This is a genomic window from Micromonospora globosa (assembly GCF_000717585.1).
Taxonomy (GTDB): Bacteria; Actinomycetota; Actinomycetes; order Mycobacteriales; family Micromonosporaceae; genus Micromonospora; species Micromonospora aurantiaca.
This window is the reverse complement of the sequence record NZ_JNZR01000008.1, coordinates 1-111,549: the sequence shown is the minus strand read 5'-3', so window position 1 is coordinate 111,549 and position 111,549 is coordinate 1. Positions and strand designations below refer to the sequence as shown.

The window sequence follows — 111,549 nt, the reverse complement described above, 5'->3', positions numbered from 1 at the left end:
GCTCAGCCCGGCATGGGTCCGCAGCACGTCGGCGGTCCACAACGACAGGCAGACCTCGATCGACCCGGTGACGGACATCAGAACCCAGGCGATCCAGTACGCCCGCGGCAGCCGCCCCGCCGCACCGGAGCCGAAGGAGGAAACGGGCTCCCCGGAGGCGGGAACGGCCGAGGCCCGGACGGAGGAATCGGTGGCGACGGCCTCGACGGCACCGGAGGCGGGAACAACCGAAGCGGGCACGGCAGGAGCGGGCACGGCAGGAGCGGGCACGGCAGGAGCGGGCACGGCAGGAGCGGGCACGGCAGGAGCGGGGACGACCGAAGCAGGCACCACGGGAGCGGGGACGACGGGAGCAGGCACCACGGGACCGGGGACGACGGGAGCGGGGACGACGGGAGCAGGCACGACGGCCTCGGAAACCCCGGGAGCGGGGACGGCGGAGACCCGGGTGGAGGCGGCCACGGGGACGGGTGTGCCGGCAGCCGCGTCAGCGGGGGCGGTTTTCGGCCCGCGTACCCGGAAGGTCAGGGCGGCGAGCGCGACGAGCGTGATCAGCCCGACCTCGACGGCCATCAGCGGTCGCCAGCCGAGACCGGCGTCGACGGTGGCGCCGATGGTCAGCGGCGCCAGGATGCCCATGCCGGCGCAGGCCGCGTTGGCCTCGGTGAGCGCGGCGGGGGCGGCGGGTCCGTGCCGGGCGGTGAGCACCACGCTGACGCCGCTGACGACCATCATGCCGAAGGTGGCGATGACCGCGACGGAGGCGAGCGTGGCCGGCAGCGGGCGGAGCAGGCCGAGCGCGGTGACTCCGGCAGCGACACCGGCGAGGCCGAGCCAGATGGCCGGGCCGCGGCCGAGGCGGCGGGCGACCGGGGCGAACAGCGCGCCGCCGGCGAGCGCGCCCACGGCGATGCCGGTGCTGTGCAGGCCGGCGACGGCGGCGCTGGTGCCCTGTTCGTCGCGGAGCAGGGGTACGACCGGGCCGAACCCGTAGAGGAAGAAGCCCCACAGACCGAGCTGGGCGTAGGTCAGCCAGGTGATCCGGTCACGGGTGAGGCGGGGCACCAGCCTTACGCTACGCGCGCCCGGCCGGTGCCCCGCCCCTGCTGAGAGGTAGGTCTCCCCTGCTCAGCGGACGCTGCGGGCGAACTGGCGGGCGGCCCAGAACACGCCTGCGGCGGCGAGCACCGCGATGATGCCGAGGCCCTGCCAGACGCGGTCGTTGCCGAGGTCGCCGTTGAACAGCGCACGGGTGCCCTCGACCGCCCAGGAGAACGGGTTCCACTTGGCCACGCCCTGGAGCCAGCCGGGGGCGAAGGTGAGCGGCAGCAGGATGCCGGAGAGCAGCAGCACCGGCTGCGCGACTGTGTTCATCAGTGGGGCGAGCGCGTCCTCGCTCTTGACCTTGAGCGCGATGCCGTAGGAGACGGCCGAGGTCATCAGCGCGATGAGGGCGAGCATCAGGTACGCCAGGAGCAGGTTGCCGATGAACACGCGCAGGTCGAACGCGAGCGCCAGCAGCGTGATGATGATCGCCTGAGCGATCAGCGAGACGACGTCGCGCAGCGAGCGGCCGAGCAGCAGGGCGAGCCGGCTGACCGGGGTGACCCGGGAGCGCTCGATCACGCCGGCGCGCAGCTCGGCGATCAGGCCGAACCCCTGGAACAGGCCGCCGAAGATGGCCAGCAGCACGAGCAGGCCGGGCACGAAGATCTTGTACGCGGCGGCCTGGGTGGGCGCGTTCAGCGCCGGCTTGAGCAGCGGGGCGAACAGGAGCAGGTACATCACCGGCTGGAAGACGCCGACGAAGATCCATACCGGGTTGCGCAGCAGCAGTTGCGTCTGGCGTTGGAAGATCAGCCAGGTGTCGCGGGCGAGTTTCATGACAGCTTCTCCGGGGGTCAGGACTCGCGCAGCGAGCGGCCGGTCTTGGTGAGGAAGACGTCGTCCAGGCTGGGGCGGTGCAGCTCGATCGAGCGCAGGTCCAGCCCGGCGTGGTCGAGGCGGCGCAGCACCTGCGGGATGGCGGTGGCGCCCTCGTCGACGTAGAGGCGCAGGCCGCCCTCGTCGACGGTCTCCAGCTTGCTCACGTACGCCTCGGTGTCGAGCAGTTCGGCGGCGCGCGGGGTGCTCGGCGCGTCCAGGCCGACGATCACCACCTCGCCGGAGATCTCCCGCTTCAGCTCGGCCGGTGTGCCCTCGGCGACCACCTCGCCGTGGTCCATGATCGCGATGCGGTCGCAGAGCGCGTCCGCCTCGTCCAGGTAGTGCGTGGTGATGAAGACGGTCATCCCCTCGGTACGGAGCCGGCGGATCTCGTCCCACATGTGCGCGCGGCTCTGCGGGTCGAGGCCGGTGGTCGGCTCGTCCAGGAAGACGATCTTCGGCTCGTGGATGATGCCGAGCGCGATCTCGACGCGCCGGCGCTGACCGCCGGAGTAGGTCTTGCTCTTGCGGTCGGCGTACTCGGTGAGCTGGAACGCTTCGAGGGCGCGCTCGGCGCGGCGGTGCGCCTCGGCCTTGCTGATGCCGTAGAGGCGGGCCTGGAGGACCAGCTCCTCACGGGCGCTCGACTCGTCCCAGGTGCTACCGCCCTGTGCGACGTAACCGATCCGGCGGCGCACCTCGGCCGGGTCCTTGCGCAGGTCGGCGCCGGCCACAGTGGCCTCGCCACCGTCCGGCTCGATGAGGGTGGCGAGCATCCGCAGCGTGGTGGTCTTGCCGGCGCCGTTGGGCCCGAGGAAGCCGAAGATCTCCCCCGCCGCCACGTCGAGGTTGACGCCGCGGACAGCGTCCACGGTCTTCGTCTCGCGACCCGCGCGGGAGCGGTACGACTTCCGCAACCCCCTGGTCTCGATCATTTCTGCTCCTGGTCGTCCGGGCGGACCTGAGCGGCCGCCGATCGTCCGCGAGGACGCACGAATCCCCCGCGATTCCCGCTGAGGCTAACGCGATATAGCTCTTTTGGTCAACGTTGATTATGTCGTGTCACCGTGATCCGTCGGACCAGCCCGACCAGCCCTCGGCCTGCTCCATCCCATCGGGCAGGTACGACACTCCCGACTCGATCCGCTCCGCGATCCGCTCGCACCAGGCCGTCTCCGCCTCGGCGCGGGCCAGCCACAGCTCGAACATCCACCCGACGTGCACCGGCTTGCGGGTGCGCACCCAGTCCGAGTCGAGCGAGGCCCGCATCGACTCCACCCCGGCCCGCAGCAGGTTCGCCCGGTTGCGCAGCGCCGCCGCGGCCTCGTCGCGGGGCATCGCCGGCAGGAAGGAGAACGCCGCGACGAACGGATCGGGCGGCTCCTGGACCTGCCACCACTGCGCCCGCAGCAGCGTCTCGAACTCGTCCTCCCCCTTCGCCGTCACCTCGTACGTGGTGCGCGCCGGACGGGCGCCCACCTGCTCGACCGAGACGGTCCGCAGCAGGCCCTCGTCGGTGAGCTTGCGCAGCGCGTGGTAGATCGAGCCGGGCTGCACGTTCGCCCACTTGTCCGCGCTCCAACTGAGCAGTTCGCGGCGCACGTCGTAGCCGTGCACCGGCTGCATCCACCTGACCAGGCCGAGAATCATCATCCGCGTCGCCGACACGGGACAAGCGTAATAACCAAGTTTGACTACAGTGCCGCATCCCACACTGAGCGATCGTTAGGCTCCGCAGCTCGGCCGCTAAACTCCCGGCAACGACCTCCCGGGAGGAGCCACAAGGTGCGCAAGGTTCTCATCGCCAACCGCGGCGAGATCGCCGTCCGCGTCATCCGCGCCTGCCGCGACGCCGGGCTGGCCAGCGTCGCCGTCTACGCGGACTCCGACCGGGACGCCCTGCACGCCACGCTCGCCGACGAGGCGTACGCCCTCGGCGGCGACACCGCCGCGGACAGCTACCTGCGCATCGACAAGCTGATCGACGTGGCGGCCCGCTCCGGCGCGGACGCGGTGCACCCCGGCTACGGCTTCCTCTCCGAGAACGCCGACTTCGCCCAGGCCGTCATCGACGCCGGGCTGACCTGGATCGGCCCCACCCCGCAGGCGATCCGCGACCTGGGCGACAAGGTGACCGCCCGGCACATCGCGCAGCGCGCCGGCGCGCCGCTGGTGCCCGGCACCCCGGACCCGGTGGGCAACGCCGACGAGGTGATGGCGTTCGCCGTCGACCACGGCCTGCCGGTCGCCATCAAGGCCGCCTTCGGCGGTGGCGGGCGCGGCCTCAAGGTCGCCCGCACCATGGAGGAGATCCCGCACCTGTTCGAGTCGGCCACCCGCGAGGCGGTCGCCGCGTTCGGCCGCGGCGAGTGCTTCGTCGAGCGCTACCTGGACAAGCCGCGCCACGTCGAGGCGCAGGTACTGGCCGACCAGCACGGCAACGTGATCGTGGTGGGCACCCGGGACTGCTCGCTTCAGCGCCGGCACCAGAAGCTGGTCGAGGAGGCGCCCGCGCCGTTCCTCACCGACGCCCAGCGGGCCCAGATCCACGACAGCGCCAAGGCCATCTGCCGGGAGGCCGGCTACCACGGTGCCGGCACCGTGGAATACCTGGTCGGCGTGGACGGCACGATCTCGTTCCTTGAGGTCAACACGCGGCTCCAGGTCGAGCACCCGGTGACCGAGGAGACCGCCGGCATCGACCTGGTCCGCGAGCAGTTCCGCATCGCCGACGGGGAGAAGCTGCGCTTCACCGAGGACCCGACGCCGCGCGGGCACGCCATCGAGTTCCGCATCAACGGCGAGGACCCGGGCCGCAACTTCCTGCCCGCACCGGGCACCGTCACCGCCCTGCGCCTGCCCTCCGGGCCGGGCGTGCGGGTGGACACCGGCATCTCGGCCGGCGACGTGATCGGCGGCAACTTCGACTCGCTGCTGGCCAAGGTGATCATCGTCGGCGAGACGCGTACCGAGGCGCTGGAGCGGGCCCGCCGGGCGCTCGACGAGATGGTGGTCGACGGCATGGCCACGGCGCTGCCCTTCCACCGCCTGGTGATCCGCGACGAGGCGTTCACCGCCGAGCCGTTCACCGTGCACACCCGGTGGATCGAGACCGAGTGGGACAACACCGTACCGGCCTTCACCGCCACCGCCGGCGCCGCCGACGAGCCGGCCGAGCGCGAGACCGTCGTGGTCGAGGTGGGCGGCAAGCGGCTGGAGGTCGTCCTCCCCGCCGGGCTCGGCGCGGGTACGGCGGCAGCCGCACCCGCCGCGAAGAAGCCGGCCCGCCGGGGTGGCGGAGGCAAGGCTGGTGCCGCGGTCAGCGGTGACACGCTCACCTCCCCGATGCAGGGCACGATCGTGAAGATCGCCGTCGCCGACGGCGACGAGGTGGCCGAGGGCGAGCTGGTCGTGGTGCTGGAGGCGATGAAGATGGAGCAGCCGCTGCACGCGCACAAGGCCGGCACTGTCAGCGGGCTCGCCGCCGAGGTCGGCGCGGTGATCACCGCCGGCGCGGCGATCTGCACCATCGCCTGAGGTGTAAGGAAGGGCCCCTTCTTAACGCCTGAGGTAGAGAAGGGGCCCCTTCTTAACAGCGCGGGGCCGGGTGGTCTGAGCCACCACCGGGGGCGGGAGCGCCGCCGGGCGGGAATGATGGCCGGGTGCGGTTCCTTCACGGCGCGGTCCCCGCGCACGACCTGACCTACAACGACGTCTTCATGGCGCCCAACCGTTCCGAGGTGGGCTCCCGGCTCGACGTCGACCTGGCCACCACCGACGGGACCGGCACCACGATCCCGCTCGTGGTGGCGAACATGACAGCCGTCGCGGGCCGGCGGATGGCCGAGACCGTGGCCCGGCGCGGCGCGGTGGCGGTGATCCCGCAGGACATCCCGATCGAGGTCGTCGCCAACGTGGTCGGCTGGGTCAAGCAGCGGCACCTGGTGCACGACACGGCGATCACGCTCGGCCCGACCGACACCGTCGGCGACGCCATCCACCTGCTGCCCAAGCGTTCGCACGGCGCGGTGGTCGTGGTCGACGCGGACGGCCGGCCGATGGGTGTGGTGACCGAGGCGGACACCGTCGGGGTGGACCGCTTCGCCCAGCTCCGGCACGTGATGTCGACCGAGCTGCACACCGTTCCGGCGGACGCGGACCCGCGTACCGGATTCGACCGGCTGTCGGCGGGCCGGCGGCGGCTCGCGCCGGTGGTGGACGGAGACGGACGCCTGATCGGGGTGCTGACCCGGCAGGGCGCTCTGCGCGCCACGCTCTACAAGCCCGCAGTGGACGACCGGGGGCGGCTGCGGATCGCCGCCGCAGTGGGCATCAACGGCGACGTCACCGGCAAGGCCGCCGCGCTGCTGGAGGCCGGGGTGGACACGCTCGTGGTGGACACCGCGCACGGGCACCAGGAGCGGATGCTCCAGGCGCTGCGGGCGGTCCGCCGGCTGGACCCGCCGGTGCCGGTGGCGGCCGGGAACGTGGTGACCGCCGACGGCGTACGCGACCTGGTCGACGCGGGCGCGGACATCGTGAAGGTCGGCGTCGGACCGGGTGCGATGTGCACCACCCGGATGATGACCGGCGTGGGCCGCCCGCAGTTCTCCGCCGTGCTCGACTGCGCGGCGGCGGCCCGCTCGCTGGGGCGGCACGTCTGGGCCGACGGCGGCGTACGCCACCCGCGGGACGTGGCGCTGGCGCTCGCGGCGGGCGCCTCGAACGTGATGATCGGCTCCTGGTTCGCCGGCACCTACGAGTCCCCCGGCGACCTCTACACCGACGCCGACGGGCGGCGCTACAAGGAGAGCTTCGGCATGGCGTCGTCGCGTGCGGTGAGCGCCCGTACGGCCGAGGACAGCGCGTTCGACAGGGCCCGCAAGGCGATCTTCGAGGAGGGCATCTCCTCGGCCCGGATGTATCTGGACCCGAACCGGCCCGGCGTCGAGGACCTGATCGACGAGATCATCTCCGGCGTACGCAGCGCGTTCACGTACGCGGGGGCGCGCAGCCTGGAGGAGTTCCACGAGCGGGCGCTCGTCGGCGTGCAGAGCGCCGCCGGGTACACCGAGGGGATGCCGCTGCCCACGAGCTGGTGACGCCCCGACCGGCCCGCCGGCTCAGTCGAACAACCGCCTGATCACGGTGCGGGCGGCGGCCTCCGGGTCGTCGCCCACCCGTGGTGGCAGCGCGCCGGAGAGCCAGAGCGTGGCGAAGCCGTGCACGATCGACCAGGCGGCGAGCGCGTCCGCGTCCGGCTCCCGACCGGTGTGCCGGGCCACCCCCTCGCGCAGCACATCCCCCGACCGGGCGCGGGCGGCGACCAGCTCCGGGGCGTCGGCCCGGTACAGCTCGGGCCGGAACATGACGTCGAAGTGCGCGCGGTGCCGCACCGCGAACCCGACGTAGGCCACGCCGGTGTCGAGCAGGTCGTCCCCGGCCTGCCGCAACGCGTCGGCGAGCAGGTCGAAGCCCTGGGTGGCGAGCGCGGTGAGCAGCCCGGCCTTGTCGCCGAAGTGGTGCGCGGGCGCGGCGTGCGAGACGCCGGCGCGCCGGGCCAGTTCACGCAGGCTCAGCGCGGCCGGCCCGGACTCGGCGATCGCCTCGGCCGCGGTGCTCAGCAGGACGCGGCGGAGGTCGCCGTGGTGGTACGAGGCCATGCCGTCATCCTAACTTGTCATTGACAAGATGGCGCGTGGCGCGCAATCTTGTCATCGACAAGATGATCGTCGGAGGGATCGACAATGGCACCCCTGATCGCACTCCTCGCCGGCACCGCGCTGGCCCGGATCGCCGGCCTGCTCGGCGTGGACGCCCTGGACGGGTGGCACCCCGCGCTGCGGGTGGGGCTGGCGCTGATGTTCGTGCTGACCGGCGTGGCCCACTTCGCGTCCCGCCGGGCCGACCTGATCGCGATGGTCCCGCCGTCGCTGCCCCGGCCCGGCCTGCTGGTCACAGTCACCGGCGTGCTGGAACTCGCCGGCGCGCTCGCCCTGCTGTTCCCGGCCACCGCGCGCCCGGCTGCGGCCGGGCTGGTGCTGCTGATGCTCGCCATGTTCCCGGCGAACGTGTCCGCAGCGCGGCGTCACCTCACGCTCGCCGGCCGCCCGGTGACGCCGCTCGGCGTCCGTACGGTGCTCCAGGTCGTCTTCGTGGCCGCGGCGCTGGCGGTCGCCCTCGGCGGATGACCCGACGGCAGGCCCGGCCGGGACGGCCCCGGCGGGGACGCGGCTCAGGCCCGGGACGGCTCCGCCTCGGCGGGCGGGGACTCCCCGGTCTCCTCGTGGCGCACCGTCGGCAGGCGCAGGCAGGCGACCAGGCCGATCAGGAGGAACCCGGCGCCCGCGAAGGCCGCGTACCTGGTGGCGTCGGAGAACGCCTGCTTCGCCTCCTCCGCGATCGGGGCGGTACGCGGGTCCGCCTCCAACCCGGTGATCGCCGCACCGGCGCTCTCCTTGACCGCGCTCACCACCTGGTCCCGCTGGACCGGGGTGAGTCCGGGCTGGTCGGCCAGGCGGTCGCCGAGGATCCCGCCGAGACCGGCGAAGAGCACGGTGCCGAGCACCGCGATGCCGAGCGCGGAGCCGACCTGCCGGGCGGTGCTCTGCAGGCCCGAGCCCTGGCCGCTGAGGCGTACCGGCACCTGCGACAGCGAGACGCCGGTGAGCTGGGCGGTGGCCAGGCCGACGCCGACGCCGTACACGAACAGGAAGCCCAGCGGCGCCCACCAACTGGTGTCCGGCGCGACCACGAACCCGAGCCCGGCCACGCCGACCAGTTCGGCGGCCACGCCGAGCTGGACCACCCGGGCCGCGCCCCAGCGCTGGGTCAGCGGCGCGCCGATGCCGCTGGCCAGGAAGCTGCCGACGGCGAGCGGCAGCAGCGCCAGGCCGGTTCGGAAGGCGCTGTAGCCGAGCACGTTCTGAAACCACAGCGGCAGCGCGAACAGCAGGCCGAACTCGCCCAGGCTGACGATCGCGGCGGCCAGGATGCCGTTGCGGAACGAACCGATGCCGAACAACGACAGGTCGAGCAGCGCCGGGCGGCCGGCCCGGTTGCGGCGTACCTGCTGGGCCAGGAAGATGCCGAGCGCGACGAGACCCACCAGCGCGGCCACCGGCACCGGCGAGATCGACGCGGTCCAGTCCAGCCCGAACAGGCGCAACGGCCGCTCCCGTTCCCACCAGCCGTAGGTGCGGCCCTCGATCAGCGCGAAGACCACGCCGGTCATGCCGACCACCGAGAGCAGCGCGCCGAGCAGGTCCAGCCCGCGCTCGGCCCGCTCGTCGCGGGACTCGGCCACGAGCACGAGCGTCGCGACGATCACGGCCAGGCCGACCGGCACGTTGATGCCGAAGGCCCACCGCCAGGAGTACGTGGTGGTGAGCCAGCCGCCGAGCAGCGGCCCGAGCGCCGCCGCGCCACCGATCGTGGAGCCCCAGACGGCGAACGCGATGCCCTTCTCCCGGCCGGTGAAGTTGGCGTTGAGCAGGGAGAGCGAGGTGGGCAGCATCATCGCCCCGCCGACGCCCTGGAGCACCCGGGAGGCGATGAGTGTCTCGCCGGAACCGGCGAGCGCCGCGAGCACGCTCGCGACCACGAACACGGTGACGCCGACGAGGAACATCCGCCGCCGCCCGGACCGGTCGGCGAAGCGACCGGCGACCAGCAGCAGCGCCGCGAAGACCAGGGTGTACGCCTCCTGCACCCACTGCGCGTCGGTGGAGGTGATGTCGAGGTCCCGGATGATCTGCGGCACCGCGACGTTCACGATCGTGGCGTCCACGATGATCATCGCTACGCCGAGGCTGATGGCCAGCAGCCCGAACCAGCGTCCGCGCCCGTCGCCGCGCATCTCGCCCTCCTTTTAGCTAGATTTTCTAGCTACCCGAGATGCTAGCTTTATCCCATGGAAGGGGTGCCGTCAACCGGAGAGCCCGCGCCGGGCCCGCCGCCGAGCAGCGAGGCCTCCCGCGCGCTGCGCGACGTGCTGCGGATCGCGGGTGACACCCGGGCCGCGCTGGCCCGCCGCCTGGGCCTCAACGCCACCGACGCCGCGGCGATCGACCACCTGGTCTCCAGCCCGGAGCCACTGGGCCCGGTGGAACTGGGCAACCGGCTCGGCATCCGGTCCGCCTCGGCGACCACGCTCGTCGACCGGCTCGTGCAGGCCGGTCACGTCGCCCGGACCCCCCACCCGCACGACAGGCGGCGACTCAGCCTCCAGGTGACCGAGAGCGCTGTGAGCGAGGTGCTGGAGGCGCTGCGCCCGATGCTCGTCGGCGTCGACCGGGCGGTCGCCCGGCTCACGCCCGAGCAGGCCGAGGCCACCACCGCGTTCCTGCGCGAGGTCACCGAGGTGATGCGGGAGTACGTCGCCACCGCCCCCGACGAGCCGTCCCGGGCACGCGCCGACCGCGGCTGAGGAGATTCTCAGAAATAGTTTGGGGCCTGATGGTTCGGGAGCTAATCTGACGCTCGTGAACATGGGCCCGCTCGTCCGCTTCCCCGACGCGTTGCACCACGCGCCACTCGGCCGGCTGATCTCGATCGCCGGTCACGTCGTCGAGCAGCACTGGGGGCGTTACCTGGCCGAACACCACGGGCTCACGTCCGCCGGCATGCGGGTCCTGATGATCCTCCTCCGTTCCGGCGACGTGAGCCACCGAGAAATGGCCGAGCTGTGCTTCGTCCGGCCCGCCACGCTCACCGGCATCGTGGACACCCTCGAACGCGACGGCTTCGTCAGCCGACGTCGCGACCCGGAGGACCGCCGCACGGTCCGGCTCACGCTGACCGACAAGGGCGGCGAGCACGCCCGCGCCATCATCGACATGATCCACAGCGACCGGCCGTTGACGTCGGTCGACGCCGACCCGGCCAACCGGGCGGTGATCCGCCAGTTCCTGATCGAAATCATCACCGGCATGTCCGACGGGGACCTCCGTCGGTTGAACCGGGACAGCGAGTCCGACACCGAGCCGCCAACGGGGAGCCATCCGTGTTGATCCGCCTGCTCCGCTCACATCTGCACCCGTACCGACGATGGCTGGCCGCCGTGGTGGCCTTCCAGTTCGTCGGCACCATCGCCTCGCTCTACCTGCCCAGCCTGAACGCCGACATCATCGACCGGGGCGTCGCCGTCGGCGACACCGACCAGATCCTGCGTACGGGCGGGTGGATGCTGGTGGTCAGCCTGCTCCAGATCGCCTGTTCGATCGCCGCCGTCTACTTCGGCGCGAAGACCGCGATGGCGTTCGGCCGCGACGTACGCGGCTCGATCTTCCGCCGCGTCAACAGCTTCTCCGCCCGCGAGGTCGCCCGGTTCGGAGCGCCGTCCCTGATCACCCGCAACACCAACGACGTCCAGCAGGTGCAGATGCTGGTGCTGCTGAGCTGCACCATGCTGGTGGCCGCGCCGATCATGAGCGTCGGCGGCGTGGTGATGGCGCTGCGCGAGGACGTCGGGCTCTCCTGGCTGATGCTGGTCTGCGTACCGGTGCTCGCAGTCGCGCTGGGCCTGATCATCCGCCGGATGGTGCCGGGCTTCCGGCTCATGCAGACCCGGATCGACACCGTCAACCGGGTGCTGCGCGAGCAGATCACCGGCATCCGGGTCGTCCGGGCGTTCGTCCGTGAGCCGTACGAGACCGACCGGTTCCGGGTCGCGAACACCGACCTGACCACCACCGCGCTGCGGATCGGACGGCTCCAGGCGCTGATCTTCCCGATCGTGATGCTGGTGCTGAACGTCTCCAGCGTCGCCGTGCTCTGGTTCGGCGCGGCACGGGTCGACTCCGGTCAGATCCAGGTCGGCGCGCTCACCGCGTTCCTGCAATACCTGATGCAGATCCTGATGGCGGTCATGATGGCCACCTTCATGCTGATGATGGTGCCCCGGGCCGCCGTCTGCGCCGAGCGCATCGAGGAGGTGCTGGACACCGACTCGTCGGTGGTGCCTGCGACCGACCCGGTCACCGAGGTCACCGGCCGCGGCGAGCTGGAACTACGCGGCGCCGGATTCCAGTACCCGGGCGCCAGCGCGCCGGTGCTGCACGACATCTCGTTCCGCGCCGAACCGGGCCGGACCACAGCGATCATCGGCTCCACAGGCGCCGGCAAGACCACGCTGCTCACGCTCATCCCCCGGCTGGTCGACCCGACCGCCGGCGCGGTCCTGGTCGACGGCGTGGACGTACGGGACCTGGCCCCGGACGAGCTGTGGCGGCGGATCGGGCTGGTGCCCCAACGGCCGTACCTGTTCACCGGCACCGTCGCCAGCAACCTGCGCTACGGCAACCCGGACGCCACCGACGCGGACCTCTGGGCCGCGCTGGAGATCGCCCAGGCGCGTGACTTCGTCACCGAGATGCCGGGCGGGCTGGAGGCGCCGATCGCGCAGGGCGGCACCAACGTCTCCGGCGGCCAGCGGCAACGCCTGGCCATCGCCCGCGCGCTCGTCCGCAAGCCGGAGATCTATCTCTTCGACGACTCCTTCTCCGCGCTCGACCTCGGCACGGACGCCCGGCTGCGGGCCGCCCTCAAGCCGGTCACCGCGGACGCGGCGGTGGTGATCGTGGCCCAGCGGGTCTCCACGATCATCGACGCCGACCAGATCATCGTGCTCGAGGACGGGGGTGTCGTCGGGATGGGACGACATGAGGAACTGCTGGAGAGCTGCCCCACGTACGCCGAGATCGTCGCGTCGCAGCAGACGGCGGAGGTGGCCGCGTGAGCGCGCCGACCGGGGGGAACAGCGGGACGCCACCGGTTCCGCAGCAGAAGAACGAGCCGACGCGGCTGCCGCCGGCCGGACGGCGCCCCGCTGGCGGCCCGCCGCACATGACCATGGGCATGCCGGCCGAGAAGGCGATGAACTTCGGGCCGTCGGCACGCCGGCTGCTGGCACGGCTGCGGCCGTACCGGCTCCAGCTCACCGGCGTGCTCGCGCTGGCCCTGGCCAGCGTCGGGCTCAGCGTCATCGGGCCGAAGGTGCTCGGCCACGCCACGGACATCATCTTCAGCGGGGTGATCGGGCGGCAGCTGCCGCCCGGCACCACCACCGAGGCGGCGGCGGACGCGGCCCGCGCCGAGGGCAACGGCAACTTCGCCGACATGCTGGCCCGGATGGACGTGATCCCGGGGACAGGCATCGACTTCGACGCGCTGGGCCGGGTGCTGGCGTTCGCCGTCGTGCTCTACATCGGCGCCAGCATGCTCCAGTGGGCGCAGGGCTGGGTGCTCAACGGGGTGGTGCAGCGCACCGTGCTGACGCTGCGCGCCGACGTGGAGGAGAAGCTCAACCGGCTGCCGCTGCCCTACTTCGACAAGCAGCCCCGCGGTGAGCTGCTGAGCCGCGTCACGAACGACATCGACAACGTGTCGCAGACGCTCCAGCAGACGCTGAGCCAGTTGCTCACGTCGCTGCTCACCGTCGTCGGCGTACTCGGAATGATGTTCTGGATCTCGCCGTTGCTGGCGGTCGTCGCGCTCGTCGCGGTGCCGATGTCGGTGGTGGTCACCAGCCTGATCGCCAAGCGGTCGCAGGGCAAGTTCATCGCCCAGTGGAAGCACACCGGCGAGCTGAACGGCCAGATCGAGGAGGCGTACACCGGGCACGAGCTGGTCAAGGTCTTCGGCCGGCAGAAGGAGGTCGAGGCCGCCTTCCACGCCAAGAACGAGGAGCTGTTCCGGGCCGGCTTCGGCGCGCAGTTCGTCTCCGGGCTGATCATGCCGGCGATGTTCTTCATCGGGAACCTCAGCTACGTCGCGATCGCCGTGGTCGGCGGCCTGCGGGTGGCGTCGGGCTCGATGAGCCTCGGTGACGTGCAGGCGTTCATCCAGTACTCGCGGCAGTTCACCCAGCCGCTCACCCAGGTCGCGTCGATGGCCAACCTGCTGCAGTCCGGGGTCGCCTCGGCCGAGCGGGTCTTCGCCGTGCTCGACGCCGACGAGCAGAGCCCCGACCCGGCCGAGCCGGCCCGGGTCGCCGACCCGCACGGGCGGGTCGAGTTCGAGCACGTCTCCTTCCGGTACGACCCGGAGAAGCCGCTCATCGACGACCTGTCGCTGGTCGCCGAGCCGGGTCACACGGTCGCCATCGTCGGTCCCACCGGCGCCGGCAAGACCACACTGGTCAACCTGGTCATGCGGTTCTACGAGCTGGACGCCGGGCGGATCACGCTGGACGGGGTGGACATCTCCACGATGCGCCGCGACGACCTGCGCGGCCGGATCGGCATGGTGCTCCAGGACACCTGGCTGTTCGGCGGGACCATCCGGGACAACATCGCCTACGGCCGGCCGGACGCCACCGAGGAGGAGATCCTCGCCGCCGCCCGGGCGACCTTCGTGGACCGGTTCGTCCGCAGCCTGCCGGACGGCTACGACACGGTGATCGACGAGGAGGGCAGCAACGTCAGCGCCGGGGAGAAGCAGCTCATCACCATCGCTCGGGCGTTCCTGGCCGAGCCGTCGCTGCTGATCCTGGACGAGGCGACCAGCTCGGTGGACACCCGGACCGAGGTGCTGCTCCAGCGCGCCATGGCGGCGCTGCGCTCGGACCGGACGAGCTTCGTCATCGCGCACCGGCTCTCCACCATCCGCGACGCCGACCTGATCCTGATGATGGAGCAGGGCCGGATCGTCGAGCAGGGCACCCACGACCAGCTCGTCGCCGCCGGTGGCGCGTACGCCCGGCTCTACCGGGCGCAGTTCAGCGGCGCGGTCATCGAGGACGAGGTGCCGGCGCCCGCCCCGGCCGGCCCGCCGGGGATGCGTGCCGGCGCCGGCACGCCGGTCGGGAGCTGACGTGGACCCGGCCACAGGTCCGGCACCGGTCCCCGTCCGGGTGCCTCACCGGCACCCGGACGGGCCGGGGTCAGGCCGGGAGCAGCGCCGCCGACCGGCTCGCGACCACCGCGCCGATCAGGCCCAGCGCCTCGGCGGCGGGCATCGGGGCGAGCACCCGGCCGTCGCGCAGGCGCAGCGAGACCGAACCGTCGGCCGCCTCCCGGGGGCCGAGGACCCCGGTGTACGGGACGCGGCGGCGGGACGCGTCCCGGATCCGTGCGCCGAGCGAACCGGCGTGGTCCACCTCGGCCCGCAGCCCGGCCGCCTCGGCCCAGCGGGCCAGCCCGACGGCCGCGTCGACCTGCGCCGCGTCCACCGGGAGCAGCAGCAACTGCACCGGGGCGTACCAGGCGGGGAACGCGCCCTCGTGCACCTCGATCAGGTACGCGAACAGCCGCTCCATGCTGCCGACCAGGCTGCGGTGCACCATCACCGGCCGTTTCCGGCGGCCGTCCGAGTCGGTGTACGACAGGTCGAACCGCTCCGGCTTGTCGAAGTCGAGCTGGACGGTGGAGATGGTCGACTCCCGGCCAGCCGCGTCCACGATCTGAATGTCGATCTTCGGGCCGTAGAACGCGGCCTCCCCCGGCGCCTCGACGACGTCCACCCCGTCGAGCGCCGCGCGGAGCAGTTCCTCGGCCCGCGCCCAGCCGGCGTCGTCGCCCACGTACCGCTGGTCCGGCCCGCGCAGCGACAACCGCAACCCGGCGGGACGGACGCCGAGCGCGGCGTGCGCCTCGCCGATCAGCCGCAGGATCTCGCGGACCTCGTCACCGACCTGCTCCAGGGCGCAGAAGTTGTGCGCGTCGTTGAGCGAGATGGCCCGCACCCGGGACAGCCCGCCGAGCACACCGGAACGCTCCGCCCGGTACATGCCGCCCAGCTCGGCGACCCGCAGCGGCAACTCCCGGTAGGAGCGGCCGCGGGCGCGGAACACGAGCGCGTGGTGCGGGCAGAGCGCCGGACGCAGCACGAACTCGTCGTCGGCGCTCAGCCGCATCGGCGGGAACATGTCGTCGGCGAAGTAGCCCAGGTGCCCGGACAGCTCGAACAGTTCCCGCTTACCGAGCGGCGGCGAGTAGACGTGCCGGTAGCCGGCCCGGCGCTCCAGCTCCCGGACGTACTCCTCGACGGCGTGCCGGGCGGCGGCGCCGGCCGGCAGCCAGATCGGCAGCCCGGCGCCCGCGAGCGGGTCGGAGACGAACAGCTCCAGGTCCCGGCCGAGCCTGCGGTGGTCGATCATGTCGCTCTCCTTGATCGGGTACGACCCGGAGGCGAGCAGGCCCGGAACGCCGCGAGGCCCCGGAGCGGATCGCCCCGGGGCCTCGTCGACGGAAACGTCAGTGCGGCGCGCCGGGAACACCCGGCGTCGTGGTCACTACCGCGCTGCGCATGCCCGAACGATAGGCACGCGGGTATCGACGGCGCATCTGAGTTTCGGAGAGTGGGTGCGGGTCGCCGGCACGGGACCTGCCGGCGAGGAGCCGGTCATCAGCACCATCTACCTGCGGCAACACGCCGCCAAGATCGTTGGGAACACGGCGGGTACAACTCGGACCAGATCCGCCGGCCGGCACCGGGCGCCGTCGCTCGTCCGTGAGTACGCCGAGGGCATGTGGTGGGGTTTCTGCAACCCCGGCCAGGCAGTGCGCGAGGCGTGGTTCGACTGGCGCCGCTCGCAGGGCCCGCGCCCGCCTGTCGTCGAGCCGGCGCCGCCGACGGCGAGCACCCCCGGCAGCGCCCGGGCCAGGGTTCTCGACGCGGCCAGGCGAGCGCACGACAGCGTCTGCGCGTGCGACCCGAGGTACGTCATGTCGTGCCCGGTCATGGCCCGGGCGATCCTTGCCCTCGGTCCCCGGTTCCGCTGACTACGGGCGAACGACGAAGCCCCGGCCAGGCTGGCCGGGGCTTCGAGGTTGGCTGAGGCTCAGACGTACTCGAGGAGCATCTCCCGGGGCCGGTAGTCGGCTCCGAGGTCGTCCGCGGCTTCCCACGGCGTTGCTCCGCCGATGGCATGGATGGCTGTCCGCGTGATCATCAGCGACTTCTCCACCGCTTCGGCTTCGCTGTCGGCGGTGATCAGCAGCTCGACGAGCACCCGGCCCTGGGTGGCATCGGTGGCGGTGGCGGCATCACTGACGTCTTCGTTGCACGCCTCCAGGTCGAGCAGGGCTTGCATGAGCCGCTCACCCTCGACGTGCAGGTCCTCGGCGGTGAGGCGGCGGCCTTCGGTGGTACGGACATCGAAGTGTCGGCCGATCTGGACTTGGATCATTGACGCTTCCCTCCGTCCTGGTCGTCGTCTTCCTGGCTCGTCCAGCACGACAGACGCATCGCCCACTTGAGGGCGTGGTTGCCGTGGTAGGGGCTGGACGGCGTGAGGTGGAGTTGTCGTTGGTGCTGGCCACAGGGGCAGCGCAGCGTGTAGTAGGTAGGCGGATCCTTGATCGTGTACCCGTGTCGGTCGAATACACGCAGTACCTTTTCTAGATCCTTATTTGGGTGCTTTTTCCAGTACCCCAATAGTGCCTCCCTACGGGTGCTTCAGGGTAGCGGTTGTGAAAAGAAGCGCAAGCCCTGAGAAGTAAAAGAGGCAAAGCGGGCGAGTCATTCGCGTCACCGGGCTGCCGCCGGACGCCGGCCGTCCGGCCGCTTGAGCGCGGCGTCGACGAGCGTGCGGACCTGCTCGGTGGCCTCGGGCCAGAGCCCGGCGTAGGTGTTGAGCGTGATGGTCGGGTTGGCGTGTCCGAGGGCCAGCTGCACGGTGGTGACGCTCGCGCCGGCGGCGATGAGCAGGGTGGCGTAGTAGTGCCGTAGGGCGTGCATCGTGTAGTCCTCGGGAAGGCCGGCCGCCGCGCAGGCCCGCCGCCACGGCTTGCTGAAGCTGCCTCGGTGGATCGGCTTGCCGGCCGCGTTGAGGAAGATCAGCTTCGCTTTGCGGGTGCGTGGCCGGCGGGGGTCGGTGAGGTCGTCGACCTCCACCTCCCGGATCGGGTGCCGCTTCAGGTGCTCGGCGAGCGCCTCGGCGGTGACGTCGGGCAGGTCCAGGTCCCGGACGCTGGTGGACGTCTTCGGCGGCGCCAGGAACGGCTTGCGCCCGCTGATGACCTTGAGCTGCTGCACGACGTGGATCCGCCGGCGCAGGAAGTCGACGTGCTCCAGTTCCAGGCCCCAGATCTCGCCCTGCCGCAGTCCTGCGCCGGCGGCGACGTACACCTGCGCCCGGTAGTGGCCGCCCTGGGCGTACGGCCGGCCGGCCGGGGCGAACCCGTCGGCCAGGGCGTGGACCTCGTCGGTGGTGGCGATGTACCGCTTGGCGACGACCAGCTCGGGCAGGGTGATGCCCTGGCACGGCGAGTGGCCGATGACCCGGTCGAGCACGGCGGCGCGGAACATGCCGGCCAGGTAGGCGTAGACCGGGTGCAGTGACGACGGCTCCAGCACCTTGGCACGGTCGAGCACCCACGCCTGGACGTGGCTGCGGCGGGCCTGCGCGATCGCCATCCGGCCCAGCGGGGTGGGCGCGATGTGCAGCCGGTGCGCCCACTCGGTCTTGATCTCGGTGGAGTCGGCGTGCAGCTGGAGCTTGCGCCACTCGGCGAAGTAGTTCGCCACGGTGACCTTGCCGGCGGTCGGGTCGACGTAGACGCCGCGGCTGACGTCGGCGCGCATCCGGGCGTCGTGTGCCTCTGCGTCGGCCTTGCGCTCGAACAGCAGCGCCTTCGGCTTGCCCTCGTCGTCGATGTATCGGACGCGCCAGCGCTTGCCGCGGCCGTACCGGGACGAGCGCAGTCGCTCGTCGTTCGGGCCGCGCTTGGTGAGGTACCAGAGGTCGTCGACGGGCACGCCGCTCCCCCGATCGGTCAGGTGGGCCGGGCGACCCGGCGGGCCATCGCGAGCAGGCGCTCGGCGAACGAAGCCCGCTCGTCGACGTGCTGCTGCTGGAGCCGTCGGATCTCGCCGACCAGGTCTGACTTGACGTCCTCGGGCAGATCCGAGGCCATGATCATGCGGATCGACTCTTCGTCCTCGGCGGGCAGATCGCTCGGGACGGCGACGCCCAGATCGTCGTGGCTGTAGAAGCCGACGTCGATGAGTAGCTGCGTGGTGTTCAGGTCGAAGACCCTGGCCACCTCGCGGACGCTCTCCTCACTGACGTCGACCTCTTGCTCCAGCCAGCGACGGACGGTCTTGATGTCGACGCCGACGTCGCGGGCGAACTGTGCCTTGTTGCGGCGCGGGATGGTGTCGAGCGCGGCATTGACGATGCCGGCCCATGCCGCACGGTCGACTCCTCCTCGGCGCATAGAAGCACGATACCGGACACGTATGCCCTTAGAAATGGGCGGACGTGTCCGGGCGTGCGCGCCCGTTTTCACCCCTGGACTCACCGGCCGGGTGATCGTCATGCGTCGATGGCTGGACATGCGGGGAACTGTAGCGGGGCACGCATGCCCTGTAAATGGCGCGAACGAATTCTGCCGGTGCACTGGACAGGGCATGCATGCCCTGTTTAGAGTGCCCTCATGAGTCAGGACATGGATGCCACGGAGCAGGGCGCGCAAGCCGCGATCCGGCTGCGGGAAGAGCAGTTCGACGCCATGACAAGCCTGCTCGGTTACGGCAACGACACCACGCGCGCCAAGCTGATCGGCGTCTGGCCGAAGACCGTGCGCCGTGCTCGCGAAGGCATCATCGGCGAGCGGTTCATGGCCCAGACCGTGGCGGCGCTGGGTCAGCACGCCGACCGGCTGGCCGAGTACAACCTGCGCCCCACGCTGAACGACCTCTTCGAGGTCGTCTCGGCGCGCGCCGACCAGGCGGCCTGAGATGCCGACGACGGCTGCCCCACGCCGGGAGCGGATGGCGTCGCTGGCCGAGGTCGCGGAGTACCTCGGTGTCAGCCCGCAGACGCTCTACAACTGGCGGCACAAGGGCATCGGCCCGAAGAGCCGCAAGGTCGGCGGCCTGGTCAAGTACCGCCTGGCCGACGTCGACGCCTGGCTGGAGTCCCGCAGCCGCGGTGACGCCGGATGACCGGGGTCTCGCTCGCTGCGGGCACCAAGCCCGGCCCGGCCCGACCGGCCGACACCCGGCCGCCGGCCAAACCGGCTCAGCCCGCCAAGCCCGCCAAGCCCAAGCGCAACGAAGGGGTCACGCCCGCTGGAACGGCCGTGACCCCGGAATCCCGTACCCGCACCAACCCACTCAGGAAGGAACTGGTCGAGATGAACAACGTACCTGCCACCCCCGAGGTGGCGCAGCTCCCGCACGTCGAGCGCGCTATGGCCGACGCCGCCGGGCAGGACGCCGTGGTCCGGATCGCCCGCGCCGGCATCCTCCGGGCGATCAGCCGTGAGTGCTACGCCGTGGACCAGGACGCGCTGCCCGCGCCGGAGACGGTGACGGTCCACGGCGACAACCGGGTGTCGCTGCTGTTCGACACGGCCGCCGAGGTGACCGCCTGGGCGGAGCGGCACGGCAACGCCGGCGACGTCCGGGAGACGCACCAGGTCGACCCGGAGGGCCGCCGGTGGCACTTCGCCGCGGCCCGGATCGTGTGGCGCGGTTTCAACGTGTCGCTGGGCGCCGCCGAGCGCACCTCGGCGGTGGCGGCATGACGGCGGCGGAGCGTCCGACGTACGTGCCGGGCGACCTGGTGGCGATCGCCATCCGCCAGGCAACGGTTCTGCAAGTCGGTCAGTCCGGCAACTGGATCCGCGTCTCGGGCGAGGACGGGGCCCAGTACGAGATCCCGTTGCACCACCAGGACGTGACCGTCGAGCGGGTGGCGCCGGCGGAGTGGCCGCCGGTCCTCGGTGACCTGTGGCGCGACTCCACGGGCGACCTGTGGTTCGCGACGCTGAAGGCCGCCCGTGTCGGTGACGACGGCCGTGTCTTCGAGAGCGCCCGGCTGGTGATGGCACCGGCGCGGGAGACGCCGCACCTCTACCGCGAGCAGCGCATCGCCCCGGACAAGCTGCTCAGCCAGTACGGCCCGCTGGAGCTGGTGCACCGCGAGCCGCAGCCCGCCGACCCGGACGGCGACGAGTGATGGCCGCCGACATCCTGGCGGGCATCGCCACGGGCATCCGCGAGGCCGCCGGTGAGGTCGCCGGCCTGGCGCTGATCACCGCCGTGGTCGCCGTGCTTGCCTGGTACGGCCGGCGTCAGGAGGTCCGGCGCGCGGCCGAGCGCCGGGCCCGGGCGGAGGCCCGGCGTCGGCCGCCGGCGCTGGACCCGGCCGAGCTGCCCGACGCGGTGGACCCGTGGCCGGACGCCGACGACGACCACGAGATGTTCCGGCTCAACCGGTGGGACGTGCTGCTGCCGGCGGGTGTGTGGTGACCGCGCGGACGCTGGTGCGGGTGCCGGCCCAGCCGGGCCCGCCGCGCGCCGAGCAGGATCCGGAGGCCACGTGGCACCTGGTCGTCGCGGCGCAGGCCGGTGACCGGGACGCGTTCGGGCAGCTCTACGCCCGCTACCGCGACGTCGTCTTCCGCTTCATCTACTTCCGCAGCGGCAACCGGTTGTTCGCCGAGGACCTCACGTCCGAGACGTTCATCCGGGCGCTGCGCCGGATCGAGACCGTGCAGTGGCAGGGCCGGGACATCGGCGCGTGGTTCGTCACGATCGCCCGCAACATCGTGGCCGACCACTACAAGTCCGGCCGCTACCGGCGGGAGTACATCACCGCCGACGTGCACGACCCCGATTCCGGCATGGACCGCTACGACCGCAGCCTCGAAGGGGATCCGGCCGGGGCCACGGTCGCGCACCTCGTCAACGTGGAGCTGCTCACCGCCGTCAAGACCCTGACCGTCGAGCAGCAGGACGTGATCGTCCTGCGGTTCCTCCACGGCCTCTCCGTCGCCGAGACCGCCGCCGCGGTCGGCAAGAACGAGGGCGCCGTCAAGGCCATCACGTACCGGGCCTGCCGCACCCTCGCGCGGCTGCTGCCCCCCAGCATCCGGGAGACCTCGTGACCACCGACCCGACCACCGCCGCCGTGACCATCGCCGCCGTCCTGGCCGCCGGCCTGACCCTCGGCGCGATCCTGGCCGGCCTGGCCGCCCGTAGCCGCCAGCTCGACGACAGCGACCGGCACGCCCGCGCGTTCCGGGCGCTGCTCGCCCTGGCCGGGGAGACCGTCGACCCGGTCCACCGGGCCCGGCTGATGCGCGGCGCCGCCGACATCTGGGACAACCTGCTCCCCGACGGCATCGCCCTGGAGGTCACCGCCCCGCCGCCCCTCACCCCGGCGTACGCGCACCGGCTGCTCGACGCCTACGCCACCGGCGACCCGATCGACTTCTCCGGCTGCTGGGTGCCCCCGGACATCCAGGGCCGCGTCCGGGCGATCGTCGCCGGCGCCAGCGAGACCACCGCCCGCATCCCCCGCCCGGCCGGCGACGACCGGCTGGCCCGGACGAGGACCAGCGATGGGTGAGCCCAAGAACTGCTCGGAGTGCGGACGCCGTCTCCGCACCGCGGCCAGCCGCGCCCGCGGCATCGGCCCGGTCTGCGAGGCGAAGATCCGCCCGCCGCAGCCCGCGCCGGCCACGCTGCCCGGCCTGTCCGGGCAGCGTGGCCCGGCCGGCCAGGACGGCCCGGACCTGCTCGACACCGACGACGAGGACGGCCCGCAGTGAGCGCCGCGAAGAGCACCCCGGCGCCGCGGCCCTGCCCGACGTTCGAGCCGGACACCGAGCTGGGCACCGACTGGCGCGGCGAGCGGCAGATCTGCCGCAACTGCCGCCGCCCGGGCACGGCGGATGACGCGGCGCACCGCCCGCCGTCGCCCCCGCCCGTCCCGAAGACCCGCATCTCGCCCGCGCTCGCCGCGGCCGCTCAGGCCCGCGACGCCGCGATCCTCGGCGAGCACGACCCGGAGGAGTACCGGTGACCGAGCGCCTGACCGACGACGAGTGGCGCGCGGTGGCCGCGAGCCGGCCCGGCTACGCCACGTACCCGGTCGGCCGGCCGTGCCAGCCGGAGCGCCTCGGCCAGCTGCCGCCGCTGCGGCGGCTCCTGCCGGTGTGCAAGCACGGCTACGTGGCGCTGGTTAACCGCAACGCAGTGATCGTGCACCCGGACGGCGTGCAGTGCCACAACCCGAGGCCCTGGCGCAGCACCAGCACCAGCACCGAGCCCGCCGCGGAGCAGCCCGCGCCAGCCGCGCTCCCCGCGGTCGAGCGCGTCGCCGCGGTGCTCGACGGCCGTCCGCCTGCGACGGACACCGAGCCGCCGCCAGCGACCTTGGCCGCGCTGCCGCCCGCTCCGGTGTTCGACTTCCAGCCGCACCGGCTCGCCCACCGCCGGTGGTGGCAGCCCCGCTGGCACTGGGCCGTCATCGCCGCAGACAACGGCGTACGCCACGGCTACGCCTGGACCGAGGCCGGTGCCCGCCGCCGTACGGCCCGGGTGGCCCGGAGGGCAGCGCGGTGACCGTCGACGAGCTGACCGTGCGGTCCACCGAGCCGGCTGCCCGCGAGCGCGCGGAGCGGATTCGCGCCGGGATCCACAACTACCTGGAGACCCTCGCCGAGATCGCCCTCGCCTGGGAGCGCCGCGACTGGCAGGTACTCGAGTACGCGGACTGGCAGGCGTACGTGGATGGCGAGTTCGGCGCCGACCGGTTGAAGCTGCCCACCGAGCACCGGCAGAAGGCCGTCGCGGAGCTGCGGCTGGCCGGCATGTCCACCCGGGCGATCGGCACGGCGCTCGGCGTCGGGCAGAGCACGGTCCGCGACGACCTCCGGCAACTGAGTGGAACCACTCAGTTGCCGGACAAGGTCCGTGGCACCGACGGCCGGGAGCGCCCGGCGTCGCGGCCGCCGGCCGCCGCCGTACCGCCGGCCCTGGCCGGCCACGGCCCGGCGCCGACCGAGCGGGTGTGGATCGCGGCGGCCCGCAAGGCCATCGCGGCCCATGCGCTCAAGTCGACGCTGCTGACTCGGTGCAGCCGGGCGACCCGCACTGGGCTGACTCTGACCGCCGAGCAGGCGGCTGACCGCTGGCAGGCCACCTGGTGCCAGGTTTGCTGGCCGCCGCAGGAGACCACCCGTTTCGCGGCGGGTGACACGGCCCCGACCGGGCCGTCCGACGAGACCCATGTCCCCCGGGCCTCGCGGGAAGCCGGGGTGGAGATTCGCGACTCCGCCCCGGCGGGCACCCCAACCCAGACGGCCGCCGGCGTCGAGTTCCCGTCGGCGGATGGAGCGGCCGAGACCGACGGCGATACCAGGAGCGTCGCCGTCACCGAGTCCGCTCCAGCTCCCGCCCCACCGGCCGCTTCCCTGGCCGGTGGGGCGGGGGTAAGCCCCGACTCGGAGCGGCCCGGCTGGTGCTGCGGGTCGACCACGCTTGACGACGTGTGGCACTGCCGCGGCTGCGGCAACCACTGGCGCCGCACGTCCACCGGCCCTGGTGCGTCGACGTGCCCGCGCTGTGGCATGGCCGCGGACTGGCGGTCCGTGCCGGTCACCGGCCGACCGTCGTCGGGCGACCTGACGCTGGCCCAGATCGGCCGGCTGCGCGCCGTGTTCGCCTGGGCCCGGGCCGGCCTGGCCAGCCACCCACGCGACCAGCAGGGACGAGGGAAGCCCTGCACCCTCGGCATGGAGTACGCGCCCGGCGAGCCGACCCCGCCGCTGCCGCTCGACGGCCGCGACGGACAGCCCCTCGCGCACGTACAGGTGTCGTGGGACGACGGCGCGCTCTGGGTGTTCTGGCGGTCGGACAAGTACGTCCTGAGTAACGCCGACCTGCCGCCGGTTGACGTCGACCAGTCGATCGACCTGCTCTGCGCGCTCGGGATCGTGCCGGCCCGGTTCTCCCGCCAGTACGTCGCCGGCGTCCAAGACGGACTGCGCCGGGGCTCGGCGATCGACGGCGAACTGGTCGACCAGCGATGACGGCGCCGCTGCTCGCCCGGCCCGGTGTGTGGCTGGTGGCCAGCGCCGCGCTCGGCCGGCCCGTCACCGCCGCCGACAACCCGCACATCTGCGGGACCACGGTGTGGGAGACCAGGTCGGGCCAGCCGTACCGCTACACCAAGCGCGACTGCCCGGCCTGCCCGCCGCGCGCCCCGGGTGGCGAGCGGTGACCCGCGACGAGCTGCTCGCCGAGCTGGTGGTGGAGCGGTACGGCCCGCGGCCGCTCCCGCCGGTCATCCCGGAGCCGCTCGTCCGGCCCGGCGTCGACCTGGCCGCTCCCCCGCCGCCGCGCCGTCGCGGGCACCTGGTGGTGCTCGACGGCGGCACCACCACGAACGCCGCCTGACTGACCTCGCATGAACGGAGACACCCTGATGGAGATCGCCCTGGACACCGACCAGGTGCAGTTGCTGGTCGCCGTCGAGCAGCGCCGCGTCCACGCCGACCCCCGCTACCGCGCGCCGGACTTCGAGCGCGACCCCGGCCCGCCCGTCGTGCTCAAGCGGGCCACCCAGCGCCTCCAGCCGCTCAAGCGCATGCACCTGGTGCAGCTGGTCGACGAGAGCGAGGCCGACCAGTTCGGCGTGCGCCTCTACAAGCTGACCGCCCGCGGGGAGCAGGTCCTGGCCCAGGTCCGCGACATGGAGGCCGCCGCCCGCGCCGAGGCCGGCGCCTGATGGCATCCACCGCGCCGACCATCACCAGCCGCACCCAGTACGAGGTGCTGCGGCTGTTCGCCCAGGGCAAGACCGAGCTGGCGATCGCCGACTACACCACGCTGAACATCAGCGCGGTCCGCCGCACGATCAACGAACTGGCCGCCGGGGATCGGGAGCTGGCCGCCACCGCGGTGGCCGCGTTCGAGCACCGCGCCTCGGCCGTCGCCGCCGCCCAGGGCAAGCCCGGCGTGCCCGGCACGCCCCGGATCACCACCGTGCCCCCGCCCGGGACTCTCCGCCCGCCCGCCGACGCGCCCCGGCCGGCGCCGCCGGCGGACACCCTCGCGCAGCTGCTGCACGACGCCGCCGCGTCACCGTCCCGCCGCGTGCAGGCCCTCGGCGACAAGCTGCGCGCGCTCGTCGACGAGCTGCGTACCGCGCTCGACCGGGAGCAGCAGGCCGCCGAGGCGCAGCGCCGCGTCGACGAGCTGGCCGCGCAGCTGGAGGAAGCCCGCGAGGCGCTCCGCGCCGCGACGGGCCGTCCCGCCCGCCCGGCCACCACGCCGCCCGCCGCCGCCCCGGCCGCCGAGGTGCCACCGAAGACGGTCCGGGAGTGGGCGCGCAAGAACGGCGTGGAGGTGCCGGCCCTCGGCCGGATCCCCCGCACCGTGATGGACGCCTACCTGGCCGCTCACCCGACCACCGAACCCGCCGAGGAATAGACGATGGGCATCAAGCCGTCGCCCGACACGCCCCCCGAATCTCCGATCAACACCGCCGAGCGCATCGCCCCCGCCCCTACGTCGCGCGAAGGCGCGAACCGCACGACCTGGATCAAGCACTACGCCGCCCGAGCGCTCGCCTGCTGGGCCACGTTCCGCGCCGAGCACCGGATGTGCCTGTGCATGGCGCCACTGTGCAGCGACGCGGACTCGCAGGGCCGGCCGTACGGGCTGTGCGTGGGCTGCGGCCACCGCCGCCAGTTCGGCGCCACCGCGGCGCTGCTCGCCCGGATGCGGATGCTCACGGCGATCCCGGCCGGCCAGCGTGACCCGGCCACCTACGCCCGGGTCTGTGACATGGCGCGGGCAGAGCGGGAGGCGAAGCATGGCTGAGGACGCCCGGCCGGAGCCCGGCCAGGATGACGAGGCCGCATGCCTCCGCCGGCAGCTCACCTCCCACAAGGCCACCATCAAGGCTCTCAACGAGCAGGTGGCCACCGCCCACAACGCCCTCCGCAACCTCGCCCGGGCGTACGCCGACGCGGTGCCCGGCGCCGCGGAGCCGGGCGTGGCCGAGCAGGGCTGCGATGACTGCTCCGTCGAGCCGGGCGAGCGGCACCGGTACGCCGGCTGCCCTGGCAACGAGCGGGCCGCGGCCCGGGGGCAGGACGTCTTCGAGGGCCTCCTGGCGAACGTCGGCCGCAGCCTCTACTCCGCCGTGGACGACGCCGAGCGGGCCGAGGCGATCGAGATGCTGCTGGACGGCTGGTATGCGGCGTGGCCGGACAGCGCGGTGACGAGCCCGAGTTACCCGCTGGCCACCGAGCTGGTGCGGCTGCTCCGCCCTCGCCCCCAGGGCGATCTCGCGGACCGGTTCGCTGCCGCCCTCAAGTGGCTGATGCGCATCAACAGAGGCGAGGGCGTTCCCTCGGCCACGTGGGACGTCTGGGTGACCCTGCTGGCCGAGCACGCCGCCAGCGCCGGGCCGATCGAGACGACGTTCCCCGGCACCATCTACGAGGTGCTGGCCGAAGTGCTGGCCGAGCGGCGGCGGCAGGACGCGAAGTGGGGCGAGCAGAACCACCCGGACGCTCACCCGGACATCCTCGGCCGGCTCACAGATGGGGCTGGCGAGTGGTGGGGCGAGCCCGCCGAGGTAGCGCGGCGACTGTCGGAGTACTACGAGATCCCGGTGGCCTCGCGTGCTCGCTACAACTGCCGGCAGGAGGCCGGCCACCACGGACCCACCTGGGTGGGTATCGCCATTGAGGAGATGGCCGAGGTCCTGGAGGCCACCGTCAGCGACCCGGCCACGTTGCGCGCCGAGTGGGTGCAGCTCGCCGCGGTGGCGGTCGCCGCCGTGGAGGCCAACGACCGTCGGCTTGAGAACGGCGCCGCCGAGGAGGACAGCCGTGGCTGAGATTGTCCGCTTCGAGCAGCGCAAGGTGACCCGCACCTGCTCCCAGGCGTGGGGCGACGGCGAGCCGGAAGTCGTAGAGGAAACAGCGGTCGTGGTGCGCAGCATCCACGGCAGCGACGCCAGCGTCATCCGCGACTTCGCTCGGGCACTCGACGCCGCTGGCGCGCCCGGCACCACACTGATCGAGCACCAGACCAACGGCGGCCGCCTGGTGCGCCTGACGGCGCGCTGGACCGAACGCCCCGACCCGCCCGAGCCCCTGGACGTGGCCTCGGAGCCTCCGGGCGCACCGGATCCACCTGCGTAGCGGCGCGTCTGCCGTTCCGCCGTCTGCTCAACCTCGGCGCGGCCACCCCAGGCGGTGGCCGCGCCGAGTGCTACCGGGAGAACCATAGATGTTGATCACTAAGGGGGTGGCTGCGTGGCGTGGCTGAAGTCGTCCGACAACAGCAACCAGCACCCCGCCGTCCTCGCGCCCCTCGCCTGGGCGCGCGGCCCGGACGACGACCTGGACGGCTGGGACCTGCGCCTGCCCGCCGTCGCCGGCCTCGTGTGGCTGTGCGCCACCTACTCCGCCGGACAGGAGACCGACTACGTCGTCCCGGACGGCACCGTCGCCCTCTACGGCGGCCCGCAGTGGCAGCGCCTCGCCGCGTGGGCCGAGCGGGCCGGCTTCTGGACCCGCATCGACGGCGGATGGCTACTCGCCGACGACTCCGAACACCTGTTCCACATCCGCCTACGCGCCGAGATCGAGTGGGAGCGCCAGCGCAAGAACGACAACGGCAACCCGATCCTGACCGTCCCGGTCCGGCTCCGCGACGGTGACGCCTGCCGCTACTGCGGCCGCATCGTCAACTGGGACGCCCGCACCGGCGCCCTCGCCGGAACCTACGACCACCGCCACCCCGGCCAGGCCGCCCGCGGCCCCGACGACCTGGTGGTCTGCTGCAACCACTGCAACGGCCGCCGCGGCAAGGACCCCCAGCCCAACCGCTGGCACACCCTGCCCGCACCCACCAGCCCCTACTACGGCAAGACCACCGTGGAGCACCTCGCCAACCACGGCCACCAGGTGCCCCTGAGCACCGGCCCGCGACCCCCGGCACCGCCCGGCGGACCCCGCATCGACCCCGCGCGACCCGACACCCAGCCGGACCCCGCGCCCACCCCCACCAGGCGACCCGGCACCCAGCCGGACAACGCCACCGGCGACCCGGCACCCAGCCGGACCACGCCCACCCACCGGGCAGCAGCCAGCCACCCGGCACCCAGCGCGACCCCGGCCCCGGGACACCGCGCTCGCACCACCAGCGCGACCCCGGCACCACCGCCGGGACACCGCGCTACCCGCGCGACCCCGGCCGCCGACCCGGGACACCGCGCACCGCGCGACGGCACCACCGCCACACCGCGCAAGCAAGATCAACACACCCGGCCGGACCCCGGCCGGAAACCGGCCGGATCGTCAGGACCCAAGCCTCCAACGGCCAGGGCCCCGGGTCGGGTCGGGACGGGACGGGACGGGTCGGGCGCTCCCGACCCCTCCCTCCCGACCAACCGCAAAAGAGGAAGACGAGCCCGCCGCGCACGCCCTGGCCCCCCGCTCACTCCACCGCGCCCTGAGGACCACCACCATGGCTGACCAGACCACCAACACCCGCCACCTGGTCGTCGCCGAAATCGCCGGCTACGCCCACGAGCTGGCCGACACCTACCGCACCCAGACCCCCGCCTACACCCGCACCCGAGGCGGCCGGATCAAGCTCACCGGCGTCCACTCCACCGAGCAGGACGGGCTGCTCGTCCAGCTCGCAGACGCGGCCGCGTACGGCGTCACCTCGCCCGACGACGTCCAGGGCGCCCGCCCGGTCCCGCAGTCCCGGCCCCCCGGCACCTGGGAGGCCCTCGCACTGCACGCCACGATCAGCACCGACGCGGCCCGGTGGACGGCCAACCTGGGCCTGGGTCACCGCGACACGGTCCAGGCCACCGTCCGGCAGCTCGCCGCGGCGGCCGCCGAGCCTCGCGTCCTGGACGACGTTGTGGCGGCCGCGCTGGCCGGGGCGATGCGGCGGTGGCACGTGCGGGCGCAGGCCTTGATCGGGTGGATCAGCGAGCCGTACCGGCCGCGGGCGACGTGCCCGGTGGTGACGTGCGGCCGCCGGGACACCCTGCGCGTCAACGTCGTCCGGCGGGCGGCGTACTGCGCCGGCTGCCTGTCGATCTGGGACGACAGCGACGGCAGCATCCGCGTGCTGGCTCAGCACATCGAGGCGCAGACCACCAGCCGGGCCGTGCAGGCCGAGCGTGTCCGGTCCGGGCACGCGGGCCGCGGCGGCGCCTGGTCGGTACGGGAGGGCAACAGCGGTGAGTGAGCCGACCCCGCCTCGGGCTGGGACCGGAGATGAGCGGTTGATCCGGCAGGCCGCCGTCGACAACGCCATCGACGTCGCCCTCGGCACCCGCCGCGACGCCGCCGTCCGCCTGCTGCACACCGCCCGCCGCGAAGGCTGGAACGTCGACCTCGTCGAGCAGGCCCTCACCGACTGCGCCGACCGGGTCGAGTACTACCGGGACGCCTGGGCGCACGTGAAGGTCGACGGGGAACGCCGCGAGCGGGAGGCGTCTGCCCGCGCCCTCGACTGCGCCGAACACGGCCACATCATCGACGGCCTGGAGAAGCAGCTCGCCTCCGCCGACAACTACGGCCGCTCCGCCGACCGGTCCCGCCGCGGATACATCGGGGGCGTCACGCGCCTCGCCGAAACCATCGACCGGATCCGCAAACGCATCGCCGACGGCGACACCGACGGCATCCCCGCCCTGCCCGAGTTCCTGAACACCCTCGCCGAATACCTCGACAGCGTCCAGAAGGAGGCCCGATGGCGATGACCAACGACCCCGACCTGAACCGCGTGCCCGGCTATCGGCACGTCCGCGCACGTGTCACCAACGGCCCACCCGAGGTGACCGGCGGCATGTGGCGCATCCGCGAATGGCGCCGCCAGGCCGGCCTCACCCAGGAGCAGGCCGGACGGCTCCTCGGCATCAAGGGCCAGCGGGTGTGCGTCTACGAGACGGGCCGCGCGGCGGTGCCGTTCAGGGTGCTCCTTGCGATCGCCGTCCTGAGTCAGCCCGCCGAGGGGCAGACCGCGAGCAGGGCCGCGCAGGCCAAGCGGGTCCGATCCGGGCACGCAGGCCGCGGCGGCGCCTGGATGAGCGAGAACCCCTGAGCGGCGCGTCGGAGAGCCTCAGCTTGCCAAGATGTCCGATTCCGGTGCATGATCGCGGTGCAGGATTCTGCCTGCACCACGATCTACCGTTTGCGCGTACGGCGCATGACAGTGTCGGGCACCAGCCCGGCCCGGCGACCGCCCCGGCCCCCGTCCGGGGCGGTCGTCGTATGCGGGGGTGAGTGGATGCCGACCCGGGCGCCGAGGCGGTGCACGACGACGGGCTGCCGAGGCAGGCCCGGTGACGACGGCGGGAAGTGCCCCGGCTGTCGAGGCCGGTTGGCCCGGGCCGCGGATCAGCGCCGGGGCAGCCCGGCGGAGCGTGGCTACGACCAGCAGCACCGTGACGTCTTCCGCGCTGGCGTGCTGGACCGGGATCCGATCTGTGTGCTGTGCGATGCGCGGCCGAGCGTGGTGGCTGACCACTGGCCGCTGAGCCGCCGGGAGCTGGTGGCGCGAGGGCTGGACGCGAACGATCCGGATCGGGGTCGTGGGTTGTGCCAGCCCTGCGATCGGGTGGACAAGGCGAAGCGTCAGCCGGGCGGCTGGAACAGGAGGAGACCATGACCCATCCACTGGTGCCGGCCGAGCCGTCGATCACGATGCTGCCGTGTGCGGGCCTGGTGGTCCAGCCAGGCGACACGCTAGTGGTCGGGCTGGCGGGCAACCCCACGAACGCCGTGGCACGCCAGGCGAAGGAGCAGCTGGAAGCGATGCTGCCCGGTGTGACGGTGGTGCTGGTGGCGACCGTCGCGACGATGGCGGTCTACTCGCCGCCCATGACGGACGTCGCCGACTGGGACGGTGAGCAGGGCATCCGTTCGGTCAGTGTCGATGCCCCGGCGGGAGGGGCGGGTCGAATCTCTGCTGGTGAAGGCCCGTCTACCCCGCGCTGAGGTGCCTTTTCACGCTGACGAGTTTCGACATTCGCCGTATCCGGGGAGGTGTCCACAGTGGGCAGTCGTGGTCCGAAGCCGGCGCCGACCGCGTTGAAGCTGGTTCGGGGCACCCGGGCCGACCGGGTGAACACCGACGAGCCGGTGCCGTCGCCGGCCGTGCGTGAGATCGAGCCGCCGGCGTGGCTGGGTGACGAGGCGGTGGCGATCTGGGAGGAGTACGCCCCGGACCTGATCCGCAAGGGTGTGCTGACGGCCTGGGACGTGGAGGCGTTCGCGGTGACGTGCGACGCCGCGGCGCGACGGCGCAAGGCCGCCGAGGCGCTCGCCGCTGAGGGCGAGGTCGTGCAGCTGCCGGTGTTCGACAAGAACGGCAAGCAGACCGGACACCGGGTCACCCGGAACCCGTGGACGGTGGTGCTCGGCCAGGCCGACCGGCAGTTGCAGAGCTGGGCGGCGCGGTTCGGGTTGACGCCGTCGGACCGGGCGCAGCTGACGGGTGGGGATGGCCGGCGTGACCCGCACGAGGACCTCCTCACCGGCTAGCGCGCCGCGGTCGCGGTCGCGGGCCCGGCCGGGTCCGGTTGACGATCCGATCCCGGATCACGACAAGCGGTGGCGGCCGCGTGATCGCAAGGGCCCGGTCTGCGGGTACACGTTCCGGGACACCAGCTGCGCGAAGAAGGGTGCGCACTACTGCCAGCCGCGGGCGGACCGGGCGGTGGCGTTCCCGGCCGAGCTGCTGCGCCACATCAAGGGCCCGTACCGGCGTAAGCCGTTCGTGCTGCGTACGTGGCAGGAACACGAGATCATCCGGCCGTTGTTCGGCGAGGTGATCTGGTCGTCGGAGTGGCAGCGGTACGTGCGCCGGTACCGGCGGGCGTTCATCATCGTCGGCCGTAAGAACGGCAAGAGTGAGATCGCGGCGGCCATCCAGTTGCTGCTGTTCGTCGGCGACGACGAGGAGGCCGCCGAGGTCTACAACGCGGCCAAGGACACCAAGCAGGCGGAGAAGGTGTTCGGTCCGGCGCTGCGGATGGTGCAGCTGTCCCCGGTGCTGGCGCGGCGCCTGAAGTATTACAAGAACGAGCGCCGGCTGGTCGACGAGAAGTCCGGGTCGATCTACGAGGTCATCACCTCCGACGCGAAGGGCGAGCTGGGCCACAACCCGCACGGCTTCAACCTGGACGAGGTGCTGTCGCAGCCGGACGGGTCGCTGTGGGAGGCGATGGACACCGCCGACGGCGCCCGCGAGCAGGAACTGCTGTTCGCCACCTCCACGGAGACCGACGAGCCCCACTCATTCGGTGCGTCGCTGATCGACGAGGCGGAGAAGGTCCAGGAGGACCCGCGGCGCGCCCCGCACGTGTTCACCTTCATCCGCAAGGCCCCGGCCACCGCGCAGGAGCTGGCGCGGCTGCACCGCGTCTTCAAGGGCCACCCGCACCTGCCGGTGTCGACCGATCCGTGGGATGAGCGGAACTGGAAGTGGGCCAACCCGGCTCTCGATCAGTTCAAGAGCCGGGAGGCGCTGCGCCGGCACGCTTTGGCGGCGAAGACGAACGCCGCGAAGGAGAAGGCGTTCCGCCAGTTCCAGCTCAACCAGCGGGTCCAGCAGCTGTACCGGTATATCCCGCTGGACCTGTGGGACGCCAACGCCGGCGAGCTGGCGGCCAACCCGACGTGGCGTGACGGGCAGCTGGCCGGCCGTAAGTGCTGGGCCGGTCTGGACCTGTCGAGCAAGTTGGACCTGACGGCGTGGGCGTTGCTGTTCGATGACGGGTCGATCCGGTGGCGGTTCTGGGTGCCCGAGGCGGTGGTGCCGGGCCTGTCGGAGCACACCGACGGGGCGTTTCAGCAGTGGTGCGACGCCGGGTGGATCACGGTGACCGAGGGCAACGTCATCGACTACACGTCGATCTACGACGGGATCGAGGAAGACCACGCCCAGTTCGCGATCGCCGACGTCACGTACGACAAGTGGTCGGGTGAGCCGGTGCGGCAGGAGATCGTCGAGCGCACCGGTCTGGAGTGCTACGAGTCGTCGACGACGTACGACCGGATGACCGGGCCGATGACGGAGTTCACGCGGGCGCTGCACGCCCGGGAGTACGCGCACGGCGGTAACCCGGTGGCCCGGTGGATGGCCGAGCACCTGAAGGGCAAGAGTCCGGCCGACGATCCGGACCGGGTGCGGCCGGTGAAGCCGGACCGCCGCAAGGAGCACGTGCGTATCGACGGCATGCCGGCGCTGTTCTTCGCCATCGACGGGCAGATGCGCGGTGGTGAGGACGACGTCCTGGACTACCGCGGCCTGGCCACGGTCGGCTGACCCCCTGGGAGGGACCTGTGAGCGAGGAAACCACGACCGAGGCCGTCCCGGCCGGCCGGGACGGCCTGGTGGCCGCCGCGGCCCGGTCCGCCGGCGCGCGGGTCGCCGCCGGCGTCGACCGGGTCGACCTGGTGGTGCTGGCCGGGCTGGTGCTGCTCGGCGTGGGCCTGGCCCTGTGGTGGTCGCTGGGGGTGGCGCTGTCGGTCGTCGGCGCGCTGGTGTTCGTCGTCGGGATCGCCGCGGCGCTGCCCGCGGCCGCCGACGGCGCGCCGGACGCGCGGCGGCGTGGGGCCGGGAGCTGACCGTGGGTTTCTTCCGCTCGGTGCTGTCGCAGCGGGCGTCCTCCACCGGCACGTCCGGGGTGGCCACCCCGGAGAAGTGGGTGGAGGAGTGGTTCACCGGCGGCTCGTCGACGGCGTCCGGCCCGTGGGTGTCGGAGGACACGGCGCTGCACTACAGCCCGTTCTTCGCCGGGGTGAACGCGATCGCCACCGACGTCGGGAAGCTGCCGCTGCCGCTGTACGAGCGTCTCGATCGGGGCAAGCGGCGGGCCCGGGAGCACCGGGTCTACCAGGTGCTGCACGACCAGCCGAACGAAATCATGCCGCCGATCGTGTTCAAGCGGACGCTCCAGGGGCACGCGTTGACGTGGGGCACCGGGTACGCGCACGTGCTGCGCAACGGCGCCGGTGAGGTCACGGAGGTGTGGCCGATCCGCCCGGACCGGATCACCCCGGAGGTCAAGCGCACCGGCCCCGGGAAGCTGACCGTCGCCTACCGGTACGACGACGACGTCAACGGCATCTACACCCGGCTGTTCCCCGACGAGGTCCTGCCGATCGGCGGGCTCGGCTACGACGGTATCCGCGGCTACAGCGTGGTGAAGCTGGCCCGGCAGTCCATCGGGATGGGCCTGGCCACCGAGCAGTTCGGCAACAGCTTCTTCTCCAACGGCGCCCGCCCGGGCGGTGTGCTGAAGACGGCGAAGAAGATGTCGCCGGAGGGCCACAAGCGACTCCAGGCCGACTGGGAGAACCTGCACCGCGGCCTGGACCGTGCGCAGCGGGTCGCGATCCTCGAAGAGGGCCTGGAGTGGCAGGACATCGGCATCCCGCCGGAGGATGCCCAGTTCCTGGAGACCCGCAAGCTGCAGGTCAACGAGATGTGCCGGTGGCTGCGCCTGCCCCCGCACAAGATCGGTGACCTGGAGCGGGCCACCTTCAGCAACATCGAGTGGCAGTCGCTGGAGTACCTCCAGGACACCCTGCTCGGCTGGCTGGTGACCTGGGAGCAGTACACGAACATGCGGCTGCTCACCGAGCGGGAACGGCCGCGGTTCTTCGCCGAGCACATCGTCGACGCGATCACCCGGGGTGACCTGAAGTCCCGCTACGAGGCGTACGCGATCGGCCGGAACTGGGGCTGGCTGTCCGGCGACGACATCCGCGAGCGGGAGAACGAGAACCCGCTGCCCGACGGCCGGGGTGAGACGTACCTGGTGCCGCTGAACATGCAGCCGGCGCCGGCCCCGAACGACCCGCCGCAGCCGGGGCGGGCCTGCCCGGTGCACCCGGGCTGCACCTGCAACGCGACGGAGCACACCACGTGAGCGACGAGCAGCCCACCCACGACCAGGACCGCGACGACGACGGGCGCGGCCGCCGCCAGAGCCGGCCGCGGGCGGACCGGCAGCAGCCGGCCGCGCCCCGCGACCGCCAGGCACGACCGGAGGTGAACCGGTGAAGAAGATGGCCTTCCACCGGGCGTTCATGGTCCGCGACACCACCGCGGACCCGGACGGCCCGCTGCGGTTCATCGGCGCGACCGAGGGCGAGAAGGGCGACGGCATCTCGCTGAAGATGGACGGCGCCCGCCTGGACCGGTACCGGGCGAACCCCGTCTTCGGCTACGGCCACCGCTACTGGGGCCGGGATTCACTGCCGATCGGCCGGTCGGTCAAGACCGAGGTCGACGACAAGAAGCGGCTGATGTTCGACATCGAGTTCGACCGCAAGGACGACTTCGCGGCCACCGTCGAACGCAAGTACCGCGACGGGTTCCTCAATGCCGTGTCGATCGGCTTCTCGGTCTTCGAGTGGGAGGACCCGAAGACGCAGGACTACTGGCGCGGCGGCGTGGCCGTGGACTGGGAGCTGTACGAGCTGTCGTCGGTGCCGCTGCCGATGGACCCCAACGCGGTGGTCGAGTCCGGCCGCGCCGGCGGTCTGGCCGTCGACGAGCAGCTGCTCGACAGCGTCCGCGGTCTGCTGCACCGGCTCGACGCCGACAGCATCGCCGCGCTGCGGCAGCTGCTCGACCGGACCGGCCAGCCCACGTCGTCCGACCCGGCCCCGCCGGCGCCGGCCGCCGAGAGCGGCGGCCGCGCCCTGGACACCGTTCGCCGCCGCCTCCAGATGGCCGGCGCGCTGTAGACCGCCGGCGACGGCGGGGCCCGGGAAGCCCCCGCCCTCGCCGGCCTGCAGCACCTCCGCCCCCTGCCGGGCGGCAGTCACCACACCCGAGAAAGGACCACGGAGTGGACATCAACGCCAAGCGGCAGGAGCGCGCGGGCCTCGCGAAGCAGGCCCGCGACATCCTCACCGCCGCGGAGAACGACGGCGGCCGGAACCTGACCGCCGAGGAGTCGTCCAAGTTCGACCGGCTCATGGAGCAGGTCGACGGCTGCGACGCCCAGATCGAGCGCGAGGAGAAGCTGCGCGCGAAGGAGCGGCGCATCAACGACGAGCCCGGCGACCAGCCCGGCCGCGGCGACGACGACCGCGACGGCGGGGAGCGTAACGGCCCCGACGGCAGCGGCGACGCGCAGATGCGCGCGTTCCGCCAGTACCTGATCGGCGGCCGCGCGTCGCTGTCGCCGGAGCAGTCCCGCACGCTGATCGCCGGCTCGGACCCGGAGGGCGGCTACCTGGTCGCCCCGCAGCAGTTCGTCACCGAGCTGGTCCAGGCCGTCGACGACGCCGTGCAGCTGCGCGGCCTGGCCACCGTGCACCGGCTCACCGAGGCCGCCAGCCTCGGCATCCCGACGCTGGACACCGACATGAACGACGCCGAGTGGACCAGCGAAGTCGGCACCGGCAGCCAGGACGACGCGCTGCGCCTGGGCAAGCGGGAGCTGACCCCCAACCCCCTGGCGAAGCGGACCAAGATCTCCCGCAAGCTGCTGCGGCTGACCGCGAACCGGGCCGAGAACCTGGTCCGCGAGCGCCTGGCCTACAAGTTCGCCGTCTCCGAGGAGAAGGCGTACATGGTCGGTGACGGCAACAAGAAGCCCCTGGGTGTGTTCACGGCGAGCAGCGCCGGCATCCCCACCTCCCGAGACGTGGAGATCGGTACCGGTGGCGCCATCCCCACCGCGGCGGGCAGCTTCACAGTCGCGGATCAGCTGATCGACGCGAAGTACGCGCTGAAGGCCGCCTACTGGCGGCGGGCCCGGTGGCTCTACCACCGCGACCTGGTCAAGACGATCCGCAAGCTGAAGACCACCGACGGGCAGTACATCTGGAAGGCCGGCCTGTCCGACCAGCCGGACACGATCCTCGAGGTCCCCTACGTGGTGTCGGAGTACGCCCCGAACACCATCACCGCCAACGGCTACGTCGGCATGATCGCCGACTTCAGCTTCTACCACATCGCCGACGCCCTGAACCTGGAGATCCAGCGCCTGGTGGAGCTGTACGCCGAGGCCAACCAGGTCGGGTTCATCGGCCGCCGCGAGGTCGACGGCATGCCGGTTCTGGCCGAGGCGTTCGTGCGCCTCAAGGTCAAGGCCTGATGCTGCCGTTCACGTCGCTGTCCCAGGCTACGACCGCCCCGGCGGTGGGCGTAGCCCGGGACCTCGAAGCCTCGCTCGGCAACCACACGATGCTCCTGACCGTGACCGGGTCACCGACGTCGTGGCAGGTCGCGCTGGAAGGTTCCCACGACGGACAAACGTGGTTCTTCCTGAACGCCGGCGGCAGCTCGTCCGGGCCCCTCGTTCACGCAACCCAGGTGGTCCGGCACATCCGGGCCAGACTCAGCTCCCTGACCGGCGGCGAATCACCATCGGTCAGCGCCACGATCGCCAGCGTTTAGGCGAGGAAGGAAAACGAGATCATGCGCAGTGACCTGAAGAACGACGTCGCCCTGGCGCAGTCGCTGAAGGCGACCAACCAGGCCGACCCGGCTGTCCCGGTCAACGGCAGCGGGGTGGACCTGGCCGGGTACGACGCGGCGGTGGTGTGCATCGACGCGGGCGCCATCACCGGCGCCGGAGCGTCGCTGACCTTCGAGGTGCAGCACTCCGACGACAACGCGGCGTTCACCGCTGTCCCGGCCGCCGACCTGGACGGTACGGCCCCGGTCGTGACGTCGGCGAACCACAACCAGGTCTTCAAGATCGGCTACCGGGGCATCAAGCGGTACCTGCGGGTGTCCATCACGGCGAAGGCCGGCACCACGCCGACGATGGCCTGCGCCGCGGCGGTCGTGCGCGGCAAGCCGCGCGTGCGCCCGGCGGCCTGACCGCCTGGCGGATCCACTACACAACGCTGACCGGAAGGCCCGGCCGATCACCGGCCGGGCCTTCCACGCGAAAGGGGAACACCGGTATGCGGATCACGATGAAGACCCTCTACGCCACCCCGGAGCGGTCGATCGCCGCCGGCGAGACCGCCGAGGTGCCGGACAAGGAGGCCAAGGATCTGATCGCCAAGGGCTACGCGGTGCCCGAGGGCGACGACGAGGCCGATGGGAAGGCGCCGGGCAAGGCGCCCGCCCGAGGCCGCGGCCGCGCGAAGCCGCCCGCGGGCGGCAAGAACGACGGCGGCACCGGCGATACGGACGGCCAGGGGGACGGCGACGGCCAGGGGGACGGCGACGGCCAGGGAGACGGCGGCGCTGGCGACAACGCCGGCGGCGGTAAGTAGCCATGGCGGTGCGGCTGCCCGCGGCCTCGCGTAACGCCGCCGTCGACGCCGTCTGTGGCCGGCTCAACGGCGGCACCGTCGAGATCCGCACCGGGGCGCAGCCGGCCACCGCCGCTGACGCCGCGACCGGGACGTTGCTGGCCACGTTCACCATCAACAACCCGGCGTTCGATGCCGCAGCGAACGGCGCAGCGGCGCTGGCGGTGACTCCGCAGCTCCAGGCGACGGGGGCGGCCGCCGGTGACGCGGGCTGGTGGCGTGCCAAGACGTCCGGCGGCGCCACGGTGATGGACGGGTCGTGCTCGGCGACGGGTGGCGGCGGTGACCTGACCCTGAACACCGTGGCGGTCAGCGTCGGGCTGGCGCTGCGGTTGACGGGCGGCACCGTGTCCATGCCCGCAGGCTGACCGGGCGAGCATCCTGGTGGCGGCCGTCGTCGTGGGTGCAGCCTCGGGTAACACCGGTGCCGGCACCGTCAGTACCCCGATCGCCACGGCGTTCCACGCTGACTGGCAGCCCGGCGACCGCGCGCTGCTGTTCGGGCACCCGTCCGGCGCGGCGCTGGCCCTGACCCCCTCGGCGGGCTGGTCGGCTCCGGCCGGCCCGTCGTGGCCGGTTTCCGAGGGCAGCAACTCGCGGCTCTACGCGTGGACGCGAGAACTTCAGAGCGGCGACGCTCCGCCGACCCTGACTCCGTCCGGCGCGATCACCTGCGCGTGGACGATGGTTGTGCTGCGCGGCGTCGGCGGCATCGCCCAGGTCGCAGTCAGCTCGGCGGCCGGCAGTCCGCTGACCTTGCCGACGCTGCCGGGCGTCGCCGCCGGCTCGGCGCTCGTGGCTGCCGCTCACTGCCGGGTCGCCTCCAGCACCATCCCGACCGTCATCACGCTGCCGGGCGCGTACACGAAGCCCGTCGACCACGCGACCAGCCGGCCCACGGCCAACGCGAACATCCGCGCGGCCGCCGGCCACCAGGTGGCCGCCGCGTCTGGCTCGTACGGCGGTGACCTGGTCACCTCGGATGTGACCGGGTCGATGCTGGCGCTGCTGGTCGAGCTGCCGGCCCTCGGCACCGACGCCGCGCTCACCGCGACGCTGCCCGCGCTCACCGGCCAGATCGCCGCGGCCGCCGCCGACGACGCCGCTTTCACCGCCGCGCTGCCCGCGCTGGGGGCGCGCTGGTGGGGGCAGGCCGGGTCGTCGTCGGGCGCCGCTGCCCGCATCGTCACGGACACCACGGGCGGGCGACTCACCACGGACTCTGCCGGGAGGTGGATGTGACCAGCCGCGATGTGGGCGACCGGATTGACCTGCGGCACCGGGTCCGCGACGCCGACGGTGCACTGACCGACGCGACCGTGACCGTCGTCGTGACCCGGCCCGACGGCACGCTGCTGTCTCCCGCCCCAGCCGCGTCCCGGGCCTCCCTCGGCGTGTACGACGCGTCGTTCCTGGCTGACTCGGCCGGGCAGTGGGCGTGGACGTGGACGGCGACGGGCCTCGTCGATGACGTCACGCACGGCAGTGTCGATGTCGGTGACCCGGCTCCGCCCACGTACATTCCGCTGTCCCTGCTCAAAGAGAGCTTGGGGATCACGCCCACCGACGCCACGCGGGACGTGCTGCTGGGGCAGAAGCTGGCCGCGGCGTGCCGCAGCATCGACGACCACTGTGGCCGCTTTTTCTACCGCGGCCGTACGGTCATCACCCGCAGCATGCCCACGGCGGGCCGGCTGCTCGACGACAACAACCCCGACGGGCTGCTGCTGCTGGTCGACGACATCGCCGACACCACCGGCCTGGTGGTACAGGTGCGCACCAGCCGCACCGGGGCCTGGACCACCTTCACCGACTTCGAGCCGGAGGAGCCGGTCCGTCCGGGGTGGCCCGTGACCGGGCTGCGCGGCAACTGGACCAGCCGCAGCCGGGTGCGGATCACCGCCCGGCCCGGGTGGCCGGCGGTGCCGGACACGGTCGCCGAGGCGGCGCTGCTCCAGGCGAGCCGGCTCAACAAGCGCAAGGACACCCCCGAGGGGGTGTTCGGGTCCGCCGACTGGGGCGGGGCCGTGCGCATGGCCCGCGTCGACCCGGACGTGGCCACCCTGCTCGTCCCGTTCACCCTGCGCTGAGGAGCCGCCACGTGAGCACAGACACCGATCCGATCCTGGCCGCGCTCGCTCGTCAGCGCGACGAGCACGCGGCCGCCGGACAGCTGGCCGAGGTGCACCGCGTCGACCAGCAGATCATCGCGGTGCAGACCCTGGCCCGGCTCGACGCCGACCGCGCCGCCGCCGAGCAGGCCGGCGCCGCGGACGCGGTCGCCGCGATCGACGCGCAGGGCCGGTTCTGGGCCCGCCAGGTCGACCTGGCGGCCCTCGCGGAGGCCGCGGCCGCCGGCGAGCACGGCGGGACAGACGCCCGCCGCCGTGCTCCGCTGGCCACCCCGCCCGCCGAGGAAGAGGAAAGCCCGCAGCTCCCGGGCGGCGCGGCGAAGCGCAAGGGCAGCTGACCGGTGGACTTCGCCGCGGTCTCTGAGCGCCTCGCGGACACCGGCAGGAAGGTGCCGGGGATCCTGCGCGCGGATCCGTTCGTGCCGGACTCGGTCGAGCCGCCGCACCTGTACGTGGGTGAGTGGGTCATCAACTACGACCAGAGCTTCGGCGGCCTGGTCGACGCCGAGGTGCTGGTGCGGCTGCTGGTCTCCCGCGCCGACGACCGCTCCGGCCAGGCCCGGCTCCAGCAGTTCATGCGTCCCGCCGGGCCGGCCAGCGTCAAGGCCGCGCTGGAGGCCGAGCCGACCCTCGGCGGGCAGATCCACGACCTGCACGTGCGCCGCTTCCAAGGGCACCGGCTCTACCGGGTCGGCGACGTCACCTTCTACGGCGGCGAGTGGCCGGTGCGGGTCATCGGGTTCGACAGCGGAGAGGGGTAGGCCGTGGCGGAGATCCTGAAGAACGTCCGGCTGTTCAACGGCGGCGTCGACCTGACCGGCCGCACGAACAAGGTGGAGCCGCAGGCCGAGGCCGAGGACCGCGACGTGACCACGTTCGGCTCCTACGACCCCGCCACGGACAAGATCTGGAAAGAGGTCATGGCCGGCACGAAGTCGGCGAAGCTGACCGCTTCCGGGTTCTGGGAGGCCGGCGACCCGTCGAAGGTCGACGACGCGCTGTGGGCCGCGCTCGGTGGCGTCGGCGCGTGGACGGCGTGCCCGCGCGGCGCCGCCGTCGGTGACACCGCCTACGTCATGGGCGCGATGCAGGGCCAGTATCAGCTGCTCGGCGGGCAGGGCGAGGTCGCCCCGTGGGCGGCGGCCTGGTCGTCGACGTCGCCGCTGGCGCGCGGGGTGCTGCTGCACCCGCCGGGCCTGGCCCGCACCGCGACCGGGACCGGCACGTCGGTGCTGCACGTGGCGGTGCCTGCCGGCGGTGAGCTGGTCGCCGCGCTGCACGTCCTGTCCGTCGCCGGCACTGGCTCGCCGTCCCTGGCGGTGAAGATCCAATCCGACGACGCGACCGGTTTCCCGTCCCCGACTGAGCGGGTCGCGTTCACCACCGCGACCGCGGTCGGTGGGGAGGCCCGCCGGGTGGCCGGCGCGAGCACCGACACGTACTACCGGGCCAGCTGGACGATCACCGGCACCGGCCCGTCGTTCCTGTTCGTCGTCTCGCTCGGCGTCTCGGCCTGAGCATCACCACCACGAAGGAGATACGCCATGCCGCTCATGGTGCTCAAGGCCGCGTACCTGGCCGTCAACGGTGTCGACCGCTCCGCCAACACCTCCAAGTGCGAGGTCACCGCGGAGGTCGAGGAGAAGGACGTGACCACGTTCGCGTCTCAGGGCTGGAAGGAGGTCCTCGGCGGCCTGGCCTCCGGCGGCGTCGCGGTCACCTTCAAGAACGACGTCGCCGCGTCGGCGCTCGACAGCGCGATGTGGGCGCTGTTCGGCCAGGTCGTGACCTTCGAGGCCCGGGCGACCAACGCGGTGGTGGGTACCTCGAACCCGAAGTACACCGGCAACATCCTGATCAAGAACTGGACGCCGATCTCCGGCTCGCCGGGCGACGTCAACGAGGCGTCGTACACGTTCCCGTCCTCCGGCCCGATCAGCCGGGCGACGGCCTGACGATGGACCACGTCGTCGTCGAGCCGGACAACCGGTCGTTCTCCCGGGTGGCCCGGGCGCTCGAGGACGAGGCCGGCGGCGAGGAATGGCGTGCCGAGCTGGCCGCCGAGCTGCACGCGGTGCTGGAGCCCGGGGTGGCCGCGGTGCGCGGCGCGCTGATGGGCATGGCCACCGGTGGCCTGGACGACGGCCACGAGCCGCTGCGCGCCGCGGTCGCCGCCGGCGTCGAGTCGCAGGTGCGCGTGGACGGTCGCCGCGCCGGCGTCCGGATCCGCGCCCGCAAGACCAACCTGCGGGGGTTCGCCAACGCGCCCAAGCGCCTCAACGCCAGGCGGGGGTGGCGCCACCCGGTGTTCGGCGACACCGAGACGTGGGTGACGCAGATCGGGGCGCCGGGCTGGTTCGACGACCCGCTGCGGCGCCTGCACGCCCGGTTGCGCTCGGCGGCCGCGCGGGCGCTGGACAACCGTGCACGACGAATCGCGAGGAGAGGCTGACCCATGTTCTTGGTGTACCGGCCGGAGGACGGCGAGGAGCAGCGGTGGGAGTACCGGCCCGGCCGGCTGCGGGTGATGGAGATGGAGGCCATCGAGAAGCACACCGGCCTGGCGTACGCGACGGACTTCAAGGCGCAGCTGCTCAAGGGGCAGACGGCGGCGCGGCGGGCGCTGCTGTGGACGATGCTGCGCCGCCAGCACCCGACGCTGAAGTACGCCGACGTGGACTTCTACGACGACGAGCTGCTGCTGGAGCGCACCAAGAGCGAGATCGAGGCCGAGATCGCGGAGGTGGAGAAGCTGCCCGACGGTGACCTGTCGCCCGAGGATCGGATGCTCACCCTGGCGGTGCTGCGGCAGCAGCTGGCCGACGCCCCGGACGACCCGGGAAAAGCCCTCTCGCCGAGCGACGCCACGCCTACGCCCTGAGCATCGCGTCGCTGCTGCACATCCCCCTGTCCGAGCAGGACCGGCTGACCGTCGACCAGTTCCTCGCCGCGTGCGAGCAGGTCGACCAGGCGCAAGCCGAGCTGGCCAAGCAGAAGTAGGGAGGTGCCCTGCCCGTGTCGGATACCAGCCTGGTGTTCAACACCGTCGGCCGCGACCGCGGCGTGTCCCAGCTGCTGACCCGCACGGCGGGGCAGGTGCGGGCGGCGAACCTCGCCTCGGCGGCGTCCACGGTCGCGCTCGGCGGGGCGATGGCGTCGGCCGGCGCGCACGCGGTGGCGCTCGCGTCGTCTGCGGTCGGCGCGGCCGGGGCGATCTGGCTGCTGCCGGCGGCGATCGCCGCGACGGCGTTGCAGGTGGCGGCGACCCGCACCGTCACCTTCGGCCTGGCCGATGCGTGGAAGGCGACTGGGCAGGCCGCCACGGGCGGCGGCGGGGCGGCGGCTGGCGCCGGCCGCCGGGTGGCGGCCGCGCAGCGGGAGGTGAAGACCGCCACCGAGGCGCTGGCCGACGCCCAACGGGCCGCCCTGGCCGCTCAGGAGGCCGTCACCCGCGCCCGGCAGGAGGAAGCGGAACGTCTCGACGATCTGTCGCGCAGCGTCCGGGAGGCCCATCTGGACGAGGGCGACGCGATCGCGGCGGTGGCCGACGCGGAGCGGGACCTGGTCCGGGCCCGGCAGGGCGGGGTGCCGGAGGACATCGCGAAGGCCGAACGGGCCTACGCGCGGGCGCAGCTGGCCGTGGAGCAGGTCAAGGACCGGGTCGAGGACCTGTCGGCCGAGCAGGAGGACGGCGCCCGCAAGGGCGTCGAGGGCTCGGACGCGGTGCAGGCCGCGCTGGAGCGCCAGCGTGACGCGCAGCGGCAGGTGGAGCAGGCCGCGCAGCGGCTCGCTGACGCGCAGGAGGCGGTGCGGGAGTCCAGCGCCGGCGCGGCGTCGGGCGGTATCGACCCGGCGGCGGAGGCGCTCGCGAGGCTGTCGCCGGCGGGCCGGGAAGTGATCCTGACCCTGCGGGCGCTCGCGCCGGCGTGGGCCGGCGCGGCCCGGGCCGGCCAGCAGGCGACCTTCCGCAACGTGGCCGGTGACCTGCGGGACCTGTCCGGCGTCTACCTGCCGCGGGTGACGACGTGGCTGGGGCGGATGGGCGGCAGCTTCAACGTGGCGATCCGGCAGTCGGCGGGGCTGCTGCGCACCAGTGCCGGTGTGCGCGACGTCGACCGGCTGCTCGACAACACGGCGAAGACCACCGACCGGCTGGCCCGGGCGGTGCGGCCGGTGGTCAACGGGCTGCTCCAGTGGGTGGCCGTCGGCTCCAATTTCCTGCCCGGGCTCGCCGGGAACGTCGGCACGATCGCGACTCGGTTCGAGCAGTGGTCGATCAACGCGCGCCGCTCCGGCGATGCCCAGCGGTGGATCTCCACCGGGCTGACGGCGCTGCGGCAGTTCGGTGCGCTGGCGTGGAACGTGGTGATGTCGGTCAAGGCGGTGCTCGGCGCCGGCGACAACGGCGGCGGCACCCTGGACGCGCTGGTGGCGGGGTCGGCGGCGATGCGGCAGTGGCTGGAGTCCGCCGAGGGGCAGGAACGCGTCGGGCAGGTCCTGTCCACGCTGCGGTCGATCCTGACCGGCCTCGGGCAGGTCATCCCGGTGGTCGCCGCGCACGGCGACGAGTTCAACGACGGCCTGAACCTCACCGGGCAGGTCGTGTCCTTCGCCGCCGGGCACCTGGACACCCTGGCCAAGTTGTTGCCGGTGATCGCCGCCGGCTACGTGATCTCGAAGACGGCGCAGACCGCGGCGAACATCGCCACGGTGGTGGCTCTGCCCATCCGGGTGGCTGAGGTGGCCGCGAACTGGGGCATGCGCGCGGCTCTCCAGGCGCAGACGCAGGCGCTGATCGCGAACACCGCGGTGCACCGCGGCGCCACGGCGGCGGCCGCGGCGGAGACGGCGGCGACCAACGGCGGGATCCTGGCCCGGGCCCGCGCCGTGGTGGGCATGGCCGCGCAGCGGGTGGCGATGGTGGCGACCCGGGCGGCGACGCTGACGTGGGCGGCCGCGCAGTGGGTGCTCAACGCGGCGATGACCGCCAACCCGGTGGGTCTGATCATCCTCGCGGTCATCGCGCTGATCGGGATCATCGTGCTGATCGCCACCAAGACGACGTGGTTCCAGACCGCGTGGAAGGTCGCCTGGGGTGCGATCAAGACGGCCGCCGCGGCGGTCGGCGACTGGTTCGTCAACACCCTGTGGAAGAAGTGGATCCTGGGCGCGTACAACGGGATCGTCTCCGGCGGCGCCCGGTTCCTGAACTGGTACCTGTCTCTGCCGGGGCGGCTTGGGCGCGGCCTGGCCAACGTCGGCCGGATCATCCTCGCGCCGTTCCGGTGGGGCTTCAACCAGATCGCCTCGTTCTGGAACCGTACCGTCGGCCGGCTGTCGTTCCGGGCTCCGTCGTGGATCCCGGGCGGCATCGGCGGGATGGGCTGGAGCATGCCGACCCTGCCGCTGCTGGCCCGCGGCGGCAACATCACCCGCGGCGGCGCGGCGATCGTCGGTGACGGCGGCGAGCCGGAGATCGTGGATCTGCCCACCGGCGCCCGGGTCACCCCGCTGTCGCAGGCCGGCGGCGCCGGGGGTGTGACCACGCTGCGGCTGGAATCGGACGGCACCCCGATGGCCGACTTCCTCGTGGAGATGCTGCGCGCCGCGGTGAAGGTGCGCGGCGGCAACGTGCAGGTCGTGCTCGGAAGGAGCAGCTGATGGCGTTCCCGACGACTCCCCTCGGTCTCACCACCGAGTTGCACCTCGGCCCGTCTCTCGGCTGGGTCGACGTCACTCCCGACGTGCGTGTCGGATCCGCCAGCTCCGGCGGCGGGGTGTCGATCAGCCGGGGCCGCCCGAACGAGGGCAGCGAGGTCGAGGTGGCCCGCTGCGGCCTGGTCCTGAACCACCGCGACGGCAAGTACTCGGGCCGGAACCCGGCCAGCCCGTACTACGGGCTGCTGGGCCGCAACACCCCGATCCGGGTCCGTGTCGCCGAAGCCGGCCCGGGCGGGGCGCTGGCTGTCGACGGGCGGCGCGGCGCCGGCGCTGCCGCTCAGGGCGCCGCCGTCACCGGCCCGCACACCTCACTCAACGGCACCGGTGATCTGGACGTGCGGGTGTGGCTGCGGCTGCCGCAGTGGACCGACCACACCCGTGCCTTCATCGCCGGGAAAGACGACGCCTGGGCATTCGCGATCGGCGACGCCGGGAACCTGGAGTTCTACTGGGTCAACGGGTCCAGCGTGCTGACCGGAAGCAACTCCGGGCAGTTCCGGCCGGCGCCGCTGCCGGACGGGTCGCTGGCGTTGCGGGTGACCCTGACCGTGGCGACCGGCGTGCGGACGTTCTACACCGCCCCCACGATCGCCGGGCCGTGGACGCAGCTGAGCCAGGGCACGTTCGGCGCCACCAGCGTCAAGGCCGGGCCGTACGGCGTCGAGGTCGGCCGGGTGTCGTCGTTCGGCGCGTGGGGCATGAACGGCGAGCTGTACGGCTTCGAGCTGCGCCACAGCGGCGTCCTGGTCGCCGCCCCGGACTTCACCACCCTGCGAGCCGGGGACACCCAGCTCGTTGACGCTCAGGGCCGCACGTGGACCTGGTCCGGTGGGGCCATCCCCATCGACCGCGGCGCCCGCTTCCACGGCGAGGTGAGCGCGTGGCCGCCCCGCTGGGACATCTCCGGCAAGGACCGCTGGGTGCCCGTCGAGGCGGCCGGCGTGACCCGCCGCATGTCGCAGGGCAACAGCCCGGTCATCTCGCCGATGCGGCGGACGCTGACCGCAGCCAATCCGGCCGCGTACCTGCCGCTGGAGGACGGCGAGAACGCGACCCGGCCGACCAGCGCCGCCGCCGGCATCGGCGCGGGCAGCTCCAACAAGGTCACCTTCGGAGTCACGAGCGGACGGCTCGGCGGCACCGTCGCTGCGGCCCAGATGACCGACTTCACGTCGTTCATCAGCTCGCCCGTCGTCGCCCGGCCCGGGTCGTCGACCTGGTCGCTGATGCTGTTCATGAAGCTGCCGTCGCAGCCCAGCGGCGGCGACGTCACCTACCTGCGGCTGCACACGAGCGGCGGCACCGTCGCCCGGTGGGATTTGCAGGCGTCCTCGGGCGGCTTCCGGTTCGTCGGGTACAGCCGCACGGGCGCGGTCGTCGACGACGAGGGCATCCTCAACGGCGGGGTGCTGCTGACGAGCTGGTTGCTGATGTACGTCGAGTTTTCCCAGGTCGGCGGGAACGTGTCCTGGCGGCCGTACTGGACGAACGCCGGCAACAGCTTCTACGCGTCGCCCGGCTCGCCGTTCACCTACGCGGGCGCGTTCGGGTATCCGACCAAGGTTGAGGTCGTCGGCTCTGCCTATCTTCAGGACGGCCTGGTCTCCCACCTGGCCGTCGCCGACCAGCGGCTGTTCCTCGCCGAAAACCTGGCCCAGGTGTCCACCGGCTACGCGGGCGAGACCGCCGGTAACCGGATCATCCGCCTCGCCGCGGAGGAAGGCGTCCCCGTGACCGTGTGGGGCTACCCGCACGACACGGAGGTCATGGGGCCGCAGCCCATCGCGCCGCTGCTCGACGTGCTGAGGGATGCGGCCAAGGCCGACGGCGGCATCCTCACCGACGCCCGCAGCCACCTGGGCCTCACCTACCGGACCCGGGCGAGCCTCTACAACCAGCCGGCGGTGCCGCTCGACTACGCTGCCGGGCACATCAGCCCGCCGTTCGACCCGGTCGACGACGACGACGCGACCCGCAACGACATCACGGTCAGCCGCCCCGACGGCGGATCCGCGCGGGCCGTGCAGACCACCGGGCCGCTGTCCACCGCGAACCCGCCCGCCGGGGTCGGCACCTACGACACGTCGGACACCGTCAACGTCGCCACCGACGACCAGCTCCCCGACCAGGCTGGCTGGCGGCTGTGGCTCGGCACCGTCGACGAGGCCCGCTATCCGCGCATCCGGGTAGACCTCGCCGCGCAGGCGCTGGCATCCGATCCGGCTCTGACGCAGGCGGTGGCGCGGGTCGACGCCGGCGACGCCCTGTCGCTGACGACCCTCCCGCCGTGGCTGCCGCCCGGTCCGGTCAAGGTGCTGGCGCAGGGGTACGCCGAGCACCTCGACGTCTACGACTGGACGATCACCTACAACGCGTCTCCCGGCTCGCCGTGGGACGTGGCGGTGGTCGACGGCGCGGCCCGCGTCCCGGCCGACGGCAGCACCACCCTCGGCCTCCCGGCCGGGAACATGTCGATGCTGCTCGCGTCCACCGACGAGAACGGCCCGTGGACCGAGGACGCCGCCGATTTCCCGCTGAGCCTGCGGGTCGGCGCCGAACAGGTCGCCGCCTCGGCGATCGGCCCCGCCGCGGCGGACACGTTCACCCGCACCGTGTCGAACGGCTGGGGCGCGGCTGACACCGGGCAGGCGTGGACCGTGTCCGGCGGCGCGACGTCGGACTACAGCACCAGCGGCACCGTCGGCCGGATCTCCAACGGCACCGTCAACGTGCTCCGGTACGCCCTGGTCGACCTCGGCACCACCGACCCGACGCTGCTGGTGGAGATCACGAACCCGCTCGCCGGGCCGACCGGCGCGCCGGTGACGCACTGGGTGCTGTTCCGGGCGGCGGACACCAGCAACTACTACTGCGCGCGGCTGGACATCAAGGTCGGCGGCGGCGTCGACCTGGTCCTGCTGAAGCGTGTCGGCGGTGCCCTGTCCGGCAGCCTCGCGTCGGCGGCCGGCATCGGCACCCACGCGGCCGGCGCGACGTGGCGGGTGGCCGTGTTCGCCCGTGGCTCGCTGCTGCGCGCGAAGGCGTGGCGGACGACCGTCGCGGAACCGGGCTGGCAGGTCGAGGCGACCGACGGCGATCTGACGTCGGGCACCCTCGGCGGCCTGGCGACCCGCCTGGAGTCCGGCAACACCAACACGCTCCCGGTCGTGGTGTCGGTGGACAACGTCCGGCTGATCAGCCCGCAGCGGGTGACCCTGTCCGCCCGCGCCGTCAACGGCGTGACCCGGACCTGGCCCGCCGGCACCGAAGTCGACGTGTGGCAGCCCGCGGTGCTGTCGCTGTGAGAGAGGGGACCTGACGTGCCCATCACCGTGCGGTCGGGCATGCGGTTGACCCCGGCCCGGCTCAACGACCCTGCCCGCGGCCAAGCGTTCTCGCCGACGGCGCAGACGGGTGTCTCAGCGGAGGCAGTGTCCCTAACCGTCACGAACATGGTCTTCAAAGGCGGGTGGGCGTACCGGGCATACCTGAGGGGCCTGCTCTACGCGTCCGCCGCCGGCGTGCTTGCCCACTTCCGGCTGCGGCAGACCGGGCTGAGCGGCACCGACTACGGCGAATACGGCCGCGTCGAGGCGAAGGGGTCAACGGTCGGCACCTCGGTGATGGTGTCCGGCACCGTCGTGCTGACCCGCTCCGCGGCCTCCGACCTGACCACCGACGTGGCGCTGACGGTCGCGGCGTCCACCGGCACGGTCAACGTGCACGCCTCGGCGGCCTCGCCCCGATACCTGTCCATCGAACCGATCGGCCCGGCGTCGGAGTACCTCGGGCTGGGAGTGGATGTCTGATGACGCTGATCGGCTGGTGCCCGGGCGGCCGGAAGGTCGCCGACATGCTGGATACTTACCGGGGCACCGGGGTAGCCCGGATCTTCGTCGGCCGGGGCGATCCGCTGCCGGCGTGGGACAGTCTGGTACTTGGGCCGCTGGTCGCCGCCAGCGTGCCCGTGCACCTGTCGTACAAGACCAACCCGGTGCCGGACGTCGTGGCCTGGTCCAGGCGGAAGCCGCCCGGACTCCGGCTGTTCCTCACCGAGGACCACGAACCGGAGCAGGGCCCTGAGTCCGGCGACCCGACCCTCGACGAGTTCCACGCCGCCTGGGGCACGCTGGTGCCGGCGTTCGACGCCCACCCGATGCGGGACGAGATCTGGCTCGGGCCGGTGTTCACGCGCTACTGGTGGCAGAAAGTGGCCGGTGACCGCCGGTGGCTGCCGAAGGTGCCGGTGGATTTCGTGGGCTGGGACGTCTACTCCGACGTCGGCTACCGCACCCCCGACGACCTGCTCACCATCCCCCGCGCGGTGGCCGCCGAGACCGGCGTGCCGTACCTGGTTGCTGAGTTGGGCGCGAAAGCCGGCCCGGGCCGGGCGGCATGGATGCGCGCGATGGTCGAGGCCATCGCGGCGGACGGCGCGCTGACCTGCTGCTGGTTCCACAAGGACGAGTGGGACCTGAGCAGCAGCCCAGACCGGACGACCTGGCAGACGATCATCCTGGAGGAGGCGCCGGTGACTACCACCGCTCCGAAGAACCTGCTCGACGCCCGCCGGCTGCTGCTGAACCACCTCGACATCCACCCCGGCAAGGTCGTTGCGGCCGACCTGGACCCGGCGGAGGTCGGCATCGTCGGCGACCCGGCCCACCGCGGCGGCTACCACTGCGGCTCCGACCGGGTCGTCCCCCGGGACTACTCGGTGATCGAGTCGGCCCGGGACCGGGCCGGCCTGGCGAAGTGGGCGTGCGCGCTCGACGTCGGCGAGTTCTCGGTCCGCTCCGGCGGCACGACCCACAACCTGCGGACCTTCTCGGCCTGGCTGGTCGCGCAGTGCAAGGCCGGGACCGCCGACACCCGGGACATCCGCGAGGTCATCTACTCGACCGACGGCAAGACCGTCCGCCGGTGGGACCGTCTCGGGAAGCGCACCACCGGCGACAGCAGCCACCGGTGGCACACGCACATCTCCTACTTCCGGGACGCCATCAAGGCGGGCCGGGACCAGACCGCGCTGATGCGCCGCTACCTGACGCACATCGGCCTCATCAAGCCGCCGGCACCGCCGCCGGCCCCGACCCCCGTGGAGGACGACATGGAGCAGACCGACAAGCTGACCGGCCGCACCGACAACGCGAACCGCACCGTCGGCGCGGTGCTCGCCGATTTGGCGAACCTGCGTAACTGGCTCCTGTCGCCGGTGGGCGCGCAGGACGGCTACACCGCGCCCGCTCCCGGGTCGCCGCTGGCGCTGCTGCTCTCGATGGCGGCCGGCTTCCCGGCGGCCACCGACGGGATCCGCGAGCGCCTCGACCAGGTCGCCGCCGAGGTGGCGGACAAGGTCCTCGCCGGGCTGCCCGACGGCGACACCGGCCCGGTCAGCCGGGCGGAGCTGGTCGCCGCGATCCGCGAGGTCCTCGCCGGTCTCGCCGTCCCGGCGTCGTGACGTTGCAGACGTGGGCCGCCGCCGGGGTCATCCTCGGCGTCGTGCTCACCGCGCTGACGCTCGCCGCGGTGATAGGTCGGCCGCTGCGCCGGCTGGCCCGGCAGAACGACGAGTTCCGGGAGGACTGGTACGGGGTGCCGGCTCGGCCCGGGCGTGCCGCGGTACCGGGTGTGCCGGAGCGCCTGGCGCTGATCGAAAAGGAGCTCAAGCCGAACTCCGGGTCGACGCTGCGCGATGCGATCGGTCGCGTGGAGACCCGGCTGGAAGACCACATCCGATCCCACGGAGGAGCATGATGGACCGCCGTCCCCGCCCTGTCCTGATCATCACGATGACGCTGGCCGCTCTCACTGCCGTGACCGGGTTCGCCGGCCTGGCCGATCTGCTACCCGCCACGGCCATCCTGTGGCTGCTGCTCGTCCAGGCCGTCGCGGTCGCCGTCGCCGGCGTGTACCTCCAGTCGGTGGTGACGCCGCTGGCGGACCCGCGTGACGACGCTGGCCGTCGGCTGGCTGCGGTCCGGCCCGGCGACCGGCGCGAGCTCAGCGACTGAACCTGCTCGAAGACGAAGCGCCCCCGCTCGGCTGCGGCCGGGTGGGGGCGCTTTCGTGTGTCCGGTCCCCCGGAGAAGTTGACCTTGCAAGAGGGCGGCGGAGGACCGGCTGGGGCCCGGTTTCCCGGGCCCCTCCCTTGCTCAGCTGATCGGGTCGTAGCCGAGGCGGGCCACCACCTGCTCGTACCGGCGGACCGTGTTCCGGTAGCCCATCCCGTCTGGGGTCATCGTCTTGAGCTGGTTGGCCAGGCGGCGGGCCTCGGCGAGGTCGCGGGCGTCGGCGTCGGTGGCGCTGGCCTGGATCGTGGTCTGCATCTCGGTCTCCCTCTCGCTCTCTGTACCTAAATTCTACAGTGCCCTAGCATTCCGCGCAATAGGGTGGCCTAGAATTTCCCGGCGGGGGCGACCCGCACCCTCGCCCGCCGCCGGCCCGCCGATTGCTCAGTAGAGGTAGCCCCAGGCGCGCTCCGCTGCCGCCTTGCAGGCCGGGTGGGCGACCTCGCCGGTCTCGGCGCAGATCGCGTGGACCTCGCCGGGGGCGATCTGGCCCAGACAGCCGGTGCACTGGCTGGCGGTCTCGCAGTCGGGGCAGGCGTGGCTGGCCTTGTGCGCCTCGGCGTCGCAGAACTTCTTGCTGCTGTGCCAGGTGAAGCTCGCCATCTCGGTGCCCCTCTCGCTGTCTGTGCCTAAATTCTATAGCGCCCTAGCATTATCCGCAATAGGGTAGTGTAGAATTTTGGCATGGACACGCTTCGCGCTCTGGCCGACCAGCTCGCCGCCGCGTCGGCGGCCGCCGACCCTCTGGACCGCTACCAGGATCTTCACGCTCTCGCCCCGGCGCTGAAGGCTGCGCTCGCCGCTGAGATGGACGCGGCCATCGCCGAGGCCCGCGACGCGCTGCCCGAGGACCAGGTCGCCGACCGCGCCGGCGTGACGGTTCACGAGGTGCGTCGTCGGGTCACCGCGCACCGCAAGCGCACGGGTCCGCCTCGGCGGCCCGGGCGCCCGGGGAAGTCGGCCGAGTAGCGCGCGTACGCGAAGCGCCCCGCCTGGCTGCGGCCGGGCGGGGCGCTCTGCTGCTGTCGGGTCTCGTCACCGTGCGTTGGGTGGCGCATACTGTGGGGCGTGACTACCACTGGCTGGCGGCTGAACCCGCCCGAGTCCTACCGCCGCGCCACTGTGCGGCAGCGGATCCGGCTCGCCCTGGCCCGGTTCGCCCGCGCCATCACCGCGAGGTCGTGAGCTTGCACTGCACAGTCCCGGCCGCCCGGTCCCGGACCCGGGTGGTGCCGTCGGTGATCTCGCAGGACAGCGGGTCCGTGCGGTGCCCGGTGGCCGTGATCGTGATGGTGATCCGCAGCCCGGAGGTGTAGTCGAGGGTCTGCCGGTACGCGCCGCCGGCGACCGACTTGCGGGTGTAGTCGCCCCGGTCGTCGCCGGCCTTCGCCGCGCGGACCACGACGGAGTATGGGCCGTCGCCGCTGGCGTTGATGACGGCGGTCATCTTCCGCTTCGGGTCGACCTGCCGGTCGGCGGGGTCGCGGTCGCTGCGGGTGCCCTCGCCGTCGCAGGCGAGTCCGACGACGAGCAGGGCGACGGCGGCCGCGACCTTGACGGCGCGGCGGGGGTGACGAGAATCGAGCATGATGATCAGGCCTCCTTGGTGGTCTGGTCGAGGCCCCGGCCGGCGCTGCGATCGCCGCGTCCGGGGCCGCCCCTGTGCGGGGGCGGGCTGGTGGGCGTCCGCCGGGGCGGTACGCGGGTGGCCGGCGGCCGCGGCTGTCCGCTGGCGGGCCGGGCGGCGCGCCGGGTGGCCGGGCTGGACAGGACCTCCACGCCGGCGGTGACGTCGATGTAGAGCTCGCGCTTGGCGGTGGCGTCACCCGCCGCGTTGAGGACGTAGCCGGTCACCCAGGCGCTGCCCTCGTAGGTCGGGCGGGGGTCGACGGAGACGACCCGGATGGTGAGCGCGCGGTCGCCGCCGTACTGGACGCCGGCGGCGCGGCCGATGCGCAGCACGGTGCCCGCGGTCCAGGTCTTGGCTACTGGGTCCACGAGATGAACCGCTCGTTCAGCTCGTGCGCCGGGGTGGCGGTCAGTTTGGCCGCGGCAGCGAAGAGCAGCTGCCCGACGTAGATGGCGAGATCGGCGCGGTCCGGGCCGTACGCCTCGGCCAGGATGGTGCGCGCCGGCGAGCATGGCCAGGCGGCGCCGCCGCAGGCCGGGCAGGTCCAGGCGGGCTGCTCGGGTACGTGGGCGCCGCCGAGCAGCTGGGGCAGGGCTTCGAGGCTGCGGGCGATGGTGCGCGGACTCATCAGGTCGCGGTCCGCCTGGGCGCGGTGGCGGCGGGCGAGCCATTCCGTCATCGTGCGCCTCCCCTCGGTCATGATTTGCGTACGCAAAACGCTGTGCTACCGAGTGTGAGGAGGATCTGCTGGCCCGTCAAGGATTTGCGTACGCATACTGGTGGCGTGATCGGACGAAGGGAGGATCCATGACCGGGTATCGGGAGATCGCCGCGCAGCTGCGCGCGGCGATCGAGTCCGGGCAGTACCCGCCGGGCAGCCAGCTGCCGACCGAGCACGACCTGGCCGCGCAGCACGGGGTGTCCCGGGAGACGGTGCGCCGCGCCCTGGCCACGCTGAAGGCGGCCGGCTTGCTGACGTCGGCCACCAAGCAGGGCACGACGGTGGCGCGGCCACCGGTGCGGCTGGAGCTGGCGCACTACGCCGGGTCCGCCGACCCGGCGCGGCCGGGCCGGGAGCTGGGCCCGTGGGAGACCGCGTGCGCCGAGCAGGGCGTGGCCGGCCGCGCGGAGGTGGTCGACGTCGCGGTGGTGCCGGCGTCGCCGGCGGTAGCCGCTCGGTTCGGGGCCGCGGCCGGGACGCCGCTGGTCCGGCGGACCCGGCGGATGTACGCTGGTGACGACCTGGCCCAGCTCCAGGAGTCGTACGTGCTCGAGGAAATCGCGGCGGGTACGCCGCTGGCCGGTGAGGGCAAGCTCGTCGGCGGTCTGTACGCGGCGATGGCAGCCGTTGGCGTTGACCTGGCCGACGCCACCGAGGAGGTCGCGGCACGGCTGCCCACGGCGGCCGAGCAGGACGCGCTCGGGCTGCCGGACGCGGCATGGGTGCTGGAGACCTGGCGGGCGACCCGCGACCGGGACGGCCACGTCGTCGAGGTGCTGCACAGCGTCTCGGACGCGCGTCGGGTGGCGCGCGTGTACGGAGCGCTGCCCATCGGCTGATCCGCGCGCTGATCCGACCCCCCTCTGCCGGCCCCGTGTGGCCGGCTTACTCATGCTCACGTGCCCACGTGTGGACGTGAGGATGACGCGCCATAGCGTGACCGTCCATGATCGACCCTGCGTCGGGTGTGCCCGCGTGGCGCCAGCTCGCCGACGATCTGCGGCGGCGGGTCGTCACCGGCGAGTGGCGGCCGGGCACGCGCCTGCCGTCGGAGACCCGACTCATGCAGGAGACCGGCGCCGGCCGGACCACCGTCCGCCGGGCGATCGCCGCGCTCCGCGCCGAGGGCGTGGTGGAGGTGCTGCACGGCTGGGGCACTCGCGTGCCGGAGCGGCGGGAGCCCGAGAGCGTTCAGGCGGGACCGGGCTCGGTGATCACGACCCGGATGCCGACGCCACAGGAACGCGCGACGTTCCGGGTGCCCGACGGCGTGCCGATGCTCGTGGTGACCGGCCCTGACGGGCTGGCGGACGCTTATCCGGGTGACCGCGTCCGGGTCGAGGTGCAGTGGCCATAGCACCCCCGGCTTCCGATATAGGCTCTTTACGCGATTTTGCAAGTCTCGCCACAAAGAATTGATGAGGCGACAAGCTGCATTGATGGGCACCTTAGTGATCGCTCACGCTCGGTGCATGGTGCTGGGATGCTGACAAGCTGTCAGCTACAGATCGTGTCCCCGGTAGCATCGATACCCGGCGCTGTCCAGACCCCCGTAGGGCCGACAGCCGCCGCTCATCTGATCGGGGGTACCGCGCTCCGGCAGGCCGGGTGTTTGATCAGTCTCCTTAACTCTTCATTAAGCAAAATTTTGCGTGGGGGAAATGAGGGGATCCTGGATGCCGATCAAGGGATTAGTCGCCGGCGTTCTGGTCGCGTGGATGCTGGTGGCGACCGTGGGAGCGCGATACCTCAGCGACCGCGCTTTTGTGCTCGCCGTCAGCGCCGTAATGGTGGTCACGCTTCAGGTGGCCCAGCGGCCGGCGGTGCTGCTGGAGGTGCTGCGCCTGGGCGAGTGGATCGGGTGGCGCCGCGCGCAGGCGTCTCGTCGTAGCCTCGTGGACTCTCCGACCGTTGACCTGAGTCAGTACCGTCAGCAGCGGCAGCAAGATCGACGGGTACACCACGGGTACAACTGAGGCCGGTAAACAAGGGTAGAACCGAGTAAAGTCCGGTAGGTGAAAGTCCAGCTCAGACCGCAGATCACGCGGTGAGTCGAGGCCATGAAGAGGCGGGTCGCCGGCACGGGACCTGCCGGCGACCCGCGGCGGCCCGGGCATCGGGAACGGGGGACCCGACGGCTCCGGTGCCGCGTCCGACCAACGGTACGCCGGGAATCGACGATGCGCCGCCCCGCCCCGGCGCGTATGCCCCGGTGACCCGTCACTCGCGGGCGGGCCGCCTCGTTTCACATCTACGGCCTGCCGGTGTCGGCTGTCACCGTGCGGTGGGGCCGGTGGTGGTGACGCCGGGCACGGCGTCAGGCTCGATCCGGTCGAACGGAGAACTCCGGCGAGGTGGCGGTCGTGGCCGAACTCATCTCTGACGTCGCGTCGCCCATGTGGGCGTACGCGCTGCTGCTGATCCTGCTGATCGCCGACGCCTTCGTCCCGGTGGTGCCGACCCAGCTCGTCATGATCACCAGTGGGGCGCTGACGGTGTACGGCGGGCTCAGCCTGCCGCTCACCATCGCGGTCGGCGCTGCCGGTGTGTTCATCGGTGACCTGGCCTGCTACCTGATCGGCCGCAGTACGCCGACCCGCCGCGCGGCACGCGCCACGCCACCCGGACGGGCACGCCGCGCCGTCACCCGGGTCACCCGTGGGCTGCGCGAACCGGGGCCAATGGTGATCCTGCTCTGCCGTTTCGTACCAGGCGGCCGGATGGCGGCCTGCTTCTCGGCCGGGCGCAGCCGCTACCCGTACCGCCTGTTCCTGCCGTACGAGGCGGCGGCGGCGCTCGCCTGGTCCAGCTACGGCACGCTCGTCGGTCACCTGGGCGGTACGGCGCTGACCCACTCGGCGTGGCGGCTGCTGCTGATCGGTGGGGTGGCCGCTGCGGGGTTCGCGCTGGCCGGGTGGGCGATGACCTGGATCAGCAGCACCCGGCAGACCCGCGCCGAGGCCACCGCCGACTCCGCCGGCAGCTGACCCCCGAGCACCTGATCGACGTAAAGGAAGCACAGGCCATGAGCGACGCGGCGAGATGGCACGACGTCAAGGCCAGGGCCCGGCGAATCGATCCTTCGTGGGACGACGCCGAGCGCGCGGCTCGGCGCAGACATCTCAGGGAGCAGATGCTGGCATCGATCGCCGCCGCGCAACCGGCGGGAGACCGGGCGGACGATCCACCTCGACCCGACCTCACCTGACGCGGTTCTCGGGGGGCCGGTAGGGGACGACCCGGGGAGTGAAGTGGGTGGTGGTCCCGGATCCGTCTGGGGCGGTTCCGGCGACAGGCTGGCCGTATGCCTGGAACGCGGAGCAGCGGCCTGCTGGCCCTCGGCGGGATCGTCCTGGCGGCGGTGCTCGCGATGGTCGGTCATCTCGAGGTGAGCGACGACCTGGATCCCTGGTCGCTGACCGTCAGCGACTTCGCCGTCTCCGACCGGGGCGGCGTCATCGACACCGCGATGGCGGTGCTCGCAGCGGCCAGCCTGGTCCTGCTGCCGTCGCTGCGCCGGGCCGGTGCGGGCCGCGTGCCGCTCGCGCTGCTGACCGCCTGGTCGGCCGGGCTGCTGGCCGCCGCCGTGGTGCCCACGAACGAGCCGGGCACGCCCATGGACACCGCCGCGTACGTGCACCGGTACGCCTCGGTGCTGTCGTTCCTGGCCCTGCCGGTCGCCGGCTGGCTGCTCGCCCGTCACCCGGTCGCCGGAGCCGCCGCCTGGCTGCGCGGACTGACCGTGGCCAGCCTGGTGCTGGCGGGCGCGATGATCTGGTCCGCCTACCCGGGCGACCGCGCGCTGCTCGGCCTGATCGAGCGCCTCCTCATCCTCACCGAGACAGCCGTCATAACCACCCTGGCCCTGCACGCCACCCTGAACCCCAGGACCAGCGCCGTCGATCATGCAGTTGCGACCCCGCACGGACCGGGCATACCGGTCGGATCGGGGGCCACAACTCCATGATCGACGAATGCCCGCGAACGGCTGCTACTCCAGCTCGTGGAGCATGAGCTGGCGGGCGGCCTCGGTGATGGAGCCGGACAGGCTCGGGTAGATGGTGATGGTGTGGGCCAGCTCGTTGACGGTGAGGTTGTTCTCCACCGCCATCGTGATCGGCAGGATCAGCTCGCTGGCCTTCGGCGCCACCACCACGCCGCCGATCACCTGGCCGCTCGCCGGCCGGCAGAACAGCTTGACGAAGCCGTCGGCCAGGTCGTCCATCTTCGCCCGGGCGTTGCCGGACAGCGGCAGCATCACCTGGCGGGCCGGGGTCTTGCCGGCGTCCACCTCGTCCTGCGAGACGCCGACGGTGGCCAGCTCCGGGTCGGTGAAGACGTTCGCCGCGACGGTGCGCAGCCGCAGCGGCCGGACCGCCTCGCCCAGCGCGTGCCACATGGCGATGCGGCCCTGCATGGCCGCGACGCTCGCGAGCGGCAGCACGCCGGTGCAGTCACCCGCCGCGTAGATGCCCGGCACGTTGGTACGCGAGACCCGGTCCACCGTTACGTAACCGCCCCGGGCCAGTTCCACGCCGTACTCGGCCAGGCCCAGGTCGGCGGTGTTCGGGATCGAGCCGACAGCGATCAGCGCGTGCGAGCCGGTGACCTGGCGGCCGTCGGAGAGCACCACCTCCACCCCGTCGCCGACACGGCGGACCGCCTCGGCGCGGGAGTTGTTCAGGATGCTCATGCCCCGGTTGCGGAACACCCGCTCGATCGCCGACGCGGCGTCGGCGTCCTCGTGCGGCATGACCCGGTCCCGGCTGGACACGAGCGTGACCTTGACACCCATGGCGAGGTACGCGCTGGCGAACTCGGCACCGGTCACACCGGAACCGACCACGATCAGGTGCTCGGGCAGCTCGGGCAGGTCGTACACCTGGCGCCAGGTCAGGATGCGCTCGCCGTCCGGTACGGCGGTGGGCAACTGGCGGGGGGTCGCGCCGGTCGCGACGAGCACCGTCGACGCGGCGATGGAGTATTCGGCGCCGCCGTCGGCCGGGGTGACGATCACCCGGTGGGTGTGGCCGAGCGTGTCCTCGCCGAGCCGGGCGGTGCCGGCGACGAACTCGACGCCGGCCTTGACGAGCTTGGTGTGGATGTCGGCGGACTGGGCCAGCGCGAGCCGCTTGACCCGCTCGTGCACCGCCCGCGCGTCGACGGTGACCGCCTCCAGGCCGTCGGAGTGCACCCCGAACTCCTCGGTGTCCCGGTAGCCGGTGACCACCTCGGAGCTGGCGATGAACGTCTTGGAGGGCACGCAGTCGGAGAGCACGCAGGCGCCGCCGGCGCCCTCCGCCTCGACCACTGTGACATCGGCGTCCAGCTGTGCGGCGACCAGAGCCGCCTCGTACCCGGCCGGCCCGCCGCCGATGATCACGATCTGGCTCACAGAGCCATCCCTTCGTCGAAGCTCACAGTGACTTTCTTCTCCCCGTCCCGTCCGACACGCACTGTCGTATTCTCCCCCACCCGTCGGCCGGGCTATCGTCGTCGCCGTGCGTCTCTACGCTGCTTACGGCTCGAACCTGGACCCCGCCCGCATGCGCGCCTACTGCCCGCATTCGCCGATGGTGGGCACCGGCTGGCTTGAGGGGTGGCGGCTCACCTTCGCCGGCGAGGACGTCATCGGGTGGGAGGGCTCGGTCAGCACCGTGGTCGAGTCCCCCGGTGACCGGGTGTTCGTGGCGCTCTACGACATCCACCCGTACGACGCCGCGCAGCTCGACGAGATCGAGGGCGTGACGGCCGAGACGTACCGCAGGCTGACCGTCCGCGTCTCGACGCTCGACGGCGACGTGACCGCATGGGTCTACGTGTTCGACGGGTACGAGGGCGGGCTGCCCACGGCGTGGTACCTCTCGGAGATCGCGAACGCCGCGGAGAAGGCGGGCGCGCCGGACGACTACGTCACCGAGCTGCGGTCCCGCCCCACCGGCACCGCGTCCGCGTAGCGCGTCTCCCACACCGACAGTCTGCGCCGCGCGGCCCTACGGGCGCTCGGCGACCCCGGTACGCGGGTGCCGGGTCACACCCGCGAGGCGGGCACACTCCGCTCGTACATGTCGGTCCAGCGCTCCTCCACCAGCCCGACGGAGCGGTAGAGCGTGACCGGCGCGGTCGGGTTGGCCAGGTCGACGCCCAGCCCGGCCCCGGCGCGGCCCTTCGCCGCGTAGACCGCGAAGGCCCGGCGCAGCAGCGCCGCACCCACCCCGCGACGCCGGTACGCGGGCAGCACCGACAGCGTCCGCACCCACCCGAGGTCCTGGTCGAGCGCCTGGTCGGAGGACTGGAGCGCACCGGCCGGCTCGCCGTCGACCTCGGCCAGGAACCACTCGTCCCAGACCTTGCCGTACGACGGCAGCAGCTCCCGCCACTGCTCGAAGTCGAGCGGGTCGTGGTCCGGGGTGTCCCGGAACGCGGTGTCGTAGATCCGGTGGAACAGCCGCAGGTCGCTCTCGTCGTCGGCGCGCAGCGACCGCACCGTCACCCCGGGCGGGGGCGCCGGCTCGGCGGGCAGGTCGGCGAACGAGCGACTCATCCGGATGTAGCGCTTGATCCGGGTGAACCCGGCCTCGGTCAGCTCACCGGCCCAGCGGGTCTCCGGCGCGTACACCCCGGTGCGCGCGGTCAGCGCGGGCAGGCCGCGCTCGGCGGCCCGCTCGGCGACGCGCTCCAGCAGCCGGGCAAGCAGCGGCGCGCGCAGGTCGGCGCCGCGGTCGGGGTCGACGAGGACGTCCACCCACTCCCGGCCCACGCCGCTCGGGTTGGCCAGGATCGACCAGGCCACCGCCGTACCGTCCGGGTCGGTGACCAGCCAGGAGTCCCGGTCCGGGTCGACGAACGGCGCGGTCAGCGCGGACCGCACGTCCTCGTCGTCGAAGTCCGGGTAGCCCACGGCGAAGGTGTCGGAGGCGTGCACCACCGCGAGGATCGCGGGCACGTCGTCGAGGGTCGGGCGGCGGGCCGACCAGCCGGCGGGGAGCGTCACGGGCCAGATCCTGGCAGCCGGACCGGCCGGATCGCCTCCCATTTATCCGCCGCGGGCGCGTAGCCTCGCGGCGCCGAGCAGACCCAGCAGCTCAGCGCCCTCGGCCGCGTCCAGCGCGCGGAACGCCGCCGACGCCAGCCGGTCGGTCACCGCCTCGGCCCACAGCCGGCGCCGCACCAGCGGCCCGACCGGCGGGTACGGGGGCACCCAGCCGCACGCCGCAGCGCCCGCCTCGCCCTCCGGCCCGGCCAGCACCGCCTCCAGCGGCGTCAGCCCGGCCGCGCGCACCGCCAGCAGGTACGCCCCGGCGAAGTGCTCGCGCAGCAGCAGCATGCCGACAGCCGCCCGCGCACCCGGGGACGGATCGGGCACGGGCATGGCCCGCCATGCGGCGAACAGTGGCATGCCGCTGCCGTCCGCCGCGTCGACCGCCCGGCCCAGCAGCGCGGCGAGCCGCGACGACTCGGCGCCGTCGCCCAGCCGGGCGGTGCCCCACCGGCAGCACTCGGCCAGGTTGGCGGCGGCCACCTCAAGCGGCGGGACGGTCCGCGCGGCGGCGTCCCAGCCGTCCGTGACCGCCTCCGGCGCGATGAAGCCGAGCGCCGCGGCCACCGTCTCGGCGCGCACGTCGCCGAGCGCACCGGCCCGCCCGGTGATGTAGAAGGCCCATCCGGAGATGCCCAGCAGCCGCGCCCGGCGCAGCGTGGACGGGCAGCGGGCGAACGCCTCCCCGAGTTCGAGCACCAGCGGTTTGCAGGCGGCGGCGAGCTGTTCCGGAGTCATCGGCCGCCCGTCACCGTCACTCCACCGAAGCCATTCATCACGCTCAGTCTGCCGCGTGGTCACCGGTGTCGGCATCCCCCTCTTCGGCGTCGAGCGCCTCCAACACGGCCTCCACCTCACCGGCGCGGCGCCGGGCAGCTGTGACCGCCCGTTCCGCGCCCCGGCGGGCCAGCCGGGCCCGGCTCAGCTCCTGCTCGGCGACGGCCCGGCGACGCTCCAGCTCGGCCAGCTCGGTCTCGATCCGGTCCAGCGTCGCGGCGCCGTCCCGCTCGGCCGCGTCGGCCGTCGCCAGCTCCTTCTCGGCCCGGTCCAGGTCCGCGCGGGCCCGGGTCAGCTCCCGGGTCGCGGTCCGCCGCCGCCCGGCCCGTTCGGCCCGCGCCGCCCGCTCGTCGCGGGCCCGGCGCGCGTCGGCCCGCTCGGCCGCCCGATCCGGTACGACCGGCGCCTCCTCGCCCCCTGTCACGAGCCGGAGCTGGGGGCGGGGCACCTCGCCGAACCCGGCGTAGTGGCTGGCCCGCAGCAGGCGTCCGGCGCGTACCTGCTCGGCCACCTCGGTGTCCGACAACGCGGCGTTGAGTGTCGCCTCCACCTCGCCCAGCGGCAGCTTCCCGGCCGGGGGCGCGGCGGGCTCGGCGGCGGCCAGCCGGCGTACCTCCGCCACCAGCGCGCCCACGACGGCGCGCCGCTGCGCGGAGAGTTCCCGCAGCGTGCCGCCGCGCAGGTCGCGTTGCGCGGCGCGCAGCGACTCGGCGAGCTGGGTGAGGTCGGCGACCAGCTCGGGGCGGCGGATCGCCAGCAGGTTGACCAGCCACGCCGCCACTGTGGGCCGGCGAAGCTTGCCGATCTCCCGGGCGGTATGCGGGTCGCCGGACTGCCGCGCCTGCGCGACGGCGGCGTCCCGGGCCGCGACGAACCGGTCCGGCGGCGTGGCGTAGAGCTGCCGGACCACCTCCGCGGGCACCTCGGCCATGCTCAGGCGTCGATCCGGGTGCCCGGCTCCAGACGGCGGTAGTCGGTGTTGGACATCGCCGTGTACTGCCGGTCCAGCACACCGAAGCCGTTGTCGTTGAGCAGCCCGTCGTGCAGTGCGTACGCCCGGCGCGGCGCGACCGCGCGGATGAAGTCGAGCACCTCGGAGAACTTCGACCAGGGCGCGTGAATCGGGGCGAACAGCGTGTCCACCTGCACGTCGTCGGGCACGAACAACGCGTCGCCCGGGTGGTACACCACGTCGGCGAAGAGGTAGCCGATGTTCTGAATCACCGGAATGTCCGGGTGGATGACCGCGTGCTGCCCGCCGTACGTCCGCACCGGCGTCCCGGCGACTGTGAGCGACTGTCCGGGCTCGACCGTCACCAGCGCCTCGGCGGCGTCGCCGAGCACCCCGGCGAGCGAGGCGGGACCGTGCACCGGCACCGGCCGCCGCTCCAGCGCCCGGGTCAGCGCGGCGACGTCCACATGGTCCGGGTGCTCGTGGGTGATCAGCACCGCGTCGGCGCCGTCCAGCGCCGCCGGATCGCTGAAGACACCCGGGTCGACGACGAGCACCGCACCGTCGTGCTCCAGCCGGAGACAGGAGTGGGCGTATTTGGTCACCTGCATCGTGACTCCTCGATTATCGAATCGTGATGTCCTCAGCGCAGTCTGCCGGAACCGGCGCGACCACGCGTCACGTCCGAGGTATCGGTCCCGGCAGTCGGGGCCGTCGACGATCGGAGTACGGGGTATGGGCGGACGACGACTCCGGGGCGTGGCCCTGGTGGCTGTGGGTCTGATAGCGGCACTGGGTGTGGGCGCCTGCGGCGCGGGCGGGGACTCCGGCAGCGACTCGGCCGCGCCGGCGGCCGACGGGGGCGCGGGGCGCGAGCAGGCCGCCGAGGGCGGCGCGGACAGCGGTGGCGCGGATCGCGACCAGGCCGCTCCGGGCGGCACCGGTGGCGCTGACCTGCGGGTCGACCAGCGGTCCATCATCTACACCGGAACCATGCAGGTCCGGGTGGACGATGTGGAGGCCGCCGCGCGGGAGGCGACCACAGCGGTGACGGCGGCCGGCGGATTCGTCGGCGCGGACCGGCGGTCGAGCCGGGCCGCCGAGGCGCGGGCGGCGCTGACGCTGCGCGTGCCCGCGGACCGGTTCGCCGCGGTGATCGACCGGCTCGCCGGTCTCGGCCGGCAGGAGCGCCGGGAGATCCGCACCGAGGACGTCACCGAGCAGGTGGTCGACCTGGACGCCCGGATCGCCACCCAGCGGGCGCGGGTGGAGAGTTCCCGCAAGCTGCTGGCCCGGGCCACGTCGGTGGACGAGCTGGTCCGCTTGGAGAACGAGGTGGGCACCCGGCAGGCCGACCTGGCCGCGCTGGAGGCCCGCAAGCGCCGGCTCGCGGACCTGACCTCGCTGTCCACCATCACCGTGACGTTCCTCGGTCAGGACGCCAGCACCGCCGAGGAGGAGGCCGACCTCGGCTTCCTGGCCGGGCTGGGCGGCGGCTGGACGGCGTTCCTGGCCTCGGCCCGGGTCCTGCTCACAGTGCTCGGCGCGGTGCTGCCGTTCGCGGTCGTGATCGGCGTACCGCTGTGGTTGCTGCTCCTGTGGCGGCGCCGGGTGCGCGCCCGGCGGACGCCGCCGCCCGGCCCGAACCCGGCGGCGCCGATGCCGCCGGGGCCGCTCGGCGGTCCGGTCAGCGCGCCGCCGCCAGTGCCCGCAGCGCGGTCTGGACCATGAGGCGTACGCCGGCCTCGATGGCGCGCTCGTCCACGTCGAACGAGGCCCGGTGCAGGTCCACGTTGGGACCGCTGCGACCGACGCCGAGGCGGGCGAGCGCGCCCGGCACGTGCTCCAGGTACCAGGAGAAGTCCTCGCCGCCCATGCTCTGCGGCGTCTCGGCGATGCCGTCGGGGCCGAGCGCCGCAGCGGTGGCCGCGGTGAGCACACCGATGGCGCGGGCGTCGTTCGTCACCGGGGGCCGGCCGCGCAGGTATTCCAGGTCGACTGTGGCGCCGGTGGGCGCGAGCACGTCCCGCACCACCTGAGCGACGATCTTGGGCGCCTGGTCCCAGGTGTCGCGGTCCATCACGCGTAGCGTGCCGGCCGCGCACGCCTCGGACGGGATGACGTTGTAACGGGTGCCGGCCGAGGCGTGGCCGAACACCAGCAGCAGCCCGCTGTTGGCCGGCACCCGGCGGCTGATCAGCGTCGGCACCTCGGTGACCAGCCGGCCGAGCGCGTCCACCAGGTCGACGGTCAGGTGCGGGCGGGCGGTGTGCCCGCCGGGCCCGGTGAGCCGGACGGTGACGTTGTCGGCGGCGGCGGTGATCGGCCCGACCCGCAGGCCGACCTTGCCCACCGGCAGGTTCGGGTCGCAGTGCAGCGCGAAGATCTGCACCACGTCGTCCAGGCCACCGGCCTCGATGACCTCCAGCGAGCCGCAGGGCAGGATCTCCTCGGCCGGCTGGAAGATCAGCCGGACCCGGCCGTCGAGGCGGCCCGTGTCGGCGAGCTGGGCCAGCAGCATGCCGACGCCGAGCATCACCGACGTGTGCACGTCGTGGCCGCAGGCGTGGCAGACGCCCTCCACGGTCGAGCGGTACGGCACGTCCTTCGGGTCGCTCAGCGGCAGCGCGTCGATGTCGGCGCGGAGCGCGATGACCGGACCGTCCGGGCGTCCGTCGATGTCGCAGATGACGCCGTTGCCCTTCGGCAGCAGGCGCGGCTTGAGACCGGCGAGGGACAGCTCACGGTGCACCAGCGCGGCCGTCTCGAACTCCTCGCCGGACAACTCCGGGTGGGAGTGGATGTGACGGCGCGTTTCGATGAGGCCGGGTACGCGCAGCGCGAGCAGATGGTCGAGCTCGAAGGGCAGGGGCTGGTAACCGGTCGGCGCCTCGGGCCGGGACGACGACAGCAGGCCGCCGGAAGGCAGCGTCAACGCACTCGTCACGTCGAATTCTCGATCACTAGAAGTGGATGGATCTTCGGGTCGGACAGCAGACAGCCTAGACCTCCGACGGTGACGCTGCGCAACATCTTTCGCGTAGCGGTCGGACCGCGCAGCGTCACGAATGCCCTGGTGAGAGGGCTCGAATATCTGCGGGACAGCAGGTAGATCGCGGTCGAACGCCGTCATCCGCCTCCCACCTCCTACAACGCGTAACCGTTTCATCGGTCACAAATAACGACCCGTCGTTCCGAATTGTCGCATTAGTCGCGGCAATTAACTGCCGCTCCGACAATTGCACGACAACTGTCGGCTGCCGGAAGACTCCCGACGGTGACACGAGCGTCCGACCGCCGACCGCACACGCTGTCCGTCCCGTTCACCCGATCCGGTTACCCGAATCGCCGAATCGCACACGCGAAGGCGGCCCGCGCCGCACACCGAGGGTGTACGACGGGGCCGCCTCCGGACAGTTTCAGAACCGGTCGCTGGGCCGGTAGATCCCCCACACCTCGCGCAGCGTCCCGCAGACCTCGCCGACCGTGGCGCGGGCGCGCAGCGCCTCCTTCATCGGGTAGAGCACGTTGGTGTCCCCCTCGGCGGCGGCGCGCAGCTCGGCCAGGGCCCGCTCGACTGCGCCGGAGTCCCGCTCCGCGCGCAGCCGGGCCAGCCGCTCCCCCTGCGCCGCCTCGATCGACGGGTCGACCCGCAGCGGCTCGTACGGCTCCTCCTCGTCGATCCGGAACCGGTTGAGCCCGACCACCACCCGCTCACCCGAGTCGATCTCCTGGGCGATCCGGTACGCGGACTGCTCGATCTCCCGCTTCTGGAACCCGGCCTCGATCGCGTCCACCGCCGAACCGTGGTCGAAGACCCGGTCCATCAGCTCGGTGGCGGCCGCCTCCACCTCGGCGGTCATCGCCTCCACCACGTACGACCCGGCGAACGGGTCGACGGTGGCGGTCAGGTCCGTCTCGTACGCCAGCACCTGCTGGGTCCGCAGCGCCAGCCGGGCCGCCTTCTCGGTGGGCAGCGCGATGGCCTCGTCGAAGCTGTTGGTGTGCAGCGACTGGGTGCCGCCGAGCACCGCTCCGAGGCCCTGCACCGCCACCCGGACCAGGTTCACCTCCGGCTGCTGGGCGGTGAGCTGCACGCCGGCGGTCTGGGTGTGGAACCGCAGCATCATCGACTTCGGGTTCTTCGCGCCGAACTCGTCGCGCATCAGCCGGGCCCAGATGCGCCGGGCCGCGCGGAACTTCGCGACCTCCTCCAGCAGCGTGGTGCGTGCCACGAAGAAGAACGACAGCCGGGGCGCGAAGTCGTCGACGGCCAGCCCGGCGGCGAGCGCCGCGCGGACGTACTCCACGCCGTTGGCGAGCGTGAACGCGACCTCCTGCGCGGGCGACGCGCCGGCCTCGGCCATGTGGTAGCCGGAGATGGAGATGGTGTTCCACTTCGGCACCTCGGCCCGGCAGTAGGCGAAGGTGTCGGCGACCAGCCGCAGCGAGGGCTTCGGCGGGAAGATGTACGTCCCCCGGGCGATGTACTCCTTGAGGATGTCGTTCTGGATCGTGCCGTTGAGCGCCGCGCCGGGCACGCCGTTCTCCTCGGCCACGAGCTGGTAGAGCAGCAGCAGCACCGAGCCGGGCGCGTTGATGGTCATCGAGGTGGAGACCTTGCCCAGCGGGATGCCGCCGAACAGCGTGCGCATGTCCTCGATGGAGTCGATGGCGACGCCGACCTTGCCCACCTCGCCGTGCGCGATCGGGTCGTCCGAGTCGTACCCCATCTGGGTGGGCAGGTCGAACGCGACGGACAGGCCCATGGTGCCGGCGCGAAGCAGCTGGTGGTAGCGCGCGTTGCTCTCGGTCGCGGTGCCGAACCCGGCGTACTGTCGCATGGTCCAGGGCCGGGACGTGTACATCGTCGGGTAGACCCCGCGGGTGTACGGGAACTCGCCCGGCTCGCCCAGCCGGGCGTCCAGGTCCGCCGGAAGGTCTGCCGCCGTGTAGACGCCCTGGATCGGGAAACCCGACTCGCTTGACCGCGCATCGCTCATTACCGGATGGTAGGACGCGCAGACCGCCTGGTGGGTGAGGGATACCGCACACCTCGCGGCGACCCACCGGAGGTGAGCGACCGACCACATACCGTCGAGTAGGTAAACGCCCGCCGCGTCGGGTTTCGCATCGGGCGTCGGAACCAGCAAGATAGAGGGGTTGTGTCCCAGCCCCCTCGATATCCCCCGGTGGCTTTTCTGTGACTCAGATTCCGACGTGGAGCGGCGGACCGGCCAGTCCCCCCACTGGACGCGCGGCGCCCGGCACCACCATCGGTGGTCGCTACTCGCTGCGCTCCCCGGTGGGCAACGGAGGCATGGGCACGGTCTGGCGGGCCACAGACACGTTGCTGCGCCGTGATGTGGCGGTCAAGGAGGTCGTCCTCCCGCCGGGGCTCGCCCCGAGCGACCGCGACGCGCTCTACGAACGGACGCTGCGGGAGGCCCGTGCCGCCGCCGCGATCCAGCACCCGGCAGTGGTGCAGGTCTACGACGTGGTCACCGAGGGTGGCCGCCCGTGGATCGTGATGGAGCTGCTGGACGCCCGCAGCCTGGCCGACATGGTGATCGAGGACGGGCCGGTCGCTCCGCGCGCCGTCGCCAAGATCGGGATCGCGCTGCTCGGCGCGCTGGAGGTGGCGCACGCGATCGGCGTGCTGCACCGCGACGTGAAGCCGGCCAACGTGCTGATCTGCACCGACGGCCGCTGCGTGCTCACCGACTTCGGCGTCGCCCGGATGCCCACCGACGTGCAGCTCACCACGCCCGGCATGGTGCTCGGCTCGCCGCACTTCATCTCGCCCGAGCGGGCCATGGGCCAGGAGTTCGGGCCGCCGAGCGACCTGTTCTCGCTCGGCGTGACGCTCTACACAGCGGTCGAGGGCCGGCCCCCGTTCGACAAGGGCGACCCGATCGAGACCATGCACGCCGTGGTCGAGGACCCGCCCGCCACGCCGCAGCGCAGCGGCCCGCTGACCGGCGTGCTGATGGGGCTGTTGGAGAAGGACCCGGCCCGCCGGATGGACGTGCACCGGGCCCGCGCCAACCTGCGCGAGCTGCTCGCCGGGCCGCTGACCAGCACCGCCACAGCCGTCAACTCGGTCACCGACCCGTACGCGGTGGTGCCGGTGCCGCGCCCGACCACGCCGCCGGCGATCGCGGCGGAGCCGAAGCCGAGCGGGCAGATCGGCGGCCGGGCGATGATCGGCCCGGACGAGTCGCTCACCGACCGGCTCGCCGCGCTGCGCCGCGGGGAGCGGCCCGCCGGCGAGAAGCCCGCGGCGGGTGCCGCCGCGCTCGACGAGACCAGCGCCGACGCGCTGGCCGGCCCGCTGCACACCCCGACCGGCGCGATGTCCGGCCCGGGCACGCCGGAGGCCACCCAGCGCATCTCGCCGGACGCCACGGTGCGGCTCGGCCAGGGCGCCGGAGCGGACGCGACGCAGGCGGTGCCGACCGCCTACGGCCGCACCGTCGACGCCACCCAGCCGGTGTACGGCGGCAACCAGTGGTCGGTGCCCGGCACCGGCCAGCCCTGGACCACAGCGGCCACCTCGCCACCGGCCGCCGGTGGTGGCGGCGCGGTCGGCGGCGCCAAGGGCCTGCTCGGGCGCGTGAAGGCGTGGCCGCGCAAGGTCCAGCTCGCCGCCGCCGGTGGTCTCGCCGTGGTGCTGCTGGTGAGCGTGATCGCGCTGACCAGCGGCGGCGACGACGCTCCCCCGCCGATCGTGGGCGCGCTGCCGTCGAACTCGGCCGCCGCCTCGCCGGTGGAGATGCAGGAACAGACCGTCAAGGGCGTGACCATCCAGGTGCCGAAGGGCTGGCAGCGGCAGACCGGCGGCCTCTACGTCGACTACGTCGACCCGGAGGACGAGGGCCGCAAGGTGCGGGTCATCGCCGAGGCGTGGGGCGGCACCTCGATCAGCTGGGCCGAGTTCGCCTCGCGGAACCTGAAGAAGAACAGCACCAAGAGCAAGACCTGCCCCGCCCCCTACACCGAGGTGTCGGTCTCCGAGCAGCCGCTGGCCGGGCAGACCGCCGGCCAGCTCGAATACACCTGCGGCGAGGGTGAGTCCATGCGCCACGGCATCTGGCGGGGCGTGGTCAAGGACGGCAAGGTCTACTCGTTCTACCTCTCCTCGACCGACGCGCGGTTCACCGAGAGCAAGCCGATCTTCGACGCGATGGCCGGCTCGTTCCAGCTCACGGCGGCCAACTGAGTCGAGGCCGACGGCCAGTGGTGATCCGCCGCCGTGCTTTCATGAGGCAATGGCGGCGGAAACCACTGACCTTGACGACCTTCGCGTACGCGCCGAGCGCTGGCTCGCCGACGACCCGGACCCGGACGACCGCGTCGAGCTGCGCACGGTCCTCGACGGGCTGCCCGGCACGGCGGCCGACCTGGCCGACCGGTTCGCCGGCCCGCTGACGTTCGGCACCGCCGGGCTGCGCGGCCCGCTGCGGGCCGGGCCGAACGGCATGAACCTCGCCGTGGTCACCCAGGCCGCCGCCGGGCTCGTCGGCTGGCTCGCCGCCCAGGGCGGCGAGGGCCCGCTGGTGATCGGGTACGACGCCCGGCGCGGCTCCCGTGCCTTCGCCGAGCGCACCGCACAGGTGGCCACCGGTGCTGGCCGCCCGGCGCTGCTGCTGCCCCGGCCGCTGCCCACGCCCGTGCTGGCGTTCGCGGTCCGGCAGCTCGGCGCGGTCGCCGGGGTGATGGTCACGGCCAGCCACAACCCGCCGCAGGACAACGGCTACAAGGTCTACCTGGGCGCGCAGCTCGGCGGTGAGCTCGGCGCCGGCGCGCAGATCGTGCCGCCCGCCGACGCCGGCATCGAGGCGGCCATCCGGGCGGTCGGCCCGCTCGCGGCGGTGCCGCTCGGCCCGGCCGGTCAGGTGCTCGGCGACGACATGGTGACCGCGTACGTGGAGCAGGCCGCCGCGGTGGTGGACCCGGCCGGACCGCGGGACCTGAAGGTGGCATACACGCCGCTGCACGGGGTGGGTGGCGCGGTGCTGACCGCCGCGTTCGCGCACGCCGGTTTCGGCGTTCCAGGCGTGGTGCCCGAGCAGGCCGAGCCGGACCCGGCGTTCCCGACCGTGAGCTTCCCCAACCCGGAGGAGCCGGGCGCGGTGGACCTCCTCGTCGCGCTCGCCGACCGCACCGGCGCCGACCTCGCCGTCGCCAACGACCCGGACGCGGACCGCTGCGCGGTGGCCGTACGCGACGCCGGGTCCTGGCGGATGCTGCGCGGCGACGAGGTGGGCGCGCTGCTCGCCGACCACCTGATGCGGCGCGGCGTGACCGGCCTGTATGCCACCACGATCGTGTCGTCGGCGCTGCTGCGGGCCATGGCGGCGGCCCGGGGCCTGCCCTACGACGAGACGCTCACCGGGTTCAAGTGGATCGTGCGGGCCGGCGGGGGCCGGGAGCCGCTGGTGTACGGCTACGAGGAGGCGCTGGGCTACTGCGTCGCGCCGGGTCACGTCCGGGACAAGGACGGCATCACCGCCGCGCTGACGGTCGCCGAGCTGGCCGCCGGTCTCAAGGCCGAGGGCCGTACGCTCCTCGACCGGCTGGACGAGCTGGCCGCCGAGTTCGGTGTGCACCACACCGAGCAGCTCTCGGTCCGGGTGGAGGACCTGCGGGTGATTGCGGACTCGATGGCGCGGATCCGGGCGGCCACCCCGACCACGCTGCTCGGGCAGCCGGTGACCGAGGCGTCCGACCTGCTCCCCGACGCGGACGTAGTGATCCTGCGTACCGGCGCGGCCCGGGTGGTGATCCGGCCGTCGGGCACCGAGCCGAAGCTCAAGGCGTACCTGGAGGTGGTGGAGCCGGTGACCGGCGGCGACGTGCCCGCGGCCCGGCAGCGCGCGCGGGCCGCCGTCACCGAGCTGCGCAACGAGATCGCCGCCGCCCTGGGCCTCTGACCCCTGGTGCAAGGAGGGGCCCCTTGTTAACGCCTGGCGTTAACAAGGGGCCCTTCCTCTACCGGAGGCGTTAAGAGGGGGCCCTTCCTTACCGCTTGCCGAGGGCGGCGTCCACGGCCTGGCCCAGCGCGGCGATGACCAGGCTGATCGACGGGCGTACGACGCTGTCGTCCAGGCTCACCGTGCCGGAGAACCCGGCGCCGGCCGCGATCTCCTCCAGGCGCCGGCCGGCGTCCTCGGCGGCCGGGCCGGTCAGCCCCAGCGCGGGTTCCATCCGCAGCACCGCGACCAGCGTGGCCAGCGCGGCGGTCCGCTCGTCCGGGAGCTGCCCGCTGGTCAGCGCGTCGGCCAGCCGCTGCCGGATGTCCGCCTCGACCGAGGCGTCGGCCACCGGGTAGCGGTGCACGTGGATGAAGCCCAGCTCGGTCTCGTCGACGTCGCGGACCACGCCCCGGCCGCAGAGGTCGGAGAGGATCCGATCGCGCAGCCCGTGCCGCAGTCGCTGCACCCACGACGACGGCGTGTGCGGGGTGTCCGCGGCGATCTTGGCGAGTACGGCGTCCGCGATCGGCTCGCCGGTCGGGGCCGGGTCGACCACCGCCAGGTTCCCGTCCGCGTACGCGACCCGTCCGGCCAGGGCCAGCTCGACCAGCACCGCGGCGGCCATGCCCAGGTCCAGGCTGATCCGTGGCATGGTGGCCTTGCCGGTTTCGTCGTCATACGCGAGCAGCAGCAGCTCCTCGGCGAGCGCAACACCAGTCATGGCCCGGAACGCTAGCGCCTCCCCGCACCCCCGCGCATCGACTCGCCGGGGCCGCCCGATTCGCGGCGAGAGGGCCCTTCCCCGCGGGAAAGGACCCTCTCCACCGAATCGCCGGATTGCCGGATTGCCGGCGGCGCCGCGACGCCGGAGCCCCGGCGTCGCCGGTGCCGGATCCGGAACCCGGACGGCCGGGTCAGAAGCGGGGCATGCCGCCGAACTGGCGGTCACCGGCGTCACCCAGGCCGGGGACGATGAACTTCGAGTCGTTCAGTCCCTCGTCGATCGAGGCGGTGACCAGGCGCAGCGGCAGGCCGGAGCGCTCCAGCCGCTCGATGCCGACCGGGGCGGCCAGCACGCACAGCACGGTGATGTCGGTGCAGCCCCTGTCGGCGAGCAGCCGGCAGCAGTGCTCCAGCGAGCCGCCGGTGGCGAGCATCGGGTCGAGCACCAGCACCGGCAGGCCGCTGAGGTCGCGCGGCAGCGACTCCATGTACGCGCGGGGCTCGTACGTCTCCTCGTCGCGGGCCAGGCCGACGAAGCCCATCGACGACTCGGGCAGCAGGCCGAGCGCGGCGTCGGCCATGCCGAGACCGGCCCGCAGCACCGGCACCAGCAGCGGCGGGTTCGCCAGCCGGCTGCCCTCGGTGGCGGTGACCGGGGTCTGGATCGAGTACTTCTCGACCGGGAAGGAGCGCGCGGCCTCGTACACCAGCATGGTGGTGAGTTCGCGCAGCGCCGCCCGGAACGACGACGAGTCGGTCCGGGCGTCCCGCATGGCGGTCAGCCGCGTCTGGGCGAGCGGATGGTCAATGACGTGTACGTCCACGATCGCTCAACCTACCGTTTGGCGGTCCGGCGCAGGGCGGGTGCGGTACGACCAGCGACACCGCTCACGTATGACGCTCACGACCGGTCGTCCGTGAGCAAGATCACTCGACTCGCGGGTGCGTACTATTCGGGGCATGACGGCGACAACGACGTCGGCCCGGTCGGACCTCACCGAGCTGGGACGATCCGAGACCGCTCTGCGGACCTTCCTGCACGGCCTGCCCGGCGTGGACCAGGTCGGCGCGGAGCAGCGGGCGGCGCAACTCGGCACCCGCTCCATCAAGACCACAGCCAAGGCCGAGGCGATCGACCTGGCGATCCGGATGGTCGACCTGACCACCCTCGAAGGGGCGGACACCCCGGGCAAGGTGCGGGCGCTGGCCGCGAAGGCGCTGCGCCCCGACCCGGCCGACCCGAGCTGCCCGCACGTCGGCGCCGTCTGCGTCTACCCGTCGATGGTCCCGTACGTGGCCGAGGTGCTGCGCGGCAGCGGCGTGCACCTGGCCAGCGTGGCGACCGCGTTCCCGTCCGGCCAGGCCCCGCTGGAGATCAAGCTCGCCGATGTGCGGGCGGCGGTCGAGGCGGGCGCGGACGAGATCGACATGGTGATCAACCGGGGCGCGTTCCTGGCCGGGCGCTACTCCGAGGCCTACGACGAGATCGTGGCCACCAAGGAGGCATGCGGGGACGCGCACCTCAAGGTGATCCTGGAGACCGGCGAGCTGGCCACGTACGACAACGTGCGCCGGGCGTCATGGCTCGCCATGCTCGCGGGCGGCGACTTCATCAAGACCTCCACCGGCAAGGTCCCGGTCGCGGCCACCCTGCCGGTGACGCTGGTGATGCTGGAGGCGGTCCGCGACTTCCGCGCCGCCACCGGGCGTCAGGTCGGCGTCAAGCCGGCCGGTGGCATCAAGACCACCAAGGACGCGATCAAGTACCTGGTCATGGTCAACGAGACAGTCGGCGCCGACTGGCTGAGCCCGGACTGGTTCCGGTTCGGCGCGTCGAGCCTGCTCAACGACCTGCTCATGCAGCGCACCAAGCTGACGACCGGCGTCTACGCCGGCCCCGACTACTTCACCCTGGACTGAACGCGATGTTCGAATACGCACCCGCCCCCGAGTCCCGCTCGGTGGTGGACATCAAGCCCTCGTACGGGCTCTTCGTCGACGGCGCGTTCGTCGACCCGGCCTCCGGCGGCAGCTTCAAGTCGGTGAACCCGGCCTCCGAGGAGGTGCTGGCCGAGATCGCCGAGGCCGGCGCCGAGGACGTGGACCGCGCGGTCCGCGCCGCCCGCAGCGCGTACGAGAAGGTCTGGGGTCCGATGCCGGGCCGCGACCGGGCCAAGTACCTGTTCCGGATCGCTCGGCTCATTCAGGAGCGCTCGCGTGAGCTGGCGGTGCTGGAGTCGCTGGACAACGGCAAGCCGATCAAGGAGTCCCGCGACGTCGACCTGCCGCTCGTCGCCGCGCACTTCTTCTACTACGCGGGCTGGGCGGACAAGCTGGAGCACGCCGGTTTCGGGGCGAACCCGAAGCCCCTCGGTGTCGCCGCGCAGGTCATCCCGTGGAACTTCCCGCTGCTGATGCTGGCGTGGAAGATCGCCCCGGCGCTGGCCGCCGGCAACACCGTGGTGCTCAAGCCGGCCGAGACCACCCCGCTCACCGCGCTGCTGTTCGCCGAGATCTGCCAGCAGGCCGACCTGCCGGCCGGCGTGGTGAACATCGTCACCGGCGCCGGCGACACCGGCCGGGCGCTGGTCGAGCACCCGGGCGTGGACAAGGTGGCGTTCACCGGCTCCACCGAGGTCGGCCGCGCCATCGCCCGCTCGGTCGCCGGCACCCGCAAGAAGCTCACGCTGGAGCTGGGCGGCAAGGCCGCCAACATCGTCTTCGACGACGCCCCGATCGACCAGGCCGTCGAGGGCATCGTCAACGGCATCTTCTTCAACCAGGGCCACGTCTGCTGCGCCGGCTCCCGGCTGCTGGTCCAGGAGTCGGTGGCCGACCAGGTGCTGGAGTCGCTCAAGCGCCGGATGGCCCAGCTTCGGGTCGGCGACCCGCTGGACAAGAACACCGACATCGGCGCGATCAACTCGGCCGAGCAGCTCGCCCGCATCCGGGAGCTGTCCGACGCCGGGTCCGCCGAGGGCGCGGAGCGCTGGTCGCCGCCGTGCGAGCTGCCCGAGCGCGGCTTCTGGTTCGCGCCGACCATCTTCACCGGCGTCACCCAGGCCCATCGGATCGCCCGCGAGGAGATCTTCGGCCCGGTGCTGTCCGTGCTGACGTTCCGCACCCCGGCGGAGGCCGTCGAGAAGGCAAACAACACGCCGTACGGGCTGTCGGCCGGGATCTGGACCGACAAGGGTTCCCGGATCCTGTGGCTGGCCGACCGGCTGCGCGCGGGCGTGGTGTGGGCCAACACGTTCAACAAGTTCGACCCGACGTCGCCGTTCGGCGGCTACAAGGAGTCGGGCTACGGTCGCGAGGGCGGCCGGCACGGGCTGGAGGGGTACCTCAATGTCTGAGCGGGTCGCGGTACGCAAGACGTACAAGCTCTTCATCGGCGGGAAGTTCCCGCGCAGCGAGTCGGGACGGTCGTATCTCGTGCAATCCGCGAACGTGTCTCTTGCCTCCCGGAAGGACGCGCGGGACGCGGTAGTCGCCGCCCGCGCCGCGGTGAAGGGCTGGGCCGGGGCGACCGCGTACAACCGGGGTCAGATCCTCTACCGGGTCGCCGAGATGCTGGAGGGCCGGCGCGAGCAGTTCGTCGCCCTGGGCGTCCCGGCCGACGAGGTGGACGCGGCGATCGACCGCTGGGTCTGGTACGCCGGTTGGTCCGACAAGCTGGCCCAGGTGTACGGCGGGGCGAATCCGGTGGCCGGCCCGTACTTCAACCTGTCCGCGCCGGAGCCCACCGGCGTGGTGGCGGTGGTGGCACCCGAGGAGCCCGCGCTGCTCGGCCTGGTGAGCGTGATCGCCCCGGCGATCGTCACCGGCAACACGGTGGTGGTGGCCGCCTCCCCGGTGGCGCCGCTGGCGGCGGTGACGCTGGCCGAGGTGCTCGCCACCTCCGACCTGCCCGGCGGGGTGGTCAACATCCTCACCGGCCGGCTGACCGAGACCGTGCCGACGCTCGCCGCGCACATGGACGTCAACGCGATCGACCTGACCGGCGTCGCCGACGCCGAGCTGGCGGCCGACCTGGAGATCAAGGCCGCGGAGAACCTCAAGCGGGTGCTCCGGCCGGCCCCGGCCGACCACGACTGGTACGCCGATCCCGGCATCACCCGGATGACCACGCTGCTGGAGACCAAGACGGTCTGGCACCCGAAGGGCGTCTGACCGACGCAGCCCAGTCCGGCCCGAAGTGGCGGCACACCCCCAGCCGGGTTGCCGCCACTTCCCCTTCCACCCACCTCCCTGAGCCGGTGTCGATCTCACCCGGTGCGCACGCCAAGATCGACGTCATTCCCCCGAAGTGGCCACATCAGCCACCCCCGGACAACACCACCTCCCCGAGCCGGTGCCGACCTTGCTCCAACCTGCCCCCTCGGCCAGCAAGATCAACCCCAGCTCCGCGAAGTGGCCGCATCCACCCGCCCCAGATACCGCCACCTCCCCGAACCAGCGTGGATCTTGCCCACGCACCCCCACCCCGGACTTCAAGATCAGCACCAGCACGGCGAGGTGGCTGCATCAACCCACCCGGGACAGCGCCACCTTCCCGAACTGGCGTGGATCTTGCCCGCGGTGCCCGCCCGGATCAGCAGGATCAACACCAGACCCCGGAGTGGCCTGAATAGGGCCCCGATGCCGCCCGAAGCCAGCAAGATCAACACCAGCTCCGCGAAGTGGTCACATCGACCAGCCCGGGACGGCGCCACCTCCCCGAGCCGCGTTGATCCCACCCGGAGCACCCATACGGAATGACCAAGATCAACACCAGTGTGCCGAAGTGGCTGCATCGACCGGCACAGGACGGCACCACTTCCCCGAACTGGCGTGGATCTTGCCGACGGGCGCCCGCCCGACCACGACATGGTCGGCACCGGTTCGCCGGGAAGCGGCCCGGACTCCCCGTCAGCAAGATCGACAACCAGTGCGCCGAAGTGGCTGCATGGACCGGCCCGGGACGGCACCACCTCCCCGAGCTGGTGTTGATCTTCGGGAGCGGGGAACGGGGACCGGGGCGACGGAAGGGATCTACTACCGGGGGTAGGATTGACGGGTGACTCGGCTGGGGGACCTTGAGCGTGCGGTGATGGACGTGCTGTGGGACGCGGCGCCCGCCTCGTCGGACGGGGTGACCGTGCGCGAGGTCGCCGACGCCCTGGACGGCCGGGAACTCGCCTACACCACTGTGATGACCGTGCTCGACCGGCTCGCCGGCAAGGGCATGGTGCAGCGCGAGCGGGAGGGCCGCGCCTGGCGTTACCGTCCGGCCGCCACCCGCGAGGCGCACATCGCCCAGCTCATGCTCGAAGCCCTCGACCTCGGCGGCAGCCGGGACGCCGCGCTCGTGCGTTTCGCCCGCTCGGTGACCGGCACGGAGGCGGACGTGCTCCGCGCCGCGCTCGGCGCCGAGGCCGGGGCCGCGCTCGGTGCCGAGGCCGGGGCGACTGTCGAGGACGGACCGGCCGGCCGGGTCGAGAACCCCCGGCCCGGCCGGCCGGCGCTCGACGAGGCGACGGACCGGTAGGGCGGCTGCCGTGGCGTACGCCCTGCACTTCGCCGCGATCATCCTGGCCTGCTGGCTGACCGCGCAGGTCCTCGCCGCCGCGCGCTGGACCTGGCGGGCACCCCGGGTGGCGATCATCTGCTGGCAGGCGGTCGGGCTGGCGCTCGGCCTGTCGGCCATGGGGCTGCCGATGGCGCTGGGGCTCGACGCGTACGACCGGGCGACCGGGCACGCGCTGGTGGCCCTGGCCGACGACCTGGCGCACGGCACTCTGCCGGCCGGTGTGGGCGCGGTGCACCTCAGCCTGGTCGGCGTCGGTCTCGGCATCGGCGCGGTGCTGCTCACCACGACGGTCCGCAGCCTGCACGGCGCGGTCCGCGCGCAGCGCCGGCACCGGGAGCTGCTGCACCTGGTGGCCCGGCGTGACCCGACGGTGCCCGGCGCGCTGGTGCTCGACCACCCGAGCGCGGCGGCGTACTGCCTGCCCGGGGTGCGTCCCCGGGTGGTGGTGAGCGCGGGCACGCTCGACCTGCTCGATCCGGCCGAGCTGGCGGCGGTGCTCACCCACGAGCGGGCGCACGCCCAGGAGCGGCACGACCTGGTGCTGCTGCCGTTCACCGCGCTGTGCCGGGCGCTGCCCTGGTTCCGGTGGGTGCGGGACGCGCACGCGCGGGTGGCGCTGCTGGTCGAGATGCGTGCCGACGACAAGGCCCGGGAGCTGCACGCGGACGCGCCGCTGGCCGGTGCGCTGCGCCGGTTCGCCGCCGCCGAGCACCGGGTGCAGCCGGCCGGCACGCTCGGACTCGGCGACCGCGACCTCGACGTACGCGTGCAGCGGCTGCTCGTCGCGGACCGCCCGCCGCGGGTGCTCGGCGCGATGGCGCTGGCTGTCGCGGGCACGCTCGTCTCCCTGCCGTTCGCCCTGTTCCTGAGCTGACGTCGCCCCCTACGGGACTTCTCCGGGTTCGCGCGCCCCTATAGGTAGCGAGACTACGTGTAGGTTGGCTACGACAAGAGAGCCAACCCATGGGAGGACGACAGTGGACCCGCTGCTCCTCGCCCGCCTCCAGTTCGCCACCACCACCTCGATCCATTTCCTGTTCGTGGCGGTCACACTCGGCCTGGTCACGCTCCTGGTCGGGTTGCAGACGGCCGGCTACCTGACCGGCAAGCCGGTGTACGAGCGGCTGACCCGGTTCTGGGGCCAGCTCTACGTGATCAACTACGTGCTCGGCATCGCCACCGGCATCGTCATGGAGTTCCAGTTCGGGCTGAACTGGAGCGGGCTGTCGCGCTACGTCGGGAACGTCTTCGGCGCGCCGCTGGCCATCGAGACGCTGGTGGCGTTCTTCCTGGAGTCCACGTTCCTCGGCATGTGGATCTTCGGGTGGCACCGGCTGCGGCGCGGCGTGCACCTGGCGCTGCTCTGGGGCGTGGCGATCACCGCGTACGCCTCGGCCTTCTGGATCATGGTGGCGAACGCCTGGCTGCAGAACCCGGTCGGGTACGAGGTCCGCGACGGCGTCGCCCACCTCACCGACTTCGGCGCGCTGCTCACCAACCCCACGTTCGGCATGGCGTTCGGTCACGTGATCTCGGCGAGCCTGGTCACCGGCGGGCTGCTGATGGCCGCGGTGAGCGCGTGGCACCTGCTGCGGCGTACTCCCGACTACGCGCTGTTCCGCACCTCGCTGCGGCTCGGCCTGGTCACCGCGGCCCTGGCGGTCAGCATGCTCCAGGGTTTCGGCTTCGCCCAGTTCGGGCCGGTCGCGCAGCTCCAGCCGACCAAGTTCGGCGGCGGGCCGGAGCGGGACGCGCTCGTCGCCGACTGGACCGCGCGGTTCGGCCCCGGCGACTGGGAACCGCCGGTGCTGTCGAACGTCGGCCTCGGCTTCATGATCCTGATCGGCTTCACGCTCGGCGCGCTCTGGCTCCTGCTGCCGCTGCTCTGGCGCGACTGGATCATCAGGTTGAAGGCGCCGCTCTGGCTGATCCTGCTCGGTCTGCCGCTGCCCTTCGTGGCGATGCTGCTCGGCTGGATCGCCCGCGAGGTCGGCCGCCAGCCCTGGGCCGCGTACGGGCTGCTGCCCACGGCGCAGGCCGTCTCGCCGGTCTCACCGGGGCTGATGCTCACCTCGCTGATCGGATTCAGCCTGCTGCTCGGCGCGCTCGCGGTGACCAACTGGGTGCTGCTGGCCCGGCACGCGGCCCGTGGAGCGCAGGACCCCGCGCTCGGCCGCCCGCCCGCGCCCGACAGCGACGCCCACCACCAGCCCGTGTTCGTCTGAGGGAGCCCGACGTGGAACTCGCCTGGTACGCCCTGCTCGGCCTCTTCTTCGCCACCTACCTCGTGCTCGGCGGCTACGACTACGGCGTCGGCCTGCTGCTGGCCCGACGTGGCCCGGCGCCGGGCAACCGGGCCACGCTCACCGCGCTCGGGCCGTTCTTCCTCGGCAACGAGGTCTGGCTGGTCGCCGCCGTCGGCATCCTGTTCGGCGCGTTCCCCAGGCTGGAGGGCGAACTGCTCTCCGGCTTCTACCCGGCCGTGCTCGCCGCGCTGGCGGGGGTGGTGCTGGTGACCACCGGGGTGCAGTTGCGCAGCCGCCCGGCCTCCGCCGCCGCCCGCGCCCGCTGGGACCGGGTGGTGGTGGTCGGCTGCCTGCTCGCCGCGCTGGGCTGGGGCGCGGTGCTCGCCGGGCTGCTCCAGGGCGTGCCGTTGAGCGCCGACGGCCACGTGGTCGGTGTCGGTCATGTCGCCACCCCGTTCGCCGCCGCCGCCGGGCTGGCGCTGCTCGCGCTGGTGGCGGTGCACGGTGCGACGTTCCTCACGCTCCGGCTGCCCGCCGCCGAGGCCCCGGCGCTCGCCCGGCTGGCGAGCGGCCTGGTGCCCGCCGCACTCGTCGCGGTCGGCGCGGCCACCGTCCTGGGTGTGCTCTCCGATCGGGTACGCGCCGCTGTGGCGCGCCCGGCTGTCGCCGTACTCCTGCCGTTGGCGCTCGTGGCGGCGCTGCTGGCGGCCCGCGCGGCGCTGCGGCGGGGCCGGGCCGGGGTGGCCTTCGCGGCGACCGCGACGGCGCTGGCGCTTCCGGCGCCGCTGATCGGGGCCGCGCTCTGGCCCCGGATCCTGGTCTCCATCACCGACCCGGCGGCGTCGCTGACGGTGGCCGAGGCGGCCGCCGCCCGCCCGACGCTGGCGCTGTTGGGATGGCTCGCGTTACCGCTCCTGCCGGCCCTACTAGGCTTTCAGGCGATGTGCTGGTGGGTTTTCCGGGGACGGATCGACGGCAGGGCACCGGTGTACTGGTGAACCGCCGCCCGTTCGACCCGCGTCTGCTGCGTCGGGTCCCCGCGGCCCGGCGCGACCTCGCCGTGCTCGCGGTGCTGGGCGGGCTCACCGCACTGCTGGTGATCGCCCAGGCCACCGCGCTGGCGACGCTGCTGGCGACGGCGTTCGACGGGCGGCTGCACCGGCCGGCGCTGGCCGGTCTCGTGGCCGCTGTCGCCGGGCGGGCGCTGGTGAGCTGGGCGCAGGGCACCGTGGCGGCGCGGGCCGCCGCCACAGTGAAGGCGGCGCTGCGCGCCGACCTGCTCGGCGCGGTCGGCCGGCACGGCCCCACCTGGGTCGCCGGACAGCGGGCCGGGCAGCTCGCCACGCTGGCCGGGCGCGGCCTGGACGCGCTCGACCCTTACTTCACCGGCTACCTGCCACAGCTCGTGCTGAGCGTCACGGTGCCGGTGGCGGTGCTGGCCCGGATCGTGTTCGCCGACTGGAGCTCGGCGCTGATCATCGCGCTCACCATCCCGCTCATCCCGATCTTCGGCGCGCTGCTCGGCTGGCAGGCGCAGGCCGCCACCGAACGGCAGTGGCGGCGGCTGTCGCTGCTCGGCGGGCACTTCCTCGACATGGTGGCCGGGCTGCCCACGCTGCGCGCGTTCGGCCGGTCCCGGGGGCAGGTCGACGTGGTACGCCGGATGGCCGACGGCCACCGCCAGGCCACCATGAAGACGCTGCGGATCGCGTTCCTGTCCGCGCTGGTGCTGGAGCTGGTCGCCACGCTCTCCGTCGCGCTGGTCGCGGTGCCGGTCGGCATCCGGCTGCTCGGCGGCGGCCTCACGCTCTCCACCGCGCTGCTGGTGCTGCTGCTCACCCCGGAGGCGTACCTGCCGCTGCGGGCCGCGGGCAGCCGGTTCCACGCCAGCATGGAAGGACTCACCGCGCTGGACGAGGCGCTCACGCTCTCCGCCACCGACGCGCCCGCCACCGCCGAGCCGCGCCGTCCGGCGCCGCGCGGCCGCGGTGAGATCCGCTTCGAGGGCGTAACGGTCGCGTACGACCGGACCACAGCGCTGCGCGACGTCACGCTGACCGTCCGGCCCGGCGACCGGGTGGCGATCATCGGGCCCAGCGGCGCGGGCAAGAGCACGCTGCTCAACCTGCTGCTCGGCTTCGTCGCACCGACCTCGGGCCGGGTCACGGTCGACGGAGTGGACCTGGCCGGGGTCGACCTCGACGCCTGGCGGCGCGAGCTGGCCTGGGTGCCGCAGCGGGCGCACCTGTTCGCCGGGTCGCTCGCCGACAACATCCGCCTGGGCGCACCGGAGACCCCTGACGCCGCGCTCGCCGCGGCGGTCACCGGCGCCGCGCTCGACGAGGTGGTAGGCGCCCTGCCCGACGGGCTGGACACCCGCCTCGGCGAGCGCGGCCACGGCCTGTCCAGCGGTCAGCGGCAGCGCGTCGCCCTGGCTCGTGCGTTCCTGCGGGACGCGCCGATCGTGCTGCTCGACGAGCCGACAGCGCGGCTGGACAGCGCCAGCGAGGCGGTCGTGCTGGACGCGACCCGGCGGCTGGTCGCCGGACGTACCGCGCTGCTCGTCGCGCACCGGCCCGCGCTGCTCGCCGACGCCGACCGGATCCTGCGCGTCGAGGACGGCCGGGTCACCGAGCTGCACCCGACCGCCACCGGACCGGCGGTGCCCCGATGAGCCCCGTCTCCCCCGCCCGCCCGGCGGTGACCCGGTGACCGCCGCCGACGGCGTGACGCCTGTGGGCCGCGAGCCGGCCGGGCCGACAGCGGTTCCGGTGCCGCCCTCCGGCTCGCCGGAACCGCCCGCGCCCGCCCGGCCCGGCGCGGAACGTGCGGTGCTGCGCCTGGCCCGGCCGTACCTGAGCCGGCTGCTCGGCGCCGGGCTGCTCGCCGCCGCCACCGAGTTCGCCGGCCTGGCGCTGATGGCCACCGCCACCTGGCTGCTGATGAGCGCCGCCGGCCGTCCGCCGCTGGACCGGCTGACGGTGGCCATCGTCGCGGTCCGGGCACTGGCGGTCAGCCGGGGCGTGTTCCGGTACACCGAACGGCTCGCCGGGCACGACGCCGTCCTGCGCATGATCACCGACGTACGGGCCCGCGTCTTCGCCACGCTCGCCGCCCGCCGGGAGACCGGCCGGCGTACCGGGGACGCGCTGAGCCGCCTGGTCTCCGACGTGGAGGCGGCCCAGGATCTGCTCCTGCGCGTCCTCGTACCGGGAGCGGCGGCGGCGCTGGTCAGCGTGCTCGCGGTCGGCGTCGCCGCGCTGATCTCGCCACCGGCCGCCGGTGTGCTCGCGCTCGGCCTGCTCGTGGCGGGCGTGGCGCTCCCCGCGCTCGCCGCCCGGATCACCCGCCGCGCCGCCGACGAGGTGGCCCCGCTGCGGGGCGCGCTCGCCGTGGACGCGGTCGACCTCACCCACGGCGCCGCCGACCTGGCCGCGTTCGGGGCGACAGGCGCCGCGCTCGCCGCCGCCGACGAGCGGGCCGGACGACTGGCCCGGCTGGAACGAAGGCTCGCCGCGACCGGCTTCGCGGTGGACGCGCTCGGCGTCCTCGTGGCTGGTCTCACCGCCGCCGTCGTGGTGGTCGTGGCGCTGCGCGCCGAGGTCGGCGGCGTGCTCGTCGGCGTCCTCGCGGTCGGCTCGCTCGCCGCCGTGGAGGTGGCGCTCGCGCTCGTCGCTGCGGCCCGCCAGCGCACCCAGCTGCGGGCCGGGCTGGCCCGGGTCGCCGACCTGCTCACCGAGCCCGCCGCGGCGGCGCCGCAGACCGCTCCGGAGCCCGGGACCGACGGCCACGACGTGCGGTTCGCCGACGTGACGGTCCGCTACCGGGCCGGCGCCGCCCCCGCCCTGGCCGGGTTCGACCTCGACCTGCCGGCCGGCCGGCGGGTGGCGGTGGTCGGGCCGAGCGGCGCCGGCAAGAGCACGCTCGCCGCGGTGCTCACCGGCGCGGTACGCCCCGACACCGGCCGCGTCACCGCCGGCGGCGTGCCGGTGTCCGAGATCCCGGCCGAGCACCTGCCCCGGGTGGTCGGCGGCCTGCTCGCCGAGGCGTACGTCTTCCACGCCACGGTCAAGGAGAACCTGCTCCTCGGCCGGCCGGACGCCACCGAGGCGGACCTGACCGCCGCGACCCGGGCGGCCGGCCTGCTCGACTGGGTACGCGAACAGCCAGACGGCTGGGACACGGTGGTCGGCGAGCAGGGCGGGCAGCTCTCCGGCGGGCAGCGGCAGCGGCTCGCGCTGGCCCGGGCGCTGCTGGCCGCCCCACCGGTGCTGGTGCTCGACGAGCCGACCGAGGGGCTCGACCCGGCGGCCGCCGACGCGGTGCTGGACTCCACGCTCGCCGCCACCCCGGCCGGGCACTCGGTGCTGCTGATCAGCCACCGGCTCAGCGGTCTCGCCGGGTTCGACGAGATCGTGGTGCTCGAAGGCGGCCGGATGGTGCAGCGCGGCCGGCACGACGAGCTGGTGGCGCGCCCCGGCTGGTACCGGGAGCAGTGGCTGCGCCAGGAGGCGGCCGAGCGCGGCTACCTGGCGATCACGCCCTGACGCCCGGCCGATCGGGGTTTTCCCTGACGCGGGTGTCGCCCGCCGGTGGCAGGCTTATCCGCATGCGGGTGCATGAGGAGGCAGTGGTCGACCGCCGGCTGCACGAGTTGTCCACGCGGTTGCACGGACCGAACCGGCTCAAGGCTGACCTGCTGACCGAGGCGCGGCACGCGCTGGAGGACGCCGTCGAGGCGTACCGGGAAGGGGGCCTGCCGCGGGCGGAGGCGCAGCGGCGGGCGGTCGCCGAGTTCGGCAGCGACGCCCAGCTCGTGCCGGGTTTCCAGGCCGAGCTGGCGGTCGGCGCGCTGCGCGGGCTGGCGCTGCGCACGCTCGTGGTGGCGGTGGTGCTCATCGCCGCCGGTGACCTGACCTGGCAGGGGTCGAGCTGGAGCGACGGTCCGCCCCCGCCACAGAGCTACCTGCTGCTCTCCGCCGCGCTGAACGGCATCTGGGGCGTGGTCGCCGCGCTGGCGCTGGTCGCGCTGCTGGTCGGTCCGCTGGTCGCCCGGTGGGGTTCACCGCGGCTCGTCCGCCCGGCGCGGCTGATCGGTTTCGGTCTGACCGGCAGCCTGCTGCTCGGCGCGCTCGCCGGGGGCGCGCTGTTCGGCTGGTCGATCGGGCTGTGGGACGCCGCGCTCACCTGGCCGCCCCTGGTCATCGGGATGGTGGTGGTCTCGGCGGCCTGGTTCGCGCTGGCCCGGGCGGCCCGCTGCTGGGTGCTCGCCGACCGCCGGCTGGCCGGCTGAGCGGCCGCCCCTCGGCCTTGCTGCTCGGGCGTTCGGCTGCCCGCTCGGCGGGCCGGGCTGCCGCCGCGGTCAGGCCGGTGCGGTGGGTGGCTCGTCCGCGCCGAGGAACCGTCCGACGGTGGCGCTGAACTCGCGCCAGCCGGCCCGCTCCCCCGCCAGCGCCCGGCCGCCGGCATCGGTCAGCTCGTAGGTGCGGCGCTCCCGGCCGTTCACAGTGCTCCAGGTGCTCGCCACCAGCCCGGCCCGCTCCAGCCGGCGCAGAGCCGGATAGATGGTGCCGGTGGGCAGATCCAGCGTGCCGCCGCTGCGGGCACGCAACGCCTCGATGATCGCGTAGCCGTGCAGCGCGCCCCGTTCCAGCACGGCGAGCAGCAGCGCATCCAGGTGTCCGTGCAGCGCCTGCGCCTTCATGCGTAGCAACGCTACTTGTCGCGCCGCCGCGACGCCAAGGGGTGCGACTCCCGGTCGGAACCGTCGCCCACTAGGGTATGTGCGCAGAGTCACTCGGCGGCGCGACGCCGTCGGGTGGGCAACCCGAACGCACACGGAGGTCAGCGTGGCCCGCCAGTCGCCCCAACGGCCCGACGCCGACGAGCCCGAGCTCGACGACACCGACGCCGCCGCCGCGGCCGACGAGGTCGAGGAGGACCGCCCGCCGGCCGACCGCGCGCTCTGGGACGAGGTGCGGATCGACCCGGTGGAGATCGCCCTGCCCGCCGGCACCGGCTTCACGCTGCGGGCGTACCGGCAGGCGCGCGAGCTGACCCCGACCGACGTCGCCGAGCGCGACCAGGACGACCCGTTCCTGGCCCGCCGTCAGGTCGTCGAGACCGAGGAGGACGAGGAGGTGGTGATCCTCGACGAGGAGTTCGCCGCCCTCTCCGCCGAGGAGGACGACGAGGACGAGGAGAAGGACGCCAAGTCCCGCCGCAAGGGCAAGGCCGACGCCTCGGACGACGAGAAGGCCGAGGCCGACGAGGACGACGCCGAGGACGAGGACGAGGCGGGCGACGAGGAGGTGCCGGTCTTCCTCACCCACAAGGGCCGGCTCCTGCTGTTCAAGACGCCGGAGTCATTGGTCACTTTCATCCGTTCCGGTGCGCCCAACGACCTGTCCCAGCTGGACAGTTGGAATGAACTGTCCGAACGGCTGGAGCCGGCCGACATCGCCCCGCTGGACGAGGACACGTACGAGCTCGACCTGGTGGTGGAGAACCTGCGCGGCGGCCACGACGCGTGGGACCACGAGCTGCTCATCGAAGCCGGTGAGATCGCCCGTGACCTGGCGTACGCCCTGCGGCTACCCGCCGTGCTGGACATGCTCTCGGCGGGCTCCAGCCTGGACGACCTGGACGAGGCGCTGCGCGCTTCCGTCAACGGTGGCGTCGGTGGTTTCCTGGGTCGTCGGCGGCTGAAGAAAATCGGGGCACAAACCGCAAGTTTGGGTTGGCGCACCATTGTCGGCAAGATCTCTGCGGTTGTGGACTGGCGCGACTGACCCGGAGCGGGGAGCATCAGTCTCTGGCAGAGCAAGACCTGTGTCCCGGGAGGAGGACGACGCCGTGGCGCTCGTGCGCGTGTACTGCGGTCTGGCCTCGGCAGATCCGGCCGACCGAACGGCTTCGGCCGGAACGGCGCTGACGTCCGCTGTGGTCGACGACGCAGGCCGTCTGCTGCACGTCTGCGAGATCGGTGACGATCCCGCCGGTTACGCCCGGCTGGTCGCGCTGCTGGTGGAACGGTCCGGCGGTCCGAGCGGCGCGGCCATCGCCGCGGACAGCGACGACCACATCGTCACCTCGCTGCTGAGCGCCGCCGGCCGCCCGCTGGCGATCGCGGACGACGACTCGGTCGACGACTTCGCCGAGCGCTTCGCCGACGACGACTCCCTGGAGGAGATGCAGTCCCCGCCCGCCGAGCGCCGGGCGGTCGGGCTGGCCCGTGCGCTTCAGGCCGGCGCGCTCTCCGCGGTGACCCTCCCGGCGCCGCGCGAACTCGCCGGATACACGCAGGTCCTGGCCGCGCACGCGGCGCTGGCGAGTGGCCGTCACTCCGCCGCCGTGACACTGCGCGAGGTGCTCCGCGAGCTCTACCCGGCCGCGCTGCGGGCCTACCCGGATCCTGCCGACCGGGTCGCCCTGGCGGTCCTCGACGCGCTGCCCGAGCCGGGGATGCTCACCGGCCCCGCGGGCCGTGGTGGCCGGGACGGCGCGCTGGCCGCCGACGCGGTCGTCGCGCAGCTGGCCGGCGAGGGCGTGGCCGACGCCGACGCCGTCTCCGACGCGGTGACCGCGCTGCGTGTCGCTATCTCCGAGACGCCCCGGCGGGCCACCGTCAACCGCACGCTCACCGCGGCCGTCGCCGAGACCGTACGCCAGGCCGTCGCCTCCGTCCGGACCTGTGACGCCGGCTGCGACGCGCTCGTCGGCGCGCTCGCCGAACGCACCGCTCCCACTCCCGCGACCGGCCGCCGGGCCGCCGCCCGACGGGGCGAGCAGGTCGACGAGCTGGCCTCGACGCCCGCGGCCGACCTGCGTCCGGTGCGCTCCATCCAGCCGGACCCGATCGCCGAGCCCCACCGCGGTCGTCCCGAGCCGGCCGGGGCACCCGAGCCGGCCGGTCGTCGCGGTCGTCCCGAGCCGCTCCCCGGCGGGCGGCGCAGCCGTCCGGAGCCGGTGTCCGGTCCGGCCGCCACGACGACGCCCCGGCCGCTCGGCCCGCCACCTGTCGCGCCCGCGCCTGTCACGCCGCCGCCGGTCGCCCCGGCGCCGGTCACGCCCGTCGCTCCGGCAGCAGCACTGGGCCGGCCGTCCTCGGCTCCCCCGGCGCGGCCCGAGCCGACCGGCGCGCCGCTGCCGTCGCGGGTGGACGGCCCCACCAACCGGCCGGTCTCCGCGCCGCCTCCGCCGCCACCCGGGATCACGCCGATCGCCCCGTCCCCGCGCGGCGCCGTGCCGCCGGCCGAGGCCGGCGAGCCGTTCCGCCCGACGCTCACCACCGCGGCGATCAACAAGGCGCGGGCCGAGCGGCAGCGCACAGTCATCCCGCCCCGGCCGAAGACCAACCAGAACCCGCACCAGGAACCGCCGACCGGTGGCTTCAGCGCCACCGACCTGAGCATTCCGGTGCCGGCCCCGCGTCCGCCCGCGCCGGAGGCACCGCCGGGCTCCCGGGCGAACTGGCCGCTGGTGAACACCGAGGACGACACCGCGCGGGAGCGGGAGGGCACCACCTACCCGTACGGGCGGGGCGTGGACGCGCCGAGCGACCCGGGCCGGGTCACGCCGCCGTGGCTCGCCGACGACCTGCCGCAGGAGCCGCCGATGCTGCGGCTGGTGGAGCCGCCGCCGCTCGCCGACCGCGCGCTGCGCGACGAGATGGGCCGGCCGGCCGACCCCGGCCTGGAGACGCCCCCGCTGCGTCTGGTCGACCAGGGCGACCCGGGTCGCGTACCGCTGCCCGCCGCGCCCGAGCGGCGTCCCGCCCCGAAGGAGCACCGGCCGCCGCCGGTCTCCGACGAGGGTGACGGCGACCTGCTGATCTTCGCGCAGGCCAAGTCCGCCTGGTTCGTCGGCCACGGCGACGAGGCCGACCTGGAGTGGTCGACCACCGCCGACACCGGCTGGCAGGCTGCCGAGCAGGCGGCCCGTCCGGCCGTCGGCGCGGAGACCAAGGCCGGGCTGCCGAAGCGCGTGCCGCAGGCCAACCTGGTCCCGGGTTCCCCGCTGCGCGAGGAGCGTCCTCTGCGGATCGTCCGGAACGCGGCGAGCCTCGCCGAGAACACCACCGGATACTTCCGGGGCTGGCGGCGCGGCCAGGAGATCGGCGGCTTCGCCGTGGGCGGCCGTCCGGGCCGTGAGGCGGCCGGCGGCTGGGACTTCACCCGCGACACCGGCGACCGCGACGACGACCGGGAGTACGAGTACCGCTCGGCGGGCTACCGCTCCTGACCGGGCCCGCCGGGGTGTTCCATCCCACACCGGGACGATTTGACGCTGGGCTGGACCGGCCGGGAACATACCCGGCGGACCAGCGGCGGCGCCTGTTCGCCGGGGTGGGAAGGCGATTCCATTGGCGACACCGGCGTTCGACTCCACTGTGCTCACCCGGCGGGGCGTCCTCGCTGCCGCTGCCGGGAGCCTGCTGCTCGCCGGGTGCGCGCCGCAGGGCCAGCGGCCGGACGACGGCCCGTCCAGCAGCGCGCCGAGCGACCAGGACCTGATCGTCGGCGCGAGCCTGGAACTGACCGGCGCCGGGTCGCTGCTCGGCGTCGCCCAGCGGCAGGCCCTTCAGCTCACCGCCGACTCGCTCAACCGCACCGGCCTGCCGGTCGGGAACCTGGTCCGGTCGGTCCGGCTCCAGATCCTGGACAACGGCAGCAATCCCGAGGTCGCCGCCCGCCACGCCGCCGAGTTCACCCGGGCCGGTGCCCAGGCGCTGATCGGCGGCGTGCTCGGCGAGACCTCGGTGGCCCTCGCGGCGGCCGCCCAGCGGGTCAAGACGCCCTTCCTGTCGCTCGGCTACGGTGACCGCATCGCGCTGCCGCTGGACGAGCGCACGTTCACCTACAAGCTCACCCCGGACGCCGTCGACATGGCACGTCGCCTGGTGGAGCTGTTCGAGTCCAAGAAGATCCGACGGGTGTCGGTGCTCGCCGCCGACGGGATGCACGGCGACTCGGGTGTGCGGGCGATGCGGGAGGCGCTCGCCGACAGCAGCACCGACCTGGCCCGCACGGTACGCCTTCCGGCGACCGGCCGGCGCTTCCGCGCCGCCGCCGAACGCGTCGCCGGCAGCCAGCGGGACGGCGTGGTGGTCTGGGCTACCGCACCCGACTCCGGTGTCGCGGCACGGGAACTGCGCGCCGCCGGCCACCGCGGCCCGATCTTCTTCGACGCCGGCGCGGTCGCCGACGACACCGTGCAGGGAGCGAACGCCGCCGCCGTGGAGGGCGCGTACGCGGTGCACCCGGCCTGCCTGGACGTCTCCGCCGCCACCGCCACCACGACGGCGCAGCTGGCCCGCCGGGACTTCGTCAACCGCTACACGCAGCGGCACGGCGTCAGCCCGGACTTCGCCCCGTACGCCTCGGACGCGCTCCAGCTCCTCGCCACGTCGGCGCGGATGGCGACGAGCCTGGACCGGGGCCGGCTGCGGGCGCTCCTCCAGGCGCAGACCGTCGAGGGCATCGCCGGCGGATACGCGTTCCGCGCCGACCGGCACGGCGGCATGGAGCCCGACTCGCTCGCCGTTTACCAGGTGTTCCGGGGCAACTGGACCCGGTACGCCTGACCTCACCCGTCGCCCGGTGACCGTCCCGCCTGGAGGGTCACCGGGCGATCGCGTACCGTGTCCGCCCCCAGACGGCAGGAAGCGCCCGGTGGCCCTGAGGCCGCCGGGCGCTTCCGCGCGTCGGTCAGGCGGGCGCGACGGCCCGCGAGCGCCGCATGGTGAGCACGTACTCGACCAGCGAGATCAGCACGTGCTTCGTGGACTCCCGGTTCCGGGCGTCGCACGGCACCACCGGCACGTCGCGGGAGATCGCCAGCGCGTCCCGGACGTCCTGCGGATCGTGGTACTGCATGCCGTCGAAGCAGTTGATGGCGATCAGGTACGGCAACCGCCGGTGCTCGAAGAAGTCGATCGCGGCGAAGCAGTCGGCGAGCCGGCGGGTGTCGACCAGCACCACCGCGCCGATCGCACCCCGGACCAACTCGTCCCACATGAACCAGAACCGCGTCTGACCCGGAGTACCGAACAGGTACAGGATCAGATCCCGGTCGATCGAGATACGACCGAAGTCCATCGCCACCGTGGTCGTCGTCTTACCCGGCACCTGCCGGGTGTCGTCGACGCCGACACCGGCGGAGGTCATGATCGCCTCGGTGGTCAGCGGCGTGATCTCGGAGACCGAGCCGACCAGCGTCGTCTTGCCGACGCCGAACCCACCGGCGATAACGATCTTCGCCGACGTCACTCGGCCGCTCGGGGCCGGCGGCCGGTGCGACATGTCAGAGCCTGCGAAGTCCACTCAGCACCCTCTCCAGCAGTTCAGTGCCCACCGCGTCGTCGGAGTCGTCCAAGATGGTCGGCTCGTGGACCGCGACCAGGCCGTCCGTCGCCATGTCGGCGATGAGCACCCGGGCCACGCCGAGCGGAAGCTGCATCCGCGCCGCGATCTCGGCGAGCGACTGCACACGTCCGTCACACAACGCGGCGATGTACTGGTGTTCACGACCGTGGCCGCCACCATTGCCAGTGGCAACCGCTCGGCCGCGCACCGTCGTCTCGACGAGTGCCTCCAGGGCGATGTCGAGCCGGGGACGGGTACGGCCGCGGGTAACGGCGTACGGCCGGACCAACGCTCCGGTCGGCTCGTCACGATCCGCCATTTCGCCGCTCACCTCCCTCGTACCCGGCACCGGCTCGCCCCGGTGGCATCCGTCGCTGTCGTAGTTGTTCCCGCACCTGACCCACCGGCCAGCGCGTCATTCAGCCCATCATCCCCACAGCCGTACGCGGCTGCGGCGTCAGGGCATCGCCCACCCGGTCCACGAGCAGGGCCATCTCGTACCCGACCTGACCCACGTCGCAGCTCCGCGCCGCCAGCACCGCGAACGACGAGCCGTCGGAGATGGACATCAGGAACAGGAAACCGTTGTCCATCTCGACGACTGTCTGCAACACCGCTCCGCCCTCGAAGCAGCGGGCCGCGCCCTGGGTCAGGCTGACCAGACCGGACGCGATCGCGGCGAGCTGGTCGGCGCGGTCCCGCGGAAGGTCACGGGACGAGGCGAGAAGCAGGCCGTCGGCCGAGACCGCGACCGCGTGCGCCACACCGGGCACCCGGTCGGCGAAGTTGGCGAGCAGCCATCCGAGATCCTGCGTAGTAGTCATCCTTGTTGCTCCTTCTGCCCGCTCCCGGCCACCGGGCCTGAGCCAGACTGCGAGGACTGCTGCCCGCCCGGAGTGCCCTCCGGGCCGGTCGTGTTGCTGTCGGTGTTACGCCCGCGCTGTACGCCCCGATGGTAGGCCGAGAGCAGGCCCCGAACACCCTCCGGAGTACGCCGCTGCACCGACGCGGAAGGCTTCTCGATGCTGCCGGGCACGAGCTGCGCCATCGGCGTCCGCTTCGGCAGGCCCTTCTGGGTGGTCTCCGCAACCGGGACCTCGGTGGCCGCCGAGGCGGCACGCCAGCCGTCGTCGGCCGCCGTCTGCCACGGGGAGGAGGACTGCGGCGACGCGGTCGGCTGCCGGGTGGGCAACCCGCCGGTGTGCGCGGGACGGGCGTTCCCGTTCGCCGCGCCGTTGTCACGCGGTGCTCCGCCGGCCGTCGGAGTGTGTGCCATCGGCGTGTTACCTGTCGTTGCGGGTGTCTTCTGCGGCACGGGCCGGCCGGCCGTGTCCACCTTGGCGAACTGCTGGGTGGCGGCGCCGCCGTTCGTCGTCGCGGCCGGTGCCGCCGACTCCTCGTTGGGTCCGGGCCGGCGGGTGCGGAACCACGCCGACTCCAGCTCCCGGAAGATCGGCAGCTCCATCGTCTCGTCCGCGTACCGCTGACGGTTGCCCTGCTGCTGCGGCGCGGCCGGGCGTGCCACCGGTGCCGCCGGGCGATTCGCCGCCGGGGCCTCGGCCGGCCGGCTCGCGGCCGGAGCGGCGGACGGCTGGCCGGCCGCCTGCTGCGGGGTGGCCGGAATCTCCGTGCGCGGCACCCGGGGCAGCTCGGTGGTCATGTCCATGCCACTGGTGGGCCGTTCCGGCGCCGCCGGAGCCGGGGTCGGCGCGACCGGCGGCCAGACCGGCGGGGCGCTGACACCCGGTGCGGGCATCGGACGTGCCTGCGGCTGGTTCGCCGGCGGCGCGGAGGCCGGGTACCCGGCGGCGGGCTGCCCGGACACCGGCGCGGGGTGCCCGGAGACCGGCGCGGCCGAGACCGGACGGTACGGCAGCGGGTCGCCGGAGACCGGCGCCGCGGAGACCGGGCGGCCCGAGAACGGGTCGCCGGAGACCGGCGCGGCCGAGACCGGGCGGTACGGCAGCGGGTTGCCGGAGACCGGCGCGCCGGAGACCGGGGGCAGCGGCGGGGCCGACACCGGCGGGACCGGCGGCGCGGAGACCGGCGGCGGGCTGTAGGGCCGCGCCTCCGGGCTGCTCGGCAGCTGGCGCGGGATCGCCGGCTGCTGGCCGGTGCTGCCCGGGTCGCCGTCGGCCGGGTTGCGCCGCTGCGGCAGCGGGTCCGTCGACTGGCCGTTGGGCCGGCCGCCGAATCCGCCGTCGCCGCCGGACGGGCTGGCGCCGGTCAGGTCGGACCAGGCCGGCATGGCACGGCCGCCACCGGCGTTCGCCGGGGTGCCCGAGCCGTTGCGCGGCGCCGGGTCGAAGGCGCGTCCGCCGAGCGTGACCTGGTTGCCCGAGGAGCCCGGGTGGGGCGCCGGCGGCAGGCTCGGCGGGTTGTTGTTGCCGAAGGCGGCCAGGGCGCCGAAGGCCGGTGCCGGGCCGTTCTGCTGCGGGCCCGCGGCCGGCAGGGCCGGTCCGGGCAGGCCACGGCCGGCCAGGGCGCGCGGCACCAGGACCGAGGTCGGCAGCGTCACGTCGGCGACGGTGCCCCGGTCGGCACCCGGCCGCAGCTCGACCCGGACGCCGTGCCGGGCGGCCAGCCGCGCGACCACGACCAGGCCCATCATCCGGGAGACCGCGACGTCCACCTGCGGCGGCGTGGCCAGCCGCTCGTTGAGGTCGCGGAGCTGGTCCGGGCTGATGCCGATGCCGCGGTCCTCCACGTAGAGGGAGGCGCGGTCGCCGACCCGCCGGGCCTCCACCATGACCTGCGAGTCCGGCGGGGAGAAGGCGGTGGCGTTGTCGAACAGCTCGGCGACCAGGTGCACCAGGTCGTTGACCGCGTGGGCGGCGACCTCGATGTCCCGGTCGATCACGCCGAACTCGATCCGGGTGTAGTGCTCGACCTCGGACTGGGCGGCGCGCAGCACGTCGATCAGTGCGGCGGGCTCGCGCTGCACACGGGTGGAGTCCGCACCGGCGAGGACCAGCAGGTTCTCGTCGTTGCGGCGCATCCGGGTGGCCAGGTGGTCGAGCTGGAACAGCTCGGCCAGCCGGTCCGGGTCCTCCTCGCCGCGCTCCAGGCGGTCGAGGTGGCCGATCAGCCGGTCGACCAGGATCTGCGAGCGGCGGGCCAGGTTGACGAACATGGTCGCAACCGAGGCCCGCAGGGCGGCCTGCTCGGCGGCGGTCCGGACGGCCTCCAGGTGGACGGCGTTGAACGCCTCGGTCACCTGGCCGAACTCGTCCTTGCTGCGCACCGGCAGCGGCTCGGCGATCTGGTTTGCCAGTTGCACAGGGGAGAGCTGGCCGGTGACCTGCGGGTCGCGCAGACGGGCGACCGCCTGTGGCAGCCCGTACTGGGCCACCGCCAGGGCGCCCTGGCGCAGGTCGCGCAGCGACCGGGCCATCGAGCGGGCCACCAGGTACGCGAACAGGATGGCCAGCAGCAGCATGGTGAGCAGCAGGCCGGTCTCCAGGAACACCTGGCGCTGGGTGTCCGAGCGCAGCGCGTCGGCCTGCCGGACCACGTTGCCGTCGAGCCGGGCCTCCACGGTCCGGATCAGCTTGGCGTTGGCGACCATGGTCTGGTCCCACTGGTCCGCCCCGAACGGGGCGTTCTCCATCGAGCCGTTGTTGTTGCCCGAGACGAAACTCGTGAAGCGGTCGGCCTTGCGCAGGTCGGGCCCGGAGACGGTCTGCTCGTAGAACAGCTTGTCGGGCTCGGTGGCGACCGACTGGAAGGTCGCCAGCGACTGCGACTGGCCGGTGCCGCTGGCGATGAACTGCTCGCGCAGCGCGGCGGTGTACTGGTTCTGGGTCAGCGCCTGGTGGACGACGACCCGGCGCTGGGTCAGGTATTCCTTCTGCCGGGCGACGGCGGCCGCCGCGCGCATCCGGTCGCTCAGGTCGTTGTTGCCGGCGAGCTGGGTGGCCGAGTCGCGGATCGCGAGCAGGTCCTCGATCAGCTGCCGGTACGCCTGGTCGGCGTCGTTGATCTTCAGCTTGCCGTTCAGCACCTGGCTGCGGGTCGCCGGAAGGTCCTTCAGCTGGGTGTCGATCGTGTCGAGCAGCCCGACGAAGTTGCGGGGCAGGTCGTCGATCTCGCCACGCTGCCGCAGGTACGGCGACTTCGCCTGGTCCACCCGCTGGTTGGCGCGGTTGTAACCCTCCTGGTACTGCGCCCGGGTCTGGAACTCCTTCGCGCCGAGGAAGAGCACGGCGCCGACCCGCTCGTCCTGCACGGTGTCGACCAGGTCACCCGAGTAGCCGATCAGGTTGGCCAGATCCCCCGCCCGGTTGGCATTGTTGAGCGTCTCCAGGTGGTCGACCAGACCACTGGTGCCCACCACGACCGTGGCGATGGTCGGCACGATCATGATCAGACCGAGCTTGGACCAGATCGGCATGTCGCGCAGCCGACTCATCGGCCGGCGCAGCCGCGACAGGAAGGAGCCCGCCGTCGTTGGCCGTTTGCTCACGTCACCGCCCTCGCATTACCGCACCCCGCGCCACCCTGAGGGCAACGCCGAGCGACCGACCCGGCGGGTCGGACCTCCGAGATTCCATCACGCCGCTCCGCAAAGAGAAAGCCCAGGTTGTCCCTCACCGGAGGTGTGATGAGATGTTGATGCAATTTGATAGCAATCCGTCTGGCCGGAGTCACTGAAGGTAATGGAACACCCGCACCGCGTCGTCCTGCTCGCCGGCCCCTCCGGGTCCGGAAAGTCATACATAGCCCAGCGAACCGGACTTCCGGTGCTCTGCCTGGACGACTTCTACAAGGACGGCGATGACCCTACGTGTCCGCGTCGAAACGGACAGGTGGACTGGGAGTCCCCCTTGTCCTGGGATTCGGACACGGCGGTGCAAACAATCGCCCGACTGGCTCGTGAGGGCAAGGCCGAAGTGCCGGTTTATGCGATCGGCGCAGACCGTCGAGTAGCCACCCGGCCATTCGATGTCGACGGATCGCCAATCTTCGTCGCCGAGGGGATCTTCGCGGCCGAGATCGTGGCCGAGTGCCGGCGACTGGGCCTGCTCGCCGGTGCGTACGCGCTGCGCCGCCCGCGCGGCGCGACGTTCCTGCGCCGCCTCGCCCGGGATCTCGCCGAGCAGCGCAAGGCGCCCCGGGTGCTGCTCCGGCGCGGGGTCGCGCTGCTGCGCGCCGAGCCGGCCGTGCTGCGCCGGCAGACCGGGCTGGGCGCCGAGGCGGCCCGGGCCGGGCAGGTGCTGCGCGGGGTGGCCGCACTGCTCTCCGGCCACCCCCGCCAGTCGTGATCAGCCGATCAGCTCGGCGTACGCCGGCTTGATCACCTCGTCGATGATCCGCAGCCGCTCGTCGAACGGGATGAACGCGCTCTTCATCGCGTTGATGGTGAACCACTGGAGTTCCTTCCAGCCGTAGCCGAAGGCCTCCACCAGCAACGCCATCTCCCGCGACATCGAGGTGCCGCTCATCAGCCGGTTGTCGGTGTTCACAGTCACCCGGAACCGCAGGTCACGCAGCAGCCCGATCGGGTGGTCGGCGATCGAGGCCGCGGCGCCGGTCTGCACGTTCGACGACGGGCACAGCTCCAGCGGGATGCGCTTGTCCCGCACGTACGCGGCCAGCCGGCCCAGCACCGGCGGGTTGCCCGGGGTGATGTCGTCGACGATGCGGACGCCGTGGCCGAGCCGGTCGGCGCCGCACCACTGGATCGCCTGCCAGATGGACGGCAAGCCGAACGCCTCACCCGCGTGGATGGTGAAGTGGAAGTTCTCCCGCTGGAGGTACTCGAACGCGTCCAGGTGCCGGGTGGGCGGGAAGCCCGCCTCGGCGCCGGCGATGTCGAACCCGACCACCCCGGTGTCGCGGTGCCGCACGGCCAGCTCGGCGATCTCCTGCGAGCGGGCCGCGTGCCGCATCGCGGTGAGCAGCGTGCCGATCCGGATCGGGGTGCCCGCCTCGGCGGCCAGCGCGCTGCCCTCCCGGAACCCGGTGACCACCGCGTCGACCACCTCGTCCAGGGTCAGGTTCTGCTCCAGGTGCTGCTCCGGCGCGAACCGCACCTCGGCGTAGACCACGCCGTCAGCGGCCAGGTCCAGCGCGCACTCGCGGGCGACCCGGCGCAGCGCGGCAGGGGTCTGCATGACCGCCACCGTGTGCGCGAACGTCTCCAGGTAGCGCTCCAGCGAGCCGGAGTTCGCCGCCTCGGTGAACCAGACGCCGAGCGCCGCCGGGTCGGTGGTGGGCAGTTCGTGGCCGACCTCGGCGGCCAGCTCGACGATCGTCGCGGGCCGCAGGCCGCCGTCGAGGTGATCGTGCAGCAGCGCCTTCGGGACCTTGACGATGTCCTCGTACGAGATTGCGACCATGCTCAGACCCTAGTCACCCCCGATACGGGCCGGGCGGTGGACCGGTCCGGTCAGGGCCGCCAGCCGTACACCCGCTCCACCGCGAGCCGCAGGACCACCCGCCCGTCGGCCACCATGGCGGCCCGGTAGTCGGCCCAGTCCGGGTGCTCGCCGCGGATCCGCCGGTACACCTCGACCAGTTCGTCGACGGTCGCGTCGTCGGTGGCCGCAGCCGGCGGGGTGAGCGTCGCGGTGCCCTCGGCGACCGCGTACGCCCCGCCGTCGGCGGTGGTCACGTGGAAGCTGGCCCGGGGGTCGCGGCGCAGGTTGCGCACCTTGGCCCGGTCGCCGGTGGTGGAGCAGCGGATCAGGCCCGGCTCGGCCAGGTAGTCGAGGTTGGACAGCTGGGGGCGGCCGTCCCGGCGCAGCGTGACGAGCACTCCGCGCCCCCGCTCACCGAACAGTTCCCAGAGCCGGGCGCTCACCGCGCTCCCTTCGTTCGCGACTGCGGGGCTCGCAAACCCGGCTCACTCCTCGCGCTCACTGCGCTCACCGCGCCACCTCGGTTCGCAGCGGCGCGAGCGCGGCGGCCAGCCGGGCGAGCTGATCCAGCATGAGCGCGGCGGCCTCCTCCCGGCCGGGGTCGGGTCGCAGCTCGCCCGCCTCGTCCAGCGCCTGCCGCAGGAAGACGACCACCTGGTCGTTGACCGGGGTCATGTTCAGCGTGGTCACCACCTGCTTGATCATCTGCACCGCGCGCAGGCCCCCGGAGGTCATGCCGTAGCTGACGAAGCCCACCGGCTTGTGCTGCCACTCGTAATAGAGGTAGTCGATCGCATTCTTCAGCGGCGCGCTGAAGCCGTAGTTGTACTCCGGCATGACCAGGACGAAGGCGTCCGCGGCGTCGATCTCGGCGCTCCAGGCCCGGGTGTGCTCGTGCAGGTAGACCCGCTCGGACGGGTGGTGCGGCTCGTCGTGGAAGGGCAGGTCGACCTCGGCCAGGTCGAGGAGGCGTACCTCGTCGAAGCCGGCGTGGCGGACGGCGGCGGCGGTGAACCAGTCACCGATGCGGCGGCCGACCCGGCCGGGGCGGGTGCTGGCGACGACGACGGTCAGGCGGGGCATGGCGAGGTCACTCCTGTCGGGACGGGGGCCGGGGCGGTGAGCCGGGGAACGAACCAGGCGACGATCGGCCCGATGCCGATCGCGTAGAGCAGGGTGCCGGGGCCGACGGCGCCGCCGAGCAGCCAGCCGACGGCCAGCACCGTCACCTCGATCGCGGTGCGGGCCGGGCCGAGCGGCAGGCCGCGGGCGGCCAGGCCGGTCATCAGCCCGTCCCGCGGGCCGGGGCCGAGACGGGCGCCGAGGTAGAGCGCGGTGGCGAGGCCGTTGAGCAGGACGCCCGCGACCAGCAGGCCGATCCGGCCGGCGAGCGGAGCGACCGGCGGCAGGAGCGCCAGCGTGGCGTCGAGGGCCAGGCCGACGAGCGCGACGTTCGCCACGGTGCCGACGCCCGGCCGCTGCCGCAGCGGGATCCACAGCAGCAGCACCAGCAGCGCCACGCCGTTGACCAGCAGGCCCATCGGCAGGCCGGTGCGGTCGGCGAGGCCCTGGTGCAGCACGTCCCAGGACGCGAGCCCGAGGTCGGCGCGGACCATCAGCGCGACGCTGACGCCGAACAGGGCCAGGCCGGTGAACAGCCGTACCAGCCGGGACCGCAGTTTGGTTGACATGTCATCAACCTAGGCCGCAACTTGGTGACATGTCAACAACACCGGTACGATCGGCGCATGGACGAACCGCGCTGGCTGGACGAGCAGGAGGACCGCGCCTGGCGCGGCTACCGCCGCATGCGCCGCCTGCTCGACCTGGAACTGGCCCGGGATCTGATGCAGGACGCCGGCCTCTCCGAGCCCGACTACGACGTCCTGAGCGACCTGTCCGAGACCCCGGAGCAGCGGCTGCGGCTCAGCGAACTCGCCGACCGGATGCTCTGGTCCCGCAGCCGCCTGTCCCACCACATCTCCCGCATGCAGCAACGCGGCCTGGTCACCCGGGAGGAGTGCGCCACCGACGGCCGCGGCTCGGTCGTCGTGCTCACCCCGGCCGGACGCCGAGCCGTCGAGGCCGCCGCACCCGGGCACGTGGCGGCCGTCCGCCGGCACCTGATCGACCGGCTCACCCCGGCCGAGGTGGCCGCGCTCGGCACGCTCAGCCAGCGGGTGATCGACCACCTCACCGGCCGACCGGGGACGGAGCACTGAGCCGTGGACGATCGCATCCTCGCCCGGCTGCGCTGCCCGGTCTGCGCCGAGCCGCTCACCGAGACCACCGCCGGCACCGCACGCGCGCTGCGCTGCCCGCGCGGGCACAGCTTCGACATCGCCCGGCAGGGATACGTGAACCTGCTCGCCGGCCGCGCCCCGCACACCGGGGACAGCGCCGAGATGGTCGCCGCCCGCGCCGGCTTCCTCGCCGCCGGCCACTACGACGCCGTCGCCGCCGCGCTTGCGACCACAGCGGTACGCGTCGCGGGCTCCGACGCGTACCCCCTGGTCGTGGATGCCGGCGCCGGGACCGGGCATTACCTCGCGGCGGTGCTGGCAGCGCTGCCTGAGGCCGCCGGCCTGGCCCTGGACGTCTCCAAGCCGGCGCTGCGCCGCGCGGCCCGGGCGCATTCGCGGGCCGCCGCCGCGCTCGCCGACACCTGGCAGCGGCTGCCCCTGGCCGACCGGTCCACCTCAGTGCTGCTGAACGTGTTCGCGCCGCGCAACGGCCCGGAGTTCCACCGGGTGCTCGACCCCTGCGGCGCGCTGCTTGTGGTCACCCCGGCCGCCGACCACCTGACCGAACTCGTCGACGCGCTGGACCTGCTGCGGGTCGACCCGGACAAGGCCGACCGGGTCGCCGGCAGCCTCGGCGCCCACTTCGCCGAGGAGTCCGCGACCGGGCACCGGGCCCGGCTCGCGCTGACCCGCGCCGAGGTCACCACGCTCGTCGGGATGGGACCGAGCGCCTGGCACGCCGACCCGCGACGGCTCGCCGCGCGCATCGCCGCGCTGCCCGAGCCGGTGCCGGTCACGCTCTCGGTCCGGCTCGGCGTGCACCGCCCGCGCTGACGCGGCTCAGGTGGAGAGGTCGACCTCTTCCCAGCCCGGCGGCTCGTCGTGGTACGGCCCGCGCAGCACCACCGCCCACTCCAGCGCCCACCGGCGCTGCCCGATCGCGTTGGCGTCCACCAGCCCCGGCAGCGCGCCACCCGCCTTCTCGGTCTCCAGGTACGCCCAGTCGAGGCAGTAGTGCAGGTCCAACAGCGCCGCGGCGTCACCGGGATGCTGCGGCGCGGCCAGGATCCGGGCCCGCCACTGGCCGAACGTCTCCCCCGCCACCAGGTTCGGCATCCGCTCGACCAGCCGCTCGTCCACCGGCACCGTCGGGTCCAGTTCCTTGGCCAGCCCGAGCACCCAGGCCAGCGAGAACAAGGCGTCGTGGTGCAGCACGAACGACCTGTGGTCGCCCCGGCCGCCCATCACGAACTGCCACTCCGGCGGCGTCACCGAGTCGACCAGGTGCGACTCCAGCAGCCAGCCCATCGCCGCCCGGGCGGGCATCCCGAAGCAACGGGCCAGGATCACGTGCAGCACCGCGATCCGGGCCTCGATCTCCGGGGTCGGACGCAGCTCGATCTCGTCGCCCGGCTCCCACACCAGCGGGAACTGCGGCGGCGGCAGCGGAAGACCCAGCCGGGACAACTCGTCCAGGCTCGCCTCCCGGACGGCCCGGGGATCGGGAGCGGGTACGCGCACGGTCAAGCCCCTGTCTGCTCACCTCGGCTCGTCGCCGGCCGATCCCCCCTGGCCTGGGAGGATAGCGGCTCCGGCCGGGCCGGCACCATGGCCGGTCCCGGTCAGCCGATCCGCTCGACGACCAGAGGCGTCGCGTCCGGCGCGTCCGGCGCCACCCGCACCGCGCGGCGCGCCTCGTCCAGCGCGGCGGGCATCCGCTCGGCGTGCTCGGCCCGCAGCTCGAACAGCGGGTCGCCGACGCGCACCCGGTCACCGCGGCGCTTGTGCAGCACCACGCCGGCCGGGATGCTCACCGGGTCCTCCTTGCGGGCCCGGCCCGCGCCGAGACGCCACGCGGCCACCCCGATCGCGTACGCATCGACGTCGGCGACCCAGCCGTCCTCGGTGGCGGTGACCAGCTCGACCTCGTTCGCGGTGGGCATCGGTGCGTCCGGGTCACCGCCCTGCGCCCGGATCATCGTGCGCCAGGAGTCCATCGCCCGGCCGTCCCGCAGTGCCGCCTCCGGGTCGGCGTCCGGCAGCCCGGCCGCGTCGAGCATCTCCCGGGCCAGTGCCAGCGTCAGCTCCACCACGTCGGCCGGACCGCCACCGGCGAGCACCTCCACCGACTCGGTCACCTCGACCGCGTTGCCCACTGCGAGGCCGAGCGGGGTGGACATGTCGGTGAGCAGGGCGACCGTCCGTACGCCGTGCGCGCCGCCCAGCTCGACCATGGTGCGGGCCAGCTCGCGGGCGTCGTCGACGTTCTTCATGAACGCGCCGGAGCCGACCTTCACGTCGAGCACCAGCGCGCCGGTCCCCTCGGCGATCTTCTTGCTCATGATCGAGCTGGCGATCAGCGGGATCGCCTCGACGGTGCCGGTGACGTCGCGCAACGCGTACAGCTTGCGGTCGGCCGGGGCGAGCCCGTCGCCGGCCGCGCAGATCACCGCGCCCACGTCGCGGAGCTGGGCGATGAACTCGTCGTTGGTGAGCGCCGCCCGCCAGCCCGGGATCGACTCCAGCTTGTCCAGCGTGCCGCCGGTGTGGCCCAGGCCCCGGCCGGACAGCTGCGGCACCGCCGCGCCGCACGCGGCCACCAGCGGGGTCAGCGGCAGGGTGATCTTGTCGCCGACGCCGCCGGTCGAGTGCTTGTCCACCGTCGGCCGGGACACCGGCGACAGGTCGAGCCGCTCGCCGCTGGCGATCATGGCGGCGGTCCACCGGGCGATCTCCGGGGCGGTCATGCCGCGCAGCAGGATCGCCATGGCCAGCGCCGACATCTGCTCGTCGGCGACCAGACCCTTGGTGTACGCGTCGACCACCCAGTCGATCTGCCCGTCGCTCAGCACACCCCCGTCCCGCTTCGCCCGGATGACGTCAACCGCCGTAAAAGCACTCACTTCTCAAGATCCAATCAGTTGATCGCGCGTGGCCGCACCGACCCGCGAACGGTAACCAGGTCCGGCCGGGGCCGACCGTGCCCGGCGGAGGGATCAAGCCTGACCGCCCGGAGCCGGGCACGGTCGGCCCCGGCCCCAACCGCAACCCCGACTCAACCCCAGCGGACCGGAATCTCCGTGGGAGGCTCACCCTCACCAGCCCAGAAGATCGTCCCCGACGCGTCCACCACGACCACGCGCGGCGTCCGCGCCAGTCCCCACGCGATCGCCTCGGCCGGGTCGTCCCAGGTCGACCCCTCCTCCAGCACGCCGGTCTCGGCGTCCTCGGTCTCACCGGACGACCGCTCCCAGTACGTCGTCCAGACCTGCTGCCCGGCCGACAGGTCGGGGTGCACGAACACGGTGCCCCGGCCCCGCCAGGCGGCCAGCCGGTCCGGCACCACGGGCACCGGGTGCTCGCCGGTCACCGCCTCGATGTCGGCCACGTCGAAGGCGTGCGGCAGCAGCTCCGCCATCCGCAGCGGTCCGCCCTTCGCCTCGACCAGGCACTCCGGCCCGCCCTGCTCCCAGAGCAGCTGCCGGCACCTGCCGCACGGCATCAGCGGCTCACCGGTGGCGTCGACGCAGGACAGCGCCACGATCCGGCCTCCGCCGGTCGCGTGCAGTTGCGAGACCACGCCGCACTCGGCGCAGAGCGTGACGCCGTAGCCGGCGTTCTCCACGTTGCAGCCGACCACGACCCGGCCGTCGTCGACGAGCGCGGCGGCACCCACCGGGAACTTCGAGTACGGCACGTAGGCGTGCCGCATGACCTCGGTGGCGGCGGTACGCAGCCGCTCCCAGTCGATCTCCATCACAACCCCCATTCTGCCCAATCAACGCCGATCGGTCGCGGGTGCGGCCGGAGACGACGATGCCCGGCGGGTCGCCCCGCCGGGCACGGTGTCGCGGCGGGCGGTCAGCCCTTGATGTACGGCTTGCCGTCGGCGGCCGGCGCCCGGACCTTGCCGACCAGCCCGGCCACGGCCAGGATCGTCGCCAGGTACGGCAGCATCGCCAGGAACTGGCTCGGGATGCTGCTGCCGATCGCGCCCAGGTAGGTGGCGAGCTGGTCGGCGAAGCCGAAGAACAGCGCCGCCAGCAGCGCGCCGGTCGGGCTCCACCGGCCGAAGATCAGCGCGGCCAGGGCGATGAAGCCCTTACCGCCGATCATGTTCTTGGTGAACGAGTAGAGCGCCAGCGTGTACGAGGCGCCGCCGACACCTGCCACCAGACCGGCCAGGATCACGTTGCGGTAGCGCAGCCGCAGCACCTTCACGCCCAGCGTGTCCGCGGCGGTCGGGTGCTCGCCGACCGAGCGGGTCCGCAGGCCCCACCGGGTACGGAACAGCGCCAGGTGGATGACGAGCACCAGCAGCAGGCCGACGTAGAGGAAGATGTTGCCCCGGAACAGCGCCGGACCGAGCAGCGGGATGTCGGACAGCAGCGGGATCTCCCAGTTGCCGAACCGGGGCGCGCTGTTGTACTTCGCCGCGTCGGTCTGCATCAGCCGCTCGTACAGGAAGCCGGTGATGCCGACCGCGAGCAGGTTGAGCACGATGCCCATGACCACCTGGTCGACCAGGTAGCGGATGGAGAACACGGCCAGCAGGAACGAGATGAACGCGCCACCGATGGCGGCGGCCACCAGGCCCACCCAGACGCTGCCGGACATGCTGCCGAACAGCGCACCGGAGAAGGCGCCCATCAGGAGCTGGCCCTCGATCGCCACGTTCACCACGCCGGAACGCTCGCAGAGCACACCGGCGAGCGCGCCGAAGATCAGCGGCAGGGCCAGGATGAACGTGCCGCGGACGACGTTCACCAGCGGCATGAAGTTGCGGCCCTCGGGCGCGGCCGAGACCTGCCAGCACAGGAAGCTCAGCACGAAGGCGACCAGCCCGGCGCCCAGCAGCAGCGTGAACCAGCGCTTCGGCACACCGGCCAGCAGCGCGCCTCCGGCCGCGGCGGTGATCAGCCCGAACAGGATCGCGCCGACCGTACCGTTGATCTCCAGGGCGGCCCCGCCCTCGGTCTCGCTGAGCGTGAACCGCGCGTGCTGGTCGGTCGCGAGCGCGCCGAACAGCACCGCCGCGAGCACACCGAGCGCCAGCAGGACCGCGCCGATCTTCCGGTTGCGGGTCCAGAAACCCTCGTCGACCGCGGTAACGGCGACCTCGGGGACAGCGGTGGTGGACATGCTCACCAGCCCTTCGCGAGGCTCGTCTGCAACCGGGCGGCGCGGGCCGCCCGGAGCTGGAAGATCGTCTTCACCAGGGCAGGCGCGGCGATGAAGATGACGATGAGCGCCTGGAGCACGGTGACCAGTTCCAGCGAGATACCGGAGTACGACTGCATCCGGTTGCCGCCGGCCTGGAGCGCGCCGAACAGCAGCGCGGCCAGCAGCACACCCCACGGCTTCACGCGGCCGAGCAGCGCGACCAGGATGCCGTCGAAGCCGATCTGCGCGATCACCAGCGGGGTCAGCGCGGTGGCGGTGGTGCCGAGCACCATGGTCGAGCCGCCGAGACCGGCCAGCATGCCCGCGAACACCATCACCAGCACGTACGTCTTCGTGACGCTGATGCCGGCGGTCCGGGCCGCGTCCGGGTTCGCGCCCACGGCCCGCAGCTCGAAGCCGAGCGTGGAGCGGTTGAGCAGCCAGGCGATGAACCAGGTGGCCGCCACCGCGAGCAGGATGCCGGCGTGCACCCGCAGGTCTTCGCCGAGCAGCCGGGGCAGCTGCGCGGTGGAGTCGACCGGCTTGCTGATCGCGTCCGCCCGGTTCGGGTTCTGCACCCCGTTCTGGACGATGATCCAGGACAGGAAGTAGACCGCCACGTAGTTGAGCATGATCGTGTTGATCACCTCGTGCGCGCCGGCCCGTGCCTTGAGGATGCCGGGGATGAAGCCCCAGAGCGCGCCGCCGAGCGCGCCCGCGATCAGCGCCACCAGCAGGTGCACGACGGGCGGCAGCGGCAGCGCGAAGCCGGCCACGGCGGCCAGGATGACGGCGATCGTCGCCTGGCCCTGGGCGCCGATGTTGAACAGGCCGCCGCGGAAGGCGAGCGCTACCGACAGGCCGGTGAAGACGAGCGGCGCGGCGTAGGTGAGCGTCTCCGAGATCGGGCTCATGGCGGCGGTGAAGCCGACCGCGTCCGGGTCGAAGATCGCGCCCTTGAACAGGTTCGCGTACGCCTCGCTGACCACAGTCCAGCTGGCGTTCAGCGCGTCGGTGGGACGGGCGGTGATGTAGCTGTAGGTGGCGAGCACCTCGGGGTCGGACACGATGATCAGCACCGCGCCGACCACCATCGCCAGCAGCACCGCGAGCACCGTCACGGTGAGCGTGTTGGCCGCCCAGAGGTTGTCCAGGAACATCCGGCCCATGCTGGGACGGGACTCCCCGGCCGGGTCCGGCTTCTTCGCGGTCGCGGTGGCGGGGACCGTCTGCTCGGTGTCACCGGCCGGCTGCGTCGGCGTCGCCCGGGCCTCGCTCAGCGACTCCTGCGCCTCGGTCGCCGGTTCCTTGTCCGGCGAGCCCGAGACGGGGTTCGGGTTGGTCATGCCTCGTCCTCGTTGCCAGGGCCGTCCTCGGTCGCGGTGGCGGCGTCCGGGGTGGCGGCGTCCGGGGTGATGCCGGCCATCAGCAGGCCGATCTCCTCACGCGGGGTGTCCGGGCCGACGATGCCGATGATCCGCCCGCGGTACATGACCGCGATCCGGTCGGCCAGGCCGATCACCTCGTCCAGTTCGCTGGAGACCACCATGACCGCGGTGCCGATGTCCCGTTCGCGGATGACCCGGCTGTGAATGAACTCGATCGAGCCGACGTCCACGCCCCGGGTGGGCTGGGCGGCGATGAAGAGCTTCAGCGGCCGGGACAGCTCCCGGGCCACGATCACCTTCTGCTGGTTGCCGCCGGAGAGCGTGCCGACCGCCGCGTCGGCCGAGGAGGTACGGACGTCGAACTGCTCGATCCGCTCCCGCGCCGACTTCGCGATGGCCTCGGGCTTGAGCGACAGGCCCTTGCCGAACGGCGGCCGGTCGTAGATGTCGAGCACCAGGTTCTCCGCCACGGAGAACTCCTTGACCAGGCCGTCCACGCTGCGGTCCTCCGGCACGTAGCCGACGCCGGCGCGGAGCACCTTCTTGGTCGACCAGCCGTGCGTCGGCTCGCCGTCGAGGCTGATCGTGCCGGCGAGCACCGGGCGCAGGCCCATGATCGCCTCGATCAGCTCGGTCTGGCCGTTGCCCTGCACGCCCGCCACGCCGAGCACCTCGCCGGCGTGCACCGTGAGGTCGACGCCGTCGACCGCGCGTACCTGCCGGTCGTCGTCCACGACCAGGCCGGCGACCTCCAGGATCGGCTTGCCGGGGGTGCCCGGCTTCTTGTCCACCGTCAGCCGGACGCTGCGTCCCACCATCAGCGCGGCCAGCTCGTCCCGGCTGGCGCTCGGCTCGGCGGTGCCGACGGTCTTCCCGCGCCGGATCACCGTGATCCGGTCGGCGATCGCCTTCACCTCGCCCAGCTTGTGGGTGATGAACACGATCGACTTGCCGGCGGCCTTGAGCGACCGCATGACGGTGAGCAGTTCCTCGGTCTCCTGCGGCGTGAGCACGGCCGTGGGCTCGTCGAGGATCAGCAGGTCGACGTCGCGGGTGAGGGCCTTGACGATCTCCACCCGCTGCTGGATGCCGACCGGCAGGTCCTCGATCACCGCGTCCGGGTCGACGCGCAGGTTGTACCGCTCGGAGACCTCGGCGACCTCGCGCCGGGCACGCCGGCGGTCGAGGATGCCGGCGAAGGGCCCCCTGACCTGCTCGGCGCCGAGCATCACGTTCTCGGCCACGGTGAAGACCGGTACCAGCATGAAGTGCTGGTGCACCATCCCGATCCCGGCGGCGATCGCGTCCGACGGGCCCTTGAGCTTCAGCGGCTTGCCGTCGACCAGGATCTCGCCCTCGTCCGGCTGGTAGAGGCCGTAGAGCACGTTCATCAGGGTCGACTTGCCGGCGCCGTTCTCGCCGAGCAGGGCGTGGATCTCTCCAGGCTCCACCGTCAGGTCGATGTGGTCGTTGGCGACCAGATCACCGAACCGTTTGGTGATGCCGCGCAGTTCGAGTCTCAGCGCAACCTCCTGGAGTGCGAGCGATGGTGCAGCGTAGCGACCTGCCGCGCCGACACCACGCCGGGTGGGGATGTTCGGGGGGATTCAAGGTGATCGGCCGCCCCGGCGCCGGGGTACCTTCCCCGTTGCGCCGGGACGGCCGGATCGTCAAACCTGGTGCCCGCCGGCCCCCGCTGCCGATGATCGCACCGCGGCGGCCGGCGGGACGGTCACTTGGTCGGCTGGGCCTTCGAGGTGACGGTGATGGTGCCGGCGGCGATGTCCGCCTTGATCTTGTCGACCTCGGCCTTCAGGTCCGCGGGGACCTTGCTCTCGAAGTCGTGGTACGGGGCGATCGAGACGCCGGTGTTGGCCAGCGTGCCGACGAAGCCCGGGGTGGACTGGAGCTTCTCGCCACCGGCGGCCTTCACCACGGCCTCCTTGACGGCCTCGGGGATGTTCTTGACGACGGTGGTCAGGATCACCCCGCAGTCCGGGGTGCTCTCGCAGCCGTCGATGTCCACCCAGACGACCGAGTACTTGCCGCCCGCGGCCTTGGCCGCGGAGGTGGTGCCGAGACCGGCGCCACCGGCGACCGGCATCACGACGTCGGCGCCCTGGGCGACCAGCGCGTCGGAGACCTTCTTGCCCTCGTCCTGCTTCTCGAACGAGTTCGCGAAGGAGCCCTTCTGGGCGGCCTTGTCCCAGCCCAGAACCTGGACGTTCTTGCTCTTGGCCTTGTTGTAGTACGCCACGCCGTCGGCGAAGCCGTCCATGAAGATGGTGACCGGCGGGATCGGCAGGCCACCGTAGGTGCCGACCTTGCCGGACTTGCTCATCCCGGCGGCCAGGTAACCGGCCTGGAACGCGGCCTGCGCGGTGTCGAACTGCATCGGGTAGACGTTCGACACACCCGGGTTGGCGTCGACGATGCCGAACTGCTGGTTCGGGTTCTTCTCAGCCGCCGCCTTGGTGGCGTCCGACATCAGGCCACCGACGGCCAGGATGAAGTCGCACTTCTGGTTGACGAACCCGGTCAGGTTGACCTCGTAGTCCGCCTCGGCCTTCGACTGGACGTTCTTGATCTCGATCTTGTCGTTCTCCTTCTGCGCCTCCTGGAGGCCCTTCCAGGCCGAGGCGTTGAAGGACTTGTCGTCGATGCCGCCGACGTCGGTCACCATGCAGGCGCTGAACTTCTTGCCACCGTCGCCGCCGGCGTTCTTGTCGTCGTCCGGAGCCTCACCACACGCGGCAGCGCCCAGCACGAGTCCACCCGCCACGATGGCGGAGGCGATCCGCATCCCACGCACAGAGCGCAAGACGTCTCCTTCCCCTTGCACACCGCGTCGTGCGCGGTGCACAGCCCTTCGCCGGCCTGCGGTGTGCCGCCGGCGTCCCACGTTACGGACGGGAGCGTACGCCCGCGCCCACCCACCGGCCGACAATCGTGCACGACTGTTGAGCGTCTGTTACCCCGGTGTAACCCTTGGGTGGGGCACGTCACTTCTCATGCCGGTAGGCGCGCGCGGTGGTGTCGCGAACGTCCGTTTTCCCGAGCTTCCCCGACTCCTGGCGAACTAACGCCAGAACACCGCGACGGCAGCGTTGACCAGCGTCAACCCGACGATCGCGAGGAAGTGGCCACGGTTGACGGTCTCCCGCTTACGGGAGAAGAAGACCATGACGAAGATGAGCAGCGCGAGCACCAACTTGGTAACAAGTTTCGCCGGGGCCGGCTCGTCCCCGTCCCGCAGCGGAGCGGACAGCCCGATGCCGGTGAGGATCTGGATGATCGCGCCCCAGAGCATGGCGGCGTTGATCCGCAGCCGGCCGGTGACGTACTGGGCGATCGCACCACCGAGCAGCAGCGCGAAGCCGATCAGATGGACGTAGAGAAGAATCAGTCGAAGAGCTTCCACGCGGCCCATCCTCCCTCATCAACGACGCTTCGTAGTAGTCACCCCGCCGACCTGCCGTCATACCGTGACCCGCCCTCCCGCCCCCTCCCGACC

At 72.9% G+C, this 111,549-nt stretch carries 123 protein-coding genes (1 of these 123 only partly in view); 82 read left to right on the top strand and 41 right to left on the bottom strand.

Annotated features, from left to right (window positions below):
- From IF06_RS0110850 to IF06_RS0110835, 4 genes are all read right to left on the bottom strand, one after another.
- Positions 1-1,065 carry the 5' portion of an MFS transporter gene (locus IF06_RS0110850; RefSeq protein ID WP_030270700.1) on the bottom strand. The gene continues 456 nt to the left of window position 1, outside the view, so only the first 1,065 of its 1,521 coding nucleotides appear in the window; the start codon lies at positions 1,063-1,065; the stop codon falls past the left edge of the window.
- Between the two features lie 63 nt (positions 1,066-1,128).
- The gene (locus IF06_RS0110845; RefSeq protein ID WP_013284036.1) at positions 1,129-1,884 is read right to left on the bottom strand and encodes an ABC transporter permease; all 756 of its coding nucleotides are present in this window, start codon (positions 1,882-1,884) and stop codon (positions 1,129-1,131) included.
- Between the two features lie 17 nt (positions 1,885-1,901).
- On the bottom strand, positions 1,902-2,861 hold the full coding sequence (locus IF06_RS0110840) for a daunorubicin resistance protein DrrA family ABC transporter ATP-binding protein (protein ID WP_030270698.1): 960 nt from the start codon (positions 2,859-2,861) through the stop codon (positions 1,902-1,904).
- Between the two features lie 127 nt (positions 2,862-2,988).
- Entirely contained in the window at positions 2,989-3,579 is a 591-nt protein-coding gene (locus IF06_RS0110835) for a PadR family transcriptional regulator (protein ID WP_013284034.1), read from the bottom strand.
- A 132-nt stretch (positions 3,580-3,711) separates the two neighbouring features.
- On the opposite strand from IF06_RS0110835, the gene IF06_RS0110830 reads away from it, so the two are divergent.
- The gene (locus IF06_RS0110830) at positions 3,712-5,463 is read left to right on the top strand and encodes an acetyl/propionyl/methylcrotonyl-CoA carboxylase subunit alpha (protein WP_013473998.1); all 1,752 of its coding nucleotides are present in this window, start codon (positions 3,712-3,714) and stop codon (positions 5,461-5,463) included.
- A 125-nt stretch (positions 5,464-5,588) separates the two neighbouring features.
- A complete protein-coding gene (locus IF06_RS0110825; protein ID WP_013284032.1) occupies positions 5,589-7,028 on the top strand; it encodes a GuaB1 family IMP dehydrogenase-related protein in 1,440 nt (479 codons plus the stop codon).
- Positions 7,029-7,049: 21 nt separating this feature from the next.
- Here IF06_RS0110825 and IF06_RS0110820 read toward each other — a convergent pair whose 3' ends face one another.
- A complete protein-coding gene (locus tag IF06_RS0110820) occupies positions 7,050-7,589 on the bottom strand; it encodes a TetR/AcrR family transcriptional regulator (RefSeq protein ID WP_013284031.1) in 540 nt (179 codons plus the stop codon).
- Between the two features lie 84 nt (positions 7,590-7,673).
- Between IF06_RS0110820 and IF06_RS0110815 the strand changes: the two genes are divergently transcribed.
- Complete coding sequence (locus IF06_RS0110815) at positions 7,674-8,117, top strand: DoxX family membrane protein (RefSeq protein ID WP_013284030.1); 444 nt, start codon at positions 7,674-7,676, stop codon at positions 8,115-8,117.
- 44 nt (positions 8,118-8,161) lie between these two features.
- On the opposite strand, the gene IF06_RS0110810 is transcribed toward IF06_RS0110815, so the two are convergent.
- Positions 8,162-9,784 (bottom strand): DHA2 family efflux MFS transporter permease subunit, encoded by a 1,623-nt coding sequence (locus tag IF06_RS0110810; RefSeq protein ID WP_030270696.1) that lies wholly within the window; start codon positions 9,782-9,784, stop codon positions 8,162-8,164.
- Between the two features lie 54 nt (positions 9,785-9,838).
- Between IF06_RS0110810 and IF06_RS0110805 the strand changes: the two genes are divergently transcribed.
- The 4 genes from IF06_RS0110805 (at position 9,839) to IF06_RS0110790 (ending at position 14,739) form a co-directional block, all read left to right on the top strand.
- Positions 9,839-10,354: a MarR family winged helix-turn-helix transcriptional regulator gene (locus tag IF06_RS0110805; protein ID WP_013284028.1), complete on the top strand. Its 516-nt coding sequence runs from the start codon at positions 9,839-9,841 to the stop codon at positions 10,352-10,354.
- 61 nt (positions 10,355-10,415) lie between these two features.
- Positions 10,416-10,937, top strand: coding sequence for a MarR family winged helix-turn-helix transcriptional regulator (locus tag IF06_RS0110800; RefSeq protein WP_030270693.1), 522 nt, complete (start codon positions 10,416-10,418; stop codon positions 10,935-10,937).
- A complete protein-coding gene (locus IF06_RS0110795; RefSeq protein WP_013284026.1) occupies positions 10,931-12,664 on the top strand; it encodes an ABC transporter ATP-binding protein in 1,734 nt (577 codons plus the stop codon). Before IF06_RS0110800 ends, IF06_RS0110795 begins: the two co-directional genes overlap by 7 nt.
- A complete protein-coding gene (locus tag IF06_RS0110790; RefSeq protein WP_013284025.1) occupies positions 12,661-14,739 on the top strand; it encodes an ABC transporter ATP-binding protein in 2,079 nt (692 codons plus the stop codon). The genes IF06_RS0110795 and IF06_RS0110790 overlap by 4 nt, the downstream gene beginning before the upstream one ends.
- A 70-nt stretch (positions 14,740-14,809) precedes the next feature.
- Here IF06_RS0110790 and thrS read toward each other — a convergent pair whose 3' ends face one another.
- The 4 genes from thrS to IF06_RS0110765 form a co-directional block, all read right to left on the bottom strand.
- Positions 14,810-16,024: a threonine--tRNA ligase gene (gene thrS / locus IF06_RS0110785; RefSeq protein WP_030270691.1), complete on the bottom strand. Its 1,215-nt coding sequence runs from the start codon at positions 16,022-16,024 to the stop codon at positions 14,810-14,812.
- Between the two features lie 684 nt (positions 16,025-16,708).
- The gene (locus tag IF06_RS32820) at positions 16,709-17,056 is read right to left on the bottom strand and encodes a hypothetical protein (protein ID WP_052166155.1); all 348 of its coding nucleotides are present in this window, start codon (positions 17,054-17,056) and stop codon (positions 16,709-16,711) included.
- A 341-nt stretch (positions 17,057-17,397) separates the two neighbouring features.
- A complete protein-coding gene (locus IF06_RS0110770; protein WP_030270685.1) occupies positions 17,398-18,627 on the bottom strand; it encodes a tyrosine-type recombinase/integrase in 1,230 nt (409 codons plus the stop codon).
- A gap of 17 nt (positions 18,628-18,644) precedes the next feature.
- The gene (locus tag IF06_RS0110765; RefSeq protein WP_157551484.1) at positions 18,645-19,208 is read right to left on the bottom strand and encodes a hypothetical protein; all 564 of its coding nucleotides are present in this window, start codon (positions 19,206-19,208) and stop codon (positions 18,645-18,647) included.
- 99 nt (positions 19,209-19,307) lie between these two features.
- Between IF06_RS0110765 and IF06_RS0110760 the strand changes: the two genes are divergently transcribed.
- The 48 genes from IF06_RS0110760 (at position 19,308) to IF06_RS0110525 (ending at position 52,818) form a co-directional block, all read left to right on the top strand.
- On the top strand, positions 19,308-19,610 hold the full coding sequence (locus IF06_RS0110760) for a hypothetical protein (RefSeq protein WP_152748242.1): 303 nt from the start codon (positions 19,308-19,310) through the stop codon (positions 19,608-19,610).
- A 1-nt stretch (position 19,611) separates the two neighbouring features.
- Positions 19,612-19,818: a helix-turn-helix transcriptional regulator gene (locus IF06_RS0110755; protein ID WP_030270679.1), complete on the top strand. Its 207-nt coding sequence runs from the start codon at positions 19,612-19,614 to the stop codon at positions 19,816-19,818.
- A gap of 191 nt (positions 19,819-20,009) precedes the next feature.
- Entirely contained in the window at positions 20,010-20,402 is a 393-nt protein-coding gene (locus tag IF06_RS0110750) for a hypothetical protein (RefSeq protein ID WP_157551482.1), read from the top strand.
- Positions 20,399-20,836, top strand: a complete 438-nt coding sequence (locus IF06_RS0110745) for a hypothetical protein (protein WP_030270672.1) — start codon at positions 20,399-20,401, stop codon at positions 20,834-20,836. The genes IF06_RS0110750 and IF06_RS0110745 overlap by 4 nt, the downstream gene beginning before the upstream one ends.
- The gene (locus tag IF06_RS34280) at positions 20,836-21,129 is read left to right on the top strand and encodes a hypothetical protein (protein WP_030270670.1); all 294 of its coding nucleotides are present in this window, start codon (positions 20,836-20,838) and stop codon (positions 21,127-21,129) included. The genes IF06_RS0110745 and IF06_RS34280 overlap by 1 nt, the downstream gene beginning before the upstream one ends.
- A complete protein-coding gene (locus tag IF06_RS0110735) occupies positions 21,126-21,767 on the top strand; it encodes a sigma-70 family RNA polymerase sigma factor (RefSeq protein WP_420063437.1) in 642 nt (213 codons plus the stop codon). Before IF06_RS34280 ends, IF06_RS0110735 begins: the two co-directional genes overlap by 4 nt.
- Positions 21,764-22,231 carry a hypothetical protein gene (locus IF06_RS0110730; RefSeq protein ID WP_030270667.1) on the top strand — a complete coding sequence of 156 codons (468 nt, stop codon included), beginning with the start codon at positions 21,764-21,766 and terminating at the stop codon, positions 22,229-22,231. Before IF06_RS0110735 ends, IF06_RS0110730 begins: the two co-directional genes overlap by 4 nt.
- Complete coding sequence (locus tag IF06_RS0110725; RefSeq protein WP_030270666.1) at positions 22,224-22,433, top strand: DUF6011 domain-containing protein; 210 nt, start codon at positions 22,224-22,226, stop codon at positions 22,431-22,433. The genes IF06_RS0110730 and IF06_RS0110725 overlap by 8 nt, the downstream gene beginning before the upstream one ends.
- On the top strand, positions 22,430-22,687 hold the full coding sequence (locus IF06_RS0110720) for a hypothetical protein (protein ID WP_030270665.1): 258 nt from the start codon (positions 22,430-22,432) through the stop codon (positions 22,685-22,687). The genes IF06_RS0110725 and IF06_RS0110720 overlap by 4 nt, the downstream gene beginning before the upstream one ends.
- Entirely contained in the window at positions 22,684-23,229 is a 546-nt protein-coding gene (locus IF06_RS0110715; RefSeq protein WP_030270664.1) for a hypothetical protein, read from the top strand. The genes IF06_RS0110720 and IF06_RS0110715 overlap by 4 nt, the downstream gene beginning before the upstream one ends.
- Positions 23,226-24,698 carry a hypothetical protein gene (locus IF06_RS0110710; RefSeq protein ID WP_030270663.1) on the top strand — a complete coding sequence of 491 codons (1,473 nt, stop codon included), beginning with the start codon at positions 23,226-23,228 and terminating at the stop codon, positions 24,696-24,698. The genes IF06_RS0110715 and IF06_RS0110710 overlap by 4 nt, the downstream gene beginning before the upstream one ends.
- Positions 24,695-24,889 carry a hypothetical protein gene (locus IF06_RS0110705; protein WP_030270662.1) on the top strand — a complete coding sequence of 65 codons (195 nt, stop codon included), beginning with the start codon at positions 24,695-24,697 and terminating at the stop codon, positions 24,887-24,889. The genes IF06_RS0110710 and IF06_RS0110705 overlap by 4 nt, the downstream gene beginning before the upstream one ends.
- Positions 24,886-25,065, top strand: a complete 180-nt coding sequence (locus IF06_RS0110700; protein WP_030270661.1) for a hypothetical protein — start codon at positions 24,886-24,888, stop codon at positions 25,063-25,065. Before IF06_RS0110705 ends, IF06_RS0110700 begins: the two co-directional genes overlap by 4 nt.
- 10 nt (positions 25,066-25,075) lie before the next feature.
- Positions 25,076-25,396 (top strand): hypothetical protein, encoded by a 321-nt coding sequence (locus IF06_RS0110695; protein ID WP_030270659.1) that lies wholly within the window; start codon positions 25,076-25,078, stop codon positions 25,394-25,396.
- On the top strand, positions 25,396-26,100 hold the full coding sequence (locus IF06_RS32065) for an Lsr2 dimerization domain-containing protein (RefSeq protein ID WP_036310615.1): 705 nt from the start codon (positions 25,396-25,398) through the stop codon (positions 26,098-26,100). The genes IF06_RS0110695 and IF06_RS32065 overlap by 1 nt, the downstream gene beginning before the upstream one ends.
- A 3-nt stretch (positions 26,101-26,103) precedes the next feature.
- On the top strand, positions 26,104-26,493 hold the full coding sequence (locus tag IF06_RS0110685) for a hypothetical protein (protein ID WP_030270656.1): 390 nt from the start codon (positions 26,104-26,106) through the stop codon (positions 26,491-26,493).
- Positions 26,486-27,520 carry a hypothetical protein gene (locus IF06_RS32815; protein WP_052166152.1) on the top strand — a complete coding sequence of 345 codons (1,035 nt, stop codon included), beginning with the start codon at positions 26,486-26,488 and terminating at the stop codon, positions 27,518-27,520. Before IF06_RS0110685 ends, IF06_RS32815 begins: the two co-directional genes overlap by 8 nt.
- On the top strand, positions 27,513-27,827 hold the full coding sequence (locus IF06_RS0110675; protein ID WP_030270652.1) for a hypothetical protein: 315 nt from the start codon (positions 27,513-27,515) through the stop codon (positions 27,825-27,827). Before IF06_RS32815 ends, IF06_RS0110675 begins: the two co-directional genes overlap by 8 nt.
- 114 nt (positions 27,828-27,941) lie before the next feature.
- Positions 27,942-29,165, top strand: a complete 1,224-nt coding sequence (locus tag IF06_RS0110670; RefSeq protein WP_030270651.1) for an HNH endonuclease — start codon at positions 27,942-27,944, stop codon at positions 29,163-29,165.
- Positions 29,158-29,898 (top strand): DUF7341 domain-containing protein, encoded by a 741-nt coding sequence (locus IF06_RS0110665; RefSeq protein ID WP_030270649.1) that lies wholly within the window; start codon positions 29,158-29,160, stop codon positions 29,896-29,898. The genes IF06_RS0110670 and IF06_RS0110665 overlap by 8 nt, the downstream gene beginning before the upstream one ends.
- A gap of 37 nt (positions 29,899-29,935) precedes the next feature.
- Positions 29,936-30,415, top strand: coding sequence for a hypothetical protein (locus tag IF06_RS32810; RefSeq protein ID WP_030270647.1), 480 nt, complete (start codon positions 29,936-29,938; stop codon positions 30,413-30,415).
- Positions 30,406-30,756 (top strand): helix-turn-helix domain-containing protein, encoded by a 351-nt coding sequence (locus IF06_RS0110655; RefSeq protein WP_030270641.1) that lies wholly within the window; start codon positions 30,406-30,408, stop codon positions 30,754-30,756. Before IF06_RS32810 ends, IF06_RS0110655 begins: the two co-directional genes overlap by 10 nt.
- Before the next feature lie 563 nt (positions 30,757-31,319).
- The gene (locus IF06_RS0110650) at positions 31,320-31,652 is read left to right on the top strand and encodes a hypothetical protein (RefSeq protein WP_157551480.1); all 333 of its coding nucleotides are present in this window, start codon (positions 31,320-31,322) and stop codon (positions 31,650-31,652) included.
- 57 nt (positions 31,653-31,709) lie between these two features.
- A complete protein-coding gene (locus tag IF06_RS0110645; RefSeq protein ID WP_030270636.1) occupies positions 31,710-32,198 on the top strand; it encodes a phage terminase small subunit P27 family in 489 nt (162 codons plus the stop codon).
- 175 nt (positions 32,199-32,373) lie between these two features.
- Positions 32,374-33,984, top strand: a complete 1,611-nt coding sequence (locus IF06_RS0110640; protein ID WP_198039657.1) for a terminase large subunit — start codon at positions 32,374-32,376, stop codon at positions 33,982-33,984.
- Positions 33,985-34,001: 17 nt separating this feature from the next.
- On the top strand, positions 34,002-34,286 hold the full coding sequence (locus IF06_RS33920; protein ID WP_030270632.1) for a hypothetical protein: 285 nt from the start codon (positions 34,002-34,004) through the stop codon (positions 34,284-34,286).
- A gap of 2 nt (positions 34,287-34,288) precedes the next feature.
- Positions 34,289-35,593 carry a phage portal protein gene (locus IF06_RS0110630; RefSeq protein ID WP_052166150.1) on the top strand — a complete coding sequence of 435 codons (1,305 nt, stop codon included), beginning with the start codon at positions 34,289-34,291 and terminating at the stop codon, positions 35,591-35,593.
- Positions 35,590-35,727: a hypothetical protein gene (locus tag IF06_RS33580; protein ID WP_157551476.1), complete on the top strand. Its 138-nt coding sequence runs from the start codon at positions 35,590-35,592 to the stop codon at positions 35,725-35,727. Before IF06_RS0110630 ends, IF06_RS33580 begins: the two co-directional genes overlap by 4 nt.
- Positions 35,728-35,732: 5 nt before the next feature.
- Positions 35,733-36,416, top strand: coding sequence for an HK97 family phage prohead protease (locus IF06_RS33915; RefSeq protein ID WP_420063438.1), 684 nt, complete (start codon positions 35,733-35,735; stop codon positions 36,414-36,416).
- A gap of 104 nt (positions 36,417-36,520) precedes the next feature.
- Positions 36,521-37,777: a phage major capsid protein gene (locus IF06_RS0110615; protein WP_030270626.1), complete on the top strand. Its 1,257-nt coding sequence runs from the start codon at positions 36,521-36,523 to the stop codon at positions 37,775-37,777.
- Positions 37,777-38,079, top strand: coding sequence for a hypothetical protein (locus IF06_RS0110610; protein WP_030270624.1), 303 nt, complete (start codon positions 37,777-37,779; stop codon positions 38,077-38,079). The genes IF06_RS0110615 and IF06_RS0110610 overlap by 1 nt, the downstream gene beginning before the upstream one ends.
- A 21-nt stretch (positions 38,080-38,100) precedes the next feature.
- Positions 38,101-38,508: a hypothetical protein gene (locus IF06_RS0110605; protein WP_030270622.1), complete on the top strand. Its 408-nt coding sequence runs from the start codon at positions 38,101-38,103 to the stop codon at positions 38,506-38,508.
- An 86-nt stretch (positions 38,509-38,594) separates the two neighbouring features.
- A complete protein-coding gene (locus tag IF06_RS0110600) occupies positions 38,595-38,912 on the top strand; it encodes a hypothetical protein (RefSeq protein WP_030270619.1) in 318 nt (105 codons plus the stop codon).
- An 8-nt stretch (positions 38,913-38,920) separates the two neighbouring features.
- Positions 38,921-39,319: a hypothetical protein gene (locus IF06_RS0110595; protein WP_157551472.1), complete on the top strand. Its 399-nt coding sequence runs from the start codon at positions 38,921-38,923 to the stop codon at positions 39,317-39,319.
- A 31-nt stretch (positions 39,320-39,350) separates the two neighbouring features.
- Positions 39,351-40,193, top strand: coding sequence for a hypothetical protein (locus tag IF06_RS0110590; protein WP_198039656.1), 843 nt, complete (start codon positions 39,351-39,353; stop codon positions 40,191-40,193).
- Complete coding sequence (locus IF06_RS0110585) at positions 40,190-41,041, top strand: hypothetical protein (protein WP_232236650.1); 852 nt, start codon at positions 40,190-40,192, stop codon at positions 41,039-41,041. The genes IF06_RS0110590 and IF06_RS0110585 overlap by 4 nt, the downstream gene beginning before the upstream one ends.
- Positions 41,042-41,052: 11 nt before the next feature.
- Positions 41,053-41,421: a hypothetical protein gene (locus IF06_RS0110580; RefSeq protein WP_030270611.1), complete on the top strand. Its 369-nt coding sequence runs from the start codon at positions 41,053-41,055 to the stop codon at positions 41,419-41,421.
- 3 nt (positions 41,422-41,424) lie between these two features.
- Positions 41,425-41,844 (top strand): hypothetical protein, encoded by a 420-nt coding sequence (locus IF06_RS0110575; protein WP_030270605.1) that lies wholly within the window; start codon positions 41,425-41,427, stop codon positions 41,842-41,844.
- 3 nt (positions 41,845-41,847) lie between these two features.
- Positions 41,848-42,600 carry a hypothetical protein gene (locus IF06_RS0110570; RefSeq protein ID WP_030270603.1) on the top strand — a complete coding sequence of 251 codons (753 nt, stop codon included), beginning with the start codon at positions 41,848-41,850 and terminating at the stop codon, positions 42,598-42,600.
- Positions 42,601-42,627: 27 nt separating this feature from the next.
- Positions 42,628-43,038, top strand: coding sequence for a phage tail tube protein (locus IF06_RS0110565; RefSeq protein WP_030270601.1), 411 nt, complete (start codon positions 42,628-42,630; stop codon positions 43,036-43,038).
- A 2-nt stretch (positions 43,039-43,040) separates the two neighbouring features.
- Positions 43,041-43,535 carry a hypothetical protein gene (locus tag IF06_RS0110560; RefSeq protein WP_052166149.1) on the top strand — a complete coding sequence of 165 codons (495 nt, stop codon included), beginning with the start codon at positions 43,041-43,043 and terminating at the stop codon, positions 43,533-43,535.
- A gap of 3 nt (positions 43,536-43,538) precedes the next feature.
- Positions 43,539-43,964: a hypothetical protein gene (locus IF06_RS0110555; protein ID WP_030270597.1), complete on the top strand. Its 426-nt coding sequence runs from the start codon at positions 43,539-43,541 to the stop codon at positions 43,962-43,964.
- Between the two features lie 134 nt (positions 43,965-44,098).
- Complete coding sequence (locus IF06_RS32805; protein ID WP_157551470.1) at positions 44,099-46,744, top strand: hypothetical protein; 2,646 nt, start codon at positions 44,099-44,101, stop codon at positions 46,742-46,744.
- Entirely contained in the window at positions 46,744-50,109 is a 3,366-nt protein-coding gene (locus tag IF06_RS0110545) for a hypothetical protein (RefSeq protein ID WP_052166147.1), read from the top strand. The genes IF06_RS32805 and IF06_RS0110545 overlap by 1 nt, the downstream gene beginning before the upstream one ends.
- 147 nt (positions 50,110-50,256) lie before the next feature.
- Positions 50,257-50,613, top strand: a complete 357-nt coding sequence (locus tag IF06_RS0110540) for a hypothetical protein (RefSeq protein WP_030270592.1) — start codon at positions 50,257-50,259, stop codon at positions 50,611-50,613.
- Positions 50,613-52,265, top strand: a complete 1,653-nt coding sequence (locus IF06_RS33910) for a hypothetical protein (protein WP_198039655.1) — start codon at positions 50,613-50,615, stop codon at positions 52,263-52,265. Before IF06_RS0110540 ends, IF06_RS33910 begins: the two co-directional genes overlap by 1 nt.
- A 41-nt stretch (positions 52,266-52,306) precedes the next feature.
- Positions 52,307-52,561 (top strand): hypothetical protein, encoded by a 255-nt coding sequence (locus tag IF06_RS0110530; protein WP_198039654.1) that lies wholly within the window; start codon positions 52,307-52,309, stop codon positions 52,559-52,561.
- Positions 52,561-52,818, top strand: a complete 258-nt coding sequence (locus IF06_RS0110525; protein ID WP_030270586.1) for a hypothetical protein — start codon at positions 52,561-52,563, stop codon at positions 52,816-52,818. The genes IF06_RS0110530 and IF06_RS0110525 overlap by 1 nt, the downstream gene beginning before the upstream one ends.
- A 141-nt stretch (positions 52,819-52,959) precedes the next feature.
- Here IF06_RS0110525 and IF06_RS33575 read toward each other — a convergent pair whose 3' ends face one another.
- A complete protein-coding gene (locus IF06_RS33575; protein WP_157551468.1) occupies positions 52,960-53,133 on the bottom strand; it encodes a hypothetical protein in 174 nt (57 codons plus the stop codon).
- A gap of 126 nt (positions 53,134-53,259) precedes the next feature.
- On the bottom strand, positions 53,260-53,478 hold the full coding sequence (locus IF06_RS0110515) for a hypothetical protein (RefSeq protein WP_030270579.1): 219 nt from the start codon (positions 53,476-53,478) through the stop codon (positions 53,260-53,262).
- 81 nt (positions 53,479-53,559) lie between these two features.
- Between IF06_RS0110515 and IF06_RS0110510 the strand changes: the two genes are divergently transcribed.
- Positions 53,560-53,844, top strand: a complete 285-nt coding sequence (locus IF06_RS0110510) for a hypothetical protein (RefSeq protein ID WP_030270577.1) — start codon at positions 53,560-53,562, stop codon at positions 53,842-53,844.
- 199 nt (positions 53,845-54,043) lie between these two features.
- Here IF06_RS0110510 and IF06_RS0110505 read toward each other — a convergent pair whose 3' ends face one another.
- The 3 genes from IF06_RS0110505 to IF06_RS0110495 are packed head-to-tail and all read right to left on the bottom strand — an operon-like array spanning position 54,044 to position 55,184.
- A complete protein-coding gene (locus tag IF06_RS0110505) occupies positions 54,044-54,463 on the bottom strand; it encodes a hypothetical protein (RefSeq protein WP_030270575.1) in 420 nt (139 codons plus the stop codon).
- Positions 54,464-54,468: 5 nt separating this feature from the next.
- The gene (locus IF06_RS33905; protein WP_198039653.1) at positions 54,469-54,873 is read right to left on the bottom strand and encodes a hypothetical protein; all 405 of its coding nucleotides are present in this window, start codon (positions 54,871-54,873) and stop codon (positions 54,469-54,471) included.
- Positions 54,861-55,184, bottom strand: a complete 324-nt coding sequence (locus IF06_RS0110495) for a hypothetical protein (RefSeq protein ID WP_084588803.1) — start codon at positions 55,182-55,184, stop codon at positions 54,861-54,863. Before IF06_RS0110495 ends, IF06_RS33905 begins: the two co-directional genes overlap by 13 nt.
- 128 nt (positions 55,185-55,312) lie before the next feature.
- Here IF06_RS0110495 and IF06_RS0110490 point away from each other — a divergent pair, with 128 nt between their 5' ends.
- The 6 genes from IF06_RS0110490 to IF06_RS0110470 all read left to right on the top strand — a co-directional run bounded on the left by IF06_RS0110490 (position 55,313) and on the right by IF06_RS0110470 (position 59,193).
- Positions 55,313-56,065, top strand: a complete 753-nt coding sequence (locus IF06_RS0110490) for a GntR family transcriptional regulator (RefSeq protein ID WP_030270565.1) — start codon at positions 55,313-55,315, stop codon at positions 56,063-56,065.
- A 107-nt stretch (positions 56,066-56,172) separates the two neighbouring features.
- Complete coding sequence (locus IF06_RS0110485) at positions 56,173-56,583, top strand: winged helix-turn-helix domain-containing protein (RefSeq protein ID WP_030270563.1); 411 nt, start codon at positions 56,173-56,175, stop codon at positions 56,581-56,583.
- 319 nt (positions 56,584-56,902) lie between these two features.
- Positions 56,903-57,202 carry a hypothetical protein gene (locus IF06_RS0110480; protein WP_030270561.1) on the top strand — a complete coding sequence of 100 codons (300 nt, stop codon included), beginning with the start codon at positions 56,903-56,905 and terminating at the stop codon, positions 57,200-57,202.
- Positions 57,203-57,589: 387 nt separating this feature from the next.
- Positions 57,590-58,213 (top strand): DedA family protein, encoded by a 624-nt coding sequence (locus IF06_RS0110475; RefSeq protein WP_013473989.1) that lies wholly within the window; start codon positions 57,590-57,592, stop codon positions 58,211-58,213.
- Positions 58,214-58,251: 38 nt separating this feature from the next.
- The gene (locus tag IF06_RS33570) at positions 58,252-58,434 is read left to right on the top strand and encodes a hypothetical protein (RefSeq protein WP_141722566.1); all 183 of its coding nucleotides are present in this window, start codon (positions 58,252-58,254) and stop codon (positions 58,432-58,434) included.
- 96 nt (positions 58,435-58,530) lie between these two features.
- Positions 58,531-59,193, top strand: coding sequence for a DUF998 domain-containing protein (locus IF06_RS0110470; RefSeq protein WP_013284022.1), 663 nt, complete (start codon positions 58,531-58,533; stop codon positions 59,191-59,193).
- 24 nt (positions 59,194-59,217) lie between these two features.
- Here IF06_RS0110470 and IF06_RS0110465 read toward each other — a convergent pair whose 3' ends face one another.
- The gene (locus tag IF06_RS0110465) at positions 59,218-60,621 is read right to left on the bottom strand and encodes an NAD(P)H-quinone dehydrogenase (protein ID WP_013284021.1); all 1,404 of its coding nucleotides are present in this window, start codon (positions 60,619-60,621) and stop codon (positions 59,218-59,220) included.
- 106 nt (positions 60,622-60,727) lie between these two features.
- Here IF06_RS0110465 and IF06_RS0110460 point away from each other — a divergent pair, with 106 nt between their 5' ends.
- A complete protein-coding gene (locus IF06_RS0110460; protein WP_013284020.1) occupies positions 60,728-61,183 on the top strand; it encodes a gamma-glutamylcyclotransferase in 456 nt (151 codons plus the stop codon).
- A gap of 74 nt (positions 61,184-61,257) precedes the next feature.
- Here IF06_RS0110460 and IF06_RS0110455 read toward each other — a convergent pair whose 3' ends face one another.
- Genes IF06_RS0110455 through IF06_RS0110440 form a run of 4 tightly spaced genes read right to left on the bottom strand, consistent with a single transcriptional unit; the run spans position 61,258 to position 64,605 of the window.
- Positions 61,258-62,220 carry a GNAT family N-acetyltransferase gene (locus tag IF06_RS0110455; protein WP_013284019.1) on the bottom strand — a complete coding sequence of 321 codons (963 nt, stop codon included), beginning with the start codon at positions 62,218-62,220 and terminating at the stop codon, positions 61,258-61,260.
- Between the two features lie 42 nt (positions 62,221-62,262).
- On the bottom strand, positions 62,263-63,003 hold the full coding sequence (locus tag IF06_RS0110450; protein WP_013284018.1) for an SCO6745 family protein: 741 nt from the start codon (positions 63,001-63,003) through the stop codon (positions 62,263-62,265).
- Positions 63,004-63,046: 43 nt separating this feature from the next.
- Positions 63,047-63,973: a hypothetical protein gene (locus IF06_RS0110445; RefSeq protein WP_030270558.1), complete on the bottom strand. Its 927-nt coding sequence runs from the start codon at positions 63,971-63,973 to the stop codon at positions 63,047-63,049.
- 2 nt (positions 63,974-63,975) lie between these two features.
- Complete coding sequence (locus tag IF06_RS0110440; protein WP_013473986.1) at positions 63,976-64,605, bottom strand: MBL fold metallo-hydrolase; 630 nt, start codon at positions 64,603-64,605, stop codon at positions 63,976-63,978.
- 124 nt (positions 64,606-64,729) lie between these two features.
- Between IF06_RS0110440 and IF06_RS0110435 the strand changes: the two genes are divergently transcribed.
- A complete protein-coding gene (locus IF06_RS0110435; RefSeq protein ID WP_013284015.1) occupies positions 64,730-65,725 on the top strand; it encodes a DUF4349 domain-containing protein in 996 nt (331 codons plus the stop codon).
- On the opposite strand, the gene IF06_RS0110430 is transcribed toward IF06_RS0110435, so the two are convergent.
- Both IF06_RS0110430 and IF06_RS0110425 read right to left on the bottom strand, forming a co-directional pair.
- Positions 65,682-66,941 (bottom strand): amidohydrolase, encoded by a 1,260-nt coding sequence (locus IF06_RS0110430; RefSeq protein WP_013284014.1) that lies wholly within the window; start codon positions 66,939-66,941, stop codon positions 65,682-65,684. The two genes, IF06_RS0110435 and IF06_RS0110430, sit on opposite strands and share 44 nt — an antisense overlap.
- Positions 66,942-67,413: 472 nt before the next feature.
- The gene (locus IF06_RS0110425; RefSeq protein ID WP_013284013.1) at positions 67,414-68,997 is read right to left on the bottom strand and encodes an acyl-CoA mutase large subunit family protein; all 1,584 of its coding nucleotides are present in this window, start codon (positions 68,995-68,997) and stop codon (positions 67,414-67,416) included.
- Positions 68,998-69,197: 200 nt separating this feature from the next.
- Between IF06_RS0110425 and IF06_RS0110420 the strand changes: the two genes are divergently transcribed.
- Both IF06_RS0110420 and IF06_RS0110415 read left to right on the top strand, forming a co-directional pair.
- Complete coding sequence (locus tag IF06_RS0110420; protein WP_013284012.1) at positions 69,198-71,216, top strand: serine/threonine-protein kinase; 2,019 nt, start codon at positions 69,198-69,200, stop codon at positions 71,214-71,216.
- Between the two features lie 49 nt (positions 71,217-71,265).
- Entirely contained in the window at positions 71,266-72,930 is a 1,665-nt protein-coding gene (locus IF06_RS0110415; RefSeq protein WP_013284011.1) for a phospho-sugar mutase, read from the top strand.
- 88 nt (positions 72,931-73,018) lie between these two features.
- On the opposite strand, the gene IF06_RS0110410 is transcribed toward IF06_RS0110415, so the two are convergent.
- Entirely contained in the window at positions 73,019-73,693 is a 675-nt protein-coding gene (locus tag IF06_RS0110410) for a GOLPH3/VPS74 family protein (RefSeq protein ID WP_013284010.1), read from the bottom strand.
- A gap of 193 nt (positions 73,694-73,886) precedes the next feature.
- On the bottom strand, positions 73,887-74,519 hold the full coding sequence (upp, locus tag IF06_RS0110405) for a uracil phosphoribosyltransferase (protein ID WP_013284009.1): 633 nt from the start codon (positions 74,517-74,519) through the stop codon (positions 73,887-73,889).
- Positions 74,520-74,655: 136 nt separating this feature from the next.
- Between upp and deoC the strand changes: the two genes are divergently transcribed.
- The 10 genes from deoC (at position 74,656) to IF06_RS0110355 (ending at position 86,806) form a co-directional block, all read left to right on the top strand.
- Complete coding sequence (deoC, locus tag IF06_RS0110400) at positions 74,656-75,615, top strand: deoxyribose-phosphate aldolase (protein ID WP_030270553.1); 960 nt, start codon at positions 74,656-74,658, stop codon at positions 75,613-75,615.
- Between the two features lie 5 nt (positions 75,616-75,620).
- Complete coding sequence (locus tag IF06_RS0110395; RefSeq protein ID WP_030270551.1) at positions 75,621-77,051, top strand: aldehyde dehydrogenase family protein; 1,431 nt, start codon at positions 75,621-75,623, stop codon at positions 77,049-77,051.
- Positions 77,044-77,868: an aldehyde dehydrogenase family protein gene (locus IF06_RS0110390; protein WP_030270549.1), complete on the top strand. Its 825-nt coding sequence runs from the start codon at positions 77,044-77,046 to the stop codon at positions 77,866-77,868. Before IF06_RS0110395 ends, IF06_RS0110390 begins: the two co-directional genes overlap by 8 nt.
- Positions 77,869-78,754: 886 nt before the next feature.
- Positions 78,755-79,225 (top strand): BlaI/MecI/CopY family transcriptional regulator, encoded by a 471-nt coding sequence (locus tag IF06_RS0110385; RefSeq protein ID WP_013473980.1) that lies wholly within the window; start codon positions 78,755-78,757, stop codon positions 79,223-79,225.
- Between the two features lie 10 nt (positions 79,226-79,235).
- The gene (locus tag IF06_RS0110380; protein ID WP_030270547.1) at positions 79,236-80,141 is read left to right on the top strand and encodes a M56 family metallopeptidase; all 906 of its coding nucleotides are present in this window, start codon (positions 79,236-79,238) and stop codon (positions 80,139-80,141) included.
- 103 nt (positions 80,142-80,244) lie between these two features.
- The gene (locus tag IF06_RS0110375) at positions 80,245-81,492 is read left to right on the top strand and encodes a cytochrome ubiquinol oxidase subunit I (protein WP_030270545.1); all 1,248 of its coding nucleotides are present in this window, start codon (positions 80,245-80,247) and stop codon (positions 81,490-81,492) included.
- An 11-nt stretch (positions 81,493-81,503) separates the two neighbouring features.
- Positions 81,504-82,511, top strand: a complete 1,008-nt coding sequence (locus tag IF06_RS0110370) for a cytochrome d ubiquinol oxidase subunit II (protein WP_030270543.1) — start codon at positions 81,504-81,506, stop codon at positions 82,509-82,511.
- Positions 82,508-84,187: a thiol reductant ABC exporter subunit CydD gene (cydD, locus tag IF06_RS0110365; RefSeq protein WP_030270541.1), complete on the top strand. Its 1,680-nt coding sequence runs from the start codon at positions 82,508-82,510 to the stop codon at positions 84,185-84,187. The genes IF06_RS0110370 and cydD overlap by 4 nt, the downstream gene beginning before the upstream one ends.
- Before the next feature lie 34 nt (positions 84,188-84,221).
- Positions 84,222-86,060, top strand: a complete 1,839-nt coding sequence (gene cydC, locus IF06_RS0110360; RefSeq protein ID WP_030270539.1) for a thiol reductant ABC exporter subunit CydC — start codon at positions 84,222-84,224, stop codon at positions 86,058-86,060.
- A gap of 62 nt (positions 86,061-86,122) precedes the next feature.
- Entirely contained in the window at positions 86,123-86,806 is a 684-nt protein-coding gene (locus IF06_RS0110355) for a permease prefix domain 1-containing protein (protein WP_030270537.1), read from the top strand.
- Between the two features lie 69 nt (positions 86,807-86,875).
- On the opposite strand, the gene IF06_RS0110350 is transcribed toward IF06_RS0110355, so the two are convergent.
- Positions 86,876-87,217, bottom strand: a complete 342-nt coding sequence (locus IF06_RS0110350) for a PadR family transcriptional regulator (RefSeq protein WP_013473973.1) — start codon at positions 87,215-87,217, stop codon at positions 86,876-86,878.
- Between the two features lie 145 nt (positions 87,218-87,362).
- Between IF06_RS0110350 and IF06_RS0110345 the strand changes: the two genes are divergently transcribed.
- The 3 genes from IF06_RS0110345 to IF06_RS0110335 all read left to right on the top strand — a co-directional run bounded on the left by IF06_RS0110345 (position 87,363) and on the right by IF06_RS0110335 (position 92,098).
- On the top strand, positions 87,363-88,304 hold the full coding sequence (locus tag IF06_RS0110345) for a hypothetical protein (RefSeq protein WP_030270535.1): 942 nt from the start codon (positions 87,363-87,365) through the stop codon (positions 88,302-88,304).
- Between the two features lie 40 nt (positions 88,305-88,344).
- Positions 88,345-90,756, top strand: a complete 2,412-nt coding sequence (locus IF06_RS0110340) for a hypothetical protein (protein ID WP_030270533.1) — start codon at positions 88,345-88,347, stop codon at positions 90,754-90,756.
- Positions 90,757-90,877: 121 nt separating this feature from the next.
- Positions 90,878-92,098 (top strand): ABC transporter substrate-binding protein, encoded by a 1,221-nt coding sequence (locus IF06_RS0110335; RefSeq protein ID WP_030270531.1) that lies wholly within the window; start codon positions 90,878-90,880, stop codon positions 92,096-92,098.
- Positions 92,099-92,222: 124 nt separating this feature from the next.
- Here the strand turns inward: IF06_RS0110335 and IF06_RS0110330 are convergent, their stop codons facing one another.
- The 4 genes from IF06_RS0110330 to IF06_RS0110315 form a co-directional block, all read right to left on the bottom strand.
- Positions 92,223-92,816 (bottom strand): GTP-binding protein, encoded by a 594-nt coding sequence (locus IF06_RS0110330; protein WP_013283994.1) that lies wholly within the window; start codon positions 92,814-92,816, stop codon positions 92,223-92,225.
- A 1-nt stretch (position 92,817) separates the two neighbouring features.
- Entirely contained in the window at positions 92,818-93,198 is a 381-nt protein-coding gene (locus tag IF06_RS0110325; RefSeq protein ID WP_013473970.1) for a DUF742 domain-containing protein, read from the bottom strand.
- A 100-nt stretch (positions 93,199-93,298) separates the two neighbouring features.
- A complete protein-coding gene (locus IF06_RS0110320) occupies positions 93,299-93,703 on the bottom strand; it encodes a roadblock/LC7 domain-containing protein (protein WP_013283992.1) in 405 nt (134 codons plus the stop codon).
- Entirely contained in the window at positions 93,700-97,344 is a 3,645-nt protein-coding gene (locus tag IF06_RS0110315; RefSeq protein WP_013283991.1) for a nitrate- and nitrite sensing domain-containing protein, read from the bottom strand. Before IF06_RS0110315 ends, IF06_RS0110320 begins: the two co-directional genes overlap by 4 nt.
- Before the next feature lie 427 nt (positions 97,345-97,771).
- Here IF06_RS0110315 and IF06_RS34275 point away from each other — a divergent pair, with 427 nt between their 5' ends.
- Positions 97,772-98,143 (top strand): hypothetical protein, encoded by a 372-nt coding sequence (locus IF06_RS34275; RefSeq protein WP_232236649.1) that lies wholly within the window; start codon positions 97,772-97,774, stop codon positions 98,141-98,143.
- Here IF06_RS34275 and IF06_RS0110305 read toward each other — a convergent pair whose 3' ends face one another.
- The 4 genes from IF06_RS0110305 to IF06_RS0110290 all read right to left on the bottom strand — a co-directional run bounded on the left by IF06_RS0110305 (position 98,144) and on the right by IF06_RS0110290 (position 100,932).
- On the bottom strand, positions 98,144-99,220 hold the full coding sequence (locus IF06_RS0110305) for an adenosine deaminase (protein ID WP_013473969.1): 1,077 nt from the start codon (positions 99,218-99,220) through the stop codon (positions 98,144-98,146).
- Positions 99,221-99,270: 50 nt separating this feature from the next.
- A complete protein-coding gene (locus tag IF06_RS0110300; protein WP_030270528.1) occupies positions 99,271-99,684 on the bottom strand; it encodes a PPOX class F420-dependent oxidoreductase in 414 nt (137 codons plus the stop codon).
- A gap of 64 nt (positions 99,685-99,748) precedes the next feature.
- Positions 99,749-100,324: an NADPH-dependent FMN reductase gene (locus tag IF06_RS0110295; protein ID WP_013473967.1), complete on the bottom strand. Its 576-nt coding sequence runs from the start codon at positions 100,322-100,324 to the stop codon at positions 99,749-99,751.
- Positions 100,312-100,932 carry a YczE/YyaS/YitT family protein gene (locus IF06_RS0110290; RefSeq protein WP_013473966.1) on the bottom strand — a complete coding sequence of 207 codons (621 nt, stop codon included), beginning with the start codon at positions 100,930-100,932 and terminating at the stop codon, positions 100,312-100,314. The genes IF06_RS0110295 and IF06_RS0110290 overlap by 13 nt, the downstream gene beginning before the upstream one ends.
- A gap of 57 nt (positions 100,933-100,989) precedes the next feature.
- Here IF06_RS0110290 and IF06_RS0110285 point away from each other — a divergent pair, with 57 nt between their 5' ends.
- Both IF06_RS0110285 and IF06_RS0110280 read left to right on the top strand, forming a co-directional pair.
- Positions 100,990-101,463 (top strand): MarR family winged helix-turn-helix transcriptional regulator, encoded by a 474-nt coding sequence (locus IF06_RS0110285; RefSeq protein ID WP_030270525.1) that lies wholly within the window; start codon positions 100,990-100,992, stop codon positions 101,461-101,463.
- Between the two features lie 3 nt (positions 101,464-101,466).
- A complete protein-coding gene (locus IF06_RS0110280) occupies positions 101,467-102,318 on the top strand; it encodes a putative RNA methyltransferase (protein WP_030270523.1) in 852 nt (283 codons plus the stop codon).
- Positions 102,319-102,324: 6 nt separating this feature from the next.
- Here the strand turns inward: IF06_RS0110280 and IF06_RS0110275 are convergent, their stop codons facing one another.
- The 8 genes from IF06_RS0110275 to IF06_RS0110240 all read right to left on the bottom strand — a co-directional run bounded on the left by IF06_RS0110275 (position 102,325) and on the right by IF06_RS0110240 (position 111,456).
- Positions 102,325-103,005, bottom strand: coding sequence for a DUF4272 domain-containing protein (locus tag IF06_RS0110275; RefSeq protein WP_013283983.1), 681 nt, complete (start codon positions 103,003-103,005; stop codon positions 102,325-102,327).
- 101 nt (positions 103,006-103,106) lie between these two features.
- On the bottom strand, positions 103,107-104,387 hold the full coding sequence (locus tag IF06_RS0110270; protein WP_013283982.1) for a thymidine phosphorylase: 1,281 nt from the start codon (positions 104,385-104,387) through the stop codon (positions 103,107-103,109).
- Positions 104,388-104,539: 152 nt separating this feature from the next.
- Positions 104,540-105,241: a cytidine deaminase gene (locus IF06_RS0110265; RefSeq protein ID WP_013283981.1), complete on the bottom strand. Its 702-nt coding sequence runs from the start codon at positions 105,239-105,241 to the stop codon at positions 104,540-104,542.
- A gap of 104 nt (positions 105,242-105,345) precedes the next feature.
- Complete coding sequence (locus tag IF06_RS0110260) at positions 105,346-106,626, bottom strand: ABC transporter permease (RefSeq protein WP_013283980.1); 1,281 nt, start codon at positions 106,624-106,626, stop codon at positions 105,346-105,348.
- Between the two features lie 2 nt (positions 106,627-106,628).
- The gene (locus IF06_RS0110255; RefSeq protein ID WP_369752228.1) at positions 106,629-107,816 is read right to left on the bottom strand and encodes an ABC transporter permease; all 1,188 of its coding nucleotides are present in this window, start codon (positions 107,814-107,816) and stop codon (positions 106,629-106,631) included.
- 173 nt (positions 107,817-107,989) lie between these two features.
- Entirely contained in the window at positions 107,990-109,498 is a 1,509-nt protein-coding gene (locus IF06_RS0110250) for an ABC transporter ATP-binding protein (RefSeq protein WP_327653228.1), read from the bottom strand.
- Between the two features lie 269 nt (positions 109,499-109,767).
- Positions 109,768-110,838: a BMP family lipoprotein gene (locus tag IF06_RS0110245; protein ID WP_030270517.1), complete on the bottom strand. Its 1,071-nt coding sequence runs from the start codon at positions 110,836-110,838 to the stop codon at positions 109,768-109,770.
- 276 nt (positions 110,839-111,114) lie between these two features.
- Positions 111,115-111,456 carry a hypothetical protein gene (locus tag IF06_RS0110240; RefSeq protein ID WP_013283976.1) on the bottom strand — a complete coding sequence of 114 codons (342 nt, stop codon included), beginning with the start codon at positions 111,454-111,456 and terminating at the stop codon, positions 111,115-111,117.
- Positions 111,457-111,549: the final 93 nt, after the last annotated feature.

Excerpts from the sequence above, each read along its gene's own strand:
- IF06_RS0110820 (WP_013284031.1), bottom strand. The coding sequence starts at position 7,589 with ATGGCCTCGTACCACCACGGCGACCTCCGCCGCGTCCTGCTGAGCACC.
- IF06_RS0110665 (WP_030270649.1), top strand. The coding sequence starts at position 29,158 with ATGGCTGACCAGACCACCAACACCCGCCACCTGGTCGTCGCCGAAATC.
- IF06_RS0110245 (WP_030270517.1), bottom strand. The coding sequence starts at position 110,838 with ATGCGGATCGCCTCCGCCATCGTGGCGGGTGGACTCGTGCTGGGCGCT.
- IF06_RS0110705 (WP_030270662.1), top strand. The coding sequence starts at position 24,695 with ATGACGGCGCCGCTGCTCGCCCGGCCCGGTGTGTGGCTGGTGGCCAGC.
- IF06_RS34280 (WP_030270670.1), top strand. The coding sequence starts at position 20,836 with ATGGCCGCCGACATCCTGGCGGGCATCGCCACGGGCATCCGCGAGGCC.
- IF06_RS0110695 (WP_030270659.1), top strand. The coding sequence starts at position 25,076 with ATGAACGGAGACACCCTGATGGAGATCGCCCTGGACACCGACCAGGTG.
- IF06_RS0110560 (WP_052166149.1), top strand. The coding sequence starts at position 43,041 with ATGGACCACGTCGTCGTCGAGCCGGACAACCGGTCGTTCTCCCGGGTG.
- IF06_RS33915 (WP_420063438.1), top strand. The coding sequence starts at position 35,733 with ATGGCCTTCCACCGGGCGTTCATGGTCCGCGACACCACCGCGGACCCG.
- IF06_RS0110480 (WP_030270561.1), top strand. The coding sequence starts at position 56,903 with ATGCCGATCAAGGGATTAGTCGCCGGCGTTCTGGTCGCGTGGATGCTG.
- IF06_RS0110815 (WP_013284030.1), top strand. The coding sequence starts at position 7,674 with ATGGCACCCCTGATCGCACTCCTCGCCGGCACCGCGCTGGCCCGGATC.
- IF06_RS0110470 (WP_013284022.1), top strand. The coding sequence starts at position 58,531 with ATGCCTGGAACGCGGAGCAGCGGCCTGCTGGCCCTCGGCGGGATCGTC.
- IF06_RS0110390 (WP_030270549.1), top strand. The coding sequence starts at position 77,044 with ATGTCTGAGCGGGTCGCGGTACGCAAGACGTACAAGCTCTTCATCGGC.
- IF06_RS33570 (WP_141722566.1), top strand. The coding sequence starts at position 58,252 with ATGAGCGACGCGGCGAGATGGCACGACGTCAAGGCCAGGGCCCGGCGA.
- IF06_RS0110650 (WP_157551480.1), top strand. The coding sequence starts at position 31,320 with ATGACCCATCCACTGGTGCCGGCCGAGCCGTCGATCACGATGCTGCCG.
- IF06_RS0110285 (WP_030270525.1), top strand. The coding sequence starts at position 100,990 with ATGGACGAACCGCGCTGGCTGGACGAGCAGGAGGACCGCGCCTGGCGC.
- IF06_RS0110355 (WP_030270537.1), top strand. The coding sequence starts at position 86,123 with ATGCGGGTGCATGAGGAGGCAGTGGTCGACCGCCGGCTGCACGAGTTG.
- IF06_RS0110495 (WP_084588803.1), bottom strand. The coding sequence starts at position 55,184 with ATGACGGAATGGCTCGCCCGCCGCCACCGCGCCCAGGCGGACCGCGAC.
- IF06_RS0110725 (WP_030270666.1), top strand. The coding sequence starts at position 22,224 with ATGGGTGAGCCCAAGAACTGCTCGGAGTGCGGACGCCGTCTCCGCACC.
- IF06_RS0110605 (WP_030270622.1), top strand. The coding sequence starts at position 38,101 with ATGCGCAGTGACCTGAAGAACGACGTCGCCCTGGCGCAGTCGCTGAAG.
- IF06_RS0110655 (WP_030270641.1), top strand. The coding sequence starts at position 30,406 with ATGGCGATGACCAACGACCCCGACCTGAACCGCGTGCCCGGCTATCGG.
- IF06_RS0110445 (WP_030270558.1), bottom strand. The coding sequence starts at position 63,973 with ATGGCCGAGGTGCCCGCGGAGGTGGTCCGGCAGCTCTACGCCACGCCG.
- IF06_RS0110425 (WP_013284013.1), bottom strand. The coding sequence starts at position 68,997 with ATGAGCGATGCGCGGTCAAGCGAGTCGGGTTTCCCGATCCAGGGCGTC.
- IF06_RS0110565 (WP_030270601.1), top strand. The coding sequence starts at position 42,628 with ATGCCGCTCATGGTGCTCAAGGCCGCGTACCTGGCCGTCAACGGTGTC.
- IF06_RS0110450 (WP_013284018.1), bottom strand. The coding sequence starts at position 63,003 with ATGACTCCGGAACAGCTCGCCGCCGCCTGCAAACCGCTGGTGCTCGAA.
- IF06_RS32065 (WP_036310615.1), top strand. The coding sequence starts at position 25,396 with ATGGCATCCACCGCGCCGACCATCACCAGCCGCACCCAGTACGAGGTG.
- thrS (WP_030270691.1), bottom strand. The coding sequence starts at position 16,024 with ATGATCGACCACCGCAGGCTCGGCCGGGACCTGGAGCTGTTCGTCTCC.
- IF06_RS0110800 (WP_030270693.1), top strand. The coding sequence starts at position 10,416 with ATGGGCCCGCTCGTCCGCTTCCCCGACGCGTTGCACCACGCGCCACTC.
- IF06_RS0110410 (WP_013284010.1), bottom strand. The coding sequence starts at position 73,693 with ATGACTGGTGTTGCGCTCGCCGAGGAGCTGCTGCTGCTCGCGTATGAC.
- IF06_RS0110265 (WP_013283981.1), bottom strand. The coding sequence starts at position 105,241 with ATGGAGATCGACTGGGAGCGGCTGCGTACCGCCGCCACCGAGGTCATG.
- IF06_RS0110845 (WP_013284036.1), bottom strand. The coding sequence starts at position 1,884 with ATGAAACTCGCCCGCGACACCTGGCTGATCTTCCAACGCCAGACGCAA.
- IF06_RS0110745 (WP_030270672.1), top strand. The coding sequence starts at position 20,399 with ATGACGGCGGCGGAGCGTCCGACGTACGTGCCGGGCGACCTGGTGGCG.
- IF06_RS0110395 (WP_030270551.1), top strand. The coding sequence starts at position 75,621 with ATGTTCGAATACGCACCCGCCCCCGAGTCCCGCTCGGTGGTGGACATC.
- IF06_RS0110305 (WP_013473969.1), bottom strand. The coding sequence starts at position 99,220 with ATGGTCGCAATCTCGTACGAGGACATCGTCAAGGTCCCGAAGGCGCTG.
- IF06_RS0110440 (WP_013473986.1), bottom strand. The coding sequence starts at position 64,605 with ATGCAGGTGACCAAATACGCCCACTCCTGTCTCCGGCTGGAGCACGAC.
- IF06_RS0110325 (WP_013473970.1), bottom strand. The coding sequence starts at position 93,198 with ATGGCGGATCGTGACGAGCCGACCGGAGCGTTGGTCCGGCCGTACGCC.
- IF06_RS32820 (WP_052166155.1), bottom strand. The coding sequence starts at position 17,056 with ATGATCCAAGTCCAGATCGGCCGACACTTCGATGTCCGTACCACCGAA.
- IF06_RS0110540 (WP_030270592.1), top strand. The coding sequence starts at position 50,257 with ATGGTCTTCAAAGGCGGGTGGGCGTACCGGGCATACCTGAGGGGCCTG.
- IF06_RS0110755 (WP_030270679.1), top strand. The coding sequence starts at position 19,612 with ATGCCGACGACGGCTGCCCCACGCCGGGAGCGGATGGCGTCGCTGGCC.
- IF06_RS0110290 (WP_013473966.1), bottom strand. The coding sequence starts at position 100,932 with ATGTCAACCAAACTGCGGTCCCGGCTGGTACGGCTGTTCACCGGCCTG.
- IF06_RS32815 (WP_052166152.1), top strand. The coding sequence starts at position 26,486 with ATGGCTGAGGACGCCCGGCCGGAGCCCGGCCAGGATGACGAGGCCGCA.
- IF06_RS0110555 (WP_030270597.1), top strand. The coding sequence starts at position 43,539 with ATGTTCTTGGTGTACCGGCCGGAGGACGGCGAGGAGCAGCGGTGGGAG.
- IF06_RS0110505 (WP_030270575.1), bottom strand. The coding sequence starts at position 54,463 with ATGCTCGATTCTCGTCACCCCCGCCGCGCCGTCAAGGTCGCGGCCGCC.
- IF06_RS0110525 (WP_030270586.1), top strand. The coding sequence starts at position 52,561 with ATGGACCGCCGTCCCCGCCCTGTCCTGATCATCACGATGACGCTGGCC.
- IF06_RS0110510 (WP_030270577.1), top strand. The coding sequence starts at position 53,560 with ATGGACACGCTTCGCGCTCTGGCCGACCAGCTCGCCGCCGCGTCGGCG.
- IF06_RS0110760 (WP_152748242.1), top strand. The coding sequence starts at position 19,308 with ATGAGTCAGGACATGGATGCCACGGAGCAGGGCGCGCAAGCCGCGATC.
- IF06_RS0110320 (WP_013283992.1), bottom strand. The coding sequence starts at position 93,703 with ATGACTACTACGCAGGATCTCGGATGGCTGCTCGCCAACTTCGCCGAC.
- IF06_RS0110515 (WP_030270579.1), bottom strand. The coding sequence starts at position 53,478 with ATGGCGAGCTTCACCTGGCACAGCAGCAAGAAGTTCTGCGACGCCGAG.
- IF06_RS0110600 (WP_030270619.1), top strand. The coding sequence starts at position 38,595 with ATGCGGATCACGATGAAGACCCTCTACGCCACCCCGGAGCGGTCGATC.
- IF06_RS0110415 (WP_013284011.1), top strand. The coding sequence starts at position 71,266 with ATGGCGGCGGAAACCACTGACCTTGACGACCTTCGCGTACGCGCCGAG.
- IF06_RS0110610 (WP_030270624.1), top strand. The coding sequence starts at position 37,777 with ATGCTGCCGTTCACGTCGCTGTCCCAGGCTACGACCGCCCCGGCGGTG.
- IF06_RS0110490 (WP_030270565.1), top strand. The coding sequence starts at position 55,313 with ATGACCGGGTATCGGGAGATCGCCGCGCAGCTGCGCGCGGCGATCGAG.
- IF06_RS0110295 (WP_013473967.1), bottom strand. The coding sequence starts at position 100,324 with ATGCCCCGCCTGACCGTCGTCGTCGCCAGCACCCGCCCCGGCCGGGTC.
- deoC (WP_030270553.1), top strand. The coding sequence starts at position 74,656 with ATGACGGCGACAACGACGTCGGCCCGGTCGGACCTCACCGAGCTGGGA.
- IF06_RS0110255 (WP_369752228.1), bottom strand. The coding sequence starts at position 107,816 with ATGGGCCGGATGTTCCTGGACAACCTCTGGGCGGCCAACACGCTCACC.
- IF06_RS0110260 (WP_013283980.1), bottom strand. The coding sequence starts at position 106,626 with ATGTCCACCACCGCTGTCCCCGAGGTCGCCGTTACCGCGGTCGACGAG.
- IF06_RS0110750 (WP_157551482.1), top strand. The coding sequence starts at position 20,010 with ATGAACAACGTACCTGCCACCCCCGAGGTGGCGCAGCTCCCGCACGTC.
- IF06_RS0110805 (WP_013284028.1), top strand. The coding sequence starts at position 9,839 with ATGGAAGGGGTGCCGTCAACCGGAGAGCCCGCGCCGGGCCCGCCGCCG.
- IF06_RS0110765 (WP_157551484.1), bottom strand. The coding sequence starts at position 19,208 with ATGTCCAGCCATCGACGCATGACGATCACCCGGCCGGTGAGTCCAGGG.
- IF06_RS0110840 (WP_030270698.1), bottom strand. The coding sequence starts at position 2,861 with ATGATCGAGACCAGGGGGTTGCGGAAGTCGTACCGCTCCCGCGCGGGT.
- IF06_RS0110350 (WP_013473973.1), bottom strand. The coding sequence starts at position 87,217 with ATGAAGGCGCAGGCGCTGCACGGACACCTGGATGCGCTGCTGCTCGCC.
- IF06_RS0110810 (WP_030270696.1), bottom strand. The coding sequence starts at position 9,784 with ATGCGCGGCGACGGGCGCGGACGCTGGTTCGGGCTGCTGGCCATCAGC.
- IF06_RS0110330 (WP_013283994.1), bottom strand. The coding sequence starts at position 92,816 with ATGTCGCACCGGCCGCCGGCCCCGAGCGGCCGAGTGACGTCGGCGAAG.
- IF06_RS0110485 (WP_030270563.1), top strand. The coding sequence starts at position 56,173 with ATGATCGACCCTGCGTCGGGTGTGCCCGCGTGGCGCCAGCTCGCCGAC.
- IF06_RS33910 (WP_198039655.1), top strand. The coding sequence starts at position 50,613 with ATGACGCTGATCGGCTGGTGCCCGGGCGGCCGGAAGGTCGCCGACATG.
- IF06_RS0110685 (WP_030270656.1), top strand. The coding sequence starts at position 26,104 with ATGGGCATCAAGCCGTCGCCCGACACGCCCCCCGAATCTCCGATCAAC.
- IF06_RS0110435 (WP_013284015.1), top strand. The coding sequence starts at position 64,730 with ATGGGCGGACGACGACTCCGGGGCGTGGCCCTGGTGGCTGTGGGTCTG.
- IF06_RS0110545 (WP_052166147.1), top strand. The coding sequence starts at position 46,744 with ATGGCGTTCCCGACGACTCCCCTCGGTCTCACCACCGAGTTGCACCTC.
- IF06_RS0110835 (WP_013284034.1), bottom strand. The coding sequence starts at position 3,579 with ATGATGATTCTCGGCCTGGTCAGGTGGATGCAGCCGGTGCACGGCTAC.
- IF06_RS33575 (WP_157551468.1), bottom strand. The coding sequence starts at position 53,133 with ATGCAGACCACGATCCAGGCCAGCGCCACCGACGCCGACGCCCGCGAC.